Here is a 104,216-nt window from a genome sequence, read left to right as displayed (position 1 = left end):
GAGAAGCAGTGGTGCCACGTCACGAGAACAACTGAGGATCCCGAGCTCGCGTTACAGTGGCTGGAGGAGTTCGAGGGCGCGGGCCTCGACGGCGTCATCGCCAAACCCCTTGACCTGACCTATCAGCCGGACAAGCGCGTGATGTTCAAGATCAAACATCAGCGCACGGCGGACTGCGTCGTCGGCGGCTACCGCGTGCACAAGTCCGGCGAGGATGCGATCGGATCGCTTCTCCTCGGGTTGTACAGAGACGACGGCACGCTGGCATCCGTCGGCGTCATCGGCGCCTTCCCGATGGCCCGCCGTCGCGAGCTGTTCACCGAACTTCAGCCGCTGAGAACGACTTTCGAGGAGCATCCGTGGAACTGGGCCGCAGACGCCGACCCCGACGTCGTGCGCCGCTACGGCGGCGGGTCGCGCTGGAACGCCGGCAAGGATCTGTCGTTCGTGCCGCTGCGCCCCGAACGGGTGGTCGAGGTCCGCTACGACCACATGGAGGGTGAGCGGTTCCGCCACACCGCCCAGTTCAACCGGTGGCGTCCCGACCGCGACCCCCGTTCGTGCACCTACGAGCAACTCGAGCAGCCGATCACCTTCGCGCTGCGCGACATCGTTCCCGGCCTCGGCTGACCGCGGCGACTTTCGTCAACTCGCCGATGCGGGCACGCCAGACGTGTGATGCTGCGGGCATGGCGATCACACGAGCGACGGCCGCGGTGGTGATGTTCGTCGGCGCCGCGGTCGGATTGGCCGCACCGGCGGCAGCCCAGGGGCGCCTGGAGGGCGAATTCCGATTCGTCAACGGGCCGACGTCGAACACGTGGGCCATCACCACCCAGTGCAACCCCGAAGGGCATTGCGGCGGAACGGTTTCGAGCTCGACGGGAATGATCGCGCAGATCGGTAGGCAGGCGGACGGCCCATGGGTCGTCGAGCGTCACGACGTCTTCAACGGGCGTCCGTGTGCCAACGGCACCACCGGCCCGGCCGATCTGACGTACTCGTTCGACCCGACGACCTTGGCGGGCAGCCTTCGCTACGCGTGGAAAGCCGGTTCCTGCAACGATCAAAACCCTGGCGAGAACGAACAACCGGTCAGCCTGCAGCCGCTGTAGCCCGGAGCCTCAACCCGCAGCGCGCGCGAAGGTCAGGCTTTCTCCGCGCACCCCGCCCATCCACAGGTCCTGGCAGGCTTCGGCCATCTCGTCGAGGCCCTCGATGACCTCTCCGAACACGTTGCCCGGCACCCAGCCCTGATCCCCGTTGATCAACAGGTTGTTGCGGCCGTAGAACAGCGCCAGGTCGACGATCGCACCGGTGGTGCCGGTCCCGGTGGAGTTCTCGTAGCCGTAGGCCGGGTTGCCCAGCTGGTCGGAGTCGAACGAAAACCAGCACAGGTCGCCGGGGATCGGCGTCACGGTGGTGTTCTCCCTGCCCGGGTCCGACGGCGCGAAAGCCGGTAGCAGCGTGTAGATCTCGTTGCGGGCGTACTTTCCGTGGAACACCTGGGACGATAGTGGGCGCTCCTCCAGCGCGTCCCACACCGCCGCACACGTGCGTGGTGCCGCATCGTCGAGCAGGCGCGCGGTGCAGCCGACGCCGCGCTTGTCGAGGGACACGGTGATCAGCCTGCTCATCGAACTCCTTGTGTCATCACTGCCGGTGTACGCGTATGCCAGTCGGTGGCCATCTCGTGGGCGCGGCCCACCCGCAGCACCGTCGCATCGGCGTGCCGGGGGCCGACGATCTGCAGCCCGATCGGCAGCCCAGCGGAGGTGAAGCCGCACGGCACGCTCAGCGCGGGCTGCTGAGTCATGTTGAACGGGTAGGTGTAGGGCGTCCAGCTCGCCCAGTAGTGCGACCGCCACCCCTCGGGCACGTCGCGGCCGACGGGAAAAGCGGGCATCGGGAGCGTCGGCGTAACCAGCACGTCGTAGTCCCGGTGGAACCGGCCCATCACCTGCCCGAGCTGCATCCGCACCGACGTGGCGTCGAGGTAGTCCGACGCCGAGAACGTCGCACCCACCGCCGCTATCCGGCGCAACCCCGGATCAACGCGATCGTCGACCGCTTCGCCGTAGGCTTGCAAGACCTTCGCCGCCCCCGAGAACCACAGGATGTGGAAGGCCTCAATAGGGTCGCGGAAACCGGGATCGACCTCCTCGACCCGGGCGCCCGCGTCGGCCAGGACGTTCACCGCGGCCCGTACCGCCGCGTCGATCTCCGGGTCGTTGCGCACGTAGCCGAGCCTTGGTGAGAACGCCACGCGCAGACCCGCGACACCGTCGTCGAGGCCGGCAAGGAACGACTCGCGCGGAGTCGGCATCGCCGACCAGTCGCGCGCATCGAAACCGGTGATGACATCCATCAGGGCGGCGGTGTCGAACACGGTCCGCGTCATCGGACCCGGATGCGCCAGTGTGCCGAACGGGCTCGGCGGATAGTGCGGAATCAGGCCGTACGTCGGCTTGAGCGCGACGGTTCCGGTGAACCCCGCAGGGATCCGCACCGACCCGCCCGCGTCGGTCCCCACCGACCACACCCCCATGCCGAGGGCCACCGCCGCTGCGCTGCCGCCGCTCGAACCGCCCGCCGTTTTCGTGGGGTCCCACGGGTTGCCGGTGAGGCCGAAGCGCGCCGAGTCGGTCACGCCCTTCCACGAGTACTCCGGTGTCGTCGTCTTGCCGAGCAGCACCGCACCGGTCTCACGCAATCGCGCGGTGCAGGGCGCGTCCTCGTCCCAGGGTCCGGCCTCGTCGATGAGCCAGCTGCCGCGAAGCGTCGGCCATCCCTTGGTCCACAACGCGTCCTTGATCGACGTCGGCAACCCGTCTCCGGGGCCGAGCGGTTCCCCGGCGTGCCACCGCGCCTCCGACGCGCGGGCGGCGGCCAGTGCCCCTTCGGGGTCGACGAGCACGTAGGCGTTGACCGCACTGTCATACGCATCGATTGCGGCCAGCGCCTCCTGCGTGGCCTCGACCGGAGAGAGGGTCTTGGCGCGGTAACCCTGCACCAATTCGGCGGCCGTCGGGATCATCGCGGGTCCCCCGGGATGTCCCCCGGGATGTAGCCGAGCTTCTTGTCCACCACGTTCACCAACGGCTCCCCCGCCAGCCAGCGCCGCGCGTTGTCGGCGAACTGCTCGGCCAGCGTCTCCCGCCAGCCCACGACGTCGCCGGCCATGTGCGCAGTGATCGTCACGTTGGGAGCGTCCCACAGCGGATGGCCGGTCGGCAGCGGTTCGGTGTCGAACACATCCAGTGTCGCACCGCCAATCCGGTTGTCGCGCAACGCCGAAACCAGTGCTGACTCCTCCACCAGCGGACCCCGTCCGATGTTGACCAGATGCGCGTCGGGCTTCATCGCGGACAGCACCGATGCGTCCACCAGGCCGCGCGTCGCCGATGTCAGCGGCGCCGCGAGCACCAGATGGTCACACCAGCCGACCTCATCGGCCAGGTCCGCACTGGCCACCACGTCGCCGAAGTCGGGGTCGTCCGCTCTCGCGACGCGGCCCGCGCCGCGCACCTGCATGCCCGCGGCCCGCAGCAGGCGGGCGATCTCCCGGCCGATGCTGCCGGTGCCGACCACGAGTGCGCGGGCCGCCGCGATGCCGCGGGTCTCGCGGTGCTGCCATCGATGCTCGCGCTGCAACGCGAAGCTGGTGCGGCTGTCCTTGGCGTGGGCGAGCACCGCGCCGAGTACGTATTCGGCGATGGGCCGGTCGAACACGCCGCGGGCGTTGGTCACCACGACGTCGGAGTCACGCAGTTCGTCGAAAAGCAGGGTGTCGACGCCGGCCGCGGTGACGTGGATCCATTCGAGTTCGGTGGCTTCGCTCCACACGTCGCGCACCGCGGTCGAGAAGAAGTCCCACAACAACAGCGCGCGGGCACCGCGGACGGCCGCAGCGAGATCCTCGGCGGTGCAGTAGCGCAGGTCGGCTCCGACACGCTCGAGGCCGGGCGGGCGGTCCGTCGATTTCTCGCACAGGACGGCGATGAGCGGCTCAGGGGAACCACCCGTGAGCTGCGACGACGATGCGATCCGCACGCTCTCCCCCGGGGCTGGCACGCCCCCAAGCTAGGGACACGCCGTAGGATTGTCAACAATCTGTTGCTGGTTTGGCCTCCTGGCCTCACACTGTGCAAATGAGGATCGGGGAATTGGCGCCGCCCCCACCATTGCAGCAGGTAGGCATAGGCGTCGTCACTCCATACGACTTCGCGCTCGACCGCGAACTATGGCGTTGGGTGCCCGACGACGTCAGCCTGTTCGTCACCCGGCTGAGGTACGCCCCCTTGCCGGTGACCGTCGACATGGCCGTGCACATCTCCGATCCCGAACACGTCGTCGCGGGTGCGGCCAACGTCCTGGCGGTCTCGCCGATCGTCACCGCGTATGCGTGCACCGCGGGCAGCTTTGTCAAGGGGATGGCCGGCGAGGCCGCGCTGGTGGCGGCGATGCGGGCGGCCGGAGCGCCGGCCGCGGTCACCACCAGCGGCTCGATGCTCGAGGCGCTGCGCCACCTCGGTGTCGGCCGCGTCGCGACCGTCACCCCGTACACGTCGGATCTGACGATCGGCCTGACCAAGTATTTGATGGAAGCCGGCATCGAGGTGGTGGCCACCTCCGGCCTGGGCCTGACCGAACAGATCTGGGCGGTGCCGTATTCGGAGACCGCCGAGCTGGTCCGCGCCACCGACGTCGCCGAAGCCGATGCCATCGTCGTCAGTTGTACGAACCTGCCCACCTACGACCTGATCGCCGAGCTGGAGGCCGAGCTGCAGAAGCCGGTGGTGACGGCCAACCAGGTGACCATGTGGGCGGCGCTGCGCGTCGCCGGGCGCAAGGCCGTGGGGCCGGGCCAGCGCCTGTTGGAGGCGTAGGCGTCGACCTGCCGGTTGTTAACATTGTCGACAATCTGCCGATCGAAGGGGCCGTGATGGCGACCGTAGGACTCCTCTACCCGGGGCACAGCGCCGAGGACGATTTCCCGGCGCTGGAGGCTCGCGCCGCGGGGCTACTGCGCCTTCCCGTGGTCATCACCTCCGTCGGCGAGGACGCGCACCGGGTCGACGCACTGCTCGACCTCGGCGGCGACGACCGGCTCGCCGACGGTGTGCGCCAACTCGCCGACGAGCGTCCGCAGGCGGTGATGTGGGCGTGCACCTCAGGCAGCTTCGTGTTCGGCCCGGAGGGCGCACGCCACCAGGCCGCGAAAGTGGCTGAGGCGGCGGGAGTTCCGGCGTCCTCGACCTCGATCGCGTTCGTCGACGCGCTGCGCCACCTCGGTATCCGACGGGTGGCGGTGGCCGCGTCGTACCCGCAGGACGTGGCCGAGCATTTCGTGCGGTTCCTGGCCGCCGACGGGATCGAGGTGATGGCGATGGGCAGCCACGGGATCATCACGGCCGCCGAAGTCGGCACTCTGGAGCCCGAGCGGGTGGAGCAGATGGTCACCGCGGCCGATCATCCGGACGCGGAGGCGGTGCTGGTGCCCGACACCGCGATGCACACGCTGGCCATCGTCGACCGGCTCGAGGCCGCGGTGGGCAAACCCGTGCTGACCGCCAACCAGGTGACGGTGTGGAAGGGTCTGCAACTCGCCGGTGGAGCGCTCGCCTTCCCGGGGTTGGGCCGCCTGTTCGAGGAGGCCCGATGACCGAGTTCCTCGCACCCGTCGAGCAGGAGTCCACGCCGAGCATCGTCGCCGACAAGCTGCGGCAGGCGATCGCGCACGGTGAGTTGGCTCCCGGCACGCAGCTGATCGAGGCCGACCTGGCCCGCAAGCTCGGCGTCAGCCGCGGGCCGCTGCGCGAGGGTATGCAGCGGCTGACCCAGGAGGGTCTGCTGATCGCCATCCGCAACCGCGGGGTGTTCGTGATCGACATGACACCCGAGGTGGCATCCGACATGTACCTCGCGCGCGAGGCCATCGAACGCGCCGCGACCCGCCGGATCCTGCAGGGCGACTACGCAACCGCGGGCGACGAACTGCTGGCGATCGTCGAGGAGATGGCGGCGGCCGCCGACGTCGAGGAGGGCAGCGAGGCCGACATCCGTTTCCACGAGCGACTTGTCGAATTGGCGGGAAGCCCGCGGCTGTCGCGGATGCACCAGACGTACCTCGTCGAGACGCGGATGTGCGTGCACGCGCTGGCCGACACCTATGACAACCCCAGCGACCGCGTGGTCGAGCACCAGGCGTTGGCCAGCGCGATCAGGGCCGGCGACGTGCAGCTGTCCGACAAGCTGCTGATCGCGCACATGGAGGACGCCGTCGACCGGCTGGTCGCTCGGGTGTCGCGCGGCGCCTGACCGCTACAGGGCGATACCGACGTACTTGGTCTCCAGGAATTCGTCGATGCCCACGGAGCCGCCCTCACGGCCGAGGCCCGACTGCTTGACCCCGCCGAACGGCGCCGCGGGATTGGACACGATGCCCTGGTTCAGCCCGACCATGCCGGTCTCGAGCGCCTCGGCGACCCGCAGCGCGCGCCGCAGATCGTTGGTGAACACGTAGGCGACCAGCCCATACTCGGTGTCGTTGGCGGCGGCGACGACACCGTCCTCGGTCTCGAACGGTGTCAACGGAGCGACCGGGCCGAAGATCTCCTCACCGGACATCCGGGCGTCGCGCGGGACAGCGGTCAGCACGGTCGGCGCATAGAAGTAGCCGTCGCCGGAAACCGGTGTGCCACCGGTCAATACGCGGGCGCCGCGACCCACCGCGTCGTCGACCAGGGCCTGCACCTTGTGCAGCGCGGCCTCGTCGACCAGCGGACCGACGTTGACCCCCTCCTCGGTGCCGCGACCCACGGTCATCGCCGCCATCCGTTCGGCGAGCCGACGCCCGAACTCATCGATCACCGCGGCGTGGACGAAGATCCGGTTCGCCGCCGTGCAGGCCTCGCCCATGTTGCGCATCTTGGCCGCGATCGCCCCGTCCACCGCCTCGTCGAGATCGGCGTCGGCGAACACGATGAACGGGGCGTTGCCCCCGTGTTCCATCGAAGTCCGCAGCACCTTCTGGGCGCACTGTTCGAGCAGGATGCGGCCCACCCGGGTCGACCCGGTGAACGACAGCTTGCGGGCCAGCCCGGACCGGATCAGCGGTTCGCACACCGCGTTCGCATCCATCGCGGTGATGCAGTTGACCGCACCGGCAGGCACGCCCGCCTCGTCGAGAATCGCCATCAGCGCCAACATCGTCAGCGGCGTCTGGTGCGCCGGTTTGATCACGCTGGTGCACCCGGCGGCGATGGCCGGGCCCAGCTTGCGGGTTCCCATCGCCATCGGAAAGTTCCACGGGGTGATCAGCAGGCAGGGCCCCACGGGCTGGCGGGCGATCAGAAAACGTGCATTGCCCGCGGGTGCGGTCTGGTAGCCGCCGTCGATGCGAGTGGCCTCTTCGGCGAAGTGGCGGAAAAACTCTGCGGCGTAAGCGACTTCACCGCGCGCCTCGGCGAGGGGTTTGCCCATCTCCAGCGTCATCAGCAGCGCCAGATCGTCGACACGGGCGTGCAGCAACTCGAACGCGGCCATCAGCATGTCGGCGCGGGCCCGGGGCGGTGTCGCCGCGAACTCCCGCTGGGCGGCGACCGCGGCGTCCAGTGCGGCACGGGCGTCGGCGGGGGTGGCGTCGGCGACCGCACACAGCGTCCGCCCGGTCGCCGGATCGACGACGCCGAAGCTGCGCCCCTCGCTCGCGTCGACCCACTTGCCGTCGACGAAAAGCTGCTTGTTCACCGCATCGATCACTTGCCGCTCGAGATCCACCACGCCTCCCTCGAATGGTCGGATTGTTGACAATCTACAGCTAGCCACTGAGGATCATGCCATGACCTCGGCCTCCCAAGCCCCACAGCTCTCGCAGATTCTCAAACAGGCGACCGGCGTCGTGGCCGCCCGCGGCGAAGGAGTGCTGCTCTACGACGAACAGGACCGCCGCTACCTCGACTTCACCGCCGGCATCGGGGTGACCAGCACCGGGCACTGCCACCCGCGGGTGGTGGAGGCCGCGCAGCGCCAGGTCGCCACGCTGATTCACGGCCAGTACACGACCGTGATGCACCGGCCGCTGCTCACGCTGGTGGAGCGCCTCGGCGAGGTGCTGCCGTCCGGACTGGACCGATTGTTCTTCGCCAACTCCGGGAGCGAGGCGGTGGAGGCGGCGCTGCGGCTGTCGCGGCAGGCCACGGGCAGGCCGAACGTCATCGTCTTCCACGGCGGCTTCCACGGCCGCACCGTCGCGGCGGCGTCGATGACCACCTCCGGCACCCGATTTCGCGCGGGCTTCTCCCCGTTGATGGCCGGCGTGCACGTCGCGCCCTTCCCCGACCCGGGCCACTTCGGGTGGCCGGTCGAGCAATCCACCGACTTCGCCCTGGACCAGCTCGACTACCTCCTGCAGACGATCAGCGCGCCGGCCGACACCGCCGCGTTCATCGTCGAACCGGTGCTCGGCGAGGGCGGTTACGTGCCGGCCAACGAACGGTTCTTCGCCGGCCTGCGCGAGCGCGCCGACGAGCACGGCATCCTGTTGGTCGTCGACGAGGTGCAGACCGGCTTCGGCCGCACCGGCCGCTTCTGGGGTCAGCAGCATTTCTTCACCGCGCAAGCGCGCCCGGACATCCTGATCACCGCGAAGGGACTCGCGTCGGGCTTCCCGCTGTCGGGTATCGCAGCGCCGGCGGCGCTGATGGAACGGGCGTGGCCGGGCTCGCAGGGCGGTACGTACGGCGCGAACGCGGTGGCGTGCGCGGCGGCGGTGGCCACCCTGGACGTGATCGCCGACGAGCGACTGGTCGACAACGCCGCCGCACGCGGCGCGCAGTTGCGCGAGGCGCTGCAGACGGTCGGCGACAAGTTCGACGCAATCTCCGATGTGCGCGGTCTTGGGTTGATGATCGGCACCGAATTCCGCGACGCCGCAGGCAAACCCGATGGAGCCACGGCCCTCGCCGTGCAGCAGGAGGCCGCCCGCCGGGGCCTGCTGTTGCTCACCTGCGGCGCATGGGGACAGGTCGTGCGGTTCATCCCGGCGCTCGTCGTGAACGCCGAGCAGATCGACGAGGCCGCGGGCATCTGGTCGGACGCGGTGAGCGCCGTCCTGTGAGTCAGCGGCTGCCCTCGAGCGCGTAATCCTCCTGCGGCGGCGCTCCCGGGGTGCCGGGAATCTTGGTGCCGAAGATCGGGCATCGCGCGGTCTCTGGGTTCTTGACCAATGCGATCGCGCCGACGACGCAGGCGCCCATCATGTAGTACGCCGGCACCAGGTTGTCGCCCGTCAAGTTGACCAACCAGTCGTTGACCGCCGGCGCGGTGCCGCCGAACAGCGCCGTCGACACGTTGTAGGCGATGGCGAAGCCGGCATAGCGCACCTGCGTCGGGAACATCGCCGGGAACGTCGCCGAGATGGTCGCCAGTTGGGGCACGTAGAGCAACCCGAGCACCGCGAAGCCGATGATGGCGCCGATGACACCGGTCGACATCAGCATGAACATCGGGATCCCGGCGATGAACAAGCCGATCAACGAGATCCACCACACCGGTTTGCGCCCGTACCGGTCCGAGGCCAACCCCGCGAACGGCAGGAACACCATCATCGAGAGCATGCCGATGATCGGCACGACCAACGACATGTCGGTGGACAGGCCGATCGACTGCTCGAGGTAGGTGGGCATGTAGGTGAGCAGCGTGTAATTGACGACGTTGAGCGCGACCACCAGCCCGCCGAGGCGGAGGATCGGGCCCCAGTACTCGGCGAGAAGGTCCCGGAACGCAGCGAAAACGTTCTCCTCCTGCTCGCCCTGGTCCTCCAGGTCCTTGAACACCGGGGTCTCGTCCAGCCGGGTGCGCAGGTACAGCCCGATCAGGCCGAGGGGCGCGGCGACGAGGAACGGCAGTCGCCAGCCCCACACTTCCATCTGGTCGTCGGAGAGCACCAGCGAGAATCCGAGCATCATCAGCGCGCCCGTCGAGAAGCCGGCCAGGGTGCCGAACTCGAGGAAGCTGCCCATCACGCCGCGACGGCGCGTCGGCGCATACTCAGCCATGAACGTGGCGGCGCCGCCGTACTCGCCGCCGGTCGAGAACCCCTGGATCATCCGCAGGATCACCATCAGGACCGGCGCCCAGACCCCGATCGTCGCGTAGCTCGGAACCAGTCCGACGCACAGCGTCGCACCAGCCATCACCAGGATCGTGATCGCCAGCACCCGGCGCCGGCCGAGCCGGTCACCCAGGGGCCCCCACACGAATCCGCCGAGCGGGCGCACCAGGAAGGAGACCGCGAACGTCATCAGGGCCAACAACGTCGCCGTCGTTCCCTCGCCCGGGAAGATTGCAGCGGAGATGTAGGAGACCCCGTAGGCATAGAGGCCGTAGTCGAACCATTCGGTGTAGTTGCCGACGGCCGAGGCCGCGATCGCTTTCTTCACATCGCCCGGCGCGGGTGCTTCCGGTTCGGGTTGCAGCTTCGGGCTGGTCGAACCATCGGGATCCACGTGCGGGCCTCCTACCGTCCGTCGGGCACGACCCGCTGACGGTTGGCACGGCGAGCGCCGGCAGTTGGGCCGTGTTTCTCGGTGCACAGGCAAATTACCAGCGCACGTCGGGGGATACCCGGTATCGCCAGTGCGATGGCAACTTTGACAAGACTGTCAATAAAGCGGGTCGCGATCGGTGGGCAGCAGTGGCCCGAGCGGCCCCAGGTCGATGTTGAGGTCCTCCGGCTTGAGACCGAAGTGGTCGCGCAGCTCGGCCATCTTCTCTTCGAGCAGCATGAGCGTGGTGCCGATGCGCTCTATCTGCTCGTCGGACAATGTCCCATCGTCGACCCTGCGGATTGCCTGACGCTCCATCAGCTGTCGCAGCAGCTCGACCAGTGTCAGCACCAGGCTGACCAAACCGCGCTCGACATTGGCCGGGTCGGAGTTGATCCGCCGCCTCGGCGCGGGCGGTTCGTCGCGGGCCTCAGGACCAGTCAGGTTCATCTCCGATGTCCTGTTCGGCTGACACCAGCGAGCTCATCGAAGACACCAGGGTCCGAAGGGAGATCACGACCATGTCGACGTCCGCTATCGAGAGTACGACCTCACCGCTGATCACGACGCCACCGGCCAGCACCCGGTCGAGTAGATCGACGAGTGCGATGCGGCGGTCCTCCTGCCCGGGTAGTACGTCGGTCATCCGGACACCGGTTCACCCGCGAACGAGTAGGGAGGCCACGGACCCGTCGTCTCCAGCGTGAGCTTGTCTGTCGACATCACCAGCGCTGCAACGGCTTTGCGGAACAACCCCACCGCGTCGGAGTCGACCAGATAGGTACCGTTGAGCACGATCACGTCGTCGCGGCCCGACAGAGCGCGCGTCGGCGGCGGCCTGCGCTTCCCGTCGACGGCGTAACGCATCAGCGTGCTGTGAATACGCTCGGCCTCGGCGGCCGCGGCCTGATAAGCCTCTTCGCGGGAGACCAGCGCCTGTCTTCTGCGCATCAGATATGCAGTGCCGCTTATCTTTTCGCTGCCCTCTTTGGCACCGGCAGGCGCGTGCTGGCGCTTCGGGTCGGCGTAGACCTTCACACCGACCTCGAGGCGGTCGCGGAGCCGGTTCAACGTCGCCTCGAAGTCAAGGCCGCGATGGCGCAACATCTCCCGCACCCGGTCCTCCGAGAGGTAGACCGTCGCCATCCGTACCGGAATGACCGCGCCGGACCGGGCGACCGTGCTGATGACGGCGTCGTGCGCACGCGCCTTCCCGGCGACCCAGTCGAGGTCCTCGAGGTTGCGGGTAAGGGCGTCCTTGCCGAACTCGTCCAGGTCGACGGAGCCGACGACGGCTGCGAGGTGATCGGTCGACACCACGTGCACCAGTCCACCGGCGACACCTCGGACGCCGGCCAGCCGGGCATCGGCACCCTCACTCTGGGTCACGGCGTACAGCCAAACGCCATCAGTCATATTCGACGTCCTCGTATGTCACCGGCTGCGCCTCGACCGCGCGGCGCTGGCCGTCGCCCTGTTCGAGCCGCCTGATCTGCGCGCGCAGCTTTTCGTTCTCGAGTTGCAGCTGCGACTTCTTGCCGGTGAGCCAGGGGTCGTTCTCCCACCAGTCGATACCCACCTCTTTGGCGGTGTCGAGGGACGCCACCACCAGCCGCAGTTTGATGGTGAGAAGTTCGATGTCGAGGAGATTGACCTGGATATCGCCGGCGATCACGATGCCCTTGTCCAGCACCCGCTCGAGGATGTCGCCGAGGTTCGCCGGCTGCGGACTCGCGACACCGCCACCTCCGTATCCGCGTGGCACGAGGCTGTCGTCGCCCAACGTCACGTGCCCTCACCTCCCTCTCGGGTCTGGCCGCGCAGATATCGCCGGACCCGGCGGAATCCCAGCAGTTCGCCGTCGACATCCAGTTCGACCTCGTAGAGCGCGAGGATGTCCGCCGAGGATGGGATGCGTCGGTCTTCGACCACCTCGAAATCGACCACCCAGCCGTCGGTGTCGGTCGGCTCCACCGAAGTCATGGCGACCGGTTCGCTGCCGCTGAGTTCCTCGATGAGGTCACGTGCCACCCCGACGGCTTGCCGTGCATTCAGCGGTGATTCGCCGCCGCGACCTTTACTCGTGCGTGTTCGACTGCCTTGGGTCATTGCTCTCACCCGTCTTCCTCAGGCGTTGTGCCCGCGTCCTGCCCGATCCTCGTCGCCAGAATCTGCTCCTGGGCCTCGCGTTCCTCTTCCGCCGAGATCTCGCCCCGCCGACGCGCATCTTCGAGTTCCTCGAGTTGCCTGCGCGTCCGTGCCGGATCGTTCAGTTCGGCATTCACTTGGCGCTCGATCAGCTCACCGAGCGAGATCACACCCCGGACCGGCAACAGCGGCCAGGTGACAAGAGCCGAGAAAATGCCCATCGCCGTCAGCCCGCCGTCGCACGAGTGACGACGAAGTCGTACGCCGCCAGTGGTCCCAGCAGCCGCAGCTGCACGCGAGCGGCCCATTTTTGCGCCAAACCGTCGACCGCATCCTGCAGTCGACCCTCGTCGTCGACCGCGGCGAGGACCGCCACACTCACAGCATCGAGTTCGTGCGTGGGTTCCCGGACGTTGACCTGCTTGGCGATTTCGTCGAGTGCCTTGATCGCGGTGTCCGTGTCGGCGCGCCGCTTCGCCTCCATGACGCTGACCACGATCTCGCCCAGCGCCATCCGCAGCTGTCGCGACGCGTCCTCCGAGAGGCCCGCCATCTTGTTTCGAAGTTGCTGTGCCTCTTCGCTTTCCGAGATGACTTCGCGCAGGATAGCCGCTTCCTCATAGCGTCCCTTGACGATGTATTCGGCATGTCCCTCGAGGGCCCTCAACGCTTCGGCGAACTCGTCGTGGTTCTGCCCGAGGAGCTCGTCGGCGACGGACTCCTCGTCGGTCATCACCGCCCCGAACCGCATCGGCAGCACCGGCGCCACCGCCGCCGTACCGTCGAGCAAGCGCGCATGCGCCTGCAGGCATTCGGGTTTGCCCAGCGGTTGATCCGTGGTGATCGGGCTGACGAGCGCGGCGATATCTCCCTTGCGCACCACGTCGACCTTCGCCGGCGGATCACCGATTCCCTCGGCGTCACTCTCGACCTCGACATCGGCGGGCACGATTCCGTAGACGTAGATCCCCGACGGCTTCTCCGATGCATCGGAGTCCCTGCCCCTAGCCATCACTCCTCCCTTCGTCGTCTCCGCCGCGGTTGCGGTTCGTGTTCGGCAGTCGAATCACTCAGCAGATCTCCGAGTTTCTCGCCCGCCGCTTCCAATGCGCCCTTGGTCTTGTTCTTGGCTGCGCCCTCGGTGACCTCGCCGACCAGGTCCGTCAGCCCCGCCTTGGAGTCCTGCTCCGAAATGTCCAGCCGGTTAACGGCTTCGGCGAAACGTAGGTACGTATCGACACTCGCGATGACGACTCTGGCGTCCACCGTCAGCAACTCGATGCCGACCAGCGACACTCGAACGTAAGCATCGATCACCAGGCCCTTGTCCAGAATGGTGTCGATGACGTCGGCCAGGCTGCTCGAGCTGGGGCCGCCCGCATCTCCGCCTCCGGATGCGGGTTGGATCGCCGTTGTCATGACCGTGCCGTACTCTTCGCAGTGGTGCGCCGCTGGCCGGACGAGGGCCGACGGGCGCCCGATCGGGAGGATGCGGAACGATCACCGGCGCCCCGCTGATCTCGCATGCGATTCGGCTTGGGCCCGCCGGAACCGTTGCGTGCCGCCGCTTTCCGACGCCGTGTCGCGGGCTTCGAATCCTGTTCATCGTTGTCGGGTTGGTTCGGCGACACCACCTCGCCGTCGCGGATCTCACCGCGCCACCCTTCGACGTCGTCGGGGTGGAGAATGGTGTCTGTCATGACATGACGCTGGAAATGCTTGAGCTCGAGTCGGATTCGGCGACCCGGGGCGCGCCATAGGTTACCGGTCTTCTCGAAGAAGCCCTGCGGGTGGTACTCGAGTATCACGATGATGCGTGTGAGGTCCGCGGCGAGCTCGTGGAACGTCACCGCGCCATCGACATACCCCCTGGCACCCTTCGACTTCCAGACGATGCGGTCGTTAGGCACCTGCTCGACGATCGTGGACTCCCAGGTCCGGTGCGAGAGGAACACCTGAGCCTTCCACTCCAATTTCTCGTCGGAAACCTGCTCGACGTTCTCGACCTTCTTCATGAACTTGGGGAACTCAGCGAACTGGGTCCACTGGTCGTAAGCCACGTCGATCGGCACGCCGACCTCGATCTGCTCGACGATGTTGGTGACCTTCATTTTCTGGCCGCCCTTGCCGCCCTTACCACCTACTGCGTCGGTCAACGACTCAGCCGCGCCCTTCACCGAGTCCTTCACCCTGCTCGCGGCGCCGCCGACGCCGGCCTTCAGCATCGTCTTGACCGGTGACAGTCCTTCCTTTCCCGTGACGGCCGACAACAGTCCGCCGCCGTTCTCGGCATAGTCGGTCAGGCGGCTCGAGGCGCCGCTGAGCCGTCCGGAAACCGAGTTCACGGCCCGGTCCGTCATCGACCCTGCGAGCCTTTGCAACGACTCCTGCAGCGCATCTGCGCCGCTCGTCGGCTTCGCGTCATGAGCGTTTCGCTTCGTCTGCGTCGCCATGTCGTTCACCTCCCCCTGCGCACCGGCGCGCGCTTCGCGGCGGCGCTGCTGCGTCGCGTCGGGCGGCCCTGTGCCTCGCCGTTACTGCCAGCACGCGTCCGTCGGGCGGGCCGACTCGACCGCGGACTGGCCGCACGGCGGGCGGCTCGCCGCGGTGGCTCGTCGTCCGGTTCGTCGTTGTCGGCGTCGAGGTCGGTGTACTCGTCGAGATCCTCGAGGTCGTCCTCTTCGAAATCGTCGTCATCGAGGTCTTCCTCCTCGACGTCCAACGGCTCGTCGTCGTAGTCGTCCTCGTCGTAGCTGTCGTCGTAGCTGTCATCTGCGTCGACTTGCTTGCGACGACCGTTGAGCAGCCCCGTCGCCGAAGTCACGTCACCAACCGCAGAACCCGCGGTGCGTGCCACGTCGTCGGTCGGCACGACGCCCTGAAGTCGATCGTTGAGCGCGTCCACTCGGTTGGTCGCCGCAGTCATCGCGGCCGCCCTGGCGGCGGTCAGGACCTCGCCGCGGAGTTGGCTCGAGAGATCGTGGACCTGGTCCGAGACACCAAGTGAATTGATCCCGCGCGTGACCAGTTGCCCCGGTCCCGGGAATTTGCCCGTCAGGCCGGCTGCCGCCAACATCAGGGCGATCCTCATCTTGCGCGTCCTACCCAGGAAATAGCCGGCGCCCACGGCGAGCGCCACCTTTGGCCCGTTTGCCATGATGCGTTCCTCTCGATTTTGGTTCTAAAGATTTTGTTCGGCCTGCGCCGAGGACGCCCGCTGCGACCCTGCATGACCGCGACGGACGGTTAATTAGAGCGTTACCCCAACTCACGTGCGCTCACGCATAAATCTGCAGTTCAAAAATTCTTTCTTCGCCTGTGTCAGTTTTGCAAACGATGGTGAGTAGCTAACCGAGCCCTGTGGCCCACGTCACACAATTGAAGTCGTCGGTTGTCAACTTCGCTTAGCTACTTAGTGGTACGAACCTAATCGACGCGCCCGTAAGAATTCGCTGGCAAGGGTCTTTGAAGTCGGCGCCAGCGGGTAGTCCTCCGGCAGCGAGGAGCGGTGCCGAGGTGCGACCGCATCGCTTTGCTGGCACCGGTCCTCCGCGGAGGAGGTCATCATGCAAGTACTCAACCGCTTGGTCGGTGTGGTGCTCGGAATCCTCGGGGCGGTGCTCGGCGTCGTGCTCGGTGTCGTCGCCGCCGTGGTGTGGGTCGTCGGCGGCGTGCTCTGTCTGACCCTCATCCTGATCCCGCTCGGCATCCCCGTACTGAAACTGGGTTCACGTCTGTTCAGCCTCGCCGGCGACATGATGCACATCGGAGGATGAGATGCGATTTCTTCGGGGCCTCGCCGGCGCCTTGCTGTGGATTGTCGGGGCGTTGCTCGGGCTCGTAGGTATTTTGCTGTGCCTGACGATCGTCCTGCTGCCCCTCGGCGTCCCCTTGGTGGCCTTTGCGGGGAAGTTGATGACGCGGGCGGGATCGTTGTTCCTACCTCGCGGCCTCGCCCACCCGGTCGCGGAGGCGTCGAAATCGGCCAAGCGCAGGCAGCGCAAGGCCATATCCGCCACGTCCGACGTCAGCGCCGACGTCCGCAAGAAGACGCGCAAGACCATGCGGAAGGCGCGCAAACGCGTGGCCTGACGGCAGAGTGCCCGTTCGGTCGATGGGCGCGGCATCCCGGCCCGCTAGATTGCGGTCATGACCGCAGGCAGGTTCGCCCCGAGCCCCTCGGCGGATCTGCACATCGGGAACCTGCGCACGGCGATCCTCGCGTGGCTGTTCGCCCGGTCGACGGGCCGGCGGTTCCTCATGCGCGTCGACGACCTCGACGACCGCACGTTCACCGACGTCGGGCAACGGCAGCTCGACGACCTCGCCGCGATCGGGCTGACCTGGGACCTGGTGGAGTGGCAGTCGGAGCATCCGGAGCGTTATGACGCCGCGATCGCCGAGCTGGACGCGCGCGGACTGCTGTACGAATGTTATTGCAGCCGAAGGGATATCGCGCAGGCTCCCCGAGCGCCGCATGCACCGCAGGGCGCCTACCCGGGCACGTGCCGCGAGCTGACGGATGACGAGCGCGCGGCGCGACGGGCGGAGACGGGACGTCCGCCCGCGCTGCGGTTGCGCAGCGACGCCATCGTGCACACCGTCCACGACGTGCTCCACGGTGAGTACACCGGCATCGTCGACGACTTCGTGGTTCGCCGCGGCGACGGGGTGCCCGCCTACAACCTCGCGGTCGTGGTCGACGACGCGAGCCGGGGCGTCGATCAGGTGGTGCGCGGGGACGACCTGCTGCCCTCCTCGCCGCGGCAGGCGTATCTGGCTCGGATGCTGGGCCATCCGGAGCCGGTCTATGCCCACGTTCCGCTGGTGCTCAACGAAGACGGCGCACGGTTGGCCAAGCGCGACGGCGCGGTCACGCTCGCCGAGATCGGCGTACCGCGGGTGCTTGCGCAGATCAGTGAGTCGTTGGGCTGGCGCGCCCGCGACGTCGAGGGCATGCTCGCCGAGTTCGACCCGCAACGGTTACCGCGACAGCCGTGGATTTATCGCCCCGACTGATCCGAACACTTCCCCCACCCGCACAGCGTGGATTAGGTTCCGCCGGTGCACCGAAACCTCAGGCAGGCACTGCCCGCCCTTTTGCTCGCGGCGGCGGTGCTGTTCGGCGCCGCCGCGTGCGGTTCATCGGAATCCAACAACGACGACCCGATCCAATCGGCGGGAGTGCTGCGCGTGGGCACCGAGGGCGTGTACCCGCCGTACTCGTTCCACGATCCCCGCCAGGGCGGCCAGCTCGCCGGATACGACGTCGACGTCGCCCGTGCCGTGGCCGAAAAGCTGGGCGTGAGAATCGAGTTCGTCGAGACGTCGTGGGATTCGATCTTCGCCGCCCTGGAGGCCAACCGCTTCGACGTCGTCGCCAACGAGGTGACGATCACCGACGAGCGCAAGGCCAAATACGACCTGTCCGACCCGTATTCGATCGCCGAGGGCGTGATCGTGACACGGGCCGACGACGATTCGGTCCGGTCGCTGGCCGATCTCAAGGGCAAGCGGGCCGCGCAGAGCCCGACGAGCAACTGGGCGACGGTCGCGCGTGACGCGGGAGCGCAGATCGATTCGGTCGACGGTTTCTCCCAGGCGATCAGCGTGCTCTATGACGGCCGCGTCGACGTCGTCGTCAACGACAGCATCACGGTGCTGGCGTATCAGGCCGAACGTCCCGACGCCCCGATCAAGGTCGCGGCCAGGACGGACGAGCGGAGCGAGCAGGCGTTCGCCGCGCGCAAGGACAGCGGCTACCTGCCCGAATTGAACAAGGCACTCGAGGAACTGCGCGCCGACGGAACGCTGACCGAGATCTCGAAGAAGTACCTCGACGTCGACCTGTCGAGGGCTGCGCCCACGGGCACCGGACAACTGATCCTCGACAACCTGTGGCCGCTGGCGCGCGCGGCGATCGAGAAGACGATCCCGTTGACGGTCATCAGCTTCACGATCGGCCTGGTGATCGCGCTGGTGGTGGCGCTGGCGCGGTTGTCGGCGAACATCGTGATCGCCGGTGTGGCGCGGTTCTACATCTCGATCATCCGCGGGACACCGCTGCTGGTTCAGCTGTTCATCGTGTTCTTCGCGCTGCCGCAAGTCGGTGTGCGGATCGACCCGTTCCCCGCAGCGGTCATCGCCTTCAGCCTGAACGTCGGCGGTTACGCGGCCGAGGTGATCCGCTCGGCGATCCAATCGATCCCGAAGGGGCAGTGGGAGGCGGCCGAGACGATCGGCCTCAACTACGTTGGGGCGCTGCGGCGCATCATCTTGCCGCAGGCCACCAGGGTTGCGGTCCCGCCGCTGTCGAACACGTTGATCTCGCTGGTGAAGGATACGTCGCTGGCGTCGACGATCCTGGTCACCGAGCTGTTCCGGACGGCGCAGAACATCGCGGCGCCGACGTTCGAGTTCTTCGCGCTCTACGGCACCGCCGCGCTGTACTACTGGATCATCTGTCTGGTGCTCTCGTTCGGCCAGAGCCGATTCGAGCGACGGCTGGAAAGGTTCGTGGCAAAGTGACGCAATCGCGGGTTCGCGCCGAGGGCATACGGAAGGCTTTCGGCAACAACAACGTACTGAACGACGTCTCATTCGAGGTGGCGCAGGGTTCGGTGACGACGATCATCGGACCGTCGGGTTCGGGTAAGACGACGCTGCTGCGGACCCTCAACGCGCTCGACCTGCCCGACGCCGGAGTCATCCGCGTCGGCGATGTCGAGATCGACTTCTCCGGGCCGGTGCCCAAGGATCGCCTGCGTGCGTACCGGGCGCAGAGCGGGTTCGTGTTCCAGAGCCACAACCTGTTTCCGCACAAAACGGTGCTGCAGAACATCATCGAGGGGCCGGTCGTCGTGCAGAAGCGACCCAAGGCCGAGGCCGAGGCGGATGCCGTGGCGCTACTTGAACAGGTCGGACTCGCGGACAAGAAGGACCAGTTCCCGTTTCAGTTGTCCGGCGGTCAGCAGCAGCGGGTCGGCATCGCGCGGGCGTTGGCGCTGCGGCCCAAGGTGGTGCTGTTCGACGAACCGACCTCAGCACTCGATCCCGAATTGGTCGGCGAGGTGCTGTCGGTCATCCGGGACCTCGCGGTCGAGGGCTGGACCCTGGTGATCGTCACCCACGAAATCCAGTTCGCCCGACAGGTTTCCGATCAGGTGCTGTTCACCGACCGCGGAGTGATCCTGGAGAAGGGTCCGCCCGCCGAGGTGATCGGGAGCCCGACACAGGAGCGCACCCGCCAGTTCCTCGACCGGATCCTCAACCCGCTGTAGCGATTTGTGTGCATTCTGTTGCGCTGAGCGCGCCTAAGCGCACACAAGTCGCACTCAGACGAGACTAGGGCATCTCCTTCTGGCCCCACGGCGAGCCGTACGCCGTCAACAGGTCCAGGAACGGTACGGAGTCGAACGCCTCGGGCCCGAGCACACCGTCGCCGCTCCAGGTGCCTTCGGCCAGAAGCTCAAGGGCCACAACCGGATTGATCGCCGTCTGCCAGACCACACACTGATGGCCGTATTCGGCCATCGACCATTCGTTGTCGACGACGTGATAGAGGTAGGTCGACCGGGGGTTGCCGTCCTTGCCGGTCCCCGTCACCCACAGGCCGGCGCAGGTCTTTCCGCGCATCTTCGGCCCGAGCGTCGCGGGGTTGGGCAGGCACGCCGCCACCACGTCGCGTGGGCTGACCTCGACGCCGGACACGGTCACCTTGTCGGTGCGGTCGAGCCCGAGCTTGTGCAGTGTCTTGAGGACGTCGATGAACTCCTCGCCGAGGCCGTACTTGAATGTCGCCCGCTTGCATTTGACCCAGCGCGGCATCAGCAGCACCTCCTCGTGCTCGACGTTCACGCATTCGACCGGGCCGATACCGTCGGGGAACTCGAAAACCTCCGGCTCGCTGAAGGGTTCGGTGGTGAACCAGCCGCGGTCGGCCTCCCAGATGACCGGCGGGTTGAGGCACTCCTCGATGGTGGTCCAGATCGAGAACGACGGTGCGAAGTCGTAACCGTCGACGGTCAGGTTCGACCCGTCCCTGGTGCCGAGCTCGTCGATGTCGGAGAACAGGTGGTCGGCGGCGTAGCGTGCGAACACGTCCGACAGGCCCGGTTCGACGCCGATGCCGACCACCGCCAGCCGGCCGGCGTCGCGCCACCGCCGTTCGGCGGCGAACTGCTCGTCGCCCAGCTTGACGCCCGGCAGCGCGTACGGCTGCTCGGGGTGGCGCTGCGACAGGCTCATCGCCATGTCGAGGTAGTCGGCGCCGCCGGCGAGTGCGCCGTCGAAGATCGGCATCACGAAGCGCGGGTCGACGGCGTTCATCACATGGGTGATGCCATGGGTGCGGACGAGGTCCGCGACCGCTTCGGCTGACGTGGCGTCCACCCGTGCGGCGATGAACCGGGCGTCCCCCACCGACTCGGCCGCCCGTCGCGCCCGGGCCTCGTCGTAGTCGGCGACGACGATCGTGTCGAAGAAATCACGCCGCGCCGCGATGGAACAGAACGCGGCACCCACACCGCCCGCGCCGATCAGCAGTATCCGCATGGCTAGAAACTACGGGATTCGGTGCAAGAGCGGTCGCTGAGCGACGGTTACCGCACCGAAATCGCGGATTAGGTACTGGTTGCGTAGTAGCGGCCCAGCACGTCCGCGCGCAGCTCGTCGAATTCACCCGCGTCGATGGCGGCCCGGATCTGGTCGACGAGCCGTACCACGAACCGCTCGTTGTGGATGGTGCACAGCGTCGCCGACAGGATCTCCTTGGCCTTGAACAGGTGATGCAGATACGCCCGGGTGTAGTGGGCGCACGTGTAGCAGTCGCAGTCGGCGTCGATCGGCGTGAAATCGCGGCGGAACCGCGCATTGGTGATGTTGAAGCGGCCGGTCGTGGAGTACACCGCCGCATTGCGCGCGACCCGCGACGGCGATACGCAGTCGAACGTGTCGGCCCCGGCGGCGATCGCGTCGAACAGGTCGTCGGGCTCGCTGATGCCCAACAGATGCCGCGGCTTGTCGGCCGGCAATTCGTCACACACCCATCCGACGATGGTGGCCAGGTTCTGCTTCTCCAGGGCACCGCCGATGCCGTAGCCGTCGAACTCCAGACCCTCCGCGGGACCGGCGCCTTCGCCGATCGCCACCAGACCGCGGGCGGCTTGCCGCCGCAGGTCCTCGTATTGCGCACCCTGCACGATCCCGAACAGCGCCTGCTCCGGCTTGTCCGGCCGGGTGGTCTGCAGCCGTCGGTGTTCGGCCAAACACCGCACGGCCCAGTCGTGCGTGCGCTGGACCGACCGCTCCTGGTACCCGCGGGTGTTCACCAGCGTGGTCAGCTCGTCGAACGCGAAGATGATGTCGGCGCCAAGCCGGTGCTGGATGCCGATCGACACTTCCGGGGTGAACCGGTGCACGGAGCCGTCCAGGTGCGACCGGAACGTGACGCCGTCGTCGTCGACGTTGGCCAGCCGCTCCTTGCCTTCGGCGATGATGTCGTCGGCCTGGACGCGCTCGGTGTCCATCGCGAGCACTTTGCGAAACCCCGCACCCAGGGACAGCACCTGAAATCCGCCGCTGTCTGTGAACGTCGGGCCCGGCCAGTTCATGAACGCGGACAGGCCGCCGGCCTCGTCCACGATGTCCGGGCCGGGCTGCAGATACAGGTGATAGGCGTTGGCCAGAATGGCTTGTGCGCCAAGCTCTCTCATCGTCTCGGGCAGCACCGCTTTGACGGTCGCCTGGGTGCCGACGGGAATGAACGCCGGGGTGTGGATCTCACCGTGCGGGGTGCGGATCACGCCGGTGCGGCCGGCCCGGCCGGGGAGTTCGGCGGTGACGCTGAAAAACGGAGCCGACGACTCTTTCGGAGCGGGAGATTTCGGCACGGCCACGTCGTAGATTCTGCACTGTGAAAAATCGGTGGGTCCCGACGTGCTGCGTCGCCGCGATCGCGGCGGGGTTGGCCGGTTGTTCGAGCCCGCCGGAGTACACGCCGCCGAAGGGTGAGCTGGTCGCGGGCACGGCCCAGGTGACGGTCAACGGTCGCGACGCGGGCACCACCGACGCGGTGCAGTGCAACACCACGGGTTACCTGACCACGATCACCACCGGTGACCAGACCTCGGGCGTCACGGCGATGGTCTCGAACAAGGAGGAGTTGGCCGTCGAGTCGGTCGGAATCAACAACGTCGGCGGCTTCACCGGCAGCTACACCGCGGGCGTCGGCGACACGGCCGAGGCCGCAGACATCTCCATGACGGGCCGGACCTACGACATCTCGGGCGCCGCCGACGGCTTCGACACCGACAATCCCAGCTTCCGCGCGTCCGGCACGTTCGCCATTCGCGTGTCCTGTTGAGCGGATCCCGGCCCACGTCAATTCCGCGAAATCGCGGATGCCGAGTTTGGCGCGAACCATACTGCTTCTGATGATCCGATCTTGACGGGTCACTACACAAAGGAGAACAGGGTGAAGCGTGGTTTCCTGGTCGCCATCGGCGGCGCGGCGATCGTCATCGCCGGTCTATCCGGCTGTTCCTCGGGCGACAAGAAGTCCGAAACGTCGGGTGAGACATCGACGGCCGCATCGGCGGAGGGTAAGACCACCGTCACGATCGACGGCAAAGATCAGGCTGTCCAGGGCACCGTCGTGTGCAGCGATATGGGCGGAAACACGAACATCGCGATCGGCGACGCGACCACGGGCATCGGCGCCGTCGTCAGCTCCGGTGACGAACCGACCGTGCAGTCCGTCGGCCTGGGCAACGTCAACGGCGTGACGCTGGGCTACCAGAGCGGCGCCGGCCAGGGCGAAGCCAAGGCCGAGAAGGACGGTAAGACCTACAAGATCTCCGGCACCGCGACGGGCGTCGACATGGCCAACCCGCTGCAGCCGGTCAACAAGCCATTCGAGATCGAAGTCACCTGCCCGTAGTCAGGTCACGAGCCTGAGAGAAGGCGGCGTCCCGACAGGGGCGCCGCCGTTTTTCTCCCCGCTCGACCTTCTATCCGGTGTAGCCGGCCGCCGACTGCCGCAGCTGCCAGATCTGCGCCGGGCACAACTCGTTGACCGCCTGATTGATCAGGTACATGCCCTGGTACTTGTCGGCGGTGTGGAAGTCGGCGGTAACCTGGTTGACCAGCTCGCCGTAGCTCATCTTGCCCGCCACCCGGTCGCAGATCGTCCTGCCGTAGCCGATCGCGGCGTCGGCGTTCGGGAAGTTGTAGCCCGGCCGCACGTGCACGTTGACCAGATACGCGACCACGTCGGCGTTGGCAGCGGGAGCGGAGATCGTCACGGCCGCACCCGCCGCTGCGGCCAGAGCAACCAGAACCGGCTTCATGGGTTAAGAGCCTATTCCGTGCCCGCCGTCGATGCGGGGCACTTAGGCTAGCCACCTATGAGGCTCATGGCTGCCGCTACGCTCGCGACCGGGTTTGTCGCCGCACCCCTGATGACCGCCGCGAATGCGCCGGCGTCGCCCGGCTACTGCGACGGCGCCGACTGTGTTCCCTACGTCGACCGCACCGCGGTGGAGGGCACGCACTGCGTGCAGAACACCCGCTACAACTTCGGGATCGACGCGTCGGGCAACACGCTGGCATGCAACTCGCGCAGCACCTGGATCTCGTCGCCCCCGCTGATCGGCATCCGCACCAACCGACTGCCGTGCGGGGATGCGACCGGGGTGGCCCAGTCGCCCGACGGGGTTCCGCTGAGCTGCAGGGGCGGCGCGTGGACTCCCGACTACCAGGTGATCTTCTACGGCTGACGTTGGTCAGTAGGCACGCGCGACGTAGGCCAAGGCGTCGGCGTCGTCATCGGTGTCCGGCAGCGTGCCGTCGCTGCGTTGCAGACATCGCACGGTGAGCCCCGCCGCGGCGAGCTCTTCTTCCCCCGATACGCCGACCTTGTCCCACCGCAGCCGTGCGACGCCCGTCTGCGCGGCCTCGCGCACCTCGTCGATCGTCGCGCAGTCTGTGATTGCCGCGTCGCGGCGCTCGGTTGCCGCGGCGAGCATGTCGGCCTGGATGCTCCCGACGAGTTCGGACACGCGCTCGGCGACGCGGTCGACGCTGACCGCGGTCTTCTCGCGGGTGTCGCGGCGGTAGAGCGTCGCCGCGTTCTTGTCGAGGTCTCGGGGGCCGAACTCGATGCGGATCGGCACACCCTGCAAGTCCCAGTCAGTGGCGCGCCAACCGAACGCGGCCTCGACGTTGTCGTCCAACCGCACCCGCACGCCGCGGGCGCGGAGCTCGTCGACCAGTGTCGCGGCGGCCCGGACGACGCCACCATCGCCGTTGTCCTTGACCACCACCACGACGGCCTGCACCGGGGCAAGCGTGGGCGGCACGACGAGCCCGAAATCGTCACCGTGGCACATGATCAGCCCGCCCAGCATCCGGGTCGAGGCGCCCCACGACGTGGTCCAGCAGAGCTCGGAGGAGCCCGCGGCACTGGAGTAGGTGATGTCGAAGGCCCGGGCGAACCGTTGACCGAGTTCGTGCGACGTGGCCATCTGCAGCGCCTTGCCGTCGCGCATGACGCCCTCGCACGTCATCGTGTTGGCGGCGCCGGCGAACCGTTCCTTGGCGGTCTTGCGCCCGACGATCACCGGCACCGCCATCGCCTCGCGCAGGAACCGCTCGTAGACGTCGTGCAGGATCAGGCGGGCGTAGTCGCGTGCCTCGATTTCGCCGCCGTGTGCAGTGTGGCCTTCTTGCCACAGAAACTCCGTGGTGCGCAAGAAGATTCGGGGCCGCATCTCCCAGCGCACCACGTTGGCCCACTGATTGAGGAGCAGCGGTAGGTCGCGGTAGCTGTCGATCCATTTGGCCATGTACTCGCCGATGACGGCTTCACTGGTCGGCCGGATGGCCAGCGGCTCGGACAGTTGCTTGCCGCCGCCGTGAGTGACGACGGCGAGTTCGGGGCTGAATCCCTCGACGTGCTCGGCCTCGCGCTCGAAGAAAGTGATCGGGATCAGCAGCGGGAAGTACGCATTCTGCGCGCCCGCCGCCTTGATCCTCGCATCCAGGTCGGCCTGCATCCGCTCCCAGATCGCGTAGCCGGTCGGCCGGATCACCATGGTGCCGCGAGCGGGTCCGTTCTCCGCGAGCTTCGCCTTGTTCAGCACATCCTGGTACCAGCGGGGAAAGTCCTCGTGCTGCGGCGTCAGCACCGGCATGTCTTACCTCTCATCGTTTGTCGGTTGTGATCTGCGCCTCGCTACGGTTTTGAGACCAGAGCGTATGCGCGACGAACGTGATGAATCGGGGCAAGCGGGGTACAACCACGGGCGTGGTAATCGATGTGCGTCTGCGGCCGGCAGACCCTCTGAGGATCGAAGTGCCGGCCACCGCGGATCGACTGGCACAGATTCGTCGACAGCTTCTCGGGTGGATGGAACCGATCGGCGTGCCCGACGCCGTGGGCGCCGATATTGTCCTCGCGGTCAATGAAGCCGCCACCAACTGCGTCGAACACGCCTATCTGAACTCCGCCGACGGCGTGGTGGTGGTCGAAGCGAACGTCGAGGACGGCCGGATCGTGGTGCGCGTTTCCGATCGTGGCGAATGGCGGGCGCCGAGCATGGAACCGACGACTCGCGGCCGCGGTCTGCCGATCATTCGCGCCCTGGGCAACGACGTAGAGGTGATGCGGTCGTCGGCGGGCACCACCGTGCGCATGGACTTCGACGTGGCCGACGCCGACCGCGGCGGTCAAGAGTTGGGTAGCCGCACCACCTGAACGAAGAACTCGTCGATCTGGCGGACGGCGTTCATGAACTGATCGAGATCGACGGGCTTGGTGACGTACGCGTTGGCGTGCAGCTTGTAGCTGCGCAGAATGTCCTCTTCGGCCGACGATGTCGTGAGCACGACCACCGGAATATGGCTGAGTTCGGCGTCGGATTTGATCTGTTCGAGCAACTGCCTGCCGTCGTATTTGGGCAGGTTGAGGTCCAGGAGAATCAGGTCCGGCTTCGGTGCATCGGCGTACTTGCCCCGGCGGTATAGGAAGTCCAGTCCCTCCTCGCCGTCGTGCGCGACGTGCAGAGTGTTCTTGATCTTGTTGTGCTCGAACGCTTCTCGGGTGATCAGTTCGTCACCCGGGTCGTCCTCGACGAGCAGTACGTCGATCGCCCGGCCGTCCAATGTCATGCGGTGGATCCTTCCATTTCGGCCTCGACAGGGTCGTCGACGACGCTGGGGATGGTGAAGCGGAATCGAGTGCCCTCGGTGTGGCCGGTGTCGATCCAGATGTTACCGCCGTGGTGTTCGACGATTTTCTTGCACAGTGCCAGGCCGATTCCCGTCCCGGTGTAGATGTCGCGGCCGTGCAGCCGCTGAAAGATCACGAAGACCTTTTCCGCAAACTCCTCGGGGATGCCGATCCCGTTGTCGGTCACGGTGAAAAGCCACGCGCCTTCGCGCGTGCCCTCGCCGACCGTGCAGTCGATGACGATCCGCGGCGCGACGTCGGGTTTGCGGAATTTCACCGCGTTGCCGATCAGGTTCTGCCACAGCATGGTCAGCAGGGTCGGGTCTCCCTTGACGGTGGGCAGCGGCGCCCCAGTGCGGACTACTTCGGCACCGGACTCCTCGATCGCGGTGGCCAGGTTCTCGGCCGCGTCAGCCAGCACGGCCTCGAGGTCGACGTCGGCTTCGGTCGAGCCGAGCCTGCCGACGCGGGAGAAGGTGAGCAGGTCGTTGATCAGCACCTGCATCCGCTTGGCGCCGTCGACGGCGAATCGGATGTACTCGACGCCACGCTCATCGAGCTTGTCGCCGTAGCGCTTTTCGATCAGCTGGCAGAACGACGCCACCTTGCGCAGCGGCTCCTGCAGGTCGTGCGACGCGACGTAGGCGAACTGCTCGAGTTCGGCGTTGGAGCGTTGCAGTTCCAGCGCCTGCTCGCCGAGCTGCTCTCTTGCCGAACGCGACGCCTCGAGCTCGTCGACTATGCGCTGGCGCATGTCCTCCACGTCCGCAGCGATGGCTTGGATGTCGCGTGGCCCCTTCACCGAGATCTTCTCGTCGAAGCTGCCCTCGGTGATCCTGCGGCACGATGCGGCGAGCTTCTCCAGCGGTCGGGTGACCGCCTTGCGCACGAGCAGTGCCAGCACAGCACCCGCGACGAAGAACGCCACCAGGATCGAGATCAGCAGGGTGTCGCGCCACCTCTGTACCGCGGCGAGTTCGTCGACCGCGTCCTGGCGGGCCTGGGCCAGGTCGCGGTTCTGATCGTCGAACAGCACGCGTAGAGCGTCGAATTCGTTCTTGCCGCGTTCGGCCGTCTCGGCGTCCAGCACCTTCGGCGTGCCGGGCGTGACCGAGGCGATCAGCGGGTCCGCGTAGCTGGTCCGCCAGGTGGTCGCGGAGCGTTCGATCGCGTCGAGGTCGTTGATGAGGTCCTGCCGGTGACCGACACCGTCGCGGATCTGCGTGACCGCGTCGCTCTCAACCCGCTGGCCGTCGAAGTAGGGGTCGAGGAATTGGGGATCGGCGGCGATCGCATATCCGCGCACGGCCGTCTCCTGGTCGCGCAACGCGGCTTGCAACTGGTAGGCCGCGACGCGCGCGGGCTGGATGCCGAGGTTCAACTCGCGCGAGACCTCGTCGGTGCGGTTCAACAGCAGCGCACCGACGACCGCACCGCCGATGACGACGACTCCCATCAAGGACAGCACCAGGTTCTGCCACCCTTGGACGGTGAGGCGAGCCCTCATCCGGTGGTCGTCCGCTCCACCCGCACCACCGCGATGTCGTCGCTGATGCCGCCCACCGACTGGGCACGGCGCTCGACATCGTCGATCAGCGCACGGACGAACTCGCGACCCGGCAAGTGCGCATAGCCCTTGGCCACTTCAAGCAGGCCGGCCTCGCCCAGGCGTTCGGTTCCGTGACCGGATCTGCCCTCGAAAAGTCCGTCCGTGAGAAGCACCAGTCCGTGTCCGGGCGGCAGATCGAATCTGTTCAGCGGCCATTCGTGCCCGCACAGCCCGAGGGCCGGCCCGCCGCTGGGTTCTATCCACTCCACGGTGTTGTTCCCGTGCAGCAACATCCCGGGATGTCCGGCCGAGACGACGTCGTAACCGAGTCCCTTTGGGGACATGGCGACGCTGATAACTGTCGCGAAGATGCTCCTACCGGGGCGTTCTGTGCTCAGAATCCGCTCCAGTTGCGTCATCCGGCTGTTCCCCCGCAGCCCGGCGAACGTCAGAGCACGCCAGCCGATCCGCAGCGCCACGCCGAGAGCGGCCTCGTCTGGACCATGCCCCGCCACGTCGCCGACCATGACGTGCACGGTGCCGTCTTGGGTCTGGATGAAGTCGTAGAAGTCGCCGCCGAGCAGCGTGTGCTGACGGCTGGGGCGATACTCCGCGACAATGTCGACCGTCGGCGGATCGAGCAGCAGCGGCGACGGCAGCAGACCGCGCTCCAGGCGAGCGTTCTCCATGGCCCGCATTTCGCTGGCGTGCAGTTCGACAGCGGTCAACTCGGCGCGTTTGCGCTCCACTGCATAGAGCAGTGCGCGACGTAGCGTCTCCGGTTCGACGCGCCCCTTGACGAGGTAGTCCTGCGCGCCCGCGGCGACCGCGGAGATGCCGAAGTGCTCGTCGTTGAGGCCGGTCAGCACGACGATCGGCATCGTGATGTCGCGCTTGGCTACGCGGTCAAGGGCTTTGATGCCGTCGGCGTCGGGCAGGTTCAGGTCGAGCAGCACGCAGTCGGGCCGGAAGACCTCGAGCTGATGTTCGGCGTCCTCCATGTTGGGCGCCCACACGACCTTGATATTGGAGTCGGCGTCGGCGATCAGTTCCTCGACCAGGATGGCGTCACCGCGGTCATCCTCGATGAGCAGCACCGAAAACGGGCGCAGCGCAGCGCCACCGCCGGCCGAGGCCGAGGGGTCTTGGTCATGAAGCGCGCGCATATGCCAATTCTCTCGGGTTGGTCACCGCGGTCGCCTCGACCTCTGCTTCAGTGACAGATCCTGACAATAGTGCCTGAATCATTGTGGCGGTGGCGGAGGGATTTGAACCCTCGGACGGGGGTTACCCGTCACACGCTTTCGAGGCGTGCTCCTTAGGCCGCTCGGACACGCCACCGTGTGGCAGCTTACCGGGCGGGCACCGGTCTACTCCAATCGCTGTCGGGAGCGGTCGTTCTGTTCGCGAGAGCTACAGCGTGGTCGTGAACCCCGGGCCGAGCGCGACCCTGGTGTACGTCTCGCGAGGCACACGCGACCCGGGTATACGTCTCGCGAGGCACATCAGCGTCATCGCTGTCGGGCGAAGAACGCCTCCAGCGGCGCCGCGCACTCATCGGCCAGCACACCCCCACGCACCTGTGGCCGGTGCGTCAACCGCCGGTCGCGTACCACATCCCACAGCGACCCGACGGCTCCCGTCTTGGGTTCCCACGCGCCGAACACCACCCGCGCCACCCGCGCCATCACCAGCGCGCCCGCGCACATCGTGCAGGGCTCGACCGTGACCGCCAGCGTGGCGCCCTCCAGCCGCCAACCGTCGCCGAGTGCGGCCGCCGCGGCCCGAATCGCGAGGATCTCTGCGTGCGCGGTGGGATCGCCGAGAGTTTCGCGCGCATTGGCCGCCCGGGCGAGTTCGGTGCCGGCGGCCGAAACGACGACGGCGCCGATCGGTACGTCCTGGGGACCCGCAGCCGTCGCGGCCTCGAGGGCGGCGCGGATCAGCGCCTCATCGTCGGGAATCGTCGGGAATCACCGGCCCATGCGGTCGAGCACATCCGACAACTCGTCGGCGAACCCCATCTCACGTGCGATCCGGCCCAGCTGTTCGTCGGCGTAGAGGTCGGATTCGTCGAGGATGACGCCGAGCACGGCCTCGGGCAGCCCGACGTCGGAGAGCAGGCCCAGATCGCCCTCCTCGAACGGTTCGGCCTCCTCGAGTTCCTCGGGCTCGATGTCGGCGTCGAGCATCTCCAGCGCTTCCGCGGCGATGTCGTAATCCAGCGCGGCGGTGGCATCCGAGAGGAACAACCGCGCGCCGGAGGGGGCCGGACGCACGATCACGAAGAACTCGTCGTCGACGTCGAGCAGCCCGAACACGGCTCCCGCGCTACGGATTTCGCGCAGTTCCCGCTCGGCGGCGGTGAGGCTGGTCAGGGCCGCCCTGCGCATCGGCGCGCATCGCCACTTGCCGTCTTCGCGGACGACGGCGACGCCGAAGCCGTCGGGGGTGTCCGTGGACTGCTCCCGCGCCGGCGCACGCTGTGCTCCCATGTCGGCCTACGGTAGTCGCCGTCCATGCCCTTGACCAGGAATCGACACCGAGCCTGACGTCGGCCGATGGCCTCCGATGTGCCAACCTTGGTGGGTGACCAACACACCGGTTTGCGTGCTCGGCCTGGGGCTGATCGGCGGTTCGGTGGTGCGCGCGGCCGCGGCGGCGGGACGCGAGGTGTTCGGTTACAACCGGTCCCTGGAGGGCGTCCAGGCCGCGACCGCCGACGGGTTCGACGCCTCCGAAGATCTCGACGCGGTGCTGGAGCGGGCGGCGGGCAAGGACGCGCTGATCGTCCTGGCGGTACCGGTGCCCGCGCTGGGCCAGTTGCTCGGCCACATCCGCGAGGCGGCCCCGAACTGCCCGTTGACCGATGTCACGAGCGTGAAATCCGCTGTGCTGCAGGAGGTACGGTCCTACGGCTTGCTGGAGCGATTCGTCGGCGGCCATCCGATGGCGGGCACAGCGCACTCGGGGTGGACGGCGGGCGACGCCCAGTTGTTCGTGGGCGCGCCGTGGGTGATCAGCGTCGACGAACACGTCGACCCGCAGGTCTGGAGTCTGGTCATGGACCTGGCGCTGGACTGCGGCGCGGTCGTCGTCCCCGCTCGCTCGGACGAACACGATGCGGCCGCCGCGACGATCTCACATCTGCCCCACCTGCTGGCCGAGGCGCTGGCCGCCACCGCCGGCGAGGTGCCGCTGGCGTTCGCGCTGGCGGCCGGGTCGTTTCGCGACGGAACCCGGGTGGCCGCCACCGCGCCCGACCTGGTGCGGGCGATGTGCGAGGCCAACGCCGACGAACTGCTGCCGGTGCTCGACCACACGCTCGAACTGCTCAATCAGGCACGCGACGCACTGGCCGCGCACAGACCGCTGACCGACCTCGTCGATACCGGGCACGCCGCCCGGACCCGCTACGACAACTTCGGTAGGCCGGAGATCGTGACGGTCGTGATCGGCGAGGATCGGTGGCGCGAGGAACTGGCCGCCGCCGGACGCGCGGGCGGGGTGATCAGATCCGCTCTGCCAGTCCTGGGTAGTCGAGGATGAACCCGTCCGAGTCGACGGTGATCGTGGTGTCGGCGACGGGCGAGTGCAGTTTGATGCCATCCTCGGCGCTGCTGTAACTGATGACCGCCGTCTCGACCGACAGTTCGGGAAGCCGGACGTAGATCACCGGGCAGCTGATCGAATCGGTCCGCTGATACAGCCCGCTGCGCCGGATCGGCAGCGCGTTGAAGAAGGGGCTGAAGATCACGTCGACGTCGAGCGCACCGTCGTAGGCGGCGCGGCGCGACTCCCCGGTGTGCTGCTGAACCAGCCACATGTTCTCTTCGTCGCGGGCGATCGACAGCTGGCGCTCGCGCTCGGCGAGCGTGACGGTCATGGAGAGCCGTTTGGTGCCGCCCGTTTCGTCGGTCACCAAGTCATAGTCGGCGGAGAACGCCGGATGAGACGGCGTAGCTGCGGCCACGATCCGGCCGTACGCCTTGATGCGGTTGCCCGACACATGCACCCGGACCGATTCCATCCGCGGGACGTCGTGCGCCCGCCAGGTCAGAATCGCCGGCCATGACTTTTCGGAGCCGCCTGCTTCACTCACCCCTATACCGTATGCGAAGGGTCCCCTCGTTCGTAACGTGCATGGTCGGTGGTTTTTCGGTCGCGCTGTGATGTTGCGCGGGGGCGGGATTCGAGAACGACTTCGTCACCGAGGAACGGCTGCGGCATGCGCCGTCCCCGAATACTCAGCCGTCCGGTTCCCGGCACCGAGAGCCACACCGCCAACGCCAGTGCCGCATCGAGGAGCAACGCCAGCGCGGTCACCATCAACGCACCGACCAACGCCAGATGGAACTGCCGCACCTTGATGCCGTCGATCAGATAGCGTCCGAGCCCGCCGAGGCTGGCGTACGCGGCGACCGTCGCCGTCGCGACGATCTGCAGCGTGGCGGTGCGCAGACCGCCGAGAATCAACGGCAACGCGATCGGCGTCTCGACGCGCAGCAGAATGCGCCGTTCGGTCATTCCCATCGAGCGCGCGGCGTCGACGACGGAGCGATCCACGTTGGCGATGCCCGCATAGGCGCCCGCCAGTATGGGCGGAATGCCCAGCAGCATCAGCGCGACGGTCGGCGGCACCAGCCCCAGTCCCCACAGCAGCACGCCGAGAAGCAGCACACCGAGCGTCGGCAGCGCGCGCAACGCGTTCACGCCCGTGACGACGAGGAATGTTCCGCGCCCGGTGTGGCCGATGAGCATCCCGATCGGAATCGCGATGATCGCCGAGAAGAACAGCGCCACCACGGTGTATTCGAGATGCTCCAGGGTGCGCGCGAGCAGCCCGGCGGGGCCGCCCCAGTTGGCGGCGGTGAAGAGGTAAGCCAGCGCCTCCCGCAGAAAATCCGTCGGCCCCGTCATGACACCGCCCTCGCCCGGCCCCATGTCCGAGGCCCGTGTGCCGCATGCGTCCAGGGGGTGAGCGCCCTACCCAGGAGCATGATGAGCGTGTCGATGACGATCGCCAGCACGAAGATCGCGATGATGCCGGCGACGATCTGATCGCTCTTGTTGGCCTGGTAGCCCTCGGTGAACCAGGTGCCCAGCCCGCCGATGCCGATCACCGAACCGACCGACACCATCGAGATGTTCGTGACGGCCACCACGCGCAGGCTGGCGATCAGCACCGGAACGGCAAGGGGTAGTTCGACTTTCACCATTCGCGTCAGCGGCCGGTAACCGACCGCGGTCGCGGCGTCGAGGACCGTGGGCGACACCGCGTCCAGCGCCTCCGGCACCGCACGCACCAGCAGCGCGACGGTGTAGAGCGTCAGTGCCACGATCACATTCGCCTCGTCGAGGATGCGGGTCGGGATGATCAGGGGCAGCACCACGAACAGCGCCAACGACGGGATCGTGAAGACGATGCTGGCGGTGACCGTGGTCAGCCGTCGAAGCGTGGTGGTGCGCTGGATCACCGCGCCTAGCGGCACGGCGATGATCAGCCCGAGCGCGATCGGGATCAGCGACAGCCGCAGGTGGATCACCGTCAACGCCCACAGGTCGTCGAGGTGGTTGAGCAGATACCGCATCCGCTAGCCCAACTCCGGAACGCGACGCTGCTTTTCGAGTTCTGCCAGGACGTCGTCGGCCCTGACCCCGCCGATCAGCCGCCCGTCGTCGTCGACCGCAACCCCCAGCCCGCTCGGCGAGGACAGCGCCGCGTCGAGCGCGTTGCGCAGCGTGCCGTCCGGGCGGAACAGTGATCCTCCGCCGATCGTGCTGTCGTAGAGGGATTTTCCGCTACGGTGCAGGGCGACACCGTCGGCGTTGATCCACGCGTACGGTTTCCTGTCGTCCCTGGTGACCAGCCGCCAGTCATCCGGTCCCAAATCCAATGTTTCCAGCTCGGTTTCGTCGACGTGGCCGACATCGTGCAGGGGCAGGCCCGACGCGTGGAAGAACTGCAGGCCGCGGTAGCCGCGGTCGGCGCCGACGAATGCCGCCACCTCCTCGTTGGCCGGATTGGACAGCACGAACGCGGGGTCGCCGTACTGCTGCAGCACGCCGCCGCGTCCGAACACCGCCACTCGGTCGCCGAGCTTGACCGCCTCGTCGATGTCGTGGGTGACGAAGACAATGGTCTTGCGTAATTCGCTTTGCAGACGGGCGATCTCGGCCTGCAGTTCCTCTCGCACGACGGGGTCGACGGCGCTGAACGGCTCGTCCATCAGCATGATCGGCGGGTCGCCGGCCAGCGCCCGGGCCACCCCGACCCGCTGCTGCTGGCCGCCCGACAACTGCGCCGGGTAGCGATCGGCGAGCTTGACGTCGAGCCCGACGCGTGCCATCACCTCGAGCGCGGATCGCCTTGCGCTGCGCCGTGATTCGCCCCGCAACACGGGGACGGTGGCAACGTTGTCGACCACCCGCAGGTGCGGCATGAGTCCCGCGCTTTGGATCACATATCCGATGCCGAGCCGCAGTTTGACCGGATCGACCTTGGTGACGTCGCGGCCGTCGACGGTCAGGGTGCCCGAGCTGGGCTCGATCATCCGGTTGATCATCCGCATGGAGGTGGTCTTGCCGCAGCCTGACGGGCCGACGAACACCGTCAGCGTTCCCTCGGGCACCTCGAGCGTCAGGTCGTCGACTGCGACCGTGCCGTCCGGATAGCGTTTGGTGACGTTGGAGAACTCGATCATGATTGTCCGTCCCCTGCCCTTCGGGCGTGGGCCCTCTTCGCGCGAGCGCTCATCGCGTCTGCACCGGCCTGTCGAATCCGTTGTCCGCGATCCACTTCTGCGCCGCTTCGTCGGGATCGACGCCCCGGTTGCCCTCGACCGAGGTGTTGAGCTCGATCAAGGCCTCGGTGGTCAGCTTCGCACTGACTGCGTCGAGCACCGATTTGAGATCGGTGGACATCTTCTGCGACGCCACCAGCGGCACCACGTTGGCGGCGAGGAACACGTTCGCGGGGTCCTCGAGCACGACGAGCCTGCTCTGCTCGATCGCCGGTGAGGTGCTGAAGATGTTCGCGGCGGTGACCGCCCCGCTGTTGAGCGCCTGGACGGTCGCTGGGCCGCCACCGTCGCTGATCGCGACAAAGTTCGCCGGTGCGATGTCGAGGCCGTAGCGATCCTCGAGCCCCACCAAACCGGTCACGCGGGTCTGAAACTCCGAAGGCGCACCGACTTTCACCTCCGGCGAATGCTTGGCCAGATCCGCAATGGTCTTGAGATTCCACCGCTGCGCGGTCGCCTCGGTCACCGCGAGGGTGTCCTTGTCCTCGGCCGGGGACGGATACAGGATCGACAGGTCCCCGGGTAACACCTTGAACAGTTCGAGCAGGACGGCGTCGGGGGTGGTGGCGGTGGCGTTCTCGTCGAAATACTGCAGCAGATTGCCCGTGTACTCCGGGATCAGATCGATGGAGTGGTCCTGCACCGCCGGGATGTAGGTCTCGCGGCTGCCGATCCCGAACTGGCGGCGCACGGTGAAACCGTTGGCCTCCAGCGCCTGGGCGTAGATCTCGGCGATGATCTTCGACTCGGTGAAATCCGCCGATCCGACCGCGATCGTCTTGAGGTCACCGGAGATCTCGCCGCCACCCAGCGGGTTCGAGCTCCCACAGGCCGAGCTCATCAGGAACGCGAGAACCGCCACCACCACGACGAGCGGCCGGCGCCGGCGCCGCGGCATCGAGCTCATAAACCCGACAGTATCGGCATCGCCGCAGCTACGCGCGGTTTGTTCGGTCATCGAATCGACGCTCCGCGTCAAACGCCGTTTGCCGGGCATCCGAAAGGGCAAAGATGGAGCCATGAGTACCGATCCGTACGGGGCGTCAGCGCAGAACGAGCCGGAACCCTACGGTCCACCCAACCCCGGGCCGCCGGTTCCGCCGACGGACGATGAGATCGCCGACCACACAGCGCCGTCGGTCAACAAGGTCCACTTCACCCGGGCCGCCGCGCTGTGGACCGCGGTCATCAGCGGCCTGCTCATCCTGATCGTCCTGCTGATCTTCATCGCGCAGAACACCGAGTCGGCGCAGTTCGCGTTCCTGGGTTGGCGCTGGCAGCTGCCTTTGGGGGTGGCGATCCTGCTCGCCGCGGTGTGCGGCGGTCTGATCGCCGCACTGGCGGGCATGGCGCGCATGGTCCAACTGCGCCGTGCGGCGAAGAAGAACTACAAAGCCGCGCTGCGCTAGCGGATCGACTCGAGCCCGGCGTCGATCAACGGTGCGACAGCGTCGTCGACCAGGGTGACGAAGTCCGACGGCGCGCCGCCCACCCGTCCGCGGTAGGCGATGCCCGCCGCGATGATCGCCAGCTTGAAGTACGCCAGGCCCATGTAGAACTCCCAGTGGTCCAGCGGTTGACCGGAGGCTACCGAATACCGTTGTGCGAGTTCGTCTGCCGGAGGGATCAGCGGTGACGCCCACGCTGCGTCGGCGTGCACCAGGTTGAACATCGGGTGGCGGTACACACACATCAGCGCTGCGTCGCTGATCGGGTCGCCCAGGGTGGACATTTCCCAGTCCAGAACCGCCAGCACCTTGGTTCCGTCATCGGCGTCGAGCATCGTGTTGTCGATGCGGTAGTCGCCGTGCACGATCGCGCTGCGGCTCTGCGCCGGGATCGCCTCCCCCAGCGCGGTGTGCAGCCGCTTGACGTCGTCGTCGCGTTCGTCCCCTTCACGGCGCACCAACTCCCACTGTCCGCCCCAGCGCTTCACCTGCCGTTCGAGGTATCCGGTGGGCTTGCCGAAGTCGCCGAGGCCGACCTCTTCGGGATCGAGGGCGTGCAGATCGGCGAGCACCTTGATCAACGCATCGACGCAGGCCTCGATGGCGGTCTTGTCGCCGAGGGCCTCGAGTTCGGCCGCGTGACGGATCACCCGACCAGGCACGTAGTCGACCATCTGAAACGGCGCGCCGAGCACCGAGTCGTCGTTGCGCATGGTCACCGCGCGCGGCACCGGCACGGCGGTGTCCTGCAGAGCGGAAATGACCTTGTACTCGCGGGCCATATCGTGCGCCGATGGCGTCAGGCCATGTAGCGGGGGCCTGCGCAGCACCCACTTCGACTGGTCGTCGCACACCAGGAAGGTCAGGTTGGAGCGGCCGCCGGAGATCAGCTCGGCGCGCAGGTCACCGGAACGGGCGATGCCCTCCGAACGCAGATGACGGTCCAGGGCATCGAGATCGAGCCCTTCCAGCCGGGCGGGCTCGGGGGGGCGTGTCTCAGCGGTCATCTGCAAATGTCTACCACTGCTGATTTCTCGGCAGCAGGTCCCATACGTGCTCGGTGGAGTTGATGCCGGCGACGAAAAACGCCCCGCGCGTCGACGACCACAGCAGCCGGGTGATGCCCGCGTAGTCGACCTGCACGCACAACAGCCGTTCGGTGCCCATGACGTGGTGGACCAGGGCGTTGATGACGCCGCCGTGGCTGAACAGCGCGACGGTGTCCTCCCGTTTGGCGGAGGAGACGATGTCGTCGACCCCGGCCCTGACCCGGGAGATGAACTCGGACTGGTCGACGCCGCTGGGCAACTCGCCGTTGGCCAGCCGGCGCATGTCCTCCTCGGAGATCTCCTCGACGGGGGTGTAGTGCGAGAGGTCGCGGTCGTATTCGGCCATTCGGTCATCGATGTCGATCGGCAGCCCGAGCGCCTCGGCAACAGGCTCCGCGGTTTGGATCGCCCGCTTCTGCGGGCTGCTGACTAGTCGTGAGATGGGGAAGCGCGCCAGCGCTTCGGGTAGGCGTTTGGCCTGTTCGATGCCCTCTTCTGAGAGGTCGGGATCGGAGCCCTGCCCCGGCTCGCTGCGGAGCGGCAACGCATGTCGAATGATGAGCAACTGCACCGTGCCACCATATGGCCATGGGTTCCGAGAAGGATTTTGCAGCCGATCTCTTCGATCTGACCGACCGGGTCGTGCTGGTCACCGGCGGTAGCCGCGGATTGGGCAAGGAGATGGCCATGGCCGCCGCGCGGTGCGGTGCGGACGTCGTGATCGCCAGCCGAAAATACGACTCGTGCGTGGCGACGGCCGAGGAGATCGCCGCGGCGACCGGCCGGGCCGCGTTGCCCTACCAGGTGCACGTCGGGCGGTGGGATGAGCTCGACGGGTTGGTCGACGCGGCGTATGCGCGGTTCGGCAAGGTCGATGTGCTCGTCAACAACGCGGGAATGTCGCCGCTGTACGAGTCGCTCCCCTCGGTCACCGAGAAGTTGTTCGACTCGGTGATCAATCTGAACCTCAAGGGCCCGTTCCGGTTGTCTGCGCTCGTGGGCGAGCGCATGGTCGCCGACGGTGGCGGGTCCATCATCAACGTGAGCTCGAGCGGTTCGCGCCGCCCGCGCCCCGAGCAACTACCTTATTCGGCCGCCAAGGCGGGGCTCAACGCGCTGACCGAGGGGCTCGCGTTGGCCTACGGCCCGACCGTGCGGGTGAACACGCTGATGCCTGGCCCGTTTCTCACCGACATCAGCAAGGCGTGGGACATCCCCGCGACGCAGAAGGGTGCGCAGCACTTCGCGCTGCAGCGGCTCGGCGAACCACCCGAGATCGTCGGCGCCGCCCTGTATTTGATGTCGGACGCGTCGAGCTACACATCGGGCTCGATTCTGCGCGTCGACGGCGGCATCCCGTAGCGATTTCGGTGCGCTACAAGTCGGTGAGCGACTGCTAGTGCACCGAAATCACTAGGGCGTGACGATGTTGAACGCCGGATCCGGGCGGTCCAGCGCGGCGATCAGCGACTGCAGCGCACCGGTGTCGCCCGAGATGTCCAGGCCGGGTGAACTGTCGTCGCCCGCGGCGAGCGCGAGCAGCCGCATCTTGGAGTCGACCTTGACGGTCGCCTGAGCCGACGCTTGATCCGCGGCGACCTTACGGTGCACCAGCACACCGTTGCGCAGCGTCAGCCGGTAATTGGTCGCGGTGTCGCCGAAAGTGACGTCGATGGCGACGTCCAGATCCCATGCCCGCGGACCGTTCACAGTGATGGCCAGCGCGTCGAAGATCTGTTCGGGGATCAGCTGCGCGACCATCGACGCCGACGTGGTCTGGGTGGGTGTGCCGAAGTTGCCCTCGCGCAGTTCGGTCGCACCGGAGAGAAAGAAGTTGCGCCACACGGCGTTCTCGGCGCCGTAGGCGAGTTGCTCGAGGGTGTCGGCGTACAGTTCACGCGCCTCGGCGTGCTGCTCATCGGTGAAGACGGCGTGGTCGAGAAGTGTTGCCGCCCAGCGATAGTCACCCTCGTCGAAGGCTTCATGGGCGATCTCGACCACACGGTCCAGTCCGCCCATCGCCGCGACGTAGCGGGGCCCTGCGGCTTGCGGGGGGTGCGCCCACAGCCGTCCCGGATTACCGTCGAACCAGCCCATGTAGCGCTGATAGACCGCCTTCACGTTGTGGCTCACCGAACCGTAGTAGCCGTGCGCGTGCCACGCTTTTTGCAACGCGGGAGGAAGCGTGAAGTCCTCGGCGATCTCGATACCGGTGAAGCCCTGGTTCAGTTGACGCAACGTCTGGTCGTGTAGATAGGCATACAGATCCCGTTGCAGCGACAGGTATTCCACGATGCGGTCGCGACCCCAAGTCGGCCAGTGATGGGACGCGAACACCACGTCGGCGCGGTCGGTGAACGCGTCGATCGCCTCGGTCAGGTAGCCGGCCCATCCGTGCGGGTCACGCACCAGCGCCCCGCGCAGGGTCAGCAGGTTGTGCAGGTTGTGGGTGGCGTTCTCGGCCATGCACAACGCGCGGTACTTCGGGAAGTAGAAGTGCATCTCGGCGGGCGCCTCGGTCCCGGGTGCCATTTGGAACTCGATCTCGACACCGTCGACGGTGTGGGTCTCGCCGGTCTCGCGGATGTCGACGGTGGGAACGATCAGCGCGACTTCGCCCGTCGACGTCACCTGCCCGAGCCCGCACCCGACCTGCCCCTGCGGCCCGCGGGCCAGCAACGCGCCGTACATGTAGCTCGCGCGGCGGCCCATGGCGGTGCCCGCATAGACGTTCTCCTGCACGGCATGTTCGGTGAAGTGCTCGGGCGCGATGATCGCGACACGGCCCGCGTCGACGTCGGCCTGTGAGGTGACGCCGAGGACGCCACCGAAATGGTCGACGTGGCTGTGGGTATAGATGACAGCGCTCACGGACCGCTCGCCCCGGTGTTCGCGGTACAGCGCCAGCGCCGCCGCCGCGGTTTCGGTGGAGATCAGCGGGTCGATGACGATCACGCCGGTGTCGCCCTCGACGAAGGTGATGTTGGACAGGTCGAATCCGCGCACCTGGTAGATGCCCTCGACCACTTCGTAGAGGCCCTGTTTCGCGCACAGGCCGCTCTGACGCCAGAGGCTGGGGTGCACCGACTCCGGGGCATCGCCGTCGAGAAACGCGTATGTGTCGTTGTCCCAGACCACTCGTCCGTCGGCGGCCTTGATCACACACGGCTCGAGCGCCGCGATGAAACCGCGGTCGGCATCGGTGAAGTCCGCGGTGTCGTCGAACGGTAACGCCGTGAGGTGCTCCCGGTGTGCGGACTCGATAACGGCCGCGGGAGGTTTCTGTCGCATGGCGTCACGATATTCATCCCCGGGCCGGCGCGGGGCTGGTTCACTGAGCCCATGCATGTACGCCGAGTGGTGACCGGTCACGACCCGTCAGGTAAGTCCGTGTTCGTCAGCGACGACGAGGTCGCGCCGATCGAGACGATGCTGATGCCCGGCTTCGAGAACCATCTGCTGTGGGGCGGCGACGAGCCCTGCCGCTTTCCCGGCAATGGTTCGATGCCGCAGTGGCACAACTATTTTCCGCCCGTCGGCGGTTTTCGGTTCGCAATGCTGACACTGCCGCCGTCGCACGGTGCCCAGGCTCCGGAGGCCCTCGACATCGACGAGGCGATGCTGGAGATGGAGGAGAAGCTGCCGGGGATGCTCGGCTACATGGACTACACCGACCCGGGCATGCACACGACGGACACGGTCGACTTCGAGGTGGTGCTCGAGGGCACGGTCGTGCTCGAACTCGACGACGACGCCGAAGTGACCCTGCATCCGGGCGACACCGTCGTGCAGAACGGCACCCGGCACCGGTGGAAGAACCCGGGCGATACGCCAGCCCGGATGGCGGTGTTCATCTGCGGGGCAGAGCACGCCAACGTGCCGGCCAGATAGTCAGGAGCTTCGCGCGCGACCCTCGTACTCGCGGCGCGCCTCGGTCCCGGCGGCGTCGGCGAATATCCGGTCCGCCTTGAGCGCACGGGTGACCGCCTCGTTCACTCGCAATGGAAGTCGTTTTGTGACGGCCATCATCGCACCGGCTTGCCGGGTAACCGTGAGGCGTGGCCTCGGTTTTGCGATGAGCCGGATGATTCCGGCGGCGATGTCTTCCGGTTCGGCGTTGCGCATCCCCGGCATGCTGGCCACCCCGTCGATCATCGCCGTGTTCGTCAAGGTGGGCAGGACCGCGGATGCGGTGACGCCGGTGCCCCGCAGTTCCAGGCGCACCGTGTCGGTGTAACCGACCACCGCGTGCTTCGTCGCGCAGTAGGTGGCGATTCCGGGCACGGCGTTGATCCCGGCGAGCGAAGCGATGTTGATGATGTGGCCACTGCCTCGCTTGACCATTCGTTCAGCCGCCAGCTTCGTACCGAGGATGACCCCGAAGACGTTGATGCCCAGCGTGCGGTGGGTGACCTCGTCGGGCTCGTCGGCGAACGGCCCCGTCGGGCACACGCCCGCATTGTTGATCAGGACATCCACCGGCCCTATTTCTCGTTCGACATCGTCGAGGAATGCCGTGAACGACTGCCGATCGGTGACGTCCAGGCGGGCGTAGAAGCCGACATCGAGGTCGACGCCCGCCTGCTTGACCGCTACGTCGTCGACGTCACCGATGGCCACCTTCGCACCGCTTCGGTGCAGCACTCTTGCCGTCGCGTAACCGATTCCGCGTGCACCGCCGGTGATGGCGATGACTTTGTCCTTGACCACGGTGCCTCGCGCCATGTCCGCGCCTCCCATCGTGAGGCGCAGACTATCGCCGCGTACACACTGGCGAAGCGATACGCGTGATCTCGGCTAGCCCTGGTGTTCGGCCAGCCACCGGTCGGCCCGGCGCTTGGAAGCGCGGGAGAGCCACGCGTCCTGGATGAGTTCGGTCAGCTCGACCTTGCCGATCTCACGTAATCGGCTGGCGCGCACCAGGACCGAAGGATGACCTTCGAAACGGTCGGTGGTGAAGAACGGTGAACCGGGATCTTGGATCAGCGCCAGCTTGTCCATCTCCGATTCCACCCAGATCATGATCACATCGGCGTAGCGTTCGCCGGTCTCCGGATCCTCGGCGTCGGGCTGAGGCGTGCGGAAGAACACGAACGACTTGCCTCCGACCTGGTAGATCGCGTTGCCCTTGGGACCCTCGATGCGCGTGACGTGCGGCATGGCCGCGGCGATCTCGTGCACGTCGGCCACCCGCGCCGGCCGGTCACGCATGGCGGTCCACGGGGTGCAGGATGACGTCGGACAACGTGCCCTTGCGCACCGTGGCGGTCATGTACGTGCAGTGTGGTTGGCGACGCCGGTCGGTCGGAGAGCCCGGATTCAGCAGTCGCAGGCCGGTTTTCGCGGTGGTGTCCCAGGGGATGTGGCTGTGGCCGAACACCAGCACATCGGTGTCGGGGTAGGCACTGGCCATGCGGGCCTCACGGCCGGTCGCCGCGCCGGTCTCGTGCACGACGGTGAACCGCAGCCCGTCGAGCGTCACGTCGGCCCGTTCGGGCAGCCGGCGCCGCAACTCGGCACCGTCGTTGTTACCCCAGCAACCGACCAGTCGCCTGGCGCGGGCCTCCAGCGCGTCCAGCAGCGACGGGTCCACCCAGTCGCCTGCGTGCACGACGACGTCGGCTTTCGTCACTTCGTCCCACACCCGCGAGGGCAGGTCCTTGGCGCGCTTGGGGACGTGAGTATCGGCGATCAACAACAGCCGCACTGTTCCCAATCTAGTGGGCGGCGCAATCGGCGCGCCCGGAGGCCGCGCCGAACGCACGGTTGTGTCCACATATCGCGGATGGCAGCGCGAACAAGCGCGCGCTCGGAGGGATGAAGAAGCGCGCCCGAAGGGATTCGAACCCCTAACCTTCTGATCCGTAGTCAGATGCTCTATCCGTTGAGCTACGGGCGCATGGTCGATCTTCAGTGTTCAATTGTCCGGCTGACGTTGTCAGCCGTGGCGGAGGCGAGAGGATTTGAACCTCCGGTCGCCTTTGAGGGCGACAACTCATTAGCAGTGAGCCCCATTCGGCCGCTCTGGCACGCCTCCTGACGATTACCGCCGATCCGACAGCGTACACATGGCCTACCGCGCGAGGCAAAGCGCGTTCGGCCGACCCATAAACTGGTGCGGTGACCGTCCGGCTGCGTCCCGAACTGGCCGATCTGCCCGCCTACACCCCCGGCAGGACGGTTCCGGGCGCAATCAAGATCGCCAGCAACGAAACGGTGTATCCCCCGCTGCCGAGCGTCCGGGCCGCGATCGAGGAGGCCGTCGGCAACATCAACCGCTATCCCGACAACGGCTACGTCGAGCTTCGCAAGCGGCTCGCCAAGCACGTCAACTTCGCCCCCGAGCACGTCTCGGTGGGCTGCGGGTCGGTCAGCCTGTGCCAGCAGCTGATCCAGATCACCTCGACCGTCGGCGACGAAGTCCTCTTCGGGTGGCGCAGCTTCGAGATCTATCCACTACAGGTGCGCACCGCGGGGGCCACGCCCGTGCCGGTGCCGCTTATTGACCACACCCACGACCTCGACGCCATGCTGGCCGCGATCACCGACCGCACCCGGCTGATCTTCGTGTGCAATCCGAACAACCCCACGGGCACGGTCGTCGCACCCGATGCACTCGCCCGCTTCGTCGCCGCGGTGCCGCCGCACATCGTGGTCGCCCTCGATGAGGCCTACGTCGAGTACATCCGCGATCCGATGGTTCCCGACAGCTTCGGCCTGGTCCGTTCGCACCCCAACCTCGTTGTGCTGCGGACGTTTTCGAAAGCCTACGGGCTGGCCGGCCTGCGGGTGGGCTACGCGGTGGGCGACCCGGATCTCATCACCGCACTCGGCAAGGTGTACGTGCCGTTCACCGCGACCAGCGTGTCGCAGGCCGCCGCCATCGCGTCGCTGGATGCCGCCGACGAGCTGCTCGAGCGCACCGACGCGGTCGTCGCCGAACGCGACAGGGTGACCGACGCACTGCGCGCCGCCGGCTACACCGTGCCCGACTCGCAGGCCAACTTCGTCTGGCTGGCACTGCCCGGGCGCGCACAGGAGTTCGCCGAGGCGTCGGCGGACAACCGGATCATCGTGCGCCCCTACGGTGAGGACGGAGTGCGCGTCACCGTCGCCGCCACACACGAGAACGACGCGTTCCTCGAGTTCGCCCGCCGATGGATAGGACAGCCATGAGCGATGCCCGCGAGACCTTTGATGAACTGGTCGCGCGCACCGGCACCATCTCCGACGCTGAACTCGACGACTTCTGGGCGACACTGCAGCCCGCCACCATCGACTTCATGATCGGCGAGTGGAAGGGCGGCGAGTTCCACACCGGTCACAAGGCGAACGGGTTCATGGAACGCCTCAACTGGTTCGGCAAGACCTTCCACTCGGCAACCGACGCCAAGCCCCTGGTGTGCCTGGACTCCGACGGCAACAAGTTCTCCAACACCGAGGCGATGAAGGGCGAGGCCAGCCTGTGGATGGAGGAGTTCCGCGGCGAGGTGACGGCCGCGATGGTGTACGACGGCGCACCGGTGCACGACCATTTCAAGGTCGTCGACGAGAACGCCGTCGTCGGCATCATGAACGGCAAGGGCGCGCTCGACGGGGACCGGCACCTGTACTTCTACCTCGAGCGGGTCTGAGCGCTCGCGAGATGAACACCAGGGTCGTGGGGAGCTGTGGATCCACAGCCCTGGCGTACGTCTCGCGAAGCGGCTAGGCCTTATGTCTCGCGAAAACGGCTAGGCATGCCGTCTCGCGAAAACGGCTAGGCCTGCCGGCCGGTGTAGGCGAGCAACCGCGTCAGCGCATCGGCATCGGCGCCGACGTCGATCGGATCGTCGAAGCCGGCGTTGGCGCGCCCCTCCGGCGTGATGATCTTGCGCGCCAGGCCCAGCACGTAGTCGGACAGCGACTCGGGAGCGCTGACTTCGCGTCCCACCGCCGCGGCGTAGTCCCACGCGTGCACCAGGAACTCCAGCGACAGGATGCCGACCATCACCCGGGCCGGCACCTCATTACCGCCGAACTCCACGGTGCCGTCCAGTCCGCGACGCTGCCAGGCATCCAGCGCCGACCGGGCCGCGATCACCACCTGCTGCTCGATCGGCGCGTCACGGTCGCGCTCGGGTGACTCCGCGCCCGCCATCGAGCCGAGAATCGCGATGGAGTTGAGCAGGTGGTCGGTCAGCGCCGCCACGTCGAACTCCCGGCACGGCGTCTGCTTGTGCAAATCGTCGGCGGCGATGCCGTGCAGGACGTGCTGCAGCACGGCGAACGATTTCTCCGCTCCTCGCAGTTCATCGGTCGGCGGTGATTCGGGTCCTGCACGCAAGTCATCGGGCATGACGCCACGCTACGTCGCGGTGGAGCGTTATCGTTGCCGGGATGAGGACGCACGTGCGAGTGGTAGCGGCTGTGCTGGTCTTCGCCGGTGTCGCGGCGGGATGCTCGCGCACCACCGAGGGATCCGTCGCGATGACGACCGAACCCGGGCCACCGTTGACCACCTCGCCGACACGGCCGACATCACCGTCGATCCCGGGGTTGCCCGACATCGGGCTGCCCGACATTCCGCTGCCGACGCGCAACACCGACGTCCCGGTGGTCCCGGCGCCGCCGAACGCGCTGTCGATGAAATGTGACGAGTACAACGGGCTCGACGAGGCGACCCAAGTCGCCGTCATCCGCGAGATCCTCAACCAGGAGGGCAACCCGCTCGGCCCCGATGGCGAGGGCATCGGCCAGATGCTGGTCGACGCCGCGTGCCAGTTCCTGCCCAGCGCCACGGTGAACGAGGTTTTGCTGGGCAAGCCGCCGGGTTGACCGCGCGGCCGACCAACTAGCGTGGTGGCCCATGGGCGAGACCTACGAATCCGTCACCGTTGACATCTCCGATCACGTCGCACGCGTGACGCTGATCGGGCCGGGCAAGGGCAACGCCATGGGCCCGGCGTTCTGGGCCGAGCTGCCCGACGTGTTCGGCTCGCTCGACGCCGACCCCGAGGTCCGCGCCATCGTGCTGACCGGCTCGGGCAAGAACTTCAGCTACGGGCTCGACCTGGTCGCGATGGGCGGCAGCCTGCCCGGCCTGGACTCCGGCGCCAAGGGCCGCCTGGAGTTCCACACCACGCTGCAGAAGATGCAGGGCGCCATCAACGCGGTCGCGGACTGCCGCACCCCCACCATCGCGTCGGTGCACGGCTGGTGCATCGGCGGCGGCGTCGACTTGATCAGCGCCGCCGATATCCGCTACGCGAGCGCCGACGCGAAGTTCTCCGTGCGCGAGGTCAAGCTGGCGATCGTCGCCGACGTGGGTTCGCTGGCCCGGCTGCCGCTGATCCTGTCCGACGGGCACCTGCGCGAGCTGACTCTCACGGGTAAGGACATTGACGCGGCGCGGGCCGAGAAGATCGGTCTGGTCAACGACGTGTACGACGACGCTGACGCCTCACTCGCCGCGGCGCACGCGACCGCGGCCGAGATCGCCGCCAACCCACCCCTGACGGTGCACGGCATCAAGGACGTGCTCGACCAGCAGCGAATCGCCAGGGTGTCGGAGAGTTTGCGCTATGTGGCAGCGTGGAATTCGGCGTTCCTGCCGTCGAAGGATCTGGGCGAGGCGGTCAAGGCGATGTTCGAGAAGCGGCCGCCGAAATTCGCCGGCGAATAGCGTTGACTCCCAGCACATTCCCATCGCTTTCCCCGCTTTCAAACAGAAACTAGGCGTACAGATCCCTTCGGCCGCAACGTATTTCAGTACATATCGCTGTGCGATGCGTCACCTCGGGCAACGATCCTGCCCGCAGCGGCGTTCAGCACTACATGACTGATACAACTCACTTCGCGTCGCTTGACAGCGACGCGGTTCAACGAATCGGTGCACCCCGTATCGGGGGCACAGCGGTGGCCTTCACCTCGAATCGCTACGAGCAGGCCGACGTAGCGACGATGCTCACCAGCGTCGGCGGCCCGGAGTTCATCCGCTTCGCTGAGACCAGTGGCGTGCAGAGTCGCAGTCTCTCGCTGCCACTGTCCCGTTACCCGGAACTGTCGGGGTTCACCGAGGCCAACGACGCCTACATCGAGGTCGCCGCCGATCTCGGCGAGCGGGCCCTGCGCTCGGCGCTCGAGGCTGCTCATGTCACGGCCAAGGAGGTCGACGCCATCGTGTTCGTGTCGAGCACCGGCGTGGCCGTGCCCACCATCGACGCACGAGTGGCATCGCGAATCGGCCTGCGGCCCGACGTCAAACGCATCCCGCTGTTCGGATTGGGTTGTGTCGCAGGCGCTGCCGGCATGGCCCGTGTGCACGATTATCTGAGAGGCTTTCCCTCCGACGTGGCGGTCCTGCTTTCGGTGGAACTGTGCTCACTTACGTTGCAGCGCAACGACACGTCGATCCCGGCGCTGATCGGTGCCTGCCTGTTCGGTGACGGCGCGGCGGCGGTGGTGGTCTCGGGTGCGGACCGCGTCCCCCCGACGATCGCGCACGCGCCCGCGGTCCTGGCGACCAGGAGCCGGCTGTTCCCGGACACGGTCGACGTGATGGGGTGGAACATCTCGTCGAACGGCTTCGGGCTGGTGATGTCGCGCGAGGTCCCCCATATGGCCGCGAACTATCTCTCGGAAGAGGTCACCGCCTTCCTCGGCGACCACGGGTTGACGGTGGCGGACATCTCCACGTGGATCTGCCACCCCGGCGGACCCAAGGTGCTCGACGCGATCGACACCGCGCTCGGCCTGCCGCCGGAGGCGAACACCCACAGCCGGAACTCGATGCGGGAGAACGGAAACTTCTCGTCCGCGTCGGTGCTCGACGTGCTGCACCGCACGCTGGCTTCACCGCCCGCCCCGGGATCGTTCGGCGTGCTGCTCGCCATGGGGCCGGGCTTCAGCTTCGAGATGCTCCTGTTGAAGTGGTGAGGACCGGACATGGCGTACTACTTGTTCATCGTCGCGATCGGCCTCGAGCGGCTCGTCGAACTGGCGGTGTCACGACGTAACACGCGGTGGTCCCTTGCCAACGGTGGCAGGGAGTTCGGGCAGGGTCACTATCCGGCGATGGTGTCGATGCACACGCTGCTTTTGGTGTCGTGCATCGTCGAGGTGGCCGCGTTGCACAGGCCGTTCATACCCGCGCTCGGCTGGACGATGGTAGCCGTCGTGTGCGCGAGCACGGCGTTGCGGTGGTGGTGCGTGGCGACTTTGGGCAAGCAGTGGAATCCGCGGCTCATCGTGATCCCAGGCGCACCGCTCGTGGCTCGCGGTCCGTACCGCTGGCTGCACCATCCGAACTACACCGCGGTGGTGGTCGAGGTGACAGCGCTGCCTCTCGTCCATTCGGCGTGGCTGACCGCGATTGTCTTCACCGTGGCCAACGCGCTGGTGCTGAACGTCCGCATCCGGGCCGAGAACGCGGCGCTGGGCTACGCGTAGTCAGACCCGGGGCTGTCTGACGACGATCAAGCGGCGAGGAACGAGCCGCGTTGAGGAGTCAGACTCGAAGACGCGGCGTCCATCCGAGCTCGGCCTTGGCCTTGGCGTTGGACAGCGGCAGCCAGGTATCGCCGAAAGCGGTGACGCCGTAGGGCGCGGCGACCTTGAGCACCGAACGCGGAATGCGTAGCTGCCGAGGGCGTCCCAGCTTCTCGGCCATCTCCTGGAGATAGCCGTTGAACGACTGCGGCCGATCGTCGACGATGTTGTAGATCTGGCCGTCCCGCCCGCGGTCGAGCGCATTCGCCGTGGCCGTGGCGACGTCGTCGATGTGGATCCACGACGCGATGCCTTCTCCACCCATGTCGAGCCTGACCCGCCACTTGGCCATCCGCGCGAACATCTCGTCGTGCGGCACGCCGGGGCCGTAGAAGGCGCCGTAGCGCAACACGATTCCCTCGGTGTCGCTGTGCTCGCTCGATGTCAGCACGGCCTGTTCCATCGCCCGCATCGCGCCGAGCATGGCGTCGCCGCCCTTCGGGGGCGGACCGGGATAGGGGTCCGACTCGTCGATGATCGCCGGGCCGGTGGTCGGGTAGCCGTACGCGAAGATCACCGATTCGGCGACGACGCGCCGCACCCCGGCACGTTGCGCGGCCGCCAGCAGGTTCGGCGCGCCCGTGCCCCACAATTTCCTCGCCGGTTCGAAGTCCTTGACCCGCATCGGTCCCCGCTTCGGCAGCGTGGTCAACAGCGACACCACGGCCTCGGGGCCGATATCGGCGACCACCTTGTCGATGTCGTCGGGGTCGAACACGTCGGCGACAACGGCTTTGGCGCCCGCAGCGGTGATCGCCGCGGTTTTGGACGACGACCGCGTCAGCCCGACGACCTCGTGGCCGCGGTTGTTCAGTTCACGGAGCAGCGGAAGGCCCGGCACGCTCGTGGCGCCGGCTACCAGAACTCGCATCATGGCCTCCTGTCGGTGATGACGCTGGCGCGCAGGGCAACCGCCAGGATCGCGGTGGTGAGCACCAGACCGCCCGCTTCCAGCCAGCCGATCCAGTCACCCGCGCCGTGGTGCGGGTCGATGAGGTGGCTGATCGCGTGCAACGCCCAGTGCAGCGTCGCGAACGCCAGCGCCGGAGTACGCCAGCTGTGCCACCGCACCGCGGCAAGCAGCATGAGCCCCTGCGGCACCTCGAACGTGGCGTTGTCGAAGATGTAGTGGTCGTTGCGCACGCCGAAGTAGCCCAGGGTGTCGAAGAACGCGCCGGGGGCGAACATCATGAACAACCCCACGGCCAGGGCGTAGAGCCCGAACACGATCAGCGCCACCTCGACCAACCCGGCCCTTGTGCGCGTCGGCGTCGTTGTCATACCGTCACGCTAGTTGGTTACTGGCCTCAAGATAGGCACCACTTTGATAGCGGAATCGGGTACCACTTCCGGCCCGGAGCTTCTGGTCGAGCTGGACCGCGACGTCACCGACCCGCTGCACCGCCAGTTGGCCGATGGTCTGCGGACCGCCATCAGGACGGGGCGCCTCTCACCAGGAACGCGGCTGCCTTCGAGCCGCGTACTCGCCGCCGACCTGGAGGTGTCCCGGCGACTCGTCGTCGACGCCTATAGCCAGCTCGTGGCCGAGGGCTTCCTGCTGAGCAGGCACGGATCGGGCACGGTGGTGGCGACCGTCGATGCCATCGAGGCGCCCACGCCGGGTGACGACATGCCGACCGCCCATTACGACATCGACTTCCTGCCGGGCTCACCGGATCTGCGGAGCTTTCCTCGCGACGCCTGGCTGCGGGCGCTGCGCCAGGGACTGGCCGAGATCGAGGCGGACGCGTTCGGATACGTCGCGCCCCAGGGGCTGCTTACTGCCCGCGCCGCGGTGGCCGACTATCTGCGACGCGTCCGTGGTGTGCTGGCCGACCCACAGCACATCGTGCTCTGCTCGGGAGCGACCCAGGCCGTGGCGTTGCTCGCCCGGTCCTTGTCGGGGTCGACGCTGGCCATGGAGAACCCCGGATTCTGGCTGCACCGGATGGTGCTGCACGACAACGGAATCGAGCCCTGCCCGGTTCGGATTGATGAGAACGGGCTCGATGTCGGCGCACTGGCCGGGACAGGCGCCGACGCCGTGCTCACCACGCCGGCGCACCAGTCCCCGACCGGGGTCGTGCTGTCGGCGGCGCGGCGCACCGAGCTGATGGACTGGGCGCGGGCCGGCAACCTGGTCATCGAGGACGACTACGACGCCGAATACCGTTACGACCGTGCACCCGTCGGTGCACTGCAGGGGATCGCGCCCGACCGCGTCGTCTACATCGGCTCGACGAGCAAGACGCTGGCACCCGGTCTTCGCATCGGCTGGATGGTGCTGCCCGCGCACCTCGTCGGCTCGGTCAAAACGGCGAAAGGCCTTGCCGACACCGGAAGTTCGGTGATGGACCAGCTGGCGTTCGCGCAGCTGCTGAGATCGGGCGGCTACGACAGGCACCTGCGCCAGATGCGCCGCCGCTACCTGACCCGGCGCAACGCGTTGCTCGGCGCGCTGGCCCGGCACCTGCCGCAAGCGAGAGTGCTCGGCGCGGCCGCCGGTGTCCACCTCACCGTGCGCTTCCCCGATGGTTTCCCGGTCGGCGAGCTGGTGCGAGGCGCGGCCGAGCAACGAGTGCGGGTCGAGCCACTCGCGCCGTGCTACGCCGACCCCGCCTCGGCGCCGCCGGGACTGCTGCTCGGCTACGCCAACCTCACTGAGTCGCAGATCGATTCGGGCGTGCGGCTGCTGGCGCGCATCGCCCACCGCATCGCGTGAGCGGTGGCGGAGGGATTTGAACCCCCGGACGGTGTTAGCCGTCTCTCGCTTTCAAGGCGAGTGCATTAGGCCGCTCTGCCACGCCACCGCCGACAAGAGTACGGGGCGGGGATTTTCACCGCGACGGGGAATCCCTCAGACCCGGCCGAGCTTGGCGTTCGTCGACCCGTTCTTGAGCGCGACGCTGATGCGCCTGCAGTTCTCACCCATCGCCGCGACCTGGGGCCGCGACAACCTGTCGAGGAAGTGCGCCCGCACGTTCTCGGCGTAGGTGGTCATCGCGTCGCGCACCGCGCTTCGTCCGTCGTCGGTGATGCTGGCGAGCACGCCACGGCCGTCGTCGGGGCTGGCCCCACGTTTCACCAGGCCCTGCATCTCCAATCGACGGATCTGCCGGGTGACCCTGCTTGGCAGCGACATCAACGCCTCGGCGAGGTCGCCCATCCGGGCCGATCCGGTCGGCGACTTGTCCAGGGTGTCCAGCAGCCTGACGTCGTTGAGCGTCAGATGATGCTTATCCACCAGCGACCGGTTCAAGGTCGCGTACAGCCGCAGTGCGGCGTCCAGAAAATTTTGCCAGGATCGCTGTTCGGCTATGTCCAGCCCTGGCATATCCCCCGCGGTACGACCCGCAATAATCCCCTCCATTCGGCAATAGTAAACGGCGATGACATTGCTGGCGACCGATTCGTCAGAGTGTTCTCGCAGGCTAGTAGCGTTATTTGAATGCATGCGATCGTGGCCGGGCCGGAAGGCCGATTGAGCTGGCAAGAAGTTCCCGACGTCGCGCCCACCGATGGCGAGGTGTTGATCAAGGTGGCCTCGGCGGGCATCAACCGCGCCGATCTGCTGCAGGCCGCGGGCAAATATCCCCCGCCGCCCGGCGCCAGCGACATTCTCGGTCTCGAGGTCTCCGGAACGGTCGCTGCGGTCGGCGGCCACGTATCGGATTGGGCTGTCGGACAACAGGTCTGTGCGTTGCTGGCAGGCGGGGGCTACGCCGAGTACGTTGCCGTCCCGGCGGGCCAGGTGATGGCGATTCCCGAGTCGGTTTCTCTGCACGAGGCCGCGGGACTGCCTGAGGTGGCCTGCACGGTGTGGTCCAACCTGGTGATGACCGCGGGCCTGTCGTCCGGCCAACTCGTCCTGGTGCACGGCGGTGCCAGCGGCATCGGGACCCATGCCGTGCAGGTGGGGCGCGCACTCGGCTGCCGCGTGGCCGTAACGGCGGGCTCGGCTCACAAGCTCGACCTGTGCGCCGAGCTCGGCGCCGAGGTGACGATCAACTACCGCGACGAGGACTTCGTCGAGCGGATCAAGTCCGAGGGCGGCGCCGACGTGATCCTCGACATCATGGGAGCGGCCTACCTCGACCGCAACATCGACGCACTCGCGTCCGACGGCCGGCTCGTGATCATCGGGATGCAGGGCGGGGTCAAGGCCGAACTCAACATCGGCAAACTGCTCGGCAAGCGGGCCGGCGTCATCGCGACGGCGCTTCGCGCGCGTCCGGTCAGCGGCCGGGGGAGCAAGAGCGACGTCGTCTCCGAGGTGGCCGCCAACGTGTGGCCGATGATCGAGAGCGGTCAGGTACGGCCGATCATCGGCGCCGAGTACCCCGTGCAGGAAGCCGGCGCGGCGCACGAGCTGCTGGAGTCCGGCGAGGTGTCCGGCAAAGTTCTTCTGCGCGTTGCCGATTAGCGGCGGTCAGCCCAGCGAGGCCAGCGCGCGAACCAGCTGATCGACCTCGGCGGTGGTGGTGTAATGCGCGAGCCCCACCGTCACCGCGCCGCCGACGTCGTTGACGCCGATGACGTCGAGGACCCGCGAACTCGCATTCGAGATCGCCAGGATCCCGTTGTCGGCCAGGCGCTGCACCACACGATCGGCCGGCACGTCGTTGACCGCGAAACTCAATACGGGGATTCGTGATTCGGGTTGACCGATGACCATGATGGTCGACAGCGAACGCAGCGAGATCAGCAGATAGTCGAACAGCCGGCTCATGTAGGCGTTCGCCGAGTGCATCGAGATCCCCAGGCGTTCACGACGGGTGCCGTGCGCGTTCTCGTCGAGTGAGGCCAGGTACTCGATGCTGGCCACCACACCGGCGAGCAGGCCGAACTGGTGCGCACCGACCTCGAGCCGCGCAGCACCGGTCGCGTTCGGGTTGAGCGACACCGAACCGAAGGAGTCGATGAGCGACGGATCGCGAAAGACCAAGGCACCGATGGGCGGACCACCCCATGCCAACGCATTGACCGCCACCACGTCGGCGTCGATCTCGTCGATGTCGATCAACTGGTAGGGGGCGGCCGCTGAGTGGTCAACGACGACCATCGCACCCTGATCGTGGGCCAGCTTCGTCACCGCTCGCAGGTCGGTCACGGTGCCCAAAGTCGAAGAGGCCGAGGTGATTGCGACCAACCGGGTCGGCCTGGTGAGCAGACTCTCCCACTGCCAGCTGGGCAGCTCGCCGGTCTCGATGTCGACCTCGGCCCATTTCACTTTGGCGCCATAGCGATTGGCGGCGCGCAGCCACGGTGCGATGTTCGCCTCGTCGTCGAGACGGGTGACCACCACCTCGTAACCGAGACCGACGCGTGACGACGACGCGTCGGCCAGCGAGGTCAGCAGGATCGCCCGGTCGGCGCCCAGGACGACGCCGCGGGGATCGGCGTTGACCAGATCGGCCACGGCCAATCGCGCGGCCTCCAGCACCGCGGCGCTGCGTTGCGCGGACGGGTGCGGACCCACCGGCGTGGGCATCGAACCGCGGAATGCGGTGGACACCGCGCGGCCCACCGTATCGGGCAACAACATGCCGTTCTGGGCGTCGAACCGCACCCAGCCGTCGCCCAGGGACGGGTGCAGACCGCGCACCCGGGCGACGTCGTATGCCATGCCAGCCCACCTTCGAGAGTCCGTGAGTTCACAAACCGACACGATTCTGGCCGATTCTCGGCCCGACCCGCCATGTCGGACTGGGTCTGCTGGGCAGCCATACTAGTCCAGTGACCTTGACGATCGGAGGGCTAAACCCGTTGTCGTTGCTGGTCAGCCCGACAGCGCCGGACACTCGCGGCGGCAGGTTAACGAGACATCTTGTTCGGACTGATAGCCGTGCGTGCTGGCGTTTGCTCGATGGTCCGGGATGATCCGCCGACGGATTTGCGGTGACGGACGCCACGTTGCCCGTGCGCGACGCGGCGACCGTCCCGTGCGCGACGGGACTAATCTCGCTAGATGGTCGGCGATCGAGGGCGGGATCGCGGGACCCAGCGACGAATGGCGTGGAGATTAGAGGGAACGCAGGGAGTATGACCGACGACGACAACATCGAGATCATCAGCGGTGAGACCACAGACGCCGACGGCGAGGAGAAGGACGGCAAGTCGCTGACCGACCTCGTCGAGCAACCGGCGAAGGTGATGCGCATCGGCACCATGATCAAGCAGCTCCTCGAGGAGGTGCGGGCGGCACCGCTCGACGACGCGAGCCGCACCCGGCTCCGCGAGATCCATCGCACGAGCATCACCGAACTCGAGGAGGGTCTGGCCCCCGAACTTCGCGACGAGCTCGAGCGGCTCACGCTGCCGTTCACCGAAGAAGGCGTGCCGTCGGACGCAGAACTTCGGATCGCGCAGGCACAGCTGGTGGGCTGGCTGGAGGGCCTGTTCCACGGGATCCAGACGGCGCTGTTCGCCCAGCAGATGGCGGCACGCCAGCAGCTGGAGCAGATGCGGGGCCAGGGTGCGCTGCCACCCGGGGTGGCGGTGCGCGGCGGCGCGTCCCATCCGGGGACCGGGCAGTACCTGTAGGGGCAGGCGTTGGGCCCGCACATCGAGACCCGCAACGCGTGGGTCGAGTTTCCGATCTTCGACGCGAAGTCCCGCTCGCTGAAGAAGGCATTCCTGGGCAAGGCCGGTGGCGCCATCGGACGCAACGACTCCAACGTCGTCGTCATAGAGGCGCTACGGGACATCACCATGTCGTTGGAACTCGGCGACCGCGTGGGTCTGGTGGGGCACAACGGCGCGGGCAAGTCGACCCTGCTGCGACTGCTGTCGGGCATCTACGAGCCCACCCGCGGGGTGGCCACCGTCCGCGGCCGGGTGGCGCCGGTGTTCGACCTGGGCGTCGGAATGGATCCCGAGATCTCCGGATTCGAGAACATCATCATCCGCGGGCTGTTCCTGGGGCAGACGCGCAAACAGATGCTGGCCAAGGTCGACGAGATCGCGGAGTTCACCGAACTCGGTGACTATCTGTCGATGCCGTTGCGCACCTATTCCACCGGTATGCGGGTGCGCCTCGCGATGGGAGTGGTGACGAGCATCGACCCCGAGATCCTGCTGCTCGACGAGGGCATAGGGGCGGTGGACGCCGAGTTCCTGAAGAAGGCGCAGACCCGGTTGTCCGAACTGGTCGCGCGCTCTGGGATCCTGGTGTTCGCCAGCCATTCCAACGAATTCCTGGCCCGGCTCTGCAACACCGCGATGTGGATCGACCACGGCACGATCAAGATGACCGGCGGCATCGAGGACGTCGTGCGCGCCTACGAGGGCGAGGACGCCGCCCGGACCGTCCGGGAAGTGCTCGAAGAGACGCGCCACGGATGACCGAAACCGTGTGCGCGGTGGTGGTCACCCACCGTCGTCCCGACGAACTGGCCAAGTCACTGGAGTCGGTGTCGGCGCAGACCCGTGTCCCGGACCATCTGATTGTCGTGGACAACGACGACGATCCCCGCGTCGCGGAGCTGGTCGCCGCGCAACCGATTCCCACCACCTACCTCGGGTCACAGCGAAACCTCGGTGGTGCAGGCGGTTTCGCGCTGGGCATGCTGCACGCACTGGCCTCGGGCGCAGACTGGGTCTGGCTGGCCGACGACGATGGGCGCCCCGCCGACTCGGAGGTGCTGGGCACGCTTCTGAAATGCGCTGCGCGCCACGGCCTTGCCGAGGTCTCACCCATGGTCTGCGACATGACCGACCCTGGGCGGCTGGCCTTCCCGTTGCGCCGCGGCCTCGTGTGGCGCCGCCGGGTCGACGAACTACGCACCGACTCCGGCGGAAATGTGTTGCCCGGCATCGCCTCGCTGTTCAACGGCGCGCTGTTCGCCGCCTCGACGCTCGAGGTGACCGGCGTACCGGACCTGCGGCTGTTCGTTCGCGGCGACGAGACCGAACTGCACCGCAGGCTGGTCCGCTCCGGGCTGCCGTTCGGCACCTGCCTGGACGCGGTGTACCTGCATCCGCAGGGTGGCGACGAGTTCAAGCCGATCCTCGGCGGCCGGATGCACACGCAGTACCCCGACGACGAGCGCAAGCGGTTCTACACCTACCGCAACCGCGGTTATCTGTTGTCGCAGCCCGGGTTGCGTCGGCTGCAGCTGCAGGAGTGGGCCCGCTTCGGCTGGTTCTTCCTGGTGTCGCGCCGCGACCCCGCGGGGCTGATGGAGTGGATTCGGTTGCGCCGCAGGGGCCGCAAGGAGAAATTCGGGAGGCTCGGATCGTGACGTTCACCGACGCCGCCGCGCAGTCGCGGACGATGGGCCGGGCGTGGGGTGACCTCGTCGCCGGCTTCGGCAAGCACGAGCTGTGGCTGCACCTCGGCTGGCAGGACATCAAACAGCGCTACCGCCGTTCGGTACTGGGGCCGTTCTGGATCACGATCGCCACCGGCGCGACCGCGGTCGCGATGGGCCTGCTCTACTCCAAACTGTTCAAACTCGAGCTGTCCGAACACCTTCCGTATGTCACCCTCGGCCTGATCGTGTGGAACCTGATCAACGCGGCGATTCTCGAGGGCGCCGACGTGTTCGTGGCCAACGAGGGGCTGATCAAACAGCTGCCCACACCGCTGTCGGTACACGTCTATCGGCTGGTGTGGCGACAGATGATCCTGTTCGCGCACAACATGATCATCTTCGTGATCATCGCGATGATCTATCCCAAGCCGTGGAAGTGGACGGACCTGGCGGTGATCCCGGCGCTGGGCTTGATCGTGCTCAACTGCATCTGGGTGTCGCTGTGCTTCGGGATCCTGGCCACCCGCTACCGCGACATCAGCCCGCTGTTGGTCAGCCTGGTGCAGCTGCTGTTCTTCATGACGCCCATCATCTGGAACGAGTCCACCCTGCAACAGCAGGGCGCGGAACAGTACGCCAAGGTCGTCGAGCTCAATCCGCTCCTGCACTACCTCGACATCGTCCGCGCCCCGCTGCTGGGTGCCGATCAGGAACTGCGGCACTGGCTGGTGGTGATCGTGCTGACGGTGGTCGGCTGGATCTTCGCGGCGTTCGCGATGCGCCAGTACCGCGCCCGCGTCGCGTACTGGGTGTAGACCGCTCAGCCCAGCGCGGCCCGCGGTGCCTGCCGGATCGTCACGTTGATGCGGTTCCAGGCGTTGATCGTCACGGCCGCCGCGATGACCTGCCCGAGTTCGCGTTCGGTGAAGACCTCAGCGGCCGCGGCGTAGACGTCGTCGGGGACGTGGCCGTTGTGCAGGTCGGTGATGGCCTCGGTCAGTGCCAACGCCGCACGCTCGCGCTCGGAGAACAGGTCGCCGGCCTCCTGCCAGGCCGCGACGAGGTCGAGCTTGTGCTGGTCGATTCCGTGCTTGCGGGCGTCGCGCATGTGCATGTCGAGACAGAACGCGCAGTGGTTGATCTGCGACGCACGGATCTTGATCAGCTCGCCGAGTTCGACGTCGATGTCCTTGGCCGACACCCTGCTCAGCGTCAGCATCGCCTCGAGCAGCTCCGGTGACGTCTTGTAAATCTTGATTCTGTCGATGGTTTCTCTGTCCAGTGTCTGTGCCATACCGTCGACGCTAGTATGCAGTGTCCCATCGACATGGTTCAATTTGGTCATGACTTCGTGGGCCAATATGCCCACTCGCGACCTCCACCTGGACTTGCGCGAGCGGATCACCCCCCGCGCGCGCGGTGCCAGGGAGCTGCTGCTCGGCGCACTGCGCGACGCGGTGCGTTCGGGGCGGCTGAGTCCCGGCACGATGTTGCCGCCGTCGCGCAGCCTGGCCGCCGATCTCGGCCTGGCCCGCAACACGGTGGCCGAGGCCTACGCCGAACTCGTGGCCGAGGGGTGGCTCGCGTCGCGCCAGGGTGCGGGTACGTGGGTGGTCAACAACCCCGGTGCCGCGGCTCGGGCCCACCCGCGCGGTGTGCGGTCCACACCGCGCCACGACCTACGGCCTGGCTCACCCGACGTCGCGGAGTTCCCGCGCGCGGAATGGGTGGCCGCGACCCGTCGTGCGCTGACGACTGCGCCGACCGAGGCGCTGCGCATGGGCGATCCGCGCGGACGCCCCGAATTGCGGCATGCCGTCGCCGACTACCTCACGCGTGCGCGCGGGGTCCGGACCTCACCGGAGGCGGTCGTCATCTGTGCCGGCGTCCGGCACGGCGTCGAGGTGCTCACCCGTGTGCTTCACGGCGACCGCCCGATCGCAGTAGAGGCATACGGGCTCTTCATATTCCGTGATGCGATCGCCGCTCTGGGCGTGCCGACGGTCCCGATCGCCGTCGACGAGCACGGCGCGGTTGTCGGCGATCTCGACGGCCTCGACACCCCCGCGGCGCTTCTCACCCCGGCCCATCACAACCCGCTCGGTGTGCCGCTGCATCCGTCGCGGCGCACCGCGGTCGTCGATTGGGCTCAGCGCACCGGCGGCTACGTGATCGACGACGACTACGACGGCGAATTCCGCTACGACCGCCAGCCGGTCGGCGCGTTGCAGGCGCTGAGCCCCGACCGCGTGATCTATCTCGGCTCGGCCAGCAAGAGCCTGTCGCCGGTGCTGCGCCTGGGCTGGATGGTGCTGCCCGCCGACCTTGTCGACGCGGTGGTCGAGGCTTACGGCGGAGACCAGTTCTACGTCAACGGCATCGCGCAGTTGACCATGGCCGAATTCGTCTCCAGCGGCCGCTACGACAAGCACATCCGACGTATGCGGATCCGGTACCGGCGACGCCGCGACGCCCTCGTCGATGCGCTGGGCGGTCTCGACATCGGGATCAGCGGGCTCAACGCCGGCCTGAACATGCTGCTGACCCTGCCCGACGGCGCCGAGCATGAGGTGGTGCAGCGTGCCGGTGAGGCAGGAGTTGCGCTGCAGGGGCTTTCGGGCATGCGTCATCCACTGGCGGGGCGGGAGGTGCCGCAGCTCGACGGAGTCATCGTCGGCTTCGGCACGCCTGCCGAGCATGCGTTCGCCGCGGCCGTCGACGCGCTCTGCGACGTTCTGACATCGAGCGGACTGTCCCACTGATCAGGCTGACGCGCGCTTCGCCGTAAGCTGCCCGGGTGGCCGAGCCCCCGATGCAACCCGCCTTGAGCCTGGGCACCCAGATCTGGCGGTTCGTCGTCACCGGCGGATTCTCGGCGGTCGTCGACTTCGGTCTCTACGTACTGCTCTACCGGGTCGGCGGCGTGCAGCCGGACCTGGCGAAGGCTCTCGGGTGGGTCGCCGGCACCACGACGGCATACATGCTCAACCGGCGCTGGACGTTCCAGGCGCCGCCGAGCCACGCCCGGCTGGCCGCGGTGTGGGCGCTCTACATCACGACGTTCGTCGTGCAGGTCGGGCTCAACCACCTGTTCCTGGACCTTCTGGACTACACGCCGACCGCGGTCGTGGTCGCGTTCGTGATCGCCCAGGGCACAGCGACCGTGATCAACTTCGTCATCCAGCGCGCGGTCATCTTCCGCCTGCGTTAGCCGGGCGCTGGTGCCGAGCTGAATTGCGCGCACCGGAGGGCCGACGGGGGCACGGTACCCTCGTTGCGATGTCCGAGAACCTGCCGACGACCTCGCGTGCCCTGACCGGCTTCGGTCGCACCGCACCGTCCGTCGCGCAGGTGCTGACCACACCGGACGTCGAACTGATCGCGCAGGCGGTCCGCGAGGCCGCCGACCGCAGCGCATCGAGCCCGGCGTTCCTGCAGCGGGGCGTTCTGGCCCGCGGGCTGGGCCGCTCCTACGGCGATCAGGCGTGCAACGGCGGCGGCCTGGTCGTGGACATGACCGCGCTGCACAGGATTCATTCGATCAGCGCCGAGACGGCCGTGGCCGACGTCGACGCGGGCGTCAGCCTCGATCAGCTGATGAAGGCGGCGCTTCCGTTCGGGCTGTGGGTTCCCGTCCTGCCCGGCACCCGCCAGGTCACCGTCGGCGGGGCAATCGCGTCGGACATCCATGGCAAGAACCACCACAGTGCCGGCAGCTTCGGAAACCACGTGCTGTCGATGGACCTGCTGATGGCCGACGGGGAGGTTCACACCCTCACCCCCGACGGGCCGGATGCCGAACTGTTCTGGGCGACGGTTGGCGGAAACGGCCTCACCGGCATCGTCCTGCGGGCTCGAATTGCGATGACACGCACCGAAACCGCGTACTTCATCGCCGACGGTGTCTCCACCAACGACCTGGACGAGACCGTCGCGGTCCACCTCGACGGCAGCGAGGACCGCTACACCTACTCCAGCGCGTGGTTCGACCTGATCAGCCCGCCGCCGAAACTCGGAAGGGCGGCGATCAGCCGCGGCAGCCTCGCGACGCTCGATCAGCTCCCGCCGAAGTTGGCCAAGAATCCGCTCAAATTCGATGCGCCGCAACTGCTCTCGGTGCCCAACATCTTCCCGGTCAGCGCGATGAACAAGCTTTCGTTCATGGCGATCGGCGAGGTGTACTACCGGCTCGGCGGGACGTACACCGGCAAGATCATGAATCTGTCGCAGTTCTACCACATGCTGGATCTCGTCAGCGGGTGGAACAATGCCTACGGCCCAGCGGGTTTCGCGCAACATCAGTTCCTGGTGCCGCCAGACGCGCTCGAGGAGTTCAAGGCGATCATCCGCTGGATCCAGACGCGGGGACACTATTCGGCGCTCAACGTTTTCAAGCTGTTCGGCCCTGGGAACCGGGCGCCGCTGAGCTTCCCGATGGCGGGCTGGAACGTGGCGATGGACTTCCCGAACAGGCCCGGGGTCAACGAATTCCTCAACGAACTCGACGAGCGGGTCATGGAGTTCGGTGGGCGCGTGTACACCGCGAAGGACTCCCGGGTCAGCGCGGACAGGTTCCACAAGATGTATCCCCGGATCGACGAGTGGATCGCCGTGCGCCGCAAGGCCGACCCGAACGGCGTCTTCGCATCCGATATGGCCCGACGCTTGGAGCTGCTGTAGATGGTTCACAAAAATGGTTCTTGACGCCGTGGGTAACCCCCAGACGATCCTGCTGCTCGGCGGGACATCGGAGATCGGCCTGGCGATCTGCGCGCGCTATCTGCGCAACGCCCACGCTCGCATCATCCTCGCCGACCTGCCGGGCCATCCGCGCAAAGGCGAGGCCATCGCCGCGATGACCGAGGCCGGTGCCAAGTCCGTCGAGTGGATCGACTTCGACGGCACCGACACTTCGTCTCACCGCGACGTCATCGACAAGGCATGGGCCACTGGCGATGTCGACGTTGCGATTGTGGCCTTCGGCCTGCTCGGCAACGCCGAGGAACTGTGGCATGACCAGGCCAAGGCGGTGCAGATCGCCCAGATCAACTACACCGCAGCGGTTTCGGTCGGTGTACTGATCGGGGAGAAGATGCGGTCACAGGGCTTCGGGCAGATCATCGCGATGAGCTCGGCGGCCGGCGAGCGGGTGCGGCGGTCCAACTTCGTGTACGGCTCCACCAAGGCCGGACTCGACGGCTTCTACCTCGGTTTGGGAGAAGCATTGCGCGAGTTCGGTGTTCGGGTGCTGGTGATTCGCCCCGGACAGGTGCGCACCACCACCACCATCGAGCACTGGAAGGCCACCGGCGCCAAGGAAGCGCCGTTCACCGTCGATAAAGAAGACGTCGCCGAACTCGCTGTCACGGCGGCGGCCAAGGGCAAGGAACTGGTATGGGCGCCGGGAGCGTTCCGGTACGTGATGATGGTGTTGCGCCACATCCCGCGGCCGATCTTCCGCAAGCTACCCATCTGATGCGTGACGGCTCGCCGGCCCTGCCCATCAAGGTCGCCGGCCAGATGGTGGCGGCCACCGCGGTGGCGGTCGTCGTCGCCGTGGTGTCCCTGGCCGCGATCGCGCGGGTGGAGTGGCCCGCCTACAACTCCTCCAATCAGCTGCACGCCCTGACCACGGTGGGCCAGGTCGCCTGCCTGGCAGGGCTGTTCGCGAGCGGATGGGCATGGCGGCGGGGCCGCCGCCTGCTCGGCAAGGCCGCGGCCACGGTGTTCTTGTCCGCGTTCACTGTGGTGACGCTGGCGATGCCGCTCGGGGCGACGAAGCTGTACCTGTACGGCATCTCGGTCGACCAGCAGTTCCGCACCGAGTACCTCACCCGGCTCGCCGACAGCGCCGCACTGCGCGACATGACCTACATGGGCCTGCCGCCGTTCTACCCGCCCGGCTGGTTCTGGATCGGCGGACGCCTGGCCGCGCTGACCGGAACGCCGGCGTGGGAGATGTTCAAACCGTGGGCGATCATCTCGATCACCGCCGCGATCGCGGTGGCGTTCGTGTTGTGGGCGGCCATGATTCGCTTCGAGTACGCGCTCGTGGTGACCACCGCCACCACTGCTGCCACACTCGCGTACTCGCCCGCCGAGCCCTACGCCGCGATCATCGCGGTGCTGCTGCCGCCGGTGTTCGTGCTGGCGTGGTCGGGGTTGCGCGCCGGCGACCCGCATGGGGTGGCAGGTGGGAGGACGCGAGCCGGGTGGGCCGCGGTCGTCGGCACCGGACTGTTCCTCGGCGGAGCCGCACTGTCGTACACGCTGCTGTTCGCCTACGCCGCCTTCACGCTCGCGATCATGGGTGTGCTGCTCGCGGTCGCGCGCAGGCGCATCGACCCGCTGCTGCGGCTGGCGGTCATTGCGGTGATCTCGGGCGCTATCGCGCTGATCGGCTGGGCGCCGTACCTGCTCGCCGCGATCTCCGGCGAGCCCGCCGACTCCGGAACCGCCCAGCACTACCTCCCGTCGGTCGGGGCGCAGTTGGAATTCCCGATGCTGCACTTCACGCTCCTCGGGGCGCTGTGCATGCTCGGCACGCTGTGGCTGGTCTGGCGGGCGCGCTCGTCGACGCGTGCGGGGGCACTCGCGATCGCGGTGCTCGCGGTCTACGCGTGGTCGCTGCTGTCCATGCTGACCACGCTGGCGGGAACCACCCTGCTGTCGTTCCGGCTGAATCCCACGCTGACCGTGCTGCTGACGGCCGCGGGTGCCTTCGGCTTCATCGAAGTCGCCCGCGCCGTCGCGGCGCGCGTGCGGCCCGAGAACACGCGACGCGTCATCGCGGCGGCCGCCGCACTCGGCGTGATCGGTGCCGTCACGTACAGCCAGGACATCCCCGACGTGCTGCGCTCCGACATCGTCGTCGCCTACACCGACACCGACGGCTACGGTCAGCGCGCCGATCGGCGACCGCCGGGAGCCGAGCGCTACTACCGCGAGATCGACGCCAAGATCACGGAGGTGACCGGCCGTCCCCGTGACGAGACCATCGTGCTGACCGCCGACTACAGCTTCCTGTCCTACTACCCGTACTACGGCTTCCAGGGGCTCACCTCGCACTACGCCAACCCGCTCGCACAGTTCGACAAGCGCGCCGAGGCCATCGAGGGCTGGGCCACGCTGACCGAGGCCGACAAGTTCATCGAGGCGCTCGACTCGCTGCCGTGGGCGCCGCCGACGGTGTTCCTGATGCGCCGCGGCGCCGACGACACCTACACGTTGCGGCTGGCCTCCGACGTGTATCCGAACCAGCCCAACGTCCGGCGCTATCACGTCGCGCTGGACGAGGCGTTGTTCGACGACCCCCGCTTCGAGGTCTCCAGCATCGGACCGTTCGTGCTGGCGATCCGGAAGCCCAATTAGGATCGAACGCCGTGGTCGGTGAAGCCGGGGTCGGGGCGAACCATCGGACGGTGCGGCTGATAGCCATTGTTGCCGGGTTGCTCGGTGCGCTGCTGGCGATCGCGACGCCGTTGATGCCGGTCACGCAGACCACCGCGCAGCTGAACTGGCCGCAGAACGGTGTGCTGCGCAGTGTCGACGCGCCGCTCATCGGTTACGTCGCGACCGACCTCGAGATCAGCGTGCCGTGCCGCGCGGCGGCCGGATTGGCCGGCGGTCGCACGGTGCTGCTGTCGACCGTGCCCAAACAGGCGCCCAAGGCCATCGACCGCGGCCTGCTCATCGAGCGGGTCAACAACGACCTGCTGGTGATCGTGCGCAACACCCCGGTGGTCAGCGCGCCGCTGGACCAGGTGCTCAGCCCGCAGTGTCAGCGGCTGACCTTCACTGCCCACGCCGACAAGGTGACCGGCGAGTTCGTCGGCCTCGTGCAGGGGCCGGGGCGCATCCCGAGCGAGGATCCCGGCGAACCACTGCGCGGCGAACGCGGCGGCTACGACTTCCGGCCGCAGATCGTCGGCGTGTTCACCGACCTCAGCGGTTCGGCGCCGCCGGGCCTGGAGTTCTCCGCGACCCTCGACACCCGGTACGGCACCTCGCCGACGCTGCTCAAGACGCTGGCGATGATCGTCGGAGTGGCGCTGACCCTCATCGCGCTGGTCGCGCTCCATTTTCTCGACGTCGCCGACGGCCGCGGCGTCAGACGGTTCCTGCCCCCGCGGTGGTGGACGCTGCGGCCGCTGGACGGCGTGGTCACCGCGGTGCTGGTGTGGTGGCACTTCGTCGGCGCCAACACCGCCGACGACGGCTACATCCTGACGATGGCGCGGGTGTCCGAGCACGCCGGCTACATGGCGAACTACTACCGCTGGTTCGGCACCCCGGAATCGCCGTTCGGCTGGTACTACGACCTGCTGGCATTGTGGGCACACGTCAGCACGCACAGCGTCTGGATGCGCCTGCCCACGCTGGTGATGGGGCTGGCGTGCTGGTGGGTGATCAGCCGCGAGGTGATCCCGCGACTCGGCCATGCGGTGAAGTCGACGCCGGCCGCGGCGTGGACGGCGGCGGGCCTGTTCCTGGCGTTCTGGCTGCCGCTCAACAACGGGCTGCGGCCCGAACCGATCATTGCGCTGGGCATCCTCCTCACGTGGTGCTCGGTCGAGCGGGGCGTGGCCACCAGCAGGTTGCTACCCGTCGCGATCGCCATCATCATCGGCGCCCTCACACTGTTCTCCGGCCCGACCGGCATCGCGGCGATCGGCGCCCTGTTGGTGGCGGTCGGACCACTGAAAACCATTGTCGCCGCGCATGTCTCCCGCTTCGGATACCTCGCGTTGCTGGCACCCATTCTGGCCGCGGCGACGGTGACGATCATCCTGATCTTCCGGGACCAAACGCTGGCCGCCGAACTGCAGGCCAGCACCTTCAAGTCGGCGGTCGGGCCGAGCCTGAGCTGGTTCGACGAGCACATCCGCTACGAGCGGTTGTTCACACTGAGCCCGGACGGTTCGGTCGCGCGCCGCTTCGCGGTGCTCATGCTGTTGATCGCGTTGGCCGTCGCGGTCGCGATGTCGTTGCGCAAGTTCAGGATTCCCGGCACGGCACTGGGTCCCAGTCGTCGCATCATCGGTATCACGGTGATCTCGTTCCTGGCCATGATGTTCACGCCGACCAAGTGGACGCATCACTTCGGCGTGTTCGCAGGCCTGGCCGGTTCGCTGGGTGCGCTGGCGGCGGTCGCCGTCACCGCAACGGCGATGCGGTCGCGGCGCAACCGCTCGGTGTTCGGCGCCGCGGTGCTGTTCGCGATGGCGTTGTCCTTCGCCACCGTGAACGGCTGGTGGTACGTGTCGAACTTCGGCGTGCCGTGGTCGAATGCGATGCCGGAGTGGAAGTTCGGTTTCTCGACGTTCCTGCTGGGGCTGTCGGTGCTGGCGCTGATCGCCGCGGCGTGGTTCCACTTCTCCGGCCGCGATTCGTCACCGCCGGGCCCGCAACGACGCTGGCAGCGAATCCTGCAGGCCCCGTTGGCCGTTGCGACCTGGGTCCTGGTGGTCTTCGAGGTGCTCTCGCTGACCCTGGCCATGGTCGACCAGTACCCGGCGTGGAGCGTCGGGCGGTCCAACCTCGAAGCCCTGACCGGCAAGACGTGCGGGATGGCCCAGGACGTGCTCGTCGAGGAGGACCCCAACGTCGGCGTGCTCAGGCCGGTCGACACGCCAGTCGGTGAGGCGCTCGCTGCCGGCACCGCACAAGGGTTCGACCCCAACGGAATTCCCACCGACGTCTCCGCCGACGAGACGATGAGCGGTCAGGGCACCTCGACCAACTTCGCCGACACCGACAGCGAAGACGATCAGGCCGGCAACGGCGGAACCGAGGGCGGCACGACGGCCGCCGCGGGTGTCAACGGCTCGCGCGCGCGGCTGCCGTACAAGCTCGATCCGGCGAGCACGCCGGTCATGGGCAGCTGGCGTCCCGGCACCCAGCAGCCCGCGCAGCTGCGCTCGGCCTGGTACCGCCTGCCGTCGCGCGACGACGCCGGGCCGCTGCTGGTCGTCTCGGCGGCAGGGCGTTTCGACGCCGGGGAGGTCGCTGTGCAGTGGGCCACCGACGAGCAGGCCGCGGCCGACGAGCCGGGCGGCTCGATCGGGTTCGCCGACGTCGGCGCGTCTCCGGCGTGGCGCAACCTGCGCGCTCCGCTGGACGCGATACCGCTGGAGGCCACCCACATCCGGCTGGTGGCCTCCGACGACGACCTCGATCCGCAGCACTGGATCGCGGTGACGCCGCCGCGGATACCGCAGTTGCGCACGCTGCAGGACGTCGTCGGGTCATCGGACCCCGTGCTGCTCGACTGGCTGGTCGGCCTGGCGTTCCCGTGCCAGCGGCCGTTCGGCCATCAGAACGGTGTCATCGAGGTGCCGAAGTGGCGCATTCTGCCCGACCGCTTTGGCGCCGAGGCGAATTCGCCGGTGATGGACTATCTCGGCGGCGGTCCGCTCGGTATCACCGAACTGCTCTTGCGTGCCACGACGGTGCCGACCTACCTCGATGACGACTGGTTCCGCGACTGGGGATCGCTGCAGCAACTCACGCCGTGGTACCCGAACGCCGCGGAGGCCCGGCTTGACCTCGGCACGGCGACGCGCAGCGGGCTGTGGAGCCCGGCGCCGTTGCGGTTGTCGTAGAGCGTCATCGCGGGCTTAACGGGTTGACCGCACGTATGTGTGGTGCGCGGAATCAGCCCGTCAGACGAATCCGAAGAACGGCGGCAGCGCCAACACCACGAATGCGGCCCACACGCCGTAGACCGGCAGGTAGCGCGTCTGCCACTGCTCGACGTCGCCGAACGGGCGCCGTCGCCGCAGGAAGCCGACGACCAGCCACGCCGACCAGGCCAGGTTGACCAGCAGCACGAGGTTCATACCGAGCGCGGCGACCTTGTTCGGGCTGTAGCCGAACTCGGCGATGCGCATCAGCATCGCCGTGAGCATCAGCACGTCGACGGCCAGCGCGCTGAGCACGAGAACCAGTTGCAGCCAGTCGAATACGGTCGGCGGGGCGAGCGGGTCGCGGGCCGAGATCGCATACAGCAGCAGCCCGAGCACGAGCACGAGGATGAGGTCCACCAGGATCAGCAGGTAGCGGTCGACGCCGATCACGCTGCCTGCGGTCGCGAAGACCACCAGCAGTGCCAGGAGCATGACAATCGTCAGCGGCGTGAACACCCGCGTCAGCACCGGCGCGATGTTCTCGATGACGCTCTGCTTCGCCTCGACCAGCCACGCCGCGACGAGCACCGCCAACGGCACCATGACGGGCAACGCCCAGTCGCCGACGAACTCCTCGGTGTCCACGCCGACGGCGTCGAACGCGCCACCGGTCAACAGCAAGAGCACCGCGAGGCCGATCAGCAGCAGCGTCAGGTACACGACAAACTCACCCGTGAACCGGATGAAATCCATCCGGCGCGAATCGGATCGCCATCGACCGCCGACGTAGGCGAATCCGACCAGCAGCCACAACACGATCGGTGCATGGATCCCGGCCAGCGCCTCGGTGTCGGGATCGTCAAAGATGTCGTCACTGAACGGGTAGGTGTTGATCGCGACCGCGAGCGCGGCGGCCGGCAGCGCGAGCACGGCCCATTGCCGCCACCCCAACCGTCGCTTCCACGCGAAATACCCTGCCAGGAAAGGGAACACGAGAAATGCGATGTTGCGCCACAGCGTGAGTTCGTCGTCGAGCAGCGCCGAACCCAACTTCACCGCGACGCCTGCGCCGATCCCGAGGGCGAGGACGACGAACAGCTCACGGTTCGTCCGGACCGTCGGCCCCGGCTCCTCCGATACGAGCACCAGCTGCTTCCACAGCCGATCGGAGTGCTCGCGGGCGAACTCGCGACTGATTGCGTCGACGTTGCCCATCCGCTTCACCGCAACCAGGAAAGCCTCGTCACCGGAGAGCCCGCAACGCGACAGGTCGGCGATCTGCTCGCGGAGGTGATCCTCCATCTCCTCGACGTCGGCTGCGGCGATCGCGCGGTGCCGTTGGACGTAGCCACGCCACTGGGCGATCTGCGACTCGAGTTCGGTGTCCGTCGCCATCACGCCCACCCCGGCGCCGCGTCGGCGGACAACGGCTTCCATACGCGGTCGAGCGCCTCGGCGACAACGGTCCATTGCCGGCGCCGTTCGGCGAACACCTCCCGCCCCGCGGCGGTGATGGCGTAGTGCTTGCGGCGGCGCCCGCCGTCGGAGACCCGCCAGTCCGCCGAGACGTAGCCCTGGCGTTCGAGCCGGTGCAGCAGCGGGTAGAGCATTCCGTCCGTCCATTGCATCCGGCCGCCCGACAACTCGTTGACCCGCTTGATGAGCGCGTAGCCGTACGACTCGCCTTCGGCCAGGATGCCGAGCACCAACGGGGTGGCAGACGCGGCAACGAGGTCCTTGTCGATGTGCACGCCGCCACCTCCGATACCTAGCAGTTCTAGGTCATACCCTAGCAGTTCTAGGCATATCGGCCTGGCGTCACCGACTCACGAGATTTCGTCGCCTACCATCGACGCTCGTGCCTGCTCATCGAATCGCGCGATTGATCGCCGTCGTCGCAGGCATCGCCGGCGTACTGCTGTGCGGCCTGGTCCCGCTGCTGCCGGTCAAGCAGACGACCGCCACCATCCTGTGGCCGCAGGGCACAGGGCCCGACGGGTTCGTCAGCGATATCACCGCCCCGCTGGTCTCCGGGGCGCCCGCCGCGCTCGACATCTCCATCCCCTGCCGGGCCGTCGCCACGCTGCCCGCCGACGGCGGCCTGGTGCTCTCCACCGTCCCGCCGAGCGGAATCGACGCCAGCCGCAACGGGTTGTTCGTGCGCGCCACCGGCGACGTCGTCGTGGTGGCGTTCCGCGACTCCGTCGCCGCGGTCGCACCGCGCCCGGCCGTCGAGGACGGCGCCTGCAGCACGTTGCACATCTGGGCCAACCCGGGTGAGGCCGGGGCCGACTTCATCGGGCTCCCCGGTTCCGCGGGCACCCTGCCCGCCGAGGAGAAACCACAGGTCGCCGGGGTCTTCACCGATATGGAGGTGGCCGCGCAGGAGGGACTGTCGGCACGCATCGACGTCGACACCCGCTTCATCACCTCGCCCACCGCGCTCAAGCTCGCCGTGATGGTGCTCGGGGTCGCGTGCGTGATCGCGTCGATCGCCGCGCTGGCGGTGCTGGACCGCCGGAGCCGCTCCGGCGGCGACATTGGGCTCCGCGGCGGGCGTCGCGTGCCGCGCGCCTGGCGCCGCTTCTGGCGCGTGGGCTTCTGGCACTGGATGGCCGACCTTTCAGTCGTCGGCACGCTGCTGCTGTGGCACGTCATCGGCGCCCTGTCGTCGGACGACGGTTACAACCTCACGATCGCTCGGGTCTCCGCCGACGCCGGCTACAACGCCAATTACTACCGCTTCTTCGGCGCTTCTGAGGCGCCGTTCGACTGGTACCAATCGCTGCTGTCGGCGTTCGCCTCGGTCAGCACCGCGAGCGTGTGGATGCGCCTGCCCGCGACCCTCGCCGCCATCGGCGCCTGGCTGATCGTCAGCCGCTGCATCGTCCCGCGCCTGGGCCGCGGCCCGGCCGCCAACCGGGTGACGGTGTGGACGGCCGGAGCGGTGTTCCTGGCGGCGTGGCTGCCGTTCAACAACGGCCTGCGACCCGAACCGCTCATCGCCTTCGGCACGGTCGCCGTGTGGGTGCTGGTGGAGAACGCCGTCGCCACCCGGCGGACGTGGCCGGCCGCGCTCGCGATCGTCGTCGCGGTCTTCTCCGTCACGCTGGCGCCCCAAGGCTTGATCGCCATCGCACCGCTGCTGGTGGGGGCCCGTGCGATCGTGGGCACCGTGCGCGCCCGCCGTCCGGTCGACGGCGTCCTGGCGCCGCTCGCCGCGCTACTGAGCGCGCTCGCGCTGATCTTCGTGGTGGTCTTCCGGGATCAGACGCTGGCCACCGTCGCCGAGTCGGCCCGTATCAAGTACGTCGTCGGCCCCACCATCGCGTGGTACCAGGAGTTCCTGCGCTACTACTTCCTCACCGTCGAGGACAGCGTCGACTCGTCGCTGACCCGGCGCTTCGCGGTGCTGGTTCTGCTGCTGTGCCTGTTCGGCATGCTCGCGGTGTTGCTGCGGCGCGGCGGCGTTGTCGGCATGGCGCGCGGCCCGGTCTGGCGGCTGATCGGATCGACGGTGATCGGCCTTCTGCTGCTGACGTTCACGCCCACCAAGTGGGCGGTGCAGTTCGGTGCGTTCGCCGGGCTGGCCGGTGCGCTCGGCGCGGTGACGGCGTTCGCGTTCTCCCGCGTCGGGCTGCACAGCCGTCGGAACCTCGCGCTCTACGTCACCGCGCTGTTGTTCGTATTGGCCTGGGCCACATCGGGAATCAACGGTTGGTTCTACGTGGGCAACTACGGTGTGCCGTGGTTCGACAAGCAGCCGGTCATCGCCGGTATCCCCGTGACCGGGATCTTCCTCGCGCTCGCGATCGTCACCGGCCTGCTCGCCGGGTGGTTGCACTTCCGCATGGACTACGCGGGGCACACCGAGGTCGCCAACACCAAGCGGAACCGCGTGCTCGCATCGACGCCGCTGCTCGTGGTGGCGACGATCATGGTGGTGCTCGAGGTCGGCTCCATGGCCAAGGGCGCGGTGCAGCGCTATCCCGTGTACACCACCGCCAAGGCGAACGTCTCGGCACTGAAGTCGGGGCTTTCGGACACCAGCTGCGCGATGGCCGACGACGTACTCGTCGAACCCGACACGAATGCCGGTATGTTGCAACCGGTTCCGGGCCAACAGTTCGGGGAGTACGGTCCGCTCGGCGGAGAGGATCCGGTCGGCTTCACCCCCAACGGTGTGAGCGACACCCTTGAACCGCCCGAGCCGATCACCGCCAACCCGGGCACGGTCAACTCCGACGGATCCCCGAACGAACCGAACATCGGGATCGGGTTCGCGGCGGGCACGGGCGGCGGCTACGGACCCGTCGGAGTCAACGGTTCGAACGTGTTCCTGCCGTTCGGGCTCGATCCCGACCGCACCCCCGTGATGGGCAGCTACGACGAAAATACGGTCGCGGCCAAGGTGACGTCGGCGTGGTACCAGCTGCCATTCAATGCCGGAGAGCGCACCCCGGACCGGCCGCTGGTCACCGTCGCTGCCGCGGGCGCGATCTGGTTCTACGAGGAGGACGGCTCGTTCAACTACGGACAGTCGCTCAAGCTGCAGTGGGGCGAGCACCGTCCCGACGGCAGTTACGTGCCGCTGGCCGAGGTGCAACCGATCGATGTCGGTCCCGGACCCCAAAAGGCCTGGCGCAACCTGCGTTTCCCGCTCACGACCGCGCCGCCGGAGGCGAACGTCGCGCGCATCGTCGCCGATGACCCGAACCTGTCCACCGACCAGTGGTTCGCCTTCACCCCGCCGCGCGTGCCGGTGCTGGAGACGGCGCAGGAATTCCTCGGCTCGCAGACGCCGGTGCTGATGGACATCGCGACGGCCGCGAACTTCCCCTGCCAGCGCCCGTTCTCCGAACATCTGGGCGTCGCCGAACTTCCGGAATACCGGATCCTTCCGAACCTTAAGCAGGTGGTCGTGTCGTCGAACCAGTGGCAGTCTGCCCAGGACGGCGGCCCGTTCCTGTTCATCCAGGCCTTGCTGCGCACCGCGACGGTCCCCACCTACCTGAGTGACGACTGGTACCGCGACTGGGGTTCGATCGAGCGCTATCTGCGGGTGGTGCCCGAAGCCGACGCGCCCGACGCCGTCGTCGAACAAGGAACGGAGCGCGTGTTCGGTTGGAGCCGAAACGGACCCATCAGGGCGCTGCCATGAGCCAGACATCGAGTTCCGACGTGCGCATCGCCCGTTGGGTGGCGGCGATCGCGGGGTTGATCGGCTTCGTGTTGTCGGTGGCCACTCCCCTGCTGCCCGTGGAGCAGACCACCGCGACGCTCAACTGGCCCCAGCAGGGTCAGGTGGACAGCGTCACCGCACCGTTGATCACGCAGACTCCGGTGCGGATGACGGTGACGGTGCCGTGCGACGTGATCCGTTCGATGCCGCCGCGCGGCGGAATGGTTTTGGGCACCGCGCCCAAGGACGGTAAACAGGCCGCGCTGCAGAGCCTGTTCGTCACCGTCAACACGCAGCGCGTCGACATCACCGACCGAAACGTCGTGGTGGCCAGCGTGCCCCGGGCACGCGTGGTCGGAACCGACGGCGCCCCAGGCTGTTCGCGCATCGAGATCACGTCCTCCGAGGAGGGCACATTCGCGACGTTCGTCGGGCTCACGAAAGCGGACGGCTCGCCGCAGTACACCGGCTTCCCGGATCCGAATCTGCGTCCGGCGATCGTCGGGGTGTTCACCGATCTGACCGGGCCCGCCCCGCCGGGGTTGAGCCTGTCCGCGGAGATCGACACCCGATTCACCACCGAGCCAACGCCGTTGAAGCTGACGGCGATGGTGCTGGCGATCGTGTCGACGGTGATCGCGCTGCTCGCGCTGTGGCGCCTGGACCGCATGGACGGCAGGCGGATGCGCCGGCTGATCCCGCAGCGGTGGCGCACGTTAACCGCCACCGACGTGGTCGTCATCGGCGGCTTCGCCCTCTGGCACGTGATCGGGGCCAACTCGTCGGACGACGGCTACATCCTCGGCATGGCGCGGGTGGCCGGCCACGCCGGCTACATGTCGAACTACTTCCGGTGGTTCGGCAGCCCCGAGGATCCGTTCGGCTGGTACTACAACCTGCTCGCCATGATGACCAGCGTCAGCGACGCCAGCATCTGGATGCGGCTGCCCGACCTGGTGTGCGGAATCCTGTGCTGGCTGTTGTTGTCTCGCGAGGTGCTGCCGCGGCTCGGTCCCGCCGTCGCCGCGAGCAAGCCCGCGTTGTGGGCGGCCGGCCTGGTGCTGCTGGCCGCGTGGATGCCCTTCAACAACGGTTTACGCCCGGAGGGCCAGATCGCCACGGGCGCACTGATCACCTACGTGCTCATCGAGCGGGCCATCACCTCCGGACGGCTGACCCCCGCGGCGTTCGCGATCATCACGGCGGCGTTCACGCTCGGTATCCAGCCGACGGGCCTGATCGCGGTGGCCGCGCTGGTGGCCGGCGGCCGCCCCCTGCTGCGCATCCTCGTGCGCCGACGTCAGGCGGTGGGCCTGTGGCCGCTGTTGCTGCCGCTGCTGGCCGCGGGCACCGTGATCCTGACGGTGGTGTTCTTCGACCAGACCATCGCAACGGTGTTGGAAGCCACCAGGATCCGCACCGCCATCGGCCCCAACCAGGAGTGGTATACCGAGAACCTGCGCTACTACTACCTGATTCTGCCGACGGTCGACGGATCGCTGTCACGCCGGTTCGGCTTCCTGATCACAGCGCTGTCGCTGTTCGCCTCGATGTTCATCATGCTGCGGCGGGGCCGGGTGCCCGGTGTGGCGCGCGGTCCGGCGTGGCGGCTGATGGGGATCATCCTCGGCACGGTGTTCTTCCTGATGTTCACCCCGACCAAGTGGGTGCATCACTTCGGGTTGTTCGCTGCCGTGGGCGCCGCGATGGCGGCGCTGGCGACGGTGTTGGCCTCGCCGAAGGTACTGGCGTGGTCGCGGAACCGGATGGCGTTCCTGGCGGCCGTGCTGTTCGTGATCGCGCTGTGCTTCGCGACCACCAACGGCTGGTGGTACGTGTCGAGCTACGGCGTTCCGTTCAACAACGACGAACCGAAGCTCGGCGGCGTCACGGTCAGCACGTTCTTCTTCGCGCTCTTCGCAATCGCGGCGATATGGGCGGCCTGGCTGCACTTCTCGTCGAGGACCCGGGGCGAAGGCCGCATCGCGCGGGCGCTGACGGCGGCGCCGATCCCGGTCGTCGCGGGCTTCATGGTGGTGGTGTTCGTCGGCTCGATGGTCGTCGGCGTGGTGCGCCAGTACCCCACGTACTCGAATGCGTGGGCCAACCTGCGTGCGTTCACAGGCGGCTGCGGTTTGGCCGACGACGTGCTCGTCGAACCGAACGCCAACGACGGCTTCCTGACGCCGCTGCCCGGTGACTACGGACCGCTCGGGCCGCTGGGCGGTGTCGGGCCCGTCGGATTCACGGCTAACGGCGTGCCGGAAAAGATTGTCGCCGAGGCGATCCGGGTCAACCTGCCGATGCCCGGCACCGACTATGACTGGGATCAGCCGACGAAGTTGAAGACCCCCGGGATCAACGGCTCGACCGTGCCGCTGCCATACGGGCTCGACCCGAAGAAGGTGCCGCTGGCCGGTAGTTACGTCGAAGGGCCGCAGCAGGAGAGCACCCTGGCGTCGGCGTGGTACGAACTGCCCGCGGCCGACGACGGACATCCGCTGGTGGTGGTCACCGCCGCTGGGACCATCACGGGCAACAGCGTGTTCAACGGACGCACCGAGGGTGAGACCGTCGAACTGGAGTACGCACGGCGCGGACCCGACGGCGCGCTGGTGCCCGCGGGCCGGATGGTGCCCTACGACCTCGGGCCGATCCCGTCGTGGCGCAACCTGCGCTTCCCCCGCGCCGAGATTCCGTCCGACGCCGTCGCTGTTCGCGTTGTCGCCGAGGACCGTTCGCTCACCCAGGGCGACTGGCTGGCGGTGACGCCGCCGCGGGTGCCCGAGTTGCGATCGGTGCAGGAGTACGTCGGGTCCGAGCAGCCGGTGCTGATGGACTGGGCTGTGGGTCTGGCGTTCCCGTGCCAGCAGCCGATGCTGCACGCCAACGGCGTCACCGAGATTCCGAAGTTCCGCATCACTCCGGACTACAACGCCAAGCGTAAGGATACCGACACCTGGCAGGACGGCCTCAACGGCGGGCTGCTCGGAATCACCGATCTGCTGATGCGCGCCCACGTGATGGCGACGTATCTGTCGGAGGACTGGGGCCGCGACTGGGGCTCGCTTCGTCGGTTCGAGATGACACCCGGCGCCCAAGGCGCGACGCCGGCGGCTCTGGACTTCGGCACGGCGACACACAGCGGCCTGTACAGCCCCGGCCACATCCGCATCAAGCCGTAACCGATTCCTCTAACCTGTGAGCCGTGGACCGGATCCGGTGGGGCGCCGCGACACTCGCACGTGCGGTGGAGTGGCAGGTCGACACCTTGCCGAAGTCGGTGTTCCCGCACACTCCCGCGGAAGCCTGGGAAGAGCACGCCGACGAGCTCACGCCGACCTACTGGACCGAGGCCGGATGGCGTATCGCCCTGCAGATCTGGGTGATCGAGGTCGACGGCCTCACGGTGCTGATCGACACGGGCGCGGGCAACGGTAAGAGCAGGCCCCGCATGGCGGTGCTCTCCGACCTGCAGACCGAGTTCCTGGCTTCGCTGTCGGCCGCCGGATTCGACCCCGCCGATGTGGACGTCGTCGTCAACACGCATCTTCACTTCGACCATGTCGGCTGGAACACACTGCGTCACAACGACTCCTGGGTTCCGACGTTTCCCAACGCCCGCTACCTCGTAACGGAGGCCGACTACCGGCACTTCGGCCCCGAGGGCTCCGCGCAGTCGACCGCACCCCGCACCGAGGAGGAGGCCTCCATCCAGCGGCATGTCCGAACGGTGTTCGCAGACAGCGTTTCTCCAGTGCAGGAGCAGATCGAGTTGTGGTCGGGCACCCATCGGCTCAGCGAGTCGCTGTGGCTGCGCCCCGCGCCGGGCCACACACCTGGATCGTCGGTGGTGTGGCTCGACGCCGGGCGGCCCGCGGTGTTCGTCGGCGATCTGACCCACTGCCCCATCCAGGTCCTCCGACCGGACGACCCGTGCGGCTGGGACGAGGACTTCACGGCGGCCGCGGTGACGCGCAAGCGCGTCCTCACCGAGGCGTCGCGGCGGCGCGCAGCTGTGGTGCCCGCGCACTATCCCGGCCACGCCGGCGCGACCGTAATCGCCCGCGGGGATGCATTCCTGTTCGACGACTGGCTCCCGTTCCCACCGATATGAATTTCCCAAATCAACTGACGGCAAGGTAAAGCCTCTGCTAGTAGTGAATAAAGCTGCCCAAAGGATTCCGGCAGCAAACTACTTTGTGACGCTTTCTTCATGCGGCGAGGAGGCATTCATGTTGCAGACGCCTGAAGCGCCGCAGACCGGAAACGGCCAACTGCCACGCGCCCGCACATTCGACCAGGCGGCCGTCGAAGCCGCCATTTTCGATCTGCTCGTCGCGATCGGTGAGGACCCCTACCGGGAAGGGCTGCGCGAAACTCCTGCCCGCGTCGCCCGGGCCTACCAGGAGACATTCGCAGGTCTGTACAGCGATCCCGACGATGTTCTCGCGACGATGTTCGACGAGCACCACGGCGAGCTCGTGCTGATCAAGCAAATTCCGATGTACTCCACGTGTGAACATCACCTCGTTTCTTTCCACGGAGTCGCCCATGTCGGCTACCTTCCCGGCGACGACGGCCGAGTCACCGGACTGTCGAAAATCGCGCGACTCGTCGACCTTTATGCCCGGCGTCCTCAGGTGCAGGAGCGACTGACCGGGCAAATAGCCGAAGCGCTAATGAACAAATTGAATCCGCGCGGCGTGATCGTCGTCATCGAGGCCGAGCACCTGTGTATGGCGATGCGCGGTGTGCGCAAGCCAGGAGCCGTCACGACGACGTCCGCGGTCCGCGGCCAGTTCCAGACCGATCCGGCGTCCCGGGCCGAGGCGCTGCATCTGCTCTTACAGCGGTGATCTCGGTGCCCACGCCGGACGCGCCGACCGGGAGGTCCTCATTGCGCGCGGTGTGGGCGATGATGATCGGCTTCTTCCTGATCGTCGTCGACTCGACGATCGTGGCTGTCGCCAACCCGGTCATCAAACAGGACTTCGAGGCGTCCTACCATGCCGTCATCTGGGTGACCAGCGCCTACCTGCTGGTCTTCGCCGCCCTGCTGCCGGTGGGCGGCCGCCTCGGCGACCGCTTCGGCCCCAAGAGCATGTACGTCGCCGGTCTGACGGTCTTCACGCTCGGTTCGCTGTGGTGCGGCGTGTCCGGATCGATCGGCACGCTGATCGCTGGACGGCTCGCACAGGGAATCGGTGCGGCGCTGATGACACCGCAGACGTTGTCCGCGGTCACCCGCATCTTCCCGCCTCAGCAGCGCGGCGTCCCGATGAGCCTGTGGGGCGCGACGGCGGGCATCGGCCTGCTGGTCGGCCCGCTGGCCGGTGGTCTGCTCGTCGATGGACTGGGCTGGCGGTGGATCTTCCTGATCAACATCCCGATCGGCGTAGTGGGTCTGGTGTTGGCACTGCGCCTGATCCCCGCGTTTCCCCCGCGGCCACATCACCTCGACGTTCTCGGGGTGCTGCTCTCCGGGGGCGGCATCTGCTTGATCGTTTTCGCCCTGCAGGAGGGACGTCACCACGACTGGGGGCCGACGACGTGGGCCGCGGTCGGCGGCGGATGCGCCCTGCTCGCGGGTTTCGTGATGTGGCAGGCGATTCAGCACTCCGAGCCGTTGGTTCCTCTGACCCTGTTCCTCCGCCGTGACTTCGCGCTGTCCAATGCCGGCATCGCGCTGATCAGTTTCACGGTCGTCGCTTTCGCGGTTCCGCTGATGTTCTATCTGCAGGACGCGCGCGGCATGCCCGCCACGCAGGCGGGCCTGGTGACCGCGCCGATGGCGATCGCGACCGGTGTCCTTGCCCCGGTCGTCGGCCGGGTCGTCGACCGCGTTCGGCCACGGACCATCGTGTGCCCCGGCTTCACACTGACGGCGGTCGCGTTGATCTGGCTGTCATGGGAGATGAGCCATTCGGCGCCGGTCTGGCGGTTGACGCTGCCCCTCATCCTCATCGGTGCCGCCGGCGCGCTCACATGGGAACCGTTGGCAGTCATCGCATCTCGGACGGTTCCCGCCGATTTGGCTGGCGCGGGCTCGGCCGTCTTCAACACGACGCGGCAAGTGGGGGCGGCTTTGGGCAGCGCGAGCATCGCCGCGTTGTTGGCCGCCGCGGCCGACGTCGAGTCCCACGATGCATCGGAGCATGCGCTCGAGTTGTCCGGCGCCCCGGCCGTCGATGCGATGTCGCATTCGATGCTGTTGCCCGCGACGTCCGCGGGGATCGGCGCGATCGCGGCATTCTTCTTCACCGGCCTCTTCCCACGGACCGTCCGAACCGTGGAGCACCCTAAGAGAAATGTGAGCACCGCGCCATGACCGCTGTTGCCGCAAGACCACCTTCGAGATTGCACGAGGTCGAGGCGTTCACCGACGACGCTCTGCGCGATCTGCTCGCCTATCCCGAAACCCCTTCCGGGCCAAGGCTTCGCGCGAATTTCATCGCAAGCATCGACGGTGCGGTGACGCTCGACGGCGCGGGCCGCAAGCTCGGCACGCCGACCGACCGCCGGGTGTTCAAGCGCTTACGCGAAGTCGCCGATGTGATCGTGGTCGGTGCCACCACGGCGGCGTCGAAACCCTACGCCGATCTTCGGATCGACGCCGACGCCCAAGCGTGGCGCCTTTCGCACGGCCTGCCAAGCGTCCTGCGGTTGGTGGTCGTGTCCAGTCGCGGGGTGATCCCGGCCCATCTCCTTACGGCGACGGTTCCGCCGATCGTGTTGGTCTCTGCGAGCGCCACCCGTTCAGCGCGGCGAACGCTGGAAGCGTCAGGGGCGGTGGTGTGCGAGATGGCCGAGGGTCAGATCGCTTCTGCCGCAATCCGTCAGGCCCTCGACGATCTGGCGCTGAGGCGGGTGCTGGTGGAGGGCGGCCCGACGCTGTTCTCCCATCTGGTCGCCGGCGACGAGATCGACGAGTTGTGCCTGACCACCAGCCCGATGATGGTGGCGGGTCCCGCCCGGCGGATCGCCGCCACGGCCGAGCATGTCGAGGTCGGTATGCGGCGCAAGGATGTGCTGCTCGGCGAGGACGGCACGGTCATCGTCCGATGGGTTCGGCGAGACTAGAGCGGCGTCAGGCCGTGCTTGCGTAGCACCTTCTTCGTGGGCTGCTTGTCGCGCAGCAGCCGCAGCGATTTGCGGATGAGCAGCCGCGTCTCGTGCGGCTCGATCACACCGTCGATGTAACCGCGCTCGGCGGCGATCCACGGCGTGGCCATGTTGAGGTTGTAGCCCTCGATGAAGTCCGCGCGGATCTTCTGCACCTCGGGTGCGGTCGGATCGGGGAACCGCTTCACCAGCAGCTGCGCGGCGCCCTCGGCGCCGATCACCGCGATGCGCGCGGTCGGCCACGCAAAGTTCAGGTCCGCCGACAGCTGCTTGGACCCCATCACCGCGTAACCGCCGCCGTAGGCCTTACGCACGATGATGGTGACCTTGGGGACGTCGGCTTCAACGATGGCGTTGAAGAACCGGCCGCCGCGCTTGATGATGCCGCGCTTCTCCTCCTCGACGCCCGGCATCGCCCCCGGGGTGTCGACCACGAAGACCAGCGGAAGGTTGAACGAGTCACAGAACCGGATGAAACCGGCAGCCTTGTCGGACGCCTCGTTGCCCACGGCGCCGGACATGTGCATCGGCTGGTTGGCGATCACGCCGACCGGGTGGCCGTCGACGCGGGCGAACGCGGTGATCATGGACGGACTGCGCTGCTCGGCGATTTCGAACACGTCCCCGTCGTCGAAGATGCGGAGCAGGATCTCGTGCATGTCGTACGCCATGTTGTCGCTGTCGGGCACGATCGTGTCGAGCTCGTAGTCGTGCGGCGTCAGCTCGGGCTCGAGACCCGGGTTGACGATCGGCGGATCGTCGAAGGTGTTGGCGGGCAGGAACGAAAGGTAGTCGCGCACATACTGGTACGCGTCTGCCTCGGAATCGACCACCTTGTGGATGTTGCCGCGCTCGGCCTGAACGTCGGCGCCGCCGAGTTCGTCGAAGGTGACGTCCTCGCCGGTGACGTCCTTGATGACGTCGGGTCCGGTGATGAACATGTAGCCCTGGCCGCGGACCGCGACGACGAGGTCAGTCTGGATGGGCGAGTACACGGCGCCGCCCGCGCACTTGCCGAAGATCAGCGAGATCTCTGGCACGAGACCGCGCAACATCTCGTGGCGGCGACCAAGCTCGGCGTACCACGCCAGCGACGTCACGGCGTCCTGGATGCGCGCGCCGGCCGAGTCGTTGATACCGATGATCGGGCAGCCGACCATGGCCACCCACTCCATCAGCTTGGCCACCTTGCGGCCGAACATCTCACCGACCGAGCCCTGGAACACCGTCTGGTCGTGGCTGAACACACCGACCGGCCTGCCGTTGATCGTGGCGTGACCGGTCACCACACCGTCGCCGAACAACGCGTTCGGATCACCGGGCGTCTTCGCCAGCGCGCCGATCTCCAGGAAGCTGCCCGGATCGACGAGGGCATGGATCCGCGCGCGGGCGCTCGGAATGCCCTTCTTATCCCGCTTGGCGACCGCCTTCTCCCCGCCGGGCTCCTTGGCCTGCTCGAGCTTCTCGCGGAGTTCGGCAAGCAGCTCTGCCGTGGTCTTGGTTCGGATGGGAGTAGCTTCAGTGGTCACTTCGACGGCTTCTCCTCAGACTCGATCCGGTTGATCGCCTCGCTCATGTGAGCTCCGACCTTCGCAATGTACGGCTCGTCGATCACCTGAATGTGCTCACCCCCGATCGGCACGACCTCCAGCTCGGAGACGAACTCACCCCAGCCGCCGTCGGGCTTGCGGGTGGCGTAGCGCGGCTCGAAGTAGATCGCGTCGTCGTGGTAGCGGTCGGCCATGTACAGCGTGACCTTGCCGTCGTACGGCTTGATCTCGGCGGTGTCGATGGCCCGCTGATCCAGATACGACGTGCGCTGGTGCTCGATGATGCCACCGGGGATCTGCACCCCGCTCTGGCTCACCACGTCGAGCACGTAGCGCACCTGGCCCTCGTCGTCGAGCGCCTCGAGCTCCTCGTAAGGGATCTCGGGGATCTCGACGTTGAAGGTGCGCTCGGCGAAGCGGGCGTAGCGGTCCCAGCGGGCGCGGGTCTCCTCCTTGGTCTGGGGAATCTCCTCACCCGGACGCACCGCGTCGATGAGACCGACGAACTGCACGTCGGCACCCGCCTGCTTGAGACCGATCGCGCACGCGTAGGCCAGCACACCGCCCAGCGACCAGCCGGCCAGGATGAACGGCCGACCGCGCTTGCCGTCGCTCCAGCCGTTGAGCTCCAACAGCTTCGGCACGTACTCGTGCGCCCGCTCCTCGATCGAGCCCTCGACGCGCTCGATGCCGTACATCGGCGTATCGGCCGGCAACCGCTTGAGCAGCGGCTCGTAGACCACCGTCGAACCACCCGCGGCGTGAAAGACGAACACGGGAATGTGATCCGAACCTTCCTGCGGCGCGCGAATGGTTCGCACGAACCCGTCGACCTTGCCGCCCTCGAGGTAATCGCGGACGGTGGTCGACAACTCCTCGATGGTCTTCGCGGAGCGCACGTCGTCGACGGTGATGGTGCCCTCGTCGACGCGCTCGGTCAGCCGCTCGGCGATCTTGGTCGCGGTGGGCTCATCGATGTCGGGCAGCTCGTTGAAGATACCGCCCGGCGACTTGCCGGTCACGATCGCCCACGTCGCGAACGTGACGCGTTCCGCGGCGTCGCGCGGTGGCACGTCAGAACCCAGCGCCTCGGTCACCGCCTCCTGGGTGAGCACTTTGGAGGCCGCCGCGACCGTGGCCTGCGATGGACCGGCCGCGGGCGTCGGTCCGCTGGGGTCGGTCGGTGGCGGCGGAACCGCCGGACCGCTCGGGTCCGTGGGCGGCGGCGGCACCGCCGGACCGCTGGGGTCCGTCGGCGGGGCGGGGATGTCGTTCACCGGGGCCGCACCGGCCGGAAGATCGGATTCCGTCGCGGTGCCCGCGCTGGTGACCTCCGAGGCGACGCCGGTCTTCTCGGCCAGCACCTGCTCGAGCTCGGCGACGGTGGTCGCACCGCCCATCAGCTCGGCCTGTTCGGCCGCGATCTCCTCGGCGGTCTTGGTCTTCTGGTGCTCGGCGATCTGGTCGACCTCGTCGCGGTGCTCGATCGCGTAGTGGATCAGCTTCTCGACCGCATACAGGTTGGCGTCGCGCACCGCGGTCAGCTGGATCGGCGGCAGGTCGAAGTCGTACTCGACCCGGTTCTTGATCCGCACGGCCATCAGCGAGTCCAGGCCGAGCTCGATCAGCGGCACCTCCCAGGGGAGGTCCTCGGGCTCGTAACCCATTGCGCCGCCGACGATCGCGCCGAGCCGGTCGTGAACCGTCTCCCCCGAGTCCGGCGACCACTTGGCGAAGCCGGCCGCCAGACCCGCGCCCGCCGTCAGGTTGTCCTGCAGGATCTCCGCTGCGTCTTCCTCGGGCTCGTCTGCCGGAGTCGTCGAAACCTGTTCGGCGACAGTCGCTCCGGTGGCCACCGCGACAGGCAGGGCACCCGCGGCACCGGTGCGGCTCACCACCGCGTCGTACACCAGCGTGAAGGACTCGTCGATGCGCGCATGCACCTGCACGCTGGCCCCACCGGGATGGCGGGTCAGCGTCGTCACCAGCCGCGCGCCCTCACCGGGGACGGCGCGCTGTTCGGAGGCGACCAGCTTGGCGTCCGGAATGACAGCTGCCGCAGCCGCTTTCACCAACGCAGCCAGGTCCGTTTCGCCCTTGGGGGCATACTCCCAGACGTGCCTGCCGTCGGGCGTCGCGACGTGGTTACCCGGCATCACCGCCGAGCTGTCGCCGGTGAACCGCGCGTCGAGCCAGTGTGGCTTGCGCTTGAAGCGCGTCGGCGGGATGTTCGCGAAGTCCAGCGCCCCGGCCAGCCCCTTGTTCCGGCGGGGGAACAGCGTGCGGAAGTCCAGATCGTGGCCGTGGACGAACAGCTGCGCCATCGCCACGGTCATCGAGTCGACCTCGTCCTGCTTGCGCGCCAGCGTCGCGATCAACTGCGCGTCGTGCAGACCGGCCGCCGCCGTCGTCAGGCCAACCTGCATGAGCGCCACGGGATTCGGCGCCAGCTCTAGGAAGGTCGTGTGCCCGTTGTCGACGGCGTTGCGGATGCCGTGGGTGAAGTAGACGCTGTGACGCAGCCCCTTCTTCCAGTAGTCGACGTCGTGGATGGTCTCGCCGGGCCGGATGTAGCGACCCTCGTGGACCGTCGAGAAGTACCCGCTCTTGGTCGGGTGCGGTTCGATGCCGACGAGTTCGGCGGCGAGCTCGCCGAGCAGCGGGTCCATCTGCGAGGTGTGGCTGGCGCCCTTGGTCTGCATCTTGCGGGCGAACTTGCCTTCTTGCTCGCAGCGCTCGATGATCGCGTCGACCTGGTCGGGCGGCCCGCCGATGACGGTCTGCGTCGGCGCGGCGTACACGCACACCTCGAGATCCTTGAAGGCTTCAGTCTCTCTGAAAACCCCTACGATCTCGTCGGCCGAATACTCGACCAGCGCCATCAACCGGATCCACTCGCCGAACAACATCGCCTCGCCCTCACCCATGAGGTGGGCGCGCGCACAGATGGCGCGGGTGGCATCCTCCAGCGACAGGCCGCCGGCGAAGTATGCCGCGGCGGCCTCACCGAGCGACTGTCCCACCACCGCAGCGGGTTTCGCGCCGTGGTGCTTGAGCAACTCGCCTAGGGCGATCTGCAGGGCGAAGATCACCGTCTGGACGACCTCGATGGGGTACTCGCAGGTCTCATTGGTGTAGTCGACCGCGTCGTCGAGGATCAGCTCCAGGATCGAATAGCCCCGCTCATCCTGGATGAGGGCGTCGACCTTGTTGATCCACTCCGCGAACACCTCGTTACGCAGATACAGGTTCTTGCCCATCTTGCGGTGCTGGGCACCGAAACCGGCCAACACCCACACCGGACCGTTGGTCACCGGGCCGTCGGCGCTGAACACGCTCGGGTGCTGCTTACCCTCGGCCACCGCGCGCAGGCCCTTGATGGCCTCGTCGTGATCGTGAGCCAGCACCACGGCTCGGGACCGCCCGTGGTTGCGCCGCGACAACGCGCGGCCGATGGACTCCAGCGACGACTCGCGCCCCTCGGGGCTGTCGATCCAATCGGCCAGCTCGGCCGCCGTCGCCCTCTTGCGCGACGTCAAGAACCCCGAAACGGCCAGCGGCACAACGGGAGTGGGCTGCTCGCCGGCTTCCATCTCCTCGCGCGCGGCCTCGAGCAGCTGCAGCGCCTTGTCGGTGAGGCCGGGCAATTCGGGCTCGTCGTCCTGAACGTGGGCGGGCCGGTCGAGCGCGTCGTCGTCGTCGTCGAAGCCTGATTCTCTTCGCGCAAGCGGCTCATCGACGAACTCGCCGTACTCGTCCATCCGCACCCCGCCGATGTAGACGGCGTTGGCCTCCGAGGACTTCGACTCGTCGGCTCCGGGCTCCGGTTCCGGTTCGGGCTCAATGAGATCCGACGGCAGTACCTCGCGCAGCACCAGGTGCGCGTTCGCGCCGCCGAAGCCGAATCCGGAGACGCCGGTGATCGCGTAGCCGCTGTAGCGCGGCCAGTCGGTGGCGGTGTCGGCGACCTTGAGGTGTACACCGTCGAAGTCGATGTAGGGGTTGGGGCCGGTGTAGTTGATCGACGGCGGGATCTTGTCGTTGCGCAGCGCCAGCGTCATCTTCGCCAGGCTGGCCGCGCCCGCGGCCGACTCCAGGTGTCCGACATTGGATTTGATGGCGCCCAGCAGCGCGGGTTTGTCGGCCGCGCGGCCCCTGCCGATGACACGACCCAGCGCGTCGGCCTCAATCGGGTCACCGAGGATGGTGCCGGTGCCGTGCGCCTCGATGTGGTCGACGAGACGCGGGTTGATGCCGGCGTCCTTGTACGCCTTGCGCAACACGTCGGCCTGCGCGTCCGGGTTCGGCGCGAGCAGGCCGTTGGACCGGCCGTCGTGGTTGACCGCGCTGCCGGCGATGACGGCGAGGATCTCGTCGCCGTCGCGCCGAGCGTCGGAAACCCGCTTGAGCACGAGCATGCCGCCGCCCTCGGAGCGGGCGTAACCGTCGGCGTCCTGGGAGAACGACTTGATGCGGCCGTCCGGTGCGAGCACGCCGCCGACCTCGTCGAAGCCGACCGTGACCAGCGGCGTGATCAACGCGTTCACACCGCCGACGATCGCGACATCGGCCTCACCGGCACGCAGCGCCTGCACACCCTGGTGCGCGGCGACCAGCGAGCTCGAGCAGGCGGTGTCGACCGTCACCGACGGGCCGCGGAAGTCGTAGAAGTAGGAGACGCGGTTGGCGATGATCGAGCTGGAGTTGCCGGTGATCGCGTACGGATGGGTGACGCTCGGGTCCGACAGAGCCAGATTTTGGTAGTCGGCGTTCGACGAACCCACGAACACCGCGACCGCCTCGCCGCGCAGGCTCGACGCCGGGATGCGGGCGTTCTCCAGTGCCTCCCAAGTCAATTCGAGCGCCATCCGCTGCTGCGGATCGATGTTGTCGGCCTCCATCTTCGACAGCGCGAAGAACTCGGCGTCGAAGCCCTTGATGTCGGAGAGGTAGCCGCCACGGGTGCGGGCCTTGGCGACCCGCTCAGCGATGCGCGGCTCGCTGAGGAACTCCTCCCAGCGGCCCTCGGGCAGGTCGGTGATCGCGTCGCGACCCTCCATCAGCGCCCGCCACGTCTCGTCGGGGGTGTTCATGTCCCCGGGGAAACGGGTGGCCAGGCCCACAATAGCTATGTTCGCGATGTCCTCATCAACATCGCGCGTCCAGTCCTCGTCGTCGTCGCCGAGGTCTTCGGGCTCCGGCTCTCCTTCGACGATGACCGTGGCCAACGACTCGATGGTGGGATGGCGGAACGCCACGGTGGCCGTCAACGTGACGCCGGTCAGGTCCTCGATGTCGCTGGCCATCGCGACGGCGTCGCGCGACGAGAGGCCGAGCTCGACCATCGGCGCGGATTCGCTGATGGAGTCGGGCGACTGGCCGGTGGCGTTGCCGATCCAGTTGCGCAGCCACTCGCGCATCTCGTTGACCGTCATGTCGGTCCTCGGAGCCGCTCCGGCGGCGACATCGGAGCTGGGGGAGGTCAGCGGCTTCTCGGGTGCCAGCTGGATGTCGTCGCCGGACGGCATCTCGGGTTGCTGCGAATCGTCCTGTGTATCAGCCATATTCGAGTTGGTCTCAGTCACTCTCGTCGGGGAACGCGTTGGCGATCTTCCCGCTGCGCAGACTGCCGTCCAGGTAAGCCGAGCGGCACGCTCGACGGCCGATCTTGCCGCTCGAGGTGCGGGGGATCGCGCCCGCGGGGGTCAGCAGGACGTCGCGAACGGTGACGCCGTGGCGCACGGCGATCGCGGCGCGGATGTCGTCGGCGATGGGACCCATGTCGAGCTTGTGGGAGCCCGGTGCCCGTTCACCGACGATCACCAGCTGCTCGGAGGTGTCGTCGGGATCGCGCTTGAGGCCGGAGTGGGCGTTCTCGAACACCTCGTCCGGCAGCTGGTTGGCGGGCACCGAGAACGCCGCGACGAACCCGGTGCGCAGCGCCTTGGTCGCCTCCTGTGCGGAGTACTCCAGGTCCTGCGGATAGTGGTTGCGCCCGTCGATGATCACCAGATCCTTGACGCGGCCGGTGATGTAGAGCTCACCGTCGTAGTAGGCGCCGAGGTCACCGGTGCGCACCCAGGTCGCCTCGTCGGTGGCGCCTTCGGCGTGCGACGGGTTGGTCCGCGACTTGAGGATGTTCTGGAAGGTCGCGATGGTCTCTTCGGACTTCCCCCAGTAGCCCGTGCCCATGTTCTGACCGCTGATCCAGATCTCGCCGATCTGCCCGTCGGGCAACTCGGTGGCGGTGTCGTTGTCGACGATGACCGCCCACTCGGCGACGCCGATCTTGCCCGCGCCTGCCTGCGGCACCGCCTTGGGTGAATCCTCGGCCACCGGAACGAAGCGGCCGGCGTTGAGCTCGTCGCGGTCGACCGGCGTGATGGTCGGCTCGGCCTCCATCGGAGTGGTCGACACGAACAGCGTCGCCTCGGCCAGACCGTAGGACGGCTTGATCGCCTTGGGCTGGAAACCGAACGGGCCGAACGCCTCGTTGAAGCGCCGCACGGTGGCCGCCGAGATCGGCTCGCTGCCGTTGAGGATGCACTTGACGTTCGACAGGTCCAGCGGCGGTTCGCCGTCCTTGGGCACACCGCGGGCCGCGGCGTGGTCGAACGCGAAGTTCGGGGCCACCGAGATGGTTCCGCCGGTGTCGCCTTCCTTTCGGGCGAGCTCGCGGATCCAGCGGCCCGGGCGGCGCACGAACGCTGCCGGGGTCATGAACGTGACGTAGTGGCCGATCATCGGCGACAGCAGCACGGTGATCAGGCCCATGTCGTGGAAGAACGGCAGCCAGGACACGCCGCGGTCGCCCTCTTCGCCCTCCAGCGCCTCGATCACCTGCACCACGTTGGTGGCCAGGTTCAGGTGGGTGATCTGCACACCGGTCGGGATCCGCGTCGAGCCCGACGTGTACTGCAGGTAGGCGATCGTGTGCTCGTCGACGTCGACCGCTTCCCAGGTCGCGCCGACCTCGTTCGGCACCGCGTCGACCGCGATGACGCGGGGACGCTGATTGGCCGGGCGGGTGCGGAAGAACTTGCGCACTCCCTCGGCGGCCTCGGTGGTGGTCAGGATCGCCGACGGCTCGCAGTCGTCGAGCACGGCGTGCAGGCGACCCACGTGACCCGGTTCGTTCGGGTCGAACAGCGGGACCGCGATGCGGCCGGAGTACAGCGTGCCGAAGAACGCGACGAGATAATCGAGGTTCTGCGGACACAGGATCGCGACGCGGTCGCCGGGCTGCGTGACCTGCTGGAGGCGGGCACCGACGGCCCGGTTGCGGGCGCCGAAGTCGGCCCAGCGCAGGTCGCGCGCGACGCCGTCACGCTCGGTGGAGAAGTCCAGGAACCGGTAGGCGAGCTTGTCCCCACGCACCTTCGCCCATCGTTCGACGTGTTTGACCAGGCTTCCGTTGTCGGGAAACTTGATCAGTCCGTCCTTAATGAACGGGTTATGGAACCCCATCGCACTCTCCTGTCAGCGGCACACGCTTCTCGATGCCGATCGCACATGATTTCGGAGCCGCCGTGCAAGCCCCGCCCCCAGGACCCCGCAAATCGTACCGTCGGCTATCCGCTTACTGCTCTTAGTTTTTTCTTAATGTTAGGTGACTGGTTGTCGCGGTCCAAATCAGGTCGCATAACAGCTCAGCCATGTTTTGGGTGCGGGGCGTTATCGATCAGTTCCTGTGCCCACCCCTGCGTCCACTGCGTGGCGGACGCGCCGTCGAGATTCCAGAACTGCGTGGTCGCGTACATCGCGTGGATCGGTTGTCCCGCACCGCCGAGGAGGATGTCGATGGTCTTCGGCAGGTTCATGATGTTGAACGCCTCCGGAGGTGCCGAACAGATCAGGTCGCCGGGCGCGCAGATCTCGTTGACCCGGTCGTTGAGCATGCCGAAACCGCCGGGCCGCGGGCCGGTCATCGCCAGCCCCATGCCCTCGAGCATGGGCACGTCGCGCAGCGTGATCTCCGCGCCTTGCCCGGGCGGGTTGGGGCCGACGTCACGGCCTACGCCACTCTGCCTGCGACCGTCGGCGATCAAGGTCACACCCAGCACCAGGTCCTCGTCGACCGGACCGCGCCCGTTGCCGATGTCGCTGGCGATGTCTCCGGCGATCACCGCGCCCTGCGAGAACCCGACGAGCACATAACTGGTCAGCGGGCAGCGCTCGTTCATGTCCGTCATCGCCTTGACCGCCGCGTTGAAGCCTTCGGCGCGGCTGTCGTTGTAGCTCATCTGGCCGTCCTGCGAGAACGGATTGTGGAACTGCGCGGTATACGGAACGGTGAACACCTCGACGCGGTCGTTTCCGAAGGCCCCGCGGACCGGGTTGGTGACATTGAGCAGCAGCGCGATCGGGAACTGCGTCGGGTTGAACGGATCGAGTTGTGGTGAGGACTCCCAGGTGCCGGGAATCGACATCAGCTGCACGTCGGGACAACTCGCGTCCTGGAACTCCGGGCGGGGCTTCTTGGTCGGGCTGACACCGGTCGGCGGCGCGCCCGTCGGTGGGACCCCAATCGGCCCCTCGGGTTGGCGCAGGATGACGACGACGATCACGATCACCAGCACCACCACGAGCGCCATCGCGGCGGCTGCGATGAGCGCGAGGATGCGGTGGCGTTTCCGCCGGTTTGTTGTGGCCATGTATCGGTTGGGCTCCTGCTAGCAGAGTCGTTCGGATGCGATGCGAATGTAATCGGCGGTGGCGGCATCGAGGTCGACGGTCGGCGCCGTACCGGAGATCTGGTCCCTCACATCGCCGCGCACCAGCGGATAGACCGAGTCCCACACCTTCTGGTCGTCGTGCTTGGCGGCGCGGGCCTGACACACGTACGAGCCGATTCGAAGTGCCAGCAGGTCGCTGGACCGCGTCACCCCGGCGGCGGCCAGGGCGTCGAGATAACCCTGCTGCCGATCGGTCAGGACGAGCGTGTTGGAGTGCCCCGTCGCCGACGGCGGAACCGGGGTCGCCTCACTGGGTGCGCCGGGGGCGGGGGCCGCCTCGGACGTCGGCAGCCCCATGGCCGCCATCACGTCGTGGCCGGAACAACCGGTCAGCAACGCCGTCGCCGAAGCTATCAGCAGCGATCCTGCCGCCGTCGTTCGTACCGAGCGTTGCACCCCTCCAAGGTACCGGCTGCCGACGGGCGGCCCGGTTCTCGAGATCGGCCCGCCGGCTATGCGATGGTGGCCGCCAACTCGCCGCTCATCGCCGCGAGCTGACCGCTCCAAGAGCCCCAATCGTGGCTACCGCTCGTCGGGAAGTCGAAATGCCCGTTCTTGCCGCCGACGGAGCGGTAGTGCTGGTAGAACTCGCGATTGGTGCCCTGGGCGATGTCGCAATAGCCGATCATCGCGGCCGGGTCGGGGCAACCTCCGACGGGAGCGCTCCACACCCACAGGCGGGTGTTGTTGTCGGCCAGCAACTGCACATGGACGTTCGGCGAATGCCACTTCCACCGGCCGAGCTGTGGCAGGCCCCACATGTTGCGGGTCTCGACGCCGCCGAACTGCGCCAGGCCGGCGGTGATCGCCCCGTCGACGCCGGTGCGTTCGGGGGTGAGGAAGCCGGACAGCGACCCGGCGAAGCGGTAGCGGTCCGGGTGGAAGGTGGCCATCGCCATTGCTCCGTAGCCGCCCTGCGCCGCACCGACGATGCCGTGGCCCGACGGCGCCAGCCCCTTGTTGGCGGCCAACCAGTTCGGCAGCTCGTCGGCGAGGAAGGTCTCCCACTGGCGGCTGCCGTCGGCCTCCCAGTTGGTGTACATGCTCCACGCACCGCCCGCGGGCGCCGCGACCGAGATGCCCTTTCCGGCGAGCGTGTTCATCGCGTTGCCCGCGGTCACCCAGTTGCTCACGTCGGGTGCGGCGTTGAACGCGTCGAGCAGTACGACCGCGTGCGGGCCGCCGCCCTGGAAGGCGACGGGGATGTCGCGCCCCATCGCGCCCGACGGCACCATCAGCATCTCGACTTGCGCCTCGGCCGACGGCGCGACCGCCGTGCCCGCGGACCACAGACCCGCAGCCAGCGCCACGGTCAAGATCGCCCGGAAGATCCCCTGCATCGGCTCGCCCACCTCACATCGGTCTGCTGTCCCCGCGCGAGGTAGTCAATCACACACGGGCGCGGGCGTGGTCGGAAAAGGCCCCGCGGACGCGAGGAGCCAGAAAGGCTGCCGCGGACGCGAGGAGCCAAAAAGGCCAACGGCGGCGACCCCGCAGGGTCGCCGCCGCCGACTATGAAGTTATTGCCGTACCAGTCAGTTACCGGCGTCGGTCGTCTCCATCGAAGCCTGCGTGGCGATCGGAGTCGACGGCTGCGGCGTTGCGCCGAGCACGCGCTGGATGTCCGGCTTCATCTGCTGGAGCTGCTGACCCCAGTAGGGCCAGTCGTGCGTACCACCGGCGGGGAAGTTGAACACACCGTTCTTACCGCCCGCCGCGAGGTACTCCTCCTGGAACGTCTCGTTCGTGCGCAGCGTGAAGCTCTCCAGGAATTTCGCGTTGAAGTTGTCACCGGCGACCTGACCGTTGATCTCGGCAGGCTTGCCGTTACCGCAGAACACCCAGATGCGGGTGCCGTTGGCGACCAGCTTGTCGATGTTGACCATCGGGTCGTTGCGCTTCCACGCGGGATCGCTCGACGGGCCCCACATGTCCTCGGACTCGTAGCCGCCGGCGTCACCCATCGACAGACCGACCAGCATCGGCCACCAGCCCTCGGAGAGGTTCAGGAAGCCCGACAGCGAAGCGGCGTACTGGAACTGCTGCGGGTAGTAGATGGCCAGCGTGAGCGCGGCCGAGCCGGCCATGGACAGCCCGACTGCGGCGTTGCGGTTCGGGTTCACACCCTTGTTCGCCGCCAGGTACGCGGGGAGTTCCTGCGTCAGGAACGTCTCCCACTTGTAGGTCGAGCAACCGGCCTTGCCGCAGGCCGGCTTGTACCAGTCGCTGTAGAAGCTGGACTGGCCACCCACCGGCATGATCACGGCGAGTCCGGAGTCCAGATACCACTCGAACGCCGCAGTGTTGATGTCCCAGCCGTTGAAGTCATCCTGCGCGCGAAGCCCGTCGAGCAGGTAGACGCCCGGCGCGTTCGGACCGCCGTTCTGGAACTGCACCTTGATGTCACGGCCCATCCCTGCGGACGGAACCATGAGGTACTCGACCGGCAGACCCGGACGAGAGAAAGCCCCCGCGGTGGCCGAGCCTCCGATGGCGCTCACCAAGCCCGGCAGCACGGCGGCCGCAAGCGCGGCTCCCGCAAGCCGGCGGACCCAGGCACCCCGGATCTTGCCAACGAACTTCATGCTTCATCTATCCCATCTGTTGTATGCCGCACGCGGAACCGCCTCACAGGCAAGCCGCGTAACCCGTGCAGTCAACCACACGTCGGCGTGATCTTCCCATTCGAGAGATGTCGACCCTGGTCACGCGCCTCCGCCTTGGAGTGTTGTGACCAGGTCTGGTTTCAGGGTTTGCAGTTGCGCACCCCAGTCCGGCCACGCGTGATTTCCCTGTGCCGGGAATTCGAACGTGGCGTTGTTTCCTCCGGCCGTCTCATAGGCCTTCTGGAAGTCTTTGTTGCTCTTCGGGGCCAACGCGTCCAGGCTGTCGGCGGTGGGAGCGGAGTCCACCTCGTGCGGTGTCAATTCGGCTGGCGCACAGTAAATCCACAGGCGGGTGCCGTTGGCGGTCAGCCTGCCGACCTGATGGATCGGGTCGTTGCGCTTCCATGCCCCGTCCCACGGCGCTCCCCACATGCTGTCGACGCTGTAGCCGCCGGCGTCGAGCATCGCGACCCGGATCGCCTGCTGCACGGGCGGCGCCGACGGGTTCAGGTATCCCGACAGCGACGCCGCATAGGCGAACTGATCCGGGTGGTGCGCGGCGAGGATCAGCGCGGAACCGCCGGACATGGACACACCTACGACCGCATTGCCGGTGGTGGAGACGTGTTTGTTGGCGGCCAGCCAGGCAGGAAGCTCATCGGTCAAAAAGGTTTCCCATTTATAGGTATAAGCCTGGTTATTGAAACTCGACGGCGAATACCAGTCCGCGTAGAAGCCGGCCTCACCGCCCACCGGCATCACGGTGGCCACCCCGGAGTCGAAAAACCACTCGAAAGCGGCGGTTTCGATGTCCCATCCGTTGTAGTCGTCTCGCGCCCGCATGCCGTCGAGCAGATAGACGGCCTTCGACTCATCCGATTCGCTTCCGCCGGGCTGGAATTGGACACGGACGATGCGCCCCATCGCCGGCGAGTAGACGTCGAGGTATTCGACCGGAAGGCCCTCGCGGGAGAAGGCGCTCGCCTGCGGCACCGCGCCGATCACACCCGGCAGGACCGCGGCCGCGACCGCCGCCGCCAGCACTCGGCGAAGCCAAGTTCGCACAGGTTGGTCCATCCGTTCGTGTCTCGGGCGCAGCGGAAGAGCGATCCGCGTCTGTCTATCGGCCGAGAGGGGTCGCGGCGTTACGGACCCGTCGCGGGCATCCCCGTGTACGGCTCGTTCACGCGTTCCGGCACCGGCAACCCACAGCGCGCCAATTCGTAGAGGGGCACGCGGTCGATCCGGTATTTCGTGAACTGGTAGGCGTGCAGGAGATTCGACAGGAAACGGCGCGGACCCATCGGGCCCCGCACCGACGTCAGCATCGCGTCGGTCGCCGGACACTCCAGCGCCGCCTCGGCTTGTCGGACCCAGTCCTCGTCGACGTAACCCGGGATGAACGGCGGCTCCTTGAGGAAGGGACCCTCGGCGATCGCCCAGTCGGGAAACAGGTTCTTGTCGTGGCCGATACGGCCGTCCTCGAGCCGAGCGGTATGTGCCGCAAGCGGATTCGCGAGCCCGATTTGGTCGATGACCCGAACGTCGAGTCCCACGTTCATGCCCAACATGCCGAGGTTGGTGAAGAACACCGTATGCGGACCCTTGTAGTCCTTCGGTGCGTCGGGCGGCGGCGGCAGTGCGGGCACCACGTCCCACTGGTCGTAGTTTCCGGACGGCAGCAGCAGCGCACCGTCGGGCGTGTTGTCCAATGCCTCGAGCACCGCGCGCATGCGCGGGTAGTCCAGATAGTCGGCCGCGGTGAGCGGATGCGCGTGTCCCGTCGCTTGGGAGTAGAACCGTCGCTCGTCGACGATTCCGGAGTACGTGACGCGTGTGGCGTCGCGACCCATGCCCGGCGAATTGGCCGCCCACAGCGCCCATCCCGCCACGGCCAGCCACAGCAGGCTGGTGGCGCCGACGAACAAATAGCCTGCGCCCCGGGCCATTCGGGTTTCGTCCGGCAGCACGACGGGGATCACGGCGATCGGCGTCAGCATCAAGAACACCGGGGTCAGCAGCACCCTCCCGTGCATGAAGTCACCGCCTTGGCGGATCCAGTAGATCGCCTGCAGCAGGCCGCTGAGGAGGAAGAAGACCACCACCGCCGCAGGGCTCTGCAGCAACCGCGCCAACCAGCCGCGACCCGAGCCCACCACACCGCGGTTCGGCCGGGGACGCCCACGGATGACCCAGACCACGCCGGCGAGCCCCGCGAGCAGAATCGCCGGCGCCCACAACAGGTAGGGCTGGTTGAAGTTCGCCAGGTAGACGAAGCCCTGCGACCACTTCGAACCGGTCGCGTCCTTAGCCAGCGCGGTACCGGGAACCAGAAGGCCGTAGTAACCCATCCGGAAGATCTGGTACGCCACGGGAAGCAGGCCGCCCGCGACGACGATCACCAGCCGGCGGCGCCAGTCGCGCGCCGCGATCAGCATCATCACGAGTGCCAGCCCGCCGATCAACGCCAGTTCGGGGCGCACCAGAACGCTCAGGCCCGCCACGAAAGCCAGTGCCACATCGAAGGTTCCGCTGACCGGGCTTGTCGCTGGGGGCGGGGCCTGGGCGGCGAGGGGTTGCCTGCGGATCGTCGGTGCGCCACCGCGCAAGCCGGGCGCGACGGGGGTGCGGCGACTGCGCGGTTCCTGCGACCAGCACACCATCATCCACCACAGCAGGCCGAGATACGCGAGCACCAAACCGTTTTCGAGCCCGGAGGTGGCGAAGTCGCGCGCGGGCGGGAGCGCGATGTACACCAGCGCCCCTGCGGGCAGCATCAACGCGCGTCGGCGCCGCAGGCTCGGTGCGTACAACCGGCCGGTGCCCAGCATCATGAAGACCACGCCGAGCAGGCTGAGTACCAGCGCCAGCACCAGCACCACGTACTCCAGCCGCACGGAGCCGCCTACGAGCGCGCCGAGATAGACGAGGTAGGTCCACACCGTCGAGGTGTTGGCTTCCACCCGCTCGCCGGCGTTGAACACCGGTCCATTGCCGGCCAAAAGGTTTCGGATCGTCCGCAGGACGATCAGGCCGTCGTCGGCGATCCAGCGTCGTTGCCAGGCGCCCCATCCGAACAGCACCGCGACCACCACGACGCTGACCCACAGGCTGATCCGGACCGTGTTGTCATACCGGAAAGCGGGCCAGCGGGAAAGGCTGCGCCCGATCTCGTCGATCACCCGGCCCGCGGCGGGCGGGCGCACCTTCTCAGCTGAGGAAGACGGCGGCACCGATGGTCCCGATCCACGCCAGCAGCAACAGCTGCAGTACCCGGTCCTTGAGGGCGATCTCCTCGGGCTCCCCCGCCAATCCGCCGTCGACGTCGACCGCGTATCGAAGGATAGCGATGGTGATCGGAATGATGGTGACCGCGTACCACGATGCCGTGGCGCCGTCGCGTTCGAAGGCCCACAGGCCGTAACAGAGCACCATCGCGGTGGCCGACAGCGTCCACACGAAGCGCAGGTACGACGCGGTGTAACTCTCCAGCGACTTGCGGATCTTGGCTCCGGTGCGCTCGGCGAGTTGTAGTTCGGCGTACCGCTTTCCGGCCACCATGAACAGTGAGCCGAACGTCATCACCAGTAAGAACCATTGCGACAGCGGGATGCCCGCTGCAGCACCGCCCGCGATGGCGCGGATCAGGTACGCCGACGAGACGATGCAGATGTCGAGCACCGCCTGGTGCTTGAGGCCGAAGCAGTACGCCAGTTGCATGGCGATGTACACCGCGATCACCACGGTCAGGTTCACCGAGGCCAGCAGCGAAATGCCCAGCGCGGCAGCGGCCAACACCACCGAAGTGGAGTAGGCAAGCCATTCGGGGACGACTCCGGCGGCGATGGGCCGGAACCGCTTCGTGGGGTGCTGGCGGTCGGCCTCGACGTCGCGGGCGTCGTTGACCAGATAGATCGACGAGGCAGCGAGCGAGAAGGTCACGAACGCGATGAGGATGTTGACCGCCACGCCGGCGTAGTCGTATTCGACGTCCCCGCCGAGGGAGGCGATCGGCGCGGCCAGCACGAGCAGGTTCTTCACCCACTGCCGCGGTCGGATCGCCTTGATCAGGCCGGTCACGACGTTGCGCGGCGGGCCCTTCTGCTGTGCCGTTTGTTCACCCATTGGCCGTACGCTCTCTGCGCTGCTGTCACTGGAGATGCTCATGAGTTCCCTTCGGCGCGGTCGGCCACCGTTTCGACGACCCTCGCGACGGCCGCCCCGACCGCGATCCCGGTTAGGACGTCGCTCGGGTAGTGCACGCCAAGCACCAACCGCGACAACGCCATCGGAGGCACGAGCAGCGCCGGTAGCGGCAGGCCGGTGGTCCTGGCCATCAGCACGGACGCCGCAGTGGTCGATGTCGCGTGGGCGGACGGGAAACTCAGGCGGCTCGGGGTCCCGACATTGACCGCGATCGCGGGGTGGTGTGGCCGTTCGCGGCGCACGACCCTCTTGATCACGACGGCGGCCGCGTGTGCGATGAATGCACCGGCTCCCGCCGTCAGCCAGGCACGCCGGCGTTGGGGCGCAAAAAGCGCTCCGGCCAACGCGATCGCGAGCCAACCCAGGCTGTGCTCGCCGAAATGGGACAACGCCCGCGCGGTCGGCAAGACCCCCGGCCGGTCACCGAGCGCGGACTGCACCGCGACCAACGCGGCCTCCTCGCCGCGTGGGCTCTCATCCATTGGCAGACGACTCCAGTAGGACCGTCTCCCACTTCTGCTTGCTCGTCAGAGTCGGCAGCGCCTCGCGGTAGACCTTGCGCATCTTGTTGAACCTGCGCGCCAGGATCGCCTGGCGTTTCAACGATTCCCGCAGAAGATGGAGCATCTTCTCGCGGTCGCGCTGGCGGTACACGACGCCGCGGCCGTCCGCCGTTGTCACGGTGACACCGTCCACCCGGCACAGCGAGAACCACCGGGCGTCCTGCGTGGCGACGTTGATCTGCGGGCGGCGATGGTGCTCGGGATCGTGCGGTCGCAGTTGGTGGATCACACCGCGCGACAGCCGCGTCGAGATCGCCAGCGCATTGGTGGGGATCTTGACCTTCCTGCGCCAGCGCTTGTCCGACGGCGTCGGCAACTCGGCAGCGCTCGGCAGCACCACCGCGTCGGGGAACTGCTGGCGCATCTTGCGCACCTCGGGCAACGCAGATTCGAGAATCGAGAAGATGTGCTCGGGTCCGGCCAGGAAGTCGTCCATCGCCTTGTTCTGGATTGCGACGGTCGAATACTCCAGGCACAGCAGGTGTTTGAGCGTCGCCTTCAGATGGCTCGCGATCAGCCCGCGGACGTTACCGTCCCAGTGCAGCGCGGCCACCACCAAGCGGTTGCGCAGGTGGAAGTACGCCTGCCAGTCGATCGCGTCGTCCTTGTCGCTCCACGCCATATGCCAGATCGCACAACCTGGAAGCGTGACCGTCGGGTAGCCGTGCTCACCGGCACGCAGGCCGTAGTCGGCGTCGTCCCACTTGATGAACAATGGCAGCGGCTGGCCGAGTTCCTCCGCGACCTGCCGCGGGATCATGCACATCCACCAGCCGTTGTAGTCGACGTCGATGCGGCGGTGCAGCATCTTGCTGCGCAGCGAATCCTCGTCGGCCAGGCTGTCTCTGGCGAAGTTGTGGTCGTACTCGGTGTTGACCGCATTGGTCCACATGAAGTTCTCGGCATCGACCATCTCGCCCATGACGTGCAGATGGGAAGGCTCCTGCAGGTTGAGCATCTGGCCGCCGACCAGGGTTGGCGTCTTCGCGAACCGGTTCATCGCCAACGCCCGCAGGATCGAGTCGGGCTCGATGCGGATGTCGTCGTCCATGAACAGGATCTGCTCGCAGTCGGTGTTCTTCAGCGCCTCGTACATGACCCGGCTGTAACCGCCCGAGCCACCGAGATTGGGCTGGTTGTGGATCGTCAACCGATTACCGAGCGCGGCTGCCGCCTCGTCGAAGCCCGAGTGATCCTTGGCCTTGCTGGTGCCCTGATCGGATACGATAACCGCACCGATCACCTTGTCCACCAACGGGTCCGACGTCAGCGCTGCCAGCGCGTTGACGCAGTCGGCGGGTCGGTTGAAGGTCGGGATGCCGACGGCGACATTGGCCAGGCCCGGCGCGGACTCCGGCGCGTACCAGCCGGCGTGGTGCAACGTCGACGCCGAATCGGTTGCGATGTCGAACCAGATCCAGCCGCCGTCCTCGAACGGGCCCAGGTCGATCTCGAACTCGACGTGGGCCGGTTCGCCCTCGCGCTCGCTGACGACCGGAGCGCCTCCGACGGTGATTCGGGCACCAGTGGCCTTGGACCGGTAGACGTCGACGCGCGCGCTGCCGGTCAACTCGACCCGCAGCACCACCGACTGCAGAATCGACCAGCGCCGCCAGTAGCTGGCCGGGAACGCGTTGAAGTAGGTCGCGAACGACACCTGGGATTCGGTGCCGATCTCGAGTTCGGTGCGGCTCGGCGCGTGCGCGCGCTTGGCGTTGGTCTCCGCTTCCTCGATGTAGAGCTTGCGGACGTCATGGGGTTCGCCGGGGCGCGGAAGGATCACGCGCGCCAGTAGGCTGACCGCCTTCGATTCCGCGGAGTCGAGTGCGCCGGACGGGATCTCGCTCATGCGCTACTGCTTTCTGGGCCCGGTTCGGTCAGTGACACGCCGTCGCGCATGTGCGGAGCGAGCGTGTTGTCGTACATGCTCAGCGCGCTGGCGATGGCCATGTGCATGTCCAAGTACTGGTAGGTCCCCAGCCTGCCACCGAACAACACCTTCGCAGAAGCGGTTTCGGCCTTTGCCCGGGCCCGGTAAGCGGCCAGCAACGCGCGGTCGGCTTCGGTGTTGATCGGGTAATAGGGCTCGTCGTCGTTGTCGGCGAACCGGGAGAACTCACGCATGATGACCGTCTTGTCGGTCGGGTACGCGCGTTCGGGGTGGAAGTGCCGGAACTCGTGGATCCGGGTGTAGGGCACGTCGATGTCGTTGTAGTTCATCACCGGGGTGCCCTGGAAGTCTCCGGTCTCGAGGACCTCCAACTCGAAGTCGAGGGTCCGCCACCCCAGCCGGCCCTCGGCGTAGTCGAAGTACCGGTCGAGAGGTCCGGTGTAGACCACCGGCGCGTCCGGGTTCGCGGCGCGCAGCTCGTCACGCACGTCGAACCAGTCCGTGTCCAACCGGACCTCGATGCGGTCGTCGGCCGCCATGTTCTCCAACCACTTGGTGTAGCCGTCGACCGGCAGCCCCTCATAGGTGTCGTTGAAGTAGCGGTTGTTGAAGGTGTAGCGGACCGGCAGCCGGGTGATGTTGGACGCAGGCAGTTCCTTGGGGTCGGTTTGCCACTGCTTGGCGGTGTAGCCCTTGAAGAACGCCTCGTAGAGGGGACGACCGATGAGGCTGATCGCCTTCTCCTCGAAGTTCTGCGCCTTCTCGGTGTCGATCTCGGCCGACTGCTCGGCGATCAGCGCGCGGGCCTCATCGGGCGTGAAGTAGCGGCCGAAGAACTGGCAGACCAGGCCGAGTCCCATGGGCAGCGGGTACGCCTGCCCGTCGTACAGGCCGAAGACGCGGTGCTGGTAGCCGGTGAACTCGGTGAACTGGCGGACGTAGTCCCACACCCGCTTGTTGGAGGTGTGGAACAGGTGCGCGCCGTATTTGTGCACCTCGATCCCGGTTTGCGGCTCGGGCTCGGAGTAGGCGTTGCCGCCAATGTGCGGGCGTCGCTCGATGACGAGAACCCGCTTGTCCAGTTGTGTTGCCACGCGCTCGGCAATCGTCAGGCCGAAGAATCCGGAGCCGACGACAATAAGGTCAAAACGAGCTGTCATCGGCAGCAAGGGTATCCGACCGTGACCGCACGGCCCGAATCCGACAGCAGCCGAATATTGCGATCGGCTCACGATTACATATCGTCACTTTCGTCTCACTAGTCACATCAGTACCGTCGATCACGTCGGCTTCGACCGCCGACAGTGCAGGACCTGGGCCGTTCACCTGAATCGCCCAGCCGAACCACGAAGCGACGAACTAGTAGTCGTAGCCCATGTATTGAGGAGACTTCCGTGCCGAACCGACGTCGACGCAGGCTGTCGACAGCCACGAGCGCAGTCCTGGCCCTGGCAGTCGCGAGTCCCGCCGCAGTAGTCGCCGTGACCGAGCTGACGGAGGCCACCCAGCCGACCGCTCAGCACCGCGAGTTCGTCCAGGCGGCGACGATCACGGATCTGCCGAACGAGCTGATGTCTGCCCTGAGCCAGGGCCTGTCGCAGTTCGGGATCAACATGCCCCCGATGCCGACCGGCATTCTGGGAGGAACGAGTTCGAGCTCGCCCACCACGCTGACCTCTCCGGGTCTGACCACGCCGGCCCTCACGACGCCCGAGCTGACGTCGCCCGGTCTGACCGCGCCGGGACTCAGCACCCCCGGGCTGACCTCACCGAGCCTGAGCGCGCCGAGCGCCACGGTTCCGGGGGCCGCCGCGACCGCTCCCTCGCTGACCGATCCGGCGCTGTCGAACCCCGCGTTGACCAACCCGGCACTGTCGACTCCGTCGCTGACCAGCCCGACCGGTGACGCCGGGCTGACCACGCCGGGCCTGTCGACCCCGCCGGCGCTGACCGACCCGGCCCTCGGCGCGTCGCCGATCTCGTCGACCTCCGGCCTGCCCGCCCCCGGTGAGGTGCCGATCGCGGCCCCGATCGGCCTGGACCCGGCCGCCGGGACCTACCCGATCCTCGGCGACCCCTCGTTGGCGACGATGCCCGCAGCGACCGGCACGTCCGGCAACGGCGGCATCATCGGCGAGCTGTCCTCCATGGCCGACCAGCTGGGCGCCGGCCAGGCGATCGACCTGCTCAAGGGCATGGTGATGCCGGCAATCATGTCGGCGGCGAAGCCGCCTGCCGCACCTCCGGTCCCGGCCCCCGTGCCGGCGCCCGCCCCCGGCGCCTGAAAACCTGTCACCAAACGGCACCGCAGAGGCCTAACGGCTCTGCGGTGCCGGTGCAGGTCTGACGTCGATTAGTCGGGCTTCGGGCCGTGTCGCACCACTAGCACCACCTGGCACATACGTAACATCAGTCCGTGCCGACTCGCCGTCCCGCATCGTCGCTGCTGTTCACCGCGCTTGCGGCGACAGTCGTGATGCTGCCGATGGCGCTGTTCGGTCTACCCGGTGACCGCGACGATGAGGCGTCGATCGAGGCGCCCCAGTTGGCGCAGCGTCCGCTGACCGGCCTCGGCGGCGGCGAGACGATCCGCGAGATCCACCAGGACACTCCGTTCTCGATGGTGGCGCTGACGGCGCAGGACTTCACCGGCACGACGGCACGGGTGCGGGCCCGCAAGGCCGACGGCAGTTGGGGGCCGTGGTACGACGCCGAACCTCTCGAGGGCGTCGGACCCGATACCCCGTCGGCCGGGCCGGCCGGCACTGAGCCGGTGTTCGTGGGCCGCACCACCACGGTGCAGATCGCGGTCACCCGTCCGCCCGATGCCCCCAAGACCCCGGACGCCATGCCCCAGCCCGTCGAGGGACTGGGATACATCCCGGCGAACACGGAGCAGCCGTTCGGCCAGAACCTCAACGCCGTGCTGATCAGCCCGCCGCAGGCACCGCCCGTCGACACGCTGCCCCCGCCGTCGGCGGTGAACGCGCCCGGCGTGCCGCCGAACATCATCAACCGGGCGCAGTGGGGCGCCGACGAATCGATGCGATGCGGAAATCCCCAGTTCGACTTGGGGATTCGTGCGGGCATCGTGCACCACACCGCCGGCAGCAACGAATATGCGCCGGAAGACTCGGCGGGGATCGTCCGCTCGATCTACGAGTACCACACCCGCACCCTGGGTTGGTGCGACATCGCGTACAACGCACTGGTCGACAAGTTCGGCCAGGTCTTCGAGGGTCGCGCGGGGGGCATCACCCGACCCGTCGAGGGCGCGCACACCGGCGGATTCAACCGCGATACCTGGGGCGTGGCGATGATGGGCAACTTCGAGGTGGTGCCGCCGACGCCGGTTCAACTGCGCACGACGGCCCGCCTGCTGGGATGGCGCCTCGGCCTCGACCACGTCGATCCACGCGGCACCGTCGTGCTGGCCTCCGCCGGCGGGTCGTTCTCGAAGTTCCCGACCGGTGCGACACCGCTGCTGCCCGCGATCTTCACCCACCGCGACGTCGGCGCCACGGAGTGCCCCGGTAACGCGGCATACCTGCTGATGGACCACATCCGCGACATCGCTGCCCGCTTCAACCAGCCGCCGGGCCCCGACGACTTGTCCGAATCACTGCGCGGGGGAGCCATTTTCGCGAAGTGGGAGGCCATGGGCCGGATGAACAGCCCGCTGGGCAGGCCGACGTCGCTGGAGGCCTCCGGTGAGGGCAGCGTCCGCTACGTCACGTTCGAGCGCGGCGCGATCTACTGGTCGCCGGAGAGCGGCGCCGAACCGGTCACCGCGACCAACAACGACGACGGCGTCGCGCGCGTGCTCGAGCGTTGGTGGATGTAGCTCTCAGGGGCTGATGGGCGGCGTGAACCGCTCGAGTTGGATGGGCGGAGCGTCGACGGTGGGCTTGGGCAGTTCGACCGAGATACCGTCGAAAACCCTTGTCACCGTGCCCTTCTCACGATCAAAGTTGAGCGTGCCGTGCTGGAAGTTCTGCACGATCCACAGCGGCTCCTGGATCTCCCCACTGGTGGGCAGTCCGAGCGCTCCGCGTTCGAAACCGAGCGCCCCCCAAGCCTTGTAGATCTCGCCGGTGACCGGTTCGGCGCCGCTCTCCGGCGACCAGTAGATCGCGCCGCGCTCGAACGTGACGTAGCGGACGCTGCCC

Annotated in this window: 102 protein-coding genes and 4 tRNA genes; 45 read left to right on the top strand and 61 right to left on the bottom strand. The window is 67.4% G+C overall.

The features are described from left to right. Both A5650_RS18495 and A5650_RS18490 read left to right on the top strand, forming a co-directional pair. The coding region (locus tag A5650_RS18495) for an ATP-dependent DNA ligase (RefSeq protein WP_156744187.1) at positions 1-630 on the top strand (630 nt) is incomplete at its 5' end. A gap of 59 nt (positions 631-689) precedes the next feature. Beyond that, complete coding sequence (locus A5650_RS18490; RefSeq protein WP_067294593.1) at positions 690-1,115, top strand: hypothetical protein; 426 nt, start codon at positions 690-692, stop codon at positions 1,113-1,115. Positions 1,116-1,124: 9 nt separating this feature from the next. Here the strand turns inward: A5650_RS18490 and A5650_RS18485 are convergent, their stop codons facing one another. Genes A5650_RS18485 through A5650_RS18475 form a run of 3 tightly spaced genes read right to left on the bottom strand, consistent with a single transcriptional unit; the run spans position 1,125 to position 4,047 of the window. Then, positions 1,125-1,637: a DUF3830 family protein gene (locus tag A5650_RS18485; RefSeq protein WP_067294590.1), complete on the bottom strand. Its 513-nt coding sequence runs from the start codon at positions 1,635-1,637 to the stop codon at positions 1,125-1,127. Next, complete coding sequence (locus A5650_RS18480; protein WP_067294587.1) at positions 1,634-3,037, bottom strand: amidase; 1,404 nt, start codon at positions 3,035-3,037, stop codon at positions 1,634-1,636. Before A5650_RS18480 ends, A5650_RS18485 begins: the two co-directional genes overlap by 4 nt. Then, positions 3,034-4,047, bottom strand: a complete 1,014-nt coding sequence (locus A5650_RS18475) for a D-2-hydroxyacid dehydrogenase (protein ID WP_197501918.1) — start codon at positions 4,045-4,047, stop codon at positions 3,034-3,036. Before A5650_RS18475 ends, A5650_RS18480 begins: the two co-directional genes overlap by 4 nt. A 104-nt stretch (positions 4,048-4,151) precedes the next feature. Here A5650_RS18475 and A5650_RS18470 point away from each other — a divergent pair, with 104 nt between their 5' ends. The 3 genes from A5650_RS18470 to A5650_RS18460 are packed head-to-tail and all read left to right on the top strand — an operon-like array spanning position 4,152 to position 6,321. Further along, positions 4,152-4,889 carry a maleate cis-trans isomerase family protein gene (locus A5650_RS18470; RefSeq protein WP_197501912.1) on the top strand — a complete coding sequence of 246 codons (738 nt, stop codon included), beginning with the start codon at positions 4,152-4,154 and terminating at the stop codon, positions 4,887-4,889. Positions 4,890-4,945: 56 nt separating this feature from the next. After that, positions 4,946-5,665 carry a maleate cis-trans isomerase family protein gene (locus A5650_RS18465; RefSeq protein ID WP_197501911.1) on the top strand — a complete coding sequence of 240 codons (720 nt, stop codon included), beginning with the start codon at positions 4,946-4,948 and terminating at the stop codon, positions 5,663-5,665. Beyond that, positions 5,662-6,321: a GntR family transcriptional regulator gene (locus A5650_RS18460; protein WP_067294579.1), complete on the top strand. Its 660-nt coding sequence runs from the start codon at positions 5,662-5,664 to the stop codon at positions 6,319-6,321. Before A5650_RS18465 ends, A5650_RS18460 begins: the two co-directional genes overlap by 4 nt. Positions 6,322-6,324: 3 nt before the next feature. Here the strand turns inward: A5650_RS18460 and A5650_RS18455 are convergent, their stop codons facing one another. Beyond that, complete coding sequence (locus A5650_RS18455) at positions 6,325-7,782, bottom strand: NAD-dependent succinate-semialdehyde dehydrogenase (protein WP_502687081.1); 1,458 nt, start codon at positions 7,780-7,782, stop codon at positions 6,325-6,327. Between the two features lie 61 nt (positions 7,783-7,843). Here A5650_RS18455 and A5650_RS18450 point away from each other — a divergent pair, with 61 nt between their 5' ends. After that, a complete protein-coding gene (locus tag A5650_RS18450; protein WP_067294573.1) occupies positions 7,844-9,121 on the top strand; it encodes an aspartate aminotransferase family protein in 1,278 nt (425 codons plus the stop codon). 1 nt (position 9,122) lies between these two features. Here the strand turns inward: A5650_RS18450 and A5650_RS18445 are convergent, their stop codons facing one another. From A5650_RS18445 to A5650_RS18395, 11 genes are all read right to left on the bottom strand, one after another. Next, positions 9,123-10,511, bottom strand: coding sequence for an MFS transporter (locus A5650_RS18445; RefSeq protein ID WP_082950823.1), 1,389 nt, complete (start codon positions 10,509-10,511; stop codon positions 9,123-9,125). 156 nt (positions 10,512-10,667) lie between these two features. After that, positions 10,668-11,000, bottom strand: coding sequence for a gas vesicle protein K (locus tag A5650_RS18440; RefSeq protein ID WP_067294570.1), 333 nt, complete (start codon positions 10,998-11,000; stop codon positions 10,668-10,670). Next, entirely contained in the window at positions 10,981-11,196 is a 216-nt protein-coding gene (locus tag A5650_RS18435) for a gas vesicle protein (RefSeq protein WP_067294567.1), read from the bottom strand. The genes A5650_RS18440 and A5650_RS18435 overlap by 20 nt, the downstream gene beginning before the upstream one ends. After that, positions 11,193-11,966 (bottom strand): GvpL/GvpF family gas vesicle protein, encoded by a 774-nt coding sequence (locus tag A5650_RS18430; RefSeq protein WP_067294563.1) that lies wholly within the window; start codon positions 11,964-11,966, stop codon positions 11,193-11,195. The genes A5650_RS18435 and A5650_RS18430 overlap by 4 nt, the downstream gene beginning before the upstream one ends. Further along, a complete protein-coding gene (gene gvpJ, locus A5650_RS18425; RefSeq protein ID WP_067294560.1) occupies positions 11,959-12,339 on the bottom strand; it encodes a gas vesicle protein GvpJ in 381 nt (126 codons plus the stop codon). The genes A5650_RS18430 and gvpJ (A5650_RS18425) overlap by 8 nt, the downstream gene beginning before the upstream one ends. Further along, positions 12,336-12,659: a gas vesicle protein GvpO gene (locus tag A5650_RS18420; protein WP_067294557.1), complete on the bottom strand. Its 324-nt coding sequence runs from the start codon at positions 12,657-12,659 to the stop codon at positions 12,336-12,338. Before A5650_RS18420 ends, gvpJ (A5650_RS18425) begins: the two co-directional genes overlap by 4 nt. 5 nt (positions 12,660-12,664) lie before the next feature. Then, positions 12,665-12,919, bottom strand: a complete 255-nt coding sequence (locus A5650_RS18415) for a gas vesicle protein GvpG (protein WP_067294554.1) — start codon at positions 12,917-12,919, stop codon at positions 12,665-12,667. 5 nt (positions 12,920-12,924) lie between these two features. Continuing rightward, entirely contained in the window at positions 12,925-13,710 is a 786-nt protein-coding gene (locus A5650_RS18410) for a GvpL/GvpF family gas vesicle protein (RefSeq protein ID WP_067294551.1), read from the bottom strand. Beyond that, complete coding sequence (gvpJ, locus tag A5650_RS18405) at positions 13,710-14,117, bottom strand: gas vesicle protein GvpJ (RefSeq protein WP_067294549.1); 408 nt, start codon at positions 14,115-14,117, stop codon at positions 13,710-13,712. Before gvpJ (A5650_RS18405) ends, A5650_RS18410 begins: the two co-directional genes overlap by 1 nt. Next, positions 14,114-15,151 (bottom strand): SRPBCC family protein, encoded by a 1,038-nt coding sequence (locus A5650_RS18400; protein WP_067294647.1) that lies wholly within the window; start codon positions 15,149-15,151, stop codon positions 14,114-14,116. The genes gvpJ (A5650_RS18405) and A5650_RS18400 overlap by 4 nt, the downstream gene beginning before the upstream one ends. Before the next feature lie 5 nt (positions 15,152-15,156). Further along, positions 15,157-15,855: a hypothetical protein gene (locus A5650_RS18395; RefSeq protein WP_067294546.1), complete on the bottom strand. Its 699-nt coding sequence runs from the start codon at positions 15,853-15,855 to the stop codon at positions 15,157-15,159. Between the two features lie 409 nt (positions 15,856-16,264). Between A5650_RS18395 and A5650_RS18390 the strand changes: the two genes are divergently transcribed. The 5 genes from A5650_RS18390 to A5650_RS18370 are packed head-to-tail and all read left to right on the top strand — an operon-like array spanning position 16,265 to position 19,978. Continuing rightward, positions 16,265-16,474: a hypothetical protein gene (locus A5650_RS18390; protein WP_067294542.1), complete on the top strand. Its 210-nt coding sequence runs from the start codon at positions 16,265-16,267 to the stop codon at positions 16,472-16,474. Position 16,475: 1 nt separating this feature from the next. Continuing rightward, complete coding sequence (locus tag A5650_RS18385; protein WP_067294539.1) at positions 16,476-16,790, top strand: hypothetical protein; 315 nt, start codon at positions 16,476-16,478, stop codon at positions 16,788-16,790. A gap of 57 nt (positions 16,791-16,847) precedes the next feature. Next, positions 16,848-17,717, top strand: a complete 870-nt coding sequence (gene gluQRS / locus A5650_RS18380; protein WP_067294535.1) for a tRNA glutamyl-Q(34) synthetase GluQRS — start codon at positions 16,848-16,850, stop codon at positions 17,715-17,717. A gap of 45 nt (positions 17,718-17,762) precedes the next feature. Continuing rightward, positions 17,763-19,226 carry an ABC transporter permease subunit gene (locus tag A5650_RS26485; protein ID WP_082950821.1) on the top strand — a complete coding sequence of 488 codons (1,464 nt, stop codon included), beginning with the start codon at positions 17,763-17,765 and terminating at the stop codon, positions 19,224-19,226. Beyond that, positions 19,223-19,978, top strand: coding sequence for an amino acid ABC transporter ATP-binding protein (locus tag A5650_RS18370; RefSeq protein WP_067294533.1), 756 nt, complete (start codon positions 19,223-19,225; stop codon positions 19,976-19,978). Before A5650_RS26485 ends, A5650_RS18370 begins: the two co-directional genes overlap by 4 nt. A 64-nt stretch (positions 19,979-20,042) precedes the next feature. On the opposite strand, the gene A5650_RS18365 is transcribed toward A5650_RS18370, so the two are convergent. Together A5650_RS18365 and tgt are read right to left on the bottom strand one after the other, a co-directional pair. After that, the gene (locus A5650_RS18365; protein ID WP_067294528.1) at positions 20,043-21,251 is read right to left on the bottom strand and encodes a saccharopine dehydrogenase family protein; all 1,209 of its coding nucleotides are present in this window, start codon (positions 21,249-21,251) and stop codon (positions 20,043-20,045) included. Positions 21,252-21,319: 68 nt separating this feature from the next. Beyond that, positions 21,320-22,594 carry a tRNA guanosine(34) transglycosylase Tgt gene (gene tgt / locus A5650_RS18360; protein WP_067294525.1) on the bottom strand — a complete coding sequence of 425 codons (1,275 nt, stop codon included), beginning with the start codon at positions 22,592-22,594 and terminating at the stop codon, positions 21,320-21,322. A 17-nt stretch (positions 22,595-22,611) separates the two neighbouring features. On the opposite strand from tgt, the gene A5650_RS18355 reads away from it, so the two are divergent. Both A5650_RS18355 and A5650_RS18350 read left to right on the top strand, forming a co-directional pair. Then, entirely contained in the window at positions 22,612-23,061 is a 450-nt protein-coding gene (locus A5650_RS18355; RefSeq protein WP_067294522.1) for a lipoprotein LpqH, read from the top strand. Positions 23,062-23,172: 111 nt separating this feature from the next. Then, positions 23,173-23,637, top strand: coding sequence for a lipoprotein LpqH (locus tag A5650_RS18350; protein ID WP_067294519.1), 465 nt, complete (start codon positions 23,173-23,175; stop codon positions 23,635-23,637). A gap of 70 nt (positions 23,638-23,707) precedes the next feature. Here A5650_RS18350 and A5650_RS18345 read toward each other — a convergent pair whose 3' ends face one another. After that, positions 23,708-24,046, bottom strand: a complete 339-nt coding sequence (locus tag A5650_RS18345; protein WP_067294515.1) for a DUF732 domain-containing protein — start codon at positions 24,044-24,046, stop codon at positions 23,708-23,710. 57 nt (positions 24,047-24,103) lie between these two features. On the opposite strand from A5650_RS18345, the gene A5650_RS18340 reads away from it, so the two are divergent. Further along, positions 24,104-24,475, top strand: a complete 372-nt coding sequence (locus tag A5650_RS18340) for a hypothetical protein (RefSeq protein ID WP_067294512.1) — start codon at positions 24,104-24,106, stop codon at positions 24,473-24,475. A gap of 6 nt (positions 24,476-24,481) precedes the next feature. Here the strand turns inward: A5650_RS18340 and proS are convergent, their stop codons facing one another. Then, a complete protein-coding gene (gene proS, locus A5650_RS18335) occupies positions 24,482-25,891 on the bottom strand; it encodes a proline--tRNA ligase (protein ID WP_067294509.1) in 1,410 nt (469 codons plus the stop codon). A 161-nt stretch (positions 25,892-26,052) separates the two neighbouring features. Between proS and A5650_RS18330 the strand changes: the two genes are divergently transcribed. After that, positions 26,053-26,454, top strand: coding sequence for an ATP-binding protein (locus A5650_RS18330; protein ID WP_231992655.1), 402 nt, complete (start codon positions 26,053-26,055; stop codon positions 26,452-26,454). On the opposite strand, the gene A5650_RS18325 is transcribed toward A5650_RS18330, so the two are convergent. The 6 genes from A5650_RS18325 to A5650_RS18300 form a co-directional block, all read right to left on the bottom strand. Further along, the gene (locus tag A5650_RS18325; RefSeq protein ID WP_067294505.1) at positions 26,427-26,867 is read right to left on the bottom strand and encodes a response regulator; all 441 of its coding nucleotides are present in this window, start codon (positions 26,865-26,867) and stop codon (positions 26,427-26,429) included. The genes A5650_RS18330 and A5650_RS18325 overlap by 28 nt on opposite strands. Then, positions 26,864-28,435 carry a sensor histidine kinase gene (locus tag A5650_RS18320; protein WP_067294502.1) on the bottom strand — a complete coding sequence of 524 codons (1,572 nt, stop codon included), beginning with the start codon at positions 28,433-28,435 and terminating at the stop codon, positions 26,864-26,866. The genes A5650_RS18325 and A5650_RS18320 overlap by 4 nt, the downstream gene beginning before the upstream one ends. Next, positions 28,432-29,643 (bottom strand): PP2C family protein-serine/threonine phosphatase, encoded by a 1,212-nt coding sequence (locus tag A5650_RS18315; protein ID WP_197501910.1) that lies wholly within the window; start codon positions 29,641-29,643, stop codon positions 28,432-28,434. Before A5650_RS18315 ends, A5650_RS18320 begins: the two co-directional genes overlap by 4 nt. An 84-nt stretch (positions 29,644-29,727) precedes the next feature. Beyond that, a tRNA-Ser gene (locus tag A5650_RS18310) sits at positions 29,728-29,818 on the bottom strand. Between the two features lie 170 nt (positions 29,819-29,988). Then, on the bottom strand, positions 29,989-30,441 hold the full coding sequence (locus A5650_RS18305) for a nucleoside deaminase (RefSeq protein ID WP_067294499.1): 453 nt from the start codon (positions 30,439-30,441) through the stop codon (positions 29,989-29,991). Between the two features lie 9 nt (positions 30,442-30,450). Next, complete coding sequence (locus tag A5650_RS18300) at positions 30,451-30,972, bottom strand: tRNA adenosine deaminase-associated protein (RefSeq protein WP_067086616.1); 522 nt, start codon at positions 30,970-30,972, stop codon at positions 30,451-30,453. A gap of 94 nt (positions 30,973-31,066) precedes the next feature. Between A5650_RS18300 and A5650_RS18295 the strand changes: the two genes are divergently transcribed. Beyond that, entirely contained in the window at positions 31,067-32,026 is a 960-nt protein-coding gene (locus A5650_RS18295; RefSeq protein ID WP_231992654.1) for a prephenate dehydrogenase, read from the top strand. Here the strand turns inward: A5650_RS18295 and A5650_RS18290 are convergent. From A5650_RS18290 to A5650_RS18270, 5 genes are read right to left on the bottom strand one after another with little or no spacing between them, the layout of a single operon-like run. Further along, the gene (locus A5650_RS18290) at positions 31,989-32,579 is read right to left on the bottom strand and encodes a putative glycolipid-binding domain-containing protein (RefSeq protein WP_067086611.1); all 591 of its coding nucleotides are present in this window, start codon (positions 32,577-32,579) and stop codon (positions 31,989-31,991) included. The two genes, A5650_RS18295 and A5650_RS18290, sit on opposite strands and share 38 nt — an antisense overlap. 2 nt (positions 32,580-32,581) lie before the next feature. Then, positions 32,582-33,397, bottom strand: coding sequence for an ABC transporter permease (locus tag A5650_RS18285; RefSeq protein WP_067294634.1), 816 nt, complete (start codon positions 33,395-33,397; stop codon positions 32,582-32,584). Then, positions 33,394-34,068: an ABC transporter permease gene (locus tag A5650_RS18280; protein ID WP_067294494.1), complete on the bottom strand. Its 675-nt coding sequence runs from the start codon at positions 34,066-34,068 to the stop codon at positions 33,394-33,396. Before A5650_RS18280 ends, A5650_RS18285 begins: the two co-directional genes overlap by 4 nt. A gap of 3 nt (positions 34,069-34,071) precedes the next feature. Further along, entirely contained in the window at positions 34,072-35,181 is a 1,110-nt protein-coding gene (locus A5650_RS18275) for an ABC transporter ATP-binding protein (protein ID WP_067294490.1), read from the bottom strand. 49 nt (positions 35,182-35,230) lie between these two features. Continuing rightward, a complete protein-coding gene (locus tag A5650_RS18270; protein ID WP_502687082.1) occupies positions 35,231-36,121 on the bottom strand; it encodes an ABC transporter substrate-binding protein in 891 nt (296 codons plus the stop codon). A 178-nt stretch (positions 36,122-36,299) separates the two neighbouring features. Between A5650_RS18270 and A5650_RS18265 the strand changes: the two genes are divergently transcribed. After that, positions 36,300-36,689 (top strand): LapA family protein, encoded by a 390-nt coding sequence (locus A5650_RS18265; protein WP_067294487.1) that lies wholly within the window; start codon positions 36,300-36,302, stop codon positions 36,687-36,689. Here A5650_RS18265 and A5650_RS18260 read toward each other — a convergent pair. Beyond that, positions 36,686-37,735 (bottom strand): phosphotransferase family protein, encoded by a 1,050-nt coding sequence (locus tag A5650_RS18260; RefSeq protein WP_067294484.1) that lies wholly within the window; start codon positions 37,733-37,735, stop codon positions 36,686-36,688. The genes A5650_RS18265 and A5650_RS18260 overlap by 4 nt on opposite strands. A 10-nt stretch (positions 37,736-37,745) precedes the next feature. After that, a complete protein-coding gene (locus tag A5650_RS18255) occupies positions 37,746-38,348 on the bottom strand; it encodes a histidine phosphatase family protein (protein WP_067294480.1) in 603 nt (200 codons plus the stop codon). A 17-nt stretch (positions 38,349-38,365) separates the two neighbouring features. Here A5650_RS18255 and A5650_RS18250 point away from each other — a divergent pair, with 17 nt between their 5' ends. Continuing rightward, positions 38,366-39,139: an SDR family NAD(P)-dependent oxidoreductase gene (locus tag A5650_RS18250; RefSeq protein WP_067294628.1), complete on the top strand. Its 774-nt coding sequence runs from the start codon at positions 38,366-38,368 to the stop codon at positions 39,137-39,139. Between the two features lie 51 nt (positions 39,140-39,190). Here the strand turns inward: A5650_RS18250 and A5650_RS18245 are convergent, their stop codons facing one another. Beyond that, complete coding sequence (locus A5650_RS18245) at positions 39,191-41,068, bottom strand: alkyl/aryl-sulfatase (RefSeq protein ID WP_067294476.1); 1,878 nt, start codon at positions 41,066-41,068, stop codon at positions 39,191-39,193. A 51-nt stretch (positions 41,069-41,119) separates the two neighbouring features. Between A5650_RS18245 and A5650_RS18240 the strand changes: the two genes are divergently transcribed. After that, a complete protein-coding gene (locus A5650_RS18240) occupies positions 41,120-41,668 on the top strand; it encodes a cupin domain-containing protein (RefSeq protein ID WP_067294473.1) in 549 nt (182 codons plus the stop codon). On the opposite strand, the gene A5650_RS18235 is transcribed toward A5650_RS18240, so the two are convergent. The 5 genes from A5650_RS18235 to A5650_RS18215 all read right to left on the bottom strand — a co-directional run bounded on the left by A5650_RS18235 (position 41,669) and on the right by A5650_RS18215 (position 43,814). Then, a complete protein-coding gene (locus A5650_RS18235; protein ID WP_082950820.1) occupies positions 41,669-42,502 on the bottom strand; it encodes an SDR family oxidoreductase in 834 nt (277 codons plus the stop codon). Positions 42,503-42,574: 72 nt separating this feature from the next. Further along, the gene (locus A5650_RS18230; RefSeq protein WP_067294467.1) at positions 42,575-42,988 is read right to left on the bottom strand and encodes an MmcQ/YjbR family DNA-binding protein; all 414 of its coding nucleotides are present in this window, start codon (positions 42,986-42,988) and stop codon (positions 42,575-42,577) included. Next, entirely contained in the window at positions 42,981-43,484 is a 504-nt protein-coding gene (locus A5650_RS18225; RefSeq protein WP_067294464.1) for a metallophosphoesterase family protein, read from the bottom strand. The genes A5650_RS18230 and A5650_RS18225 overlap by 8 nt, the downstream gene beginning before the upstream one ends. 119 nt (positions 43,485-43,603) lie before the next feature. After that, positions 43,604-43,676 (bottom strand) — tRNA-Arg (locus A5650_RS18220). A 46-nt stretch (positions 43,677-43,722) separates the two neighbouring features. Then, positions 43,723-43,814 (bottom strand) — tRNA-Ser (locus A5650_RS18215). Positions 43,815-43,897: 83 nt separating this feature from the next. On the opposite strand from A5650_RS18215, the gene hisC reads away from it, so the two are divergent. Both hisC and A5650_RS18205 read left to right on the top strand, forming a co-directional pair. Next, on the top strand, positions 43,898-44,953 hold the full coding sequence (hisC, locus tag A5650_RS18210; protein WP_067294460.1) for a histidinol-phosphate transaminase: 1,056 nt from the start codon (positions 43,898-43,900) through the stop codon (positions 44,951-44,953). Further along, entirely contained in the window at positions 44,950-45,411 is a 462-nt protein-coding gene (locus A5650_RS18205) for a DUF4334 domain-containing protein (protein ID WP_067294456.1), read from the top strand. The genes hisC and A5650_RS18205 overlap by 4 nt, the downstream gene beginning before the upstream one ends. 125 nt (positions 45,412-45,536) lie before the next feature. Here the strand turns inward: A5650_RS18205 and A5650_RS18200 are convergent, their stop codons facing one another. Further along, positions 45,537-46,115 carry a TIGR03086 family metal-binding protein gene (locus tag A5650_RS18200; protein WP_067294454.1) on the bottom strand — a complete coding sequence of 193 codons (579 nt, stop codon included), beginning with the start codon at positions 46,113-46,115 and terminating at the stop codon, positions 45,537-45,539. A gap of 41 nt (positions 46,116-46,156) precedes the next feature. Between A5650_RS18200 and A5650_RS18195 the strand changes: the two genes are divergently transcribed. The 4 genes from A5650_RS18195 (at position 46,157) to A5650_RS18180 (ending at position 49,207) form a co-directional block, all read left to right on the top strand. Beyond that, positions 46,157-46,594, top strand: a complete 438-nt coding sequence (locus tag A5650_RS18195; protein ID WP_067294450.1) for a hypothetical protein — start codon at positions 46,157-46,159, stop codon at positions 46,592-46,594. A gap of 31 nt (positions 46,595-46,625) precedes the next feature. Then, positions 46,626-47,441, top strand: coding sequence for a crotonase/enoyl-CoA hydratase family protein (locus A5650_RS18190; protein WP_067294446.1), 816 nt, complete (start codon positions 46,626-46,628; stop codon positions 47,439-47,441). A 152-nt stretch (positions 47,442-47,593) separates the two neighbouring features. Then, positions 47,594-48,694: a type III polyketide synthase gene (locus A5650_RS18185; protein ID WP_502687080.1), complete on the top strand. Its 1,101-nt coding sequence runs from the start codon at positions 47,594-47,596 to the stop codon at positions 48,692-48,694. A 9-nt stretch (positions 48,695-48,703) separates the two neighbouring features. After that, positions 48,704-49,207: an isoprenylcysteine carboxyl methyltransferase family protein gene (locus A5650_RS18180; protein ID WP_067294443.1), complete on the top strand. Its 504-nt coding sequence runs from the start codon at positions 48,704-48,706 to the stop codon at positions 49,205-49,207. A 58-nt stretch (positions 49,208-49,265) separates the two neighbouring features. Here A5650_RS18180 and A5650_RS18175 read toward each other — a convergent pair whose 3' ends face one another. Further along, entirely contained in the window at positions 49,266-50,177 is a 912-nt protein-coding gene (locus A5650_RS18175) for an NAD-dependent epimerase/dehydratase family protein (RefSeq protein ID WP_067294440.1), read from the bottom strand. Continuing rightward, the gene (locus A5650_RS18170; RefSeq protein WP_067294436.1) at positions 50,177-50,587 is read right to left on the bottom strand and encodes a hypothetical protein; all 411 of its coding nucleotides are present in this window, start codon (positions 50,585-50,587) and stop codon (positions 50,177-50,179) included. The genes A5650_RS18175 and A5650_RS18170 overlap by 1 nt, the downstream gene beginning before the upstream one ends. Positions 50,588-50,600: 13 nt before the next feature. On the opposite strand from A5650_RS18170, the gene pdxR (A5650_RS18165) reads away from it, so the two are divergent. After that, on the top strand, positions 50,601-52,028 hold the full coding sequence (gene pdxR / locus A5650_RS18165; RefSeq protein WP_231992653.1) for a MocR-like pyridoxine biosynthesis transcription factor PdxR: 1,428 nt from the start codon (positions 50,601-50,603) through the stop codon (positions 52,026-52,028). A 1-nt stretch (position 52,029) separates the two neighbouring features. Here the strand turns inward: pdxR (A5650_RS18165) and A5650_RS18160 are convergent. Together A5650_RS18160 and A5650_RS18155 are read right to left on the bottom strand one after the other, a co-directional pair. Further along, positions 52,030-52,116 (bottom strand) — tRNA-Ser (locus A5650_RS18160). A gap of 47 nt (positions 52,117-52,163) precedes the next feature. Then, a complete protein-coding gene (locus tag A5650_RS18155; protein ID WP_067294433.1) occupies positions 52,164-52,676 on the bottom strand; it encodes a MarR family winged helix-turn-helix transcriptional regulator in 513 nt (170 codons plus the stop codon). Positions 52,677-52,754: 78 nt separating this feature from the next. Between A5650_RS18155 and A5650_RS18150 the strand changes: the two genes are divergently transcribed. Then, positions 52,755-53,729 (top strand): NAD(P)H-quinone oxidoreductase, encoded by a 975-nt coding sequence (locus A5650_RS18150; protein WP_067294430.1) that lies wholly within the window; start codon positions 52,755-52,757, stop codon positions 53,727-53,729. Positions 53,730-53,735: 6 nt separating this feature from the next. Here A5650_RS18150 and A5650_RS18145 read toward each other — a convergent pair whose 3' ends face one another. Continuing rightward, positions 53,736-54,932, bottom strand: a complete 1,197-nt coding sequence (locus tag A5650_RS18145) for a cysteine desulfurase-like protein (protein ID WP_067294426.1) — start codon at positions 54,930-54,932, stop codon at positions 53,736-53,738. A 416-nt stretch (positions 54,933-55,348) separates the two neighbouring features. Between A5650_RS18145 and A5650_RS18140 the strand changes: the two genes are divergently transcribed. Genes A5650_RS18140 through wzm form a run of 4 tightly spaced genes read left to right on the top strand, consistent with a single transcriptional unit; the run spans position 55,349 to position 58,376 of the window. Beyond that, on the top strand, positions 55,349-55,849 hold the full coding sequence (locus A5650_RS18140; protein WP_067294423.1) for a bacterial proteasome activator family protein: 501 nt from the start codon (positions 55,349-55,351) through the stop codon (positions 55,847-55,849). Between the two features lie 9 nt (positions 55,850-55,858). Then, entirely contained in the window at positions 55,859-56,650 is a 792-nt protein-coding gene (gene wzt, locus A5650_RS18135; protein ID WP_067294421.1) for a galactan export ABC transporter ATP-binding subunit Wzt/RfbE, read from the top strand. Beyond that, entirely contained in the window at positions 56,647-57,549 is a 903-nt protein-coding gene (gene glfT1 / locus A5650_RS18130; RefSeq protein WP_067294416.1) for a galactofuranosyltransferase GlfT1, read from the top strand. The genes wzt and glfT1 overlap by 4 nt, the downstream gene beginning before the upstream one ends. Then, the gene (wzm, locus tag A5650_RS18125; RefSeq protein ID WP_067086540.1) at positions 57,546-58,376 is read left to right on the top strand and encodes a galactan export ABC transporter permease subunit Wzm/RfbD; all 831 of its coding nucleotides are present in this window, start codon (positions 57,546-57,548) and stop codon (positions 58,374-58,376) included. The genes glfT1 and wzm overlap by 4 nt, the downstream gene beginning before the upstream one ends. A 5-nt stretch (positions 58,377-58,381) precedes the next feature. Here wzm and A5650_RS18120 read toward each other — a convergent pair whose 3' ends face one another. Beyond that, entirely contained in the window at positions 58,382-58,855 is a 474-nt protein-coding gene (locus A5650_RS18120) for a carboxymuconolactone decarboxylase family protein (protein WP_067294412.1), read from the bottom strand. A gap of 49 nt (positions 58,856-58,904) precedes the next feature. Here A5650_RS18120 and pdxR (A5650_RS18115) point away from each other — a divergent pair, with 49 nt between their 5' ends. From pdxR (A5650_RS18115) to A5650_RS18090, 6 genes are all read left to right on the top strand, one after another. Then, the gene (gene pdxR / locus A5650_RS18115) at positions 58,905-60,323 is read left to right on the top strand and encodes a MocR-like pyridoxine biosynthesis transcription factor PdxR (RefSeq protein ID WP_067294408.1); all 1,419 of its coding nucleotides are present in this window, start codon (positions 58,905-58,907) and stop codon (positions 60,321-60,323) included. A gap of 50 nt (positions 60,324-60,373) precedes the next feature. Further along, positions 60,374-60,772, top strand: coding sequence for a GtrA family protein (locus A5650_RS18110; RefSeq protein ID WP_067294618.1), 399 nt, complete (start codon positions 60,374-60,376; stop codon positions 60,770-60,772). 68 nt (positions 60,773-60,840) lie between these two features. Continuing rightward, entirely contained in the window at positions 60,841-62,241 is a 1,401-nt protein-coding gene (dprE1, locus tag A5650_RS18105) for a decaprenylphosphoryl-beta-D-ribose oxidase (RefSeq protein ID WP_067294405.1), read from the top strand. Positions 62,242-62,254: 13 nt separating this feature from the next. After that, entirely contained in the window at positions 62,255-63,037 is a 783-nt protein-coding gene (dprE2, locus tag A5650_RS18100) for a decaprenylphospho-beta-D-erythro-pentofuranosid-2-ulose 2-reductase (protein WP_067294403.1), read from the top strand. Next, complete coding sequence (locus tag A5650_RS18095; protein WP_197501908.1) at positions 63,037-64,932, top strand: galactan 5-O-arabinofuranosyltransferase; 1,896 nt, start codon at positions 63,037-63,039, stop codon at positions 64,930-64,932. Before dprE2 ends, A5650_RS18095 begins: the two co-directional genes overlap by 1 nt. A gap of 11 nt (positions 64,933-64,943) precedes the next feature. Beyond that, positions 64,944-68,165, top strand: coding sequence for an arabinosyltransferase domain-containing protein (locus tag A5650_RS18090; protein WP_067294400.1), 3,222 nt, complete (start codon positions 64,944-64,946; stop codon positions 68,163-68,165). A gap of 60 nt (positions 68,166-68,225) precedes the next feature. Here the strand turns inward: A5650_RS18090 and A5650_RS18085 are convergent, their stop codons facing one another. Beyond that, positions 68,226-69,584 (bottom strand): permease prefix domain 1-containing protein, encoded by a 1,359-nt coding sequence (locus tag A5650_RS18085; RefSeq protein ID WP_067294612.1) that lies wholly within the window; start codon positions 69,582-69,584, stop codon positions 68,226-68,228. After that, on the bottom strand, positions 69,584-69,940 hold the full coding sequence (locus tag A5650_RS18080; RefSeq protein ID WP_067294397.1) for a PadR family transcriptional regulator: 357 nt from the start codon (positions 69,938-69,940) through the stop codon (positions 69,584-69,586). Before A5650_RS18080 ends, A5650_RS18085 begins: the two co-directional genes overlap by 1 nt. A 107-nt stretch (positions 69,941-70,047) precedes the next feature. Here A5650_RS18080 and A5650_RS18075 point away from each other — a divergent pair, with 107 nt between their 5' ends. The 6 genes from A5650_RS18075 (at position 70,048) to A5650_RS18050 (ending at position 80,454) form a co-directional block, all read left to right on the top strand. Then, on the top strand, positions 70,048-73,350 hold the full coding sequence (locus A5650_RS18075; RefSeq protein WP_067294394.1) for an arabinosyltransferase domain-containing protein: 3,303 nt from the start codon (positions 70,048-70,050) through the stop codon (positions 73,348-73,350). Next, positions 73,347-76,556 (top strand): arabinosyltransferase domain-containing protein, encoded by a 3,210-nt coding sequence (locus A5650_RS18070; RefSeq protein WP_067294390.1) that lies wholly within the window; start codon positions 73,347-73,349, stop codon positions 76,554-76,556. Before A5650_RS18075 ends, A5650_RS18070 begins: the two co-directional genes overlap by 4 nt. 23 nt (positions 76,557-76,579) lie before the next feature. Beyond that, the gene (locus A5650_RS18065; RefSeq protein WP_067294387.1) at positions 76,580-77,488 is read left to right on the top strand and encodes an MBL fold metallo-hydrolase; all 909 of its coding nucleotides are present in this window, start codon (positions 76,580-76,582) and stop codon (positions 77,486-77,488) included. A gap of 118 nt (positions 77,489-77,606) precedes the next feature. Beyond that, positions 77,607-78,230: a GTP cyclohydrolase I FolE gene (gene folE, locus A5650_RS18060; RefSeq protein WP_067294384.1), complete on the top strand. Its 624-nt coding sequence runs from the start codon at positions 77,607-77,609 to the stop codon at positions 78,228-78,230. A gap of 5 nt (positions 78,231-78,235) precedes the next feature. Further along, a complete protein-coding gene (locus tag A5650_RS18055; RefSeq protein WP_231992652.1) occupies positions 78,236-79,702 on the top strand; it encodes an MFS transporter in 1,467 nt (488 codons plus the stop codon). After that, positions 79,699-80,454 carry a dihydrofolate reductase family protein gene (locus tag A5650_RS18050; protein ID WP_067294381.1) on the top strand — a complete coding sequence of 252 codons (756 nt, stop codon included), beginning with the start codon at positions 79,699-79,701 and terminating at the stop codon, positions 80,452-80,454. Before A5650_RS18055 ends, A5650_RS18050 begins: the two co-directional genes overlap by 4 nt. Here A5650_RS18050 and A5650_RS18045 read toward each other — a convergent pair. The 13 genes from A5650_RS18045 to glf form a co-directional block, all read right to left on the bottom strand. Further along, on the bottom strand, positions 80,451-82,004 hold the full coding sequence (locus tag A5650_RS18045; protein ID WP_156744188.1) for an acyl-CoA carboxylase subunit beta: 1,554 nt from the start codon (positions 82,002-82,004) through the stop codon (positions 80,451-80,453). The two genes, A5650_RS18050 and A5650_RS18045, sit on opposite strands and share 4 nt — an antisense overlap. Positions 82,005-82,021: 17 nt before the next feature. After that, positions 82,022-87,481, bottom strand: coding sequence for a polyketide synthase Pks13 (gene pks13 / locus A5650_RS18040; protein ID WP_231992656.1), 5,460 nt, complete (start codon positions 87,479-87,481; stop codon positions 82,022-82,024). Between the two features lie 142 nt (positions 87,482-87,623). After that, entirely contained in the window at positions 87,624-89,513 is a 1,890-nt protein-coding gene (gene fadD32 / locus A5650_RS18035) for a long-chain-fatty-acid--AMP ligase FadD32 (protein WP_067294374.1), read from the bottom strand. Positions 89,514-89,695: 182 nt separating this feature from the next. Continuing rightward, on the bottom strand, positions 89,696-90,700 hold the full coding sequence (gene culp6 / locus A5650_RS18030) for a carboxylesterase Culp6 (RefSeq protein ID WP_067294371.1): 1,005 nt from the start codon (positions 90,698-90,700) through the stop codon (positions 89,696-89,698). A gap of 18 nt (positions 90,701-90,718) precedes the next feature. Beyond that, complete coding sequence (locus A5650_RS18025; protein ID WP_067294367.1) at positions 90,719-91,177, bottom strand: DUF732 domain-containing protein; 459 nt, start codon at positions 91,175-91,177, stop codon at positions 90,719-90,721. A 56-nt stretch (positions 91,178-91,233) separates the two neighbouring features. Continuing rightward, on the bottom strand, positions 91,234-92,121 hold the full coding sequence (locus tag A5650_RS18020) for an alpha/beta hydrolase-fold protein (protein ID WP_067294600.1): 888 nt from the start codon (positions 92,119-92,121) through the stop codon (positions 91,234-91,236). Positions 92,122-92,316: 195 nt separating this feature from the next. Further along, positions 92,317-93,366 carry an esterase family protein gene (locus tag A5650_RS18015; protein WP_067294364.1) on the bottom strand — a complete coding sequence of 350 codons (1,050 nt, stop codon included), beginning with the start codon at positions 93,364-93,366 and terminating at the stop codon, positions 92,317-92,319. Between the two features lie 120 nt (positions 93,367-93,486). Continuing rightward, a complete protein-coding gene (locus A5650_RS18010; RefSeq protein ID WP_082950817.1) occupies positions 93,487-94,464 on the bottom strand; it encodes an alpha/beta hydrolase in 978 nt (325 codons plus the stop codon). A 68-nt stretch (positions 94,465-94,532) separates the two neighbouring features. Beyond that, entirely contained in the window at positions 94,533-96,620 is a 2,088-nt protein-coding gene (gene aftB / locus A5650_RS18005; RefSeq protein WP_082950816.1) for a terminal beta-(1->2)-arabinofuranosyltransferase, read from the bottom strand. Beyond that, the gene (locus tag A5650_RS18000; protein WP_067294358.1) at positions 96,598-97,512 is read right to left on the bottom strand and encodes a decaprenyl-phosphate phosphoribosyltransferase; all 915 of its coding nucleotides are present in this window, start codon (positions 97,510-97,512) and stop codon (positions 96,598-96,600) included. Before A5650_RS18000 ends, aftB begins: the two co-directional genes overlap by 23 nt. Before the next feature lie 38 nt (positions 97,513-97,550). Beyond that, positions 97,551-98,075 carry a phosphatase PAP2 family protein gene (locus tag A5650_RS17995; protein WP_067294354.1) on the bottom strand — a complete coding sequence of 175 codons (525 nt, stop codon included), beginning with the start codon at positions 98,073-98,075 and terminating at the stop codon, positions 97,551-97,553. Then, positions 98,068-100,005: a glycosyltransferase gene (locus tag A5650_RS17990; RefSeq protein ID WP_067294351.1), complete on the bottom strand. Its 1,938-nt coding sequence runs from the start codon at positions 100,003-100,005 to the stop codon at positions 98,068-98,070. The genes A5650_RS17995 and A5650_RS17990 overlap by 8 nt, the downstream gene beginning before the upstream one ends. Next, a complete protein-coding gene (gene glf / locus A5650_RS17985; RefSeq protein ID WP_197501913.1) occupies positions 100,002-101,216 on the bottom strand; it encodes a UDP-galactopyranose mutase in 1,215 nt (404 codons plus the stop codon). Before glf ends, A5650_RS17990 begins: the two co-directional genes overlap by 4 nt. A 225-nt stretch (positions 101,217-101,441) precedes the next feature. Between glf and A5650_RS17980 the strand changes: the two genes are divergently transcribed. After that, positions 101,442-102,332 (top strand): hypothetical protein, encoded by an 891-nt coding sequence (locus A5650_RS17980; protein WP_067294345.1) that lies wholly within the window; start codon positions 101,442-101,444, stop codon positions 102,330-102,332. A 131-nt stretch (positions 102,333-102,463) separates the two neighbouring features. Next, positions 102,464-103,891 (top strand): N-acetylmuramoyl-L-alanine amidase, encoded by a 1,428-nt coding sequence (locus A5650_RS17975; RefSeq protein ID WP_231992651.1) that lies wholly within the window; start codon positions 102,464-102,466, stop codon positions 103,889-103,891. A 3-nt stretch (positions 103,892-103,894) separates the two neighbouring features. On the opposite strand, the gene A5650_RS17970 is transcribed toward A5650_RS17975, so the two are convergent. Further along, positions 103,895-104,216: LGFP repeat-containing protein (locus A5650_RS17970; protein ID WP_502687038.1), on the bottom strand; the 322-nt coding region annotated here is incomplete at its 5' end.

This window comes from Mycobacterium sp. 1164985.4, assembly GCF_001668575.1.
Classification (GTDB): domain Bacteria; phylum Actinomycetota; class Actinomycetes; order Mycobacteriales; family Mycobacteriaceae; genus Mycobacterium.
The sequence above is the reverse complement of the archived record's forward strand: the minus strand, read 5'-3'. Positions and strand labels throughout refer to the sequence as shown.

Bases quoted from the DNA above. Each gene is read 5' to 3' on its own strand.
- A5650_RS18240 (WP_067294473.1), top strand. From the start codon at position 41,120: ATGCATGTACGCCGAGTGGTGACCGGTCACGACCCGTCAGGTAAGTCC.
- A5650_RS18420 (WP_067294557.1), bottom strand. From the start codon at position 12,659: ATGACCCAAGGCAGTCGAACACGCACGAGTAAAGGTCGCGGCGGCGAA.
- A5650_RS18015 (WP_067294364.1), bottom strand. From the start codon at position 93,366: ATGAAGTTCGTTGGCAAGATCCGGGGTGCCTGGGTCCGCCGGCTTGCG.
- A5650_RS18245 (WP_067294476.1), bottom strand. From the start codon at position 41,068: ATGCGACAGAAACCTCCCGCGGCCGTTATCGAGTCCGCACACCGGGAG.
- A5650_RS18410 (WP_067294551.1), bottom strand. From the start codon at position 13,710: ATGGCTAGGGGCAGGGACTCCGATGCATCGGAGAAGCCGTCGGGGATC.
- A5650_RS18175 (WP_067294440.1), bottom strand. From the start codon at position 50,177: ATGCGAGTTCTGGTAGCCGGCGCCACGAGCGTGCCGGGCCTTCCGCTG.
- A5650_RS18085 (WP_067294612.1), bottom strand. From the start codon at position 69,584: ATGGCGACGGACACCGAACTCGAGTCGCAGATCGCCCAGTGGCGTGGC.
- dprE1 (WP_067294405.1), top strand. From the start codon at position 60,841: ATGTCCGAGAACCTGCCGACGACCTCGCGTGCCCTGACCGGCTTCGGT.
- A5650_RS18430 (WP_067294563.1), bottom strand. From the start codon at position 11,966: ATGACTGATGGCGTTTGGCTGTACGCCGTGACCCAGAGTGAGGGTGCC.
- A5650_RS18325 (WP_067294505.1), bottom strand. From the start codon at position 26,867: ATGACATTGGACGGCCGGGCGATCGACGTACTGCTCGTCGAGGACGAC.
- A5650_RS18385 (WP_067294539.1), top strand. From the start codon at position 16,476: ATGCGATTTCTTCGGGGCCTCGCCGGCGCCTTGCTGTGGATTGTCGGG.
- gluQRS (WP_067294535.1), top strand. From the start codon at position 16,848: ATGACCGCAGGCAGGTTCGCCCCGAGCCCCTCGGCGGATCTGCACATC.
- A5650_RS18470 (WP_197501912.1), top strand. From the start codon at position 4,152: ATGAGGATCGGGGAATTGGCGCCGCCCCCACCATTGCAGCAGGTAGGC.
- gvpJ (WP_067294549.1), bottom strand. From the start codon at position 14,117: ATGACAACGGCGATCCAACCCGCATCCGGAGGCGGAGATGCGGGCGGC.
- A5650_RS18400 (WP_067294647.1), bottom strand. From the start codon at position 15,151: ATGGCGACGCAGACGAAGCGAAACGCTCATGACGCGAAGCCGACGAGC.
- pks13 (WP_231992656.1), bottom strand. From the start codon at position 87,481: ATGACGGTCAACGAGATGCGCGAGTGGCTGCGCAACTGGATCGGCAAC.
- A5650_RS18000 (WP_067294358.1), bottom strand. From the start codon at position 97,512: ATGGGTGAACAAACGGCACAGCAGAAGGGCCCGCCGCGCAACGTCGTG.
- A5650_RS18120 (WP_067294412.1), bottom strand. From the start codon at position 58,855: ATGGCACAGACACTGGACAGAGAAACCATCGACAGAATCAAGATTTAC.
- A5650_RS18450 (WP_067294573.1), top strand. From the start codon at position 7,844: ATGACCTCGGCCTCCCAAGCCCCACAGCTCTCGCAGATTCTCAAACAG.
- A5650_RS17995 (WP_067294354.1), bottom strand. From the start codon at position 98,075: ATGGATGAGAGCCCACGCGGCGAGGAGGCCGCGTTGGTCGCGGTGCAG.
- glfT1 (WP_067294416.1), top strand. From the start codon at position 56,647: ATGACCGAAACCGTGTGCGCGGTGGTGGTCACCCACCGTCGTCCCGAC.
- A5650_RS18395 (WP_067294546.1), bottom strand. From the start codon at position 15,855: ATGGCAAACGGGCCAAAGGTGGCGCTCGCCGTGGGCGCCGGCTATTTC.
- A5650_RS18235 (WP_082950820.1), bottom strand. From the start codon at position 42,502: ATGGCGCGAGGCACCGTGGTCAAGGACAAAGTCATCGCCATCACCGGC.
- proS (WP_067294509.1), bottom strand. From the start codon at position 25,891: ATGCCGGTGCTGACGCCGCAGCACGAGGACTTTCCCCGCTGGTACCAG.
- A5650_RS18285 (WP_067294634.1), bottom strand. From the start codon at position 33,397: ATGACGGGGCCGACGGATTTTCTGCGGGAGGCGCTGGCTTACCTCTTC.
- A5650_RS18180 (WP_067294443.1), top strand. From the start codon at position 48,704: ATGGCGTACTACTTGTTCATCGTCGCGATCGGCCTCGAGCGGCTCGTC.
- A5650_RS18315 (WP_197501910.1), bottom strand. From the start codon at position 29,643: ATGCGCGCGCTTCATGACCAAGACCCCTCGGCCTCGGCCGGCGGTGGC.
- A5650_RS18020 (WP_067294600.1), bottom strand. From the start codon at position 92,121: ATGCAGGGGATCTTCCGGGCGATCTTGACCGTGGCGCTGGCTGCGGGT.
- A5650_RS18480 (WP_067294587.1), bottom strand. From the start codon at position 3,037: ATGATCCCGACGGCCGCCGAATTGGTGCAGGGTTACCGCGCCAAGACC.
- A5650_RS18345 (WP_067294515.1), bottom strand. From the start codon at position 24,046: ATGAAGCCGGTTCTGGTTGCTCTGGCCGCAGCGGCGGGTGCGGCCGTG.
- A5650_RS18150 (WP_067294430.1), top strand. From the start codon at position 52,755: ATGCATGCGATCGTGGCCGGGCCGGAAGGCCGATTGAGCTGGCAAGAA.
- folE (WP_067294384.1), top strand. From the start codon at position 77,607: ATGTTGCAGACGCCTGAAGCGCCGCAGACCGGAAACGGCCAACTGCCA.
- A5650_RS18250 (WP_067294628.1), top strand. From the start codon at position 38,366: ATGGGTTCCGAGAAGGATTTTGCAGCCGATCTCTTCGATCTGACCGAC.
- A5650_RS17990 (WP_067294351.1), bottom strand. From the start codon at position 100,005: ATGAGCGAGATCCCGTCCGGCGCACTCGACTCCGCGGAATCGAAGGCG.
- A5650_RS18415 (WP_067294554.1), bottom strand. From the start codon at position 12,919: ATGGGCATTTTCTCGGCTCTTGTCACCTGGCCGCTGTTGCCGGTCCGG.
- A5650_RS18440 (WP_067294570.1), bottom strand. From the start codon at position 11,000: ATGAACCTGACTGGTCCTGAGGCCCGCGACGAACCGCCCGCGCCGAGG.
- A5650_RS18010 (WP_082950817.1), bottom strand. From the start codon at position 94,464: ATGGACCAACCTGTGCGAACTTGGCTTCGCCGAGTGCTGGCGGCGGCG.
- A5650_RS18465 (WP_197501911.1), top strand. From the start codon at position 4,946: ATGGCGACCGTAGGACTCCTCTACCCGGGGCACAGCGCCGAGGACGAT.
- A5650_RS18280 (WP_067294494.1), bottom strand. From the start codon at position 34,068: ATGCGGTATCTGCTCAACCACCTCGACGACCTGTGGGCGTTGACGGTG.
- A5650_RS18365 (WP_067294528.1), bottom strand. From the start codon at position 21,251: ATGCGGATACTGCTGATCGGCGCGGGCGGTGTGGGTGCCGCGTTCTGT.
- A5650_RS18195 (WP_067294450.1), top strand. From the start codon at position 46,157: ATGAGGACGCACGTGCGAGTGGTAGCGGCTGTGCTGGTCTTCGCCGGT.
- A5650_RS18110 (WP_067294618.1), top strand. From the start codon at position 60,374: ATGCAACCCGCCTTGAGCCTGGGCACCCAGATCTGGCGGTTCGTCGTC.
- A5650_RS18260 (WP_067294484.1), bottom strand. From the start codon at position 37,735: ATGACCGCTGAGACACGCCCCCCCGAGCCCGCCCGGCTGGAAGGGCTC.
- A5650_RS18185 (WP_502687080.1), top strand. From the start codon at position 47,594: ATGACTGATACAACTCACTTCGCGTCGCTTGACAGCGACGCGGTTCAA.
- A5650_RS18140 (WP_067294423.1), top strand. From the start codon at position 55,349: ATGACCGACGACGACAACATCGAGATCATCAGCGGTGAGACCACAGAC.
- fadD32 (WP_067294374.1), bottom strand. From the start codon at position 89,513: ATGGGGTTCCATAACCCGTTCATTAAGGACGGACTGATCAAGTTTCCC.
- A5650_RS18485 (WP_067294590.1), bottom strand. From the start codon at position 1,637: ATGAGCAGGCTGATCACCGTGTCCCTCGACAAGCGCGGCGTCGGCTGC.
- culp6 (WP_067294371.1), bottom strand. From the start codon at position 90,700: ATGGCCACAACAAACCGGCGGAAACGCCACCGCATCCTCGCGCTCATC.
- A5650_RS18320 (WP_067294502.1), bottom strand. From the start codon at position 28,435: ATGAGGGCTCGCCTCACCGTCCAAGGGTGGCAGAACCTGGTGCTGTCC.
- A5650_RS18490 (WP_067294593.1), top strand. From the start codon at position 690: ATGGCGATCACACGAGCGACGGCCGCGGTGGTGATGTTCGTCGGCGCC.
- A5650_RS18190 (WP_067294446.1), top strand. From the start codon at position 46,626: ATGGGCGAGACCTACGAATCCGTCACCGTTGACATCTCCGATCACGTC.
- A5650_RS18170 (WP_067294436.1), bottom strand. From the start codon at position 50,587: ATGACAACGACGCCGACGCGCACAAGGGCCGGGTTGGTCGAGGTGGCG.
- A5650_RS18270 (WP_502687082.1), bottom strand. From the start codon at position 36,121: ATGAGCTCGGCCTGTGGGAGCTCGAACCCGCTGGGTGGCGGCGAGATC.
- A5650_RS18340 (WP_067294512.1), top strand. From the start codon at position 24,104: ATGAGGCTCATGGCTGCCGCTACGCTCGCGACCGGGTTTGTCGCCGCA.
- A5650_RS18205 (WP_067294456.1), top strand. From the start codon at position 44,950: ATGAGCGATGCCCGCGAGACCTTTGATGAACTGGTCGCGCGCACCGGC.
- A5650_RS18095 (WP_197501908.1), top strand. From the start codon at position 63,037: ATGCGTGACGGCTCGCCGGCCCTGCCCATCAAGGTCGCCGGCCAGATG.
- dprE2 (WP_067294403.1), top strand. From the start codon at position 62,255: ATGGTTCTTGACGCCGTGGGTAACCCCCAGACGATCCTGCTGCTCGGC.
- pdxR (WP_067294408.1), top strand. From the start codon at position 58,905: ATGACTTCGTGGGCCAATATGCCCACTCGCGACCTCCACCTGGACTTG.
- A5650_RS18275 (WP_067294490.1), bottom strand. From the start codon at position 35,181: ATGATCGAGTTCTCCAACGTCACCAAACGCTATCCGGACGGCACGGTC.
- A5650_RS18390 (WP_067294542.1), top strand. From the start codon at position 16,265: ATGCAAGTACTCAACCGCTTGGTCGGTGTGGTGCTCGGAATCCTCGGG.
- A5650_RS18435 (WP_067294567.1), bottom strand. From the start codon at position 11,196: ATGACCGACGTACTACCCGGGCAGGAGGACCGCCGCATCGCACTCGTC.
- A5650_RS18460 (WP_067294579.1), top strand. From the start codon at position 5,662: ATGACCGAGTTCCTCGCACCCGTCGAGCAGGAGTCCACGCCGAGCATC.
- A5650_RS18155 (WP_067294433.1), bottom strand. From the start codon at position 52,676: ATGGAGGGGATTATTGCGGGTCGTACCGCGGGGGATATGCCAGGGCTG.
- A5650_RS18265 (WP_067294487.1), top strand. From the start codon at position 36,300: ATGAGTACCGATCCGTACGGGGCGTCAGCGCAGAACGAGCCGGAACCC.
- A5650_RS18230 (WP_067294467.1), bottom strand. From the start codon at position 42,988: ATGCGTGACCGGCCGGCGCGGGTGGCCGACGTGCACGAGATCGCCGCG.
- A5650_RS18070 (WP_067294390.1), top strand. From the start codon at position 73,347: ATGAGCCAGACATCGAGTTCCGACGTGCGCATCGCCCGTTGGGTGGCG.
- A5650_RS18300 (WP_067086616.1), bottom strand. From the start codon at position 30,972: ATGGGAGCACAGCGTGCGCCGGCGCGGGAGCAGTCCACGGACACCCCC.
- A5650_RS18145 (WP_067294426.1), bottom strand. From the start codon at position 54,932: ATGGCATACGACGTCGCCCGGGTGCGCGGTCTGCACCCGTCCCTGGGC.
- A5650_RS18050 (WP_067294381.1), top strand. From the start codon at position 79,699: ATGACCGCTGTTGCCGCAAGACCACCTTCGAGATTGCACGAGGTCGAG.
- A5650_RS18200 (WP_067294454.1), bottom strand. From the start codon at position 46,115: ATGCCCGATGACTTGCGTGCAGGACCCGAATCACCGCCGACCGATGAA.